Here is a 115,343-nt window from a genome sequence, read left to right on the forward strand (position 1 = left end):
GCTCGCTGACACGCAGTACATCCACCAGCTTATGCAGCTGTTTTTCAATTTGCTCGATCGCTTTCTCATCGCCAACGGTCTGGATAGTCATTCTCGAAAGCGTCGGATCGTCGGTGGGGGCCACCGTCAGGCTTTCAATGTTATACCCGCGCTGTGCGAAAAGGCCGATGACGCGTGATAAGGCGCCTGATTCGTTTTCCAGTAAGACAGATAATATCCGGCGCATAATCAGGTTCTCTCCGTTTTGCTCAACCACATCTCATCCATGCCGCCGCCGCGGATCTGCATGGGATACACATGCTCGCTGCCGTCCACCGTCACATCAACGAACACCAGACGATGATTACGCACCTGTTCCAGCGCTTCGGCCAGCTTAGACTCCAGCTCCTGCGGCTCGCTGATGCGAATCCCTACGTGCCCATAGGCTTCCGCAAGCCGGACGAAATCCGGGAGCGACTCCATATAAGATTGTGAATGGCGACCGGAATAGATCATATCCTGCCACTGCTTCACCATTCCGAGGTAGCGGTTGTTCAGATTCAACACCAGCACCGGCAGCTCATACTGCAGCGCGGTGGAAAGCTCCTGAATATTCATCTGAATACTGCCATCGCCGGTCACGCAAACGACCGTTTCTTCCGGCAAGGCCATCTTCACGCCGAGTGCAGCGGGCAAACCGAAGCCCATCGTGCCGAGACCACCTGAGTTAATCCAACGTCTTGGCTTGTCGAAAGGATAGTAAAGGGCGGCAAACATCTGGTGCTGACCAACATCGGAGGTCACGTAGGCATCGCCGTTGGTCAGGCGCCAGATGGTCTCGATGACGGCCTGCGGTTTGATCTTGCCGCTTTGGGTGTCGTATTGCAGACAATGGCGCGCGCGCCACTGCGCTATCTGCTGCCACCAGTCGCGGATCTCATCCAGCGGCTGCTGCGCTTCTTCCTGCTCAAGTAGCTCAAGCATCTGCTCCAGGACCTGACGCGCATCGCCAACGATCGGCACATCTGCCGGAACCGTCTTCGAAATGGACGTCGGATCGATATCAATATGCAGCACCGTCGCATTCGGGCAGTACTTCGCCAGATTGTTGGTCGTGCGATCGTCAAAACGCACGCCGACGGCAAAGATGACATCGGAGTGATGCATCGTCATGTTGGCTTCATACGTTCCATGCATCCCCAGCATACCTAACGCCTGGGAATGGCTGGCCGGAAAGGCACCGAGTCCCATCAGCGATGAAGCAACCGGCAGATTCAGTTTTTCTACCAGGGTACGCAGCTGTTCTTCACATCCGGCGTTAATCGCCCCGCCGCCGACGTAGACAACCGGATGTTTTGCCGCCACCAGCGTCTGTAGAGCGCGTTTAATTTGCCCTTTATGACCGCTGGTCGTCGGGTTGTAAGAACGCATGCTGACGCTATCCGGCCACGCGTACGGCAGCTTGTTCGCCGGATTGAGAATATCTTTTGGTAAATCAACGACCACCGGACCAGGACGCCCGCTGGCAGCCAGCCAGAACGCTTTTTTCAGCACGCCGGGAATATCTTCCGTCTGCTTGACCAGAAAGCTGTGTTTCACCACCGGCCGGGAGATGCCGACCATATCGCACTCCTGGAAGGCATCATAACCAATCAAGGAAGTCGCGACCTGCCCGGAGAGAATCACCAGCGGAACAGAATCCATGTATGCCGTGGCAATACCGGTAATGGCATTCGTCGCGCCCGGGCCCGAAGTCACCAGCACAACCCCTACTTCACCGGTCGCTCGGGCAAGGCCATCCGCCATATGCACTGCCGCCTGCTCGTGGCGCACCAGAATATGGTCAATACCCCCCCAGGGTATGTAATGCATCATAGATATCGAGGACCGCGCCTCCGGGGTAGCCGAATACTTGCTTGACGCCCTGATCGACAAGCGATTGGACGACCATCTCGGCTCCTGACAACATCTCCATGGTTTGCCTCCAGGCTTATTGTTTCTAACGACAGCAGAATTCAATTTCCGCGCGTTCGCACAATGCCAGGAATCGGCTCCTGGCCATTGAGGTGAATGGACTGCGTGCTCTTACCATAACTGCTCGCCAACGGGCAGGCAATTAGCGACCTCAGGCGCATGTCAGCCGCCAAAAGAATAAAAGATAAGAATTTGATATGAAATGTGGTTGAAAGCTTCATAAATAAGAAACGAGCGCTGAAATTACTCGGACAAATTGTCTGATGGCAGAAATTCATCCATTTTTCACTTGCTGCACGCCCTGGCAAAGAGCGGCAAACAGGATAAAATTCTATATTTTGTGGTTTTGATCACATAAAGCGAGAGCGAGCGCTCCCGCTCAGGCACAGCTATATTTAGCGCTGGCAAATTCGCACCAGCAGATCCTGCATCCACTGATGACCTTTATCTCTACCGGCGGCCTCATGCCAGGAAAGAAAACAGGTGCGGTTATTCACTTTTAGCGGTAACGGCAATAATTGCAGGTTCAGCTTTTCTGCATACTCCCTCGCCAGCCAGCTCGGGGCAATGGCCACCATGTGGGTTTGTGATACCACATTAAGCACGCTGACCATAGCATTCCCTTGATATGCAATTTGCGTCTGTTTATTGACAGAGCTATACCAGGGAAGGCTAAACGAAGCATAGCGATCCAAAGCCACAACCGCATGTTCTTCGCGATAAATATCCGCTTCCGTCACCGGTCCGGAAATACGCGGGTGTTTACAGCTGGCTACTAATATCATTTCATCTTTAAACAAGGGCACACAGGCAAACTCGGGGCGGCGAAACTCCTCATAGCCAACCACAAACTCTATTTCCTGATAACGTAATTGATGCTCGGTGTTTTGATTAAGGGATGCTTTAAAAATCAAATGAATATTTGGTGCAACTTCGTTAACTTTGTTAAATATAATCGAAGTAAGATAGTTATCTAACGGGCTGCAAATGCAGAGATTAAATACGCGCTCACTGCTTATCGGCTCAAAATCGGAACCCGGCAACTCATTTTGCACCAGCTGCAGCGCCTGGCGTATTGAGCCAAATAGCTGAAATGCACGAGCCGTCGGCTGAATACCCCGCCCATACCGTACAAACAGCTCATCGTTAAACATTACTTTTAGTCGCGCTACGGCATTACTCACCGCAGGCTGAGACATCCCCAGCGAATGCGCCGCCCGCGTAATATTTTGTTCCTGCATGACCGCATCAAAAACGGTAAGCAGATTAAGATCGACCGTTCTAAGCTGAGGTTTAATCATTCCTCTTTCGAGGGCGGGTTCAGGTTCAGAGGTTTCAATTATCATATCTAACTCCACCATCAGATAAATTCCCTTTATTAAAATGCGGCAATGGGCAAAGGAAATATCATTTACCATACATATGTCACATACAAAAGAGCAAGAATGCATTTTAGGAATATATCAAAACCATTAGTTGCACGGACCTCCGTTAAATTATCAGAAAAAATCCTAAAGGCCTGAAAGCCCATTGATGAGTGGATAGCGTTAAAGGAATACATAACTGGCAGAAAAAACGCTACACTCCCCATCGCCAACGTTAATTTAAGCGTTTTTCAATGCATTGACTCAGCGTCAACCTGCACTATCTGCTTATTATCATTGACGTTCTCACAATACTTAAATCAATATATTCATAAGACCGATAAACCAATGGCTGTAATTAAGATAATTCCAACCCATGTCGGGCGGTGACGCGGCAAGAAGGGAAAAGTCAATCGCAGCGGCAGCGTTAACTGAGAGTCTGCCAGAGTGAATTGAAAAATAATTCTCGGCAAATAAGGCCATTTCTCAGAACAATACACTAATTCCATTGTGAGGTAAAAAGCGGTTTTTGTTGCCCAGGGGTTGACATCAAAACGCGTATCCAGTAACTCTAAAAGCATATCGATTTCATCTGGAGCATGACGCAATGATTCGCACCACTCGTTTCACCGGCCTACTACTACTAAACGCATCCACTATGCGCGGTAGGCTGTTGGGCGACGTTCAGCGTTAAGTCATCTTCCAGCAAGACTATAAAACCCGCGCCGTTGCGCGGGTTTTTTTATGCTCGTAAGCAAGGCGCCCAGGACACCGATTAAGGATCTAAACCATGAGCCAGCAAGTCATTATTTTCGATACGACCTTACGTGACGGGGAGCAAGCGTTACAGGCCAGCCTGAGCGTGAAAGAGAAGCTGCAGATTGCGATGGCCCTGGAGCGGATGGGCGTTGATGTGATGGAAGTCGGCTTCCCGGTCTCATCTCCTGGCGACTTCGAGTCCGTACAAACCATCGCACGCACCATCAAAAACAGCCGCGTCTGCGCCCTGGCTCGTTGCGTCGAGAAAGACATTGATGTGGCGGCAGAATCCTTAAAAGTCGCCGAAGCGTTCCGAATTCATACCTTTATCGCCACCTCGCCGATGCACATCGCCACCAAGCTGCGTAGCACCCTGGATGAGGTCATTGAGCGCGCAATCTATATGATCAAACGCGCACGCAACTATACCGACGACGTCGAATTCTCCTGTGAAGATGCGGGCCGTACGCCGATCGCCGATCTGGCGCGCGTGGTCGAAGCCGCCATCAACGCCGGCGCCACCACGATTAATATCCCGGACACCGTCGGCTATACCATGCCGTTTGAGTTCTCCAGTATCATTACCGGCCTGTACGATCGCGTCCCGAATATCGACAAAGCCATCATCTCCGTGCACACCCATGACGATTTAGGCCTGGCCGTCGGTAACGCGATTGCCGCGGTCCACGCCGGTGCTCGCCAGGTTGAAGGCGCCATGAACGGTATCGGCGAGCGCGCGGGCAACTGTTCGCTGGAAGAAGTGATTATGGCCATCAAGGTGCGCAAAGACATTATGGATGTCCGCACCGGCATTAATCACAACGAAATCTGGCGTACCAGCCAGACCGTCAGCCAGATTTGCAATATGCCCATTCCGGCCAACAAAGCCATCGTCGGTACCGGCGCCTTCGCCCACTCCTCCGGCATCCACCAGGACGGCGTGCTGAAGAACCGCGAAAACTACGAAATCATGACCCCGGAATCGATCGGTCTGAATCAGGTGCAGCTGAACCTGACTTCCCGCTCCGGCCGTGCGGCAGTGAAACACCGTATGGAAGAGATGGGCTACAAAGATACCGACTACAACATGGATCACCTCTACGACGCCTTCCTGAAGCTGGCAGACAAAAAAGGCCAGGTCTTTGATTACGATCTGGAAGCGCTGGCGTTCATCAACAAACAGCAGGAAGAGCCGGAGCATTTCCGCCTGGATTACTTCAGCGTGCAGTCAGGCTCCAGCGATATCGCCACGGCCTCCGTAAAACTGGTCTGCGGTGAAGAGACCAAAGCAGAAGCCGCTAACGGCAACGGCCCGGTCGACGCTATTTATCAGGCTATCAACCGTATCACCGGCTATGACGTGGAGCTGGTCAAATATGACCTGAACGCCAAAGGTCAGGGCAAAGACGCGCTGGGTCAGGTAGATATCGTCGTAACCTACAACGGTCGCCGCTTCCACGGCGTCGGTCTGGCGACGGATATCGTTGAATCCTCCGCGAAAGCCATGGTCCACGTGCTGAACAATATCTGGCGCGCAGCAGAAGTCGAAAAAGAGTTGCAACGCAAAGCTCAAAATAACGAGAACAAGAAGGAAACCGTGTAATGTCGAAGAATTACCATATTGCTGTTTTGCCAGGTGATGGCATTGGCCCGGAAGTCATGAACCAGGCGATGAAAGTACTGGAAGCCGTTCGTCACCGTTTTGATATGCGCATTACTACCAGTCAGTATGACGTCGGCGGCATCGCTATCGACCGTCAGGGCACCCCGCTGCCGCAGGCGACGGTAGAAGGCTGTGAGCAGGCCGATGCGATTCTGTTCGGCTCCGTAGGCGGCCCGAAATGGGAACATCTGCCGCCGGCCGGTCAGCCGGAGCGCGGCGCGCTGCTGCCGCTGCGTAAACATTTTAAACTGTTCAGCAACCTGCGTCCGGCGAAGCTGTACCAGGGGCTGGAAGAGTTTTGCCCGCTGCGTGCGGATATCGCGGCAAACGGCTTCGACATTCTGTGCGTCCGCGAATTAACCGGCGGGATCTACTTCGGCCAGCCGAAAGGCCGCGAGGGCAGCGGTCAACACGAAAAAGCATTTGATACCGAGGTCTATCATCGCTTTGAAATCGAGCGCATCGCGCATATCGCGTTTCAGTCCGCACGCAAACGGCGTAATAAAGTGACTTCTATCGATAAAGCGAACGTTCTGCAGTCATCTATTCTGTGGCGCGAAGTGGTCAGCGAGATCGCCAAAGAATACCCGGACGTTGAGCTGGCGCATATGTACATCGACAACGCCACCATGCAGCTGATTAAAGACCCGTCCCAGTTTGACGTTTTGCTGTGTTCCAACCTGTTCGGCGACATCCTGTCTGACGAATGCGCCATGATCACCGGCTCAATGGGCATGCTGCCGTCGGCCAGCCTCAATGAACAAGGTTTTGGTCTGTATGAACCGGCAGGCGGCTCAGCTCCGGATATCGCTGGTAAAAATATCGCCAACCCTATCGCGCAGATCCTCTCTCTGGCGCTTTTGCTGCGCTACAGCCTGGATGCCGATAACGCGGCAACAGCGATTGAGAGTGCGATCAACCGTGCATTAGAAGAAGGCGTGCGTACCGGCGATTTAGCGCGCGGCACGGCGGCGGTCAGTACCGATGAAATGGGCGATATCATTGCCCGCTATGTCGCTGAAGGGGTGTAATCATGGCGAAGACCTTATACGAAAAGTTGTTTGATGCGCATGTCGTTTATGAAGCGCAGAACGAAACCCCGCTGCTGTATATCGACCGTCATCTGGTGCATGAAGTGACCTCACCACAGGCCTTTGACGGCCTGCGCGCGCACAACCGTCAGGTTCGTCAGCCGGGTAAAACCTTCGCCACCATGGACCATAACGTTTCTACCCAGACGAAAGATATCAACGCGTCCGGCGAAATGGCGCGCATTCAGATGCAGGAGCTGATCAAAAACTGCCAGGAGTTCGGCGTTGAGCTGTACGATCTGAACCACCCGTATCAGGGTATCGTCCACGTTATGGGGCCGGAACAGGGCGTGACCCTGCCGGGGATGACCATCGTCTGCGGCGATTCCCACACCGCCACTCACGGCGCATTTGGCGCGCTGGCTTTTGGTATCGGCACCTCCGAAGTTGAGCACGTCCTGGCGACTCAGACCCTGAAGCAGGGCCGTGCCAGGACCATGAAGATTGAAGTGAATGGCAAAGCAGCGCCGGGCATCACCGCTAAAGATATCGTGCTGGCCATTATTGGCAAAACCGGTAGCGCCGGCGGCACCGGCCACGTGGTGGAGTTCTGCGGTGAAGCCATTCGCGATCTGAGCATGGAAGGTCGTATGACGCTGTGCAATATGGCCATCGAAATGGGTGCGAAAGCAGGTCTGGTCGCGCCGGATGAAACCACCTTTAACTATGTGAAGGGTCGTTTGCACGCGCCAAAAGGCCAGGACTTCGACGCGGCTGTTGAATACTGGAAAACCCTGAAAACAGACGCTGACGCCACCTTTGACACCGTCGTGACCCTGCAGGCAGAAGAGATTGCCCCGCAGGTTACCTGGGGTACAAACCCAGGTCAGGTCATTTCCGTTAACGAGATGATTCCCGACCCGGCCTCTTTCGCCGATCCGGTCGAGCGGGCGAGCGCGGAAAAAGCGCTGGCCTATATGGGCCTGAAACCGGGTATCCCGTTAACCGACGTGGCTATCGATAAAGTGTTCATCGGCTCCTGTACCAACTCGCGTATTGAAGATTTGCGCGCCGCGGCCGAAGTCGCTAAAGGCCGCAAAGTCGCGCCGGGCGTGCAGGCATTGGTGGTCCCGGGTTCTGGCCCGGTGAAAGCTCAGGCGGAAGCCGAAGGTCTGGATAAGATCTTTATCGAAGCCGGTTTTGAATGGCGTCTGCCGGGCTGCTCCATGTGCCTGGCCATGAACAACGATCGCCTGAATCCTGGCGAGCGCTGCGCATCAACCAGCAACCGTAACTTTGAAGGCCGTCAGGGCCGCGGCGGACGTACCCACTTAGTCAGCCCGGCGATGGCCGCAGCGGCAGCCGTGACCGGCCATTTCGCCGATATTCGCGACATCAAATAAGGAGACCATCATGGCAGAGAAATTTACCCAACATACGGGCCTGGTGGTTCCGCTGGATGCCGCAAACGTCGATACCGATGCGATCATTCCTAAGCAGTTCCTGCAGAAAGTGACGCGCACCGGTTTTGGCGCGCATCTGTTCAACGACTGGCGTTTTCTTGACGATCGTGGACAACAGCCAAACCCGGAATTCGTCCTTAACTTCCCGGAGTATAAAGGCGCATCGATCCTGCTGGCGCGGGAAAACTTCGGCTGCGGCTCCTCCCGTGAGCACGCGCCGTGGGCATTGACCGATTACGGTTTTAAAGTGGTTATCGCCCCCAGCTTCGCCGATATCTTTTACGGTAACAGCTTTAACAACCAGCTGCTGCCGGTGACGCTGAGCGATGAACAGGTCGACGAGATGTTCAAGCTGGTTCAGGCGAACCCCGGTATGACGTTCGAAGTGGATCTGGAATCCGAAGTGGTGAAAGCGGGCGACAAAACCTACAGCTTTAAAATTGATGCCTTCCGTCGCCACTGTATGCTCAACGGACTTGATAGCATCGGTCTGACGCTGCAGCACGAAGAGGCGATTTCAGCCTACGAAAACAAACTGCCGGCCTTTATGAACTAACCACGCCGTTGATCCCCGAGCCCGGTCCTTGTGACCGGGCATTTTTTTAGGTTTTTCGCGCGGCTTACGGCAAGAAAAGAGCCCGCCCTGACCGATGGACCCTCACATGACGACCGCTGTCACCATTAAAAATATCACCTTCCAGGAAGGCACCACGTTAATTTGCGTGCCGCTAATCGGCCAGACGCTCGACGAGCTGAAAGCCCATGCCCGCACGCTGGCGGAGGCCGGAGCCGATCTTATCGAATGGCGTGTCGACCATTTTACCGCTGTCGGCGATCGGGATCAGGTCCTGCTGGCGCTGACGGAGATTCGCCGGCTGCTCGCCGATATACCGCTGCTGTTCACCTTCCGCAGCCATAAAGAGGGAGGTGAAACGGAGATCGGCGATGACGCGTACTTCGCACTCAACCGTCTGGCCGTTGCCAGCGGGCTGGTGGACATCATTGATATTGAGCTCTTCAATGACGAAATGCCGATCCGGGCGCTGATCGATGAAGCTCATGCCGCCGGGGTAAAAGTGATTATGAGCAATCATGATTTCCAAACAACACCGGCGCAGGAAGAGATTATCGCCCGGCTACGCCGCATGCAGGAGCTGGGCGCCGATCTGCCGAAAATCGCGGTCATGCCTCAGTCGCCGCAAGACGTGCTGACATTACTGTCTGCCACTCTGGTCATGAAAGAACGGTACGCCACCCGCCCGTTAATCACGATGTCGATGGGCAAACTGGGCGGCGTCAGCCGGGTCACCGGACGCCTGTTCGGCTCAGCGATGACGTTTGGCAGCGTGGGCCAGGCATCGGCACCCGGACAAATTGCCGTGCGTCAGCTGCGGGAAATGATGAATATTCTGTCCTGAAAGCACGCCGCATCGCAGCAATCTGCGGTGCGGCGCCTGGCTAAATATCTTTGACTTTGCTGGTCAGAAACAGCGTCAGCAGCGAGATGGCGGCAATGACCCAGTACACGCTGGCGTGGCCATAGTTTTGCGACAGCGCTCCCTGCAGCACGCCGGCGAGAATCACTCCGGTGGAAATACTGTTGGTAAACAGCGTGGTGGCGGCCCCGGCCCGTCCAGGCATCAGGTCCTGGAACCACAGCATGCCAATCCCGGCGACAATACCGATAAAAATGGCGTTGAACAGCTGCAGCGCCAGCAGCGCGGTACGTTCGTGGAACACAATCAGGCCAAGATAGAACAGCACGCCGGCAGCCACCGCGGCGACCATCATTTTACGTTTGCCCCAGCGCTTGACGTAATACCCCGCCAGGATCATCGCCGGGATTTCCAGCCCGGCCGCCGTCCCCATCAGGATCCCGGCCAGGCTATCCGGCAAGCCAAGATCGCTACTGATCCACAGCGGCATATCGATGATATACATGGTGTTGCAGGTCCACATCAGCGTCGACGCGATAAACAACATACGTACGTTTTTATCTTGCCAGCCGCCGGCCTGCACTACGACGCCCGCCGCTTCCGCAGGCTGCTCCACTCGGGCAACCGACGGCAGCTTAACGGCAATTAACGCCAGGCTAATGACGAAAATACCGGCCGCAATCGAGAACATGGTGGTAAAGCCATAGTTCAGCGCCAGCATGAAAGCCAGCGGCGGTCCGATCACCCACGCCAGCGACAGCTGCGCACGCATCACCGAGCTGAACATCACCACTTCCCGCGCCGAACTATCGGCATATTCCCGCGCCAGGGCGAACAGCTGGGGCATCGCGGCATTGGCAATCGACGCCAGCATCACACCGCAGGTGATCAATGTTAAGTAGTGACGGTTAAAAGCAAACAGTAGCGCGTTGCCCACCGCCATCAGACAGCAGAACATGATCAGCCGGCGGCGATCCCCCTGGCTATCGGAACGTTTCGCCAGCGCCAGGCTCACCAGAATACCGGCGATCGCGTTAACGGTATAAAACAGGCCGACCCAGAAAGGCTGTGCGCCCACTTCGCGGCTGAGGAACAAGCTGAGGGTTGGCGCCTGCAGCGCGCCCGCAATACCCATCATAAAAGCGACCAGCATAAACGCCGCGTATACACCGTTAAGCCGCCGTCCCATCGTCATCAACCAGAGCATGTCATGTCCTTAAAGCACGCGAAGAAAACGAAAAAAGCCAGCAGAAGTCATCTGCTGGCGGGTGATTTTATACTCTATCTGTTTCAAGTGACAGGCCGGCGACCGAAACGTTATGGTTCAGTCAACTGGCCTGGGTCTGAAAGAGGATAAGTACACACCAATACTCAGTCACACATGATGTGGGCAAGTCAATGATCAGAGGTCTGTGACGTAACTCCCCACTGCATCAGCTCGCCAAGAATCTTCTGCTGTCTCCCTGCCATCAGGCGGGCCAGCCATGACGCGTCCTGCGTCGCAGAAAAGTAGCGTTGGTAGAACTGTTTCGCGGTAGACCTCATCATATTCACCTCCTCGCTTCATCGGAATGCATTATTGGCCTAATATAGGGATTAATAAATTGCTGAGTTTTCATCAGGAGTTCCCCTTTTATGTCTTCTGCTCGTCTGCAACAACAGTTCATCCGCTTATGGCAGTGCTGCGAAGGTAAATCGCAGGAGACAACCCTTAACGAACTGGCGGAAATGCTCTGCTGCTCGCGCCGCCATATGCGTACGTTGCTGAATATGATGGAAGAACGCGGCTGGTTAACCTGGGAAGCGGAGGCCGGGCGCGGCAAGCGTTCAAAGCTGGCTTTCCTCTATACCGGCCTGGCGCTGCAGCAGCAGCGGGCCGAGGATCTGCTGGAACAGGATCGGATCGATCAACTGGTCCAGCTGGTGGGCGACAAGGCCGCGGTGCGTCAGATGCTGGTCTCGCATCTGGGCCGCAGCTTCCGTCAGGGGCGGCATATTCTGCGCGTACTCTACTACCGACCGATGAAAAACCTGCTCCCCGGCAGCGCGCTGCGCCGCTCGGAAAATCATATCGCCAGGCAGATCTTCAGCGCATTAACGCGGGTAAATGAGGAAAACGGGGAACTGGAAGCCGACATTGCGCACCACTGGCAGCAGCTTTCGCCCACCCACTGGCGATTTTTTCTCCGCCCCGGCATTCATTTTCACCACGGGAGAGAGCTGGAGATGGAGGATGTCATTGCTTCGTTGCAGCGCAGCAACAGTCTGCCGCTCTACTCACATATTGAACGTATTGCCTCCCCCACCGCCTGGACGCTGGATGTACATCTGACGCAACCCGATCGCTGGCTACCGTGGCTGCTCGGCCAGGTGTCGGCTGTCGTATTGCCGCGTGAATGGCAGTCGATGGAGAATTTCTCTGCAATGCCGGTAGGTACCGGGCCTTATGCGGTGGTTCGCAACAATCAAAACCAGCTGAAGATCCATGCTTTTGACGATTATTTCGGCTACCGGGCGTTAATTGATGAAGTTAACGTCTGGGTCCTGCCAGAGATTAGCGAAGAGCCCAACGGCGGCCTGACGCTACAGGGGACCACGCAAAGTGAGAAAGCGGTTGAGAGCCGGCTGGAAGAAGGGTGCTACTATCTGCTGTTTGATGCCCGCAGCCCTCTCGGCAGCAACCTCGCGGTTCGCCAGTGGCTCAGCTATCTGTTACAGCCCGCCAATCTGCTTTATCACGCCGGTGAACAGTATCAGGGCAACTGGTTCCCGGCCTACGGTCTGCTGCCCCGCTGGCACCACGCCCGCAGTCATGCCTGTGAAAAACCGCCGGGACTGGAGTCTGTCACCCTCACCTACTACCGGGATCACGTCGAACACCGCGTGATGGGCGGGATCATGGCAACACTGCTGGCGGAGCATCAGGTCAAGCTGGAGATTCAGGAGCTGGACTACGAAGAGTGGCACCGCGGCGAGGTGGTCAGCGATGTCTGGTTGAACAGCGCCAACTTTACCCTGCCGATTGATTTTTCTCTGTTTGCCTTGCTGTATGAGGTCCCGCTGATACGGCATTGTATTCCTGTCGACTGGGAGCAGGATGCCCGTCGCTGGCACGCAGGCGAGCTAAACCCGGCCACCTGGAGCCAGCAGCTGCTGGCCAATCAAACCATCGTGCCGCTGATCCACCACTGGCTGATGATCCAGGGGCAGCGCAGTATGCGTGGCGTAAGAATGAATACGCTCGGCTGGTTTGATTTCAAATCCGCATGGTTCGCGCCGCCGGATCCCTGATAGCACTCCCGGCAGGCGCTGAAGCGCTTTCCGTCAGTTCACAAAATCATTACACTATCGCCGTTCTCAACGGGGTGCTGATATACGTACACAAAATCATTCGGGTTGCATCAAGGCGGCAAGCGGGTGAATCCCCAGGAGCATAGATAACTATGTGACCGGGGTGAACACGCGATGCTAACGCAGAGACAGCGCGAAGGATAAAGCGTGTATACACAAAATCATTCGGGTTGCATCAAGGCGGCAAGCGGGTGAATCCCCGGGAGCATAGATAACTATGTGACCGGGGTGAACACGCGATGCTAACGCAGAGGCAGCGCGAAGGATGAAGTGTATTGGCTGAGAAAATACCCGTCGAACCTGATCCGGATAACGCCGGCGAAGGGATTTGAGGCCTACTCAAAATCCTTTGCCCCCCCCTTGTTTATGAGGTGCAAAGTGTTGAAAAAATTACTCCCGCTGCTGGCGCTGGTCGCCGTTCCCGCGTTTGCTAAACCTGTACTCACCGTCTACACCTATGACTCCTTTTCGGCAGACTGGGGTCCTGGACCGGTCGTGAAAAAAGCCTTTGAAGCCGACTGCAACTGTGAACTGAAGTTCGTGGCGCTGGAAGATGGCGTTTCGCTGCTTAATCGTCTGCGGATGGAAGGCAAGAATAGCAAAGCCGATGTAGTGCTCGGGCTGGACAACAACCTGCTGGAAGCGGCTACGCAGAGCAAATTGTTCGCCAAAAGCCAGGTACCGGCCAGCGCAGTCACGGTACCGGGCGGCTGGGATAACGACACGTTTGTGCCGTTTGATTACGGCTATTTCGCCTTTGTCTACGACAAAAACAAGCTGAAAAACCCGCCGAAAAGCCTGAAAGAACTGGTGGAAAGCGATCAAAAATGGCGCGTGATCTACGAAGATCCCCGCACCAGTACCCCGGGCCTGGGGCTGCTGCTGTGGATGCAAAAAGTGTATGGCGAGAAGTCGCCGGAAGCCTGGCAAAAACTGGCGGCGAAAACCGTCACCGTCACCAAAGGCTGGAGCGAGGCTTACGGTCTGTTCCTGAAAGGGGAAAGCGATCTGGTTCTCAGCTACACCACATCGCCGGCCTACCACATCATTGAAGAGAAAAAAGACCAGTACGCGGCCGCCAGTTTCGCCGAAGGCCACTATTTGCAGGTTGAAGTCGCCGCGCGTACCGCCGCCAGCAAACAACCGGAGCTGGCGGAGAAATTCCTCAAGTTTATGGTGTCTCCCGCCTTCCAGAATGCCATCCCGACCGGCAACTGGATGTATCCGGTCACCCAGGTTGCGCTTCCCGCGGGCTTTGAGACGTTGCCGAAACCTCAAACCACGCTGGAATATACTCCGCAGCAGGTCGCCGCAGAACGTCAAAACTGGATTAATGCATGGCAACGCGCCGTCAGCCGCTAAACATCGGCTGGCTGGCGCCGGGTCTGACGGCCGCCGCGCTGCTGGTCGCCGTCGCACTGGCCGCATTCCTGGCGCTCTGGAGCAGTGCGCCGGAGGCGGCGTGGCGCTCGGTTTTCAGCGACAGCTATCTGTGGCACGTTATCCGTTTCTCTTTCTGGCAAGCGTTTCTCTCCGCGCTCTTCTCCGTTGTACCGGCGATTTTTCTCGCCCGCGCGCTGTATCGTCGCCGCTTCCCGGGGCGTACGCTGCTGCTGCGCCTGTGCGCCATGACGCTGATTCTGCCGGTATTAGTGGCCGTCTTTGGCATTCTCAGCGTCTATGGCCGTCAGGGCTGGCTGGCGACACTGTTTAACGCCATCGGCTGGCAGTGGGATTTCTCGCCGTATGGACTGCAAGGCATTCTGCTGGCGCACGTTTTTTTCAATATGCCGATGGCAACCCGGCTGCTGCTGCAGGCGCTGGAGAATATCCCCGGAGAGCAGCGGCAGATCGCTGCCCAGCTGGGCATGCGCGGCTACCCTTTTTTCCGTCTGGTGGAGTGGCCCTGGCTACGGCGGCAAATTCCCCCGGTTGCGGCACTGATCTTTATGCTCTGCTTCGCCAGCTTTGCCACCGTGCTGTCGCTGGGCGGCGGCCCACGGGCCACAACGATTGAGCTGGCGATCTACCAGGCGCTGAACTTTGATTATGACCCGGCCCGTGCGGCGATGCTGGCGCTGATCCAGATGGTCTGCTGCCTCGGGCTGGTGCTCCTCGCCCAGCGGCTGAGCAAGGCCGTTGCTATCGGCACCACGCAAGTTCACGGCTGGCGCGATCCGGACGATCGCCTGCACAGCCGCCTGAGCGATACCGCGCTGATCGTTTTCACGCTACTGTTACTGCTGCCTCCGCTGCTGGCGGTGGTGGTCGACGGTCTGAATAACAATCTGCTCAGCGTCCTGGCGCAGCCCGCGCTGTGGCAGGCATTCTGCACTTCGTTACGCATCGCGCTTTCCGCCGGTCTGCTCAGCGTGATGTTAACGATGATGCTGCTGTGGAGCAGCCGTGAACTGCGCCTTCGCAACCGACTGCTGGCGGGCCAGACGCTGGAACTCAGCGGTATGCTGATTCTGGCGATGCCGGGAATCGTGCTGGCGACCGGCTTCTTTTTACTGCTCAATAACAGTATTGGACTGCCGGCTTCCGCCGACGGTATTGTGATCTTCACCAACGCGCTGATGGCTATCCCCTATGCCCTGAAGGTGCTGGAAAACCCGATGCGCGATATTGCCGTACGCTACGGTATGCTCTGCCACTCTTTGGGCATGAGCGGTTTTACCCGCCTGAGGGTCGTGGAGCTGCGCGCATTAAAGCGTCCGCTGGCCCAGGCGCTGGCGTTTGCCTGCGTCCTGTCCATCGGCGATTTCGGCGCCGTCGCGCTGTTCGGTAATGAACAATTCCGTACGCTGCCGTTCTATCTGTACCAGCAAATAGGCTCTTATCGTAGCCAGGACGGTGCCGTCACTGCCCTGCTGCTACTGCTGCTGTGCTTTTTACTCTTTACCGTGATTGAGAAACTTCCGGGACGTGATGTTAAAACTGAATGATGTGACCTGGCTTTACCAGCATCTGCCGATGCGCTTCACGCTCTCCGTCGAGCAGGGTGAACGCCTCGCCGTGCTCGGCCCGAGCGGCGCGGGCAAAAGTACGCTGCTCAATCTGATCGCCGGCTTTCTGCCGCCGGTGAGCGGCACGATTTTGATTAACGGCCAGCCGCATACCACGACGCCGCCGGCCCGGCGCCCGGTATCAATGCTGTTTCAGGAAAACAATCTCTTTCATCATCTTACCGTCCGCCAGAATATCGCGCTCGGGATGCATCCGGGGCTGAAGCTTAACCCGACGCAGACCGCCAGCCTGCAGACGATAGCCGGGCAAATGAGCATCGATTCACTGCTGGACAGATTGCCGGGCGAGCTCTCAGGCGGCCAGCGCCAACGCGTGGCGCTGGCGCGCTGTCTGGTCCGGGAACAGCCGGTCCTGCTGCTGGACGAACCTTTTTCCGCACTCGACCCCGCACTGCGCCAGGAGATGCTGACGCTGGTGAACGATGTCTGCCAGCGTCAACATCTGACGCTGCTGATGGTGTCTCATAGCGTGGAAGATGCCGCCCGTATCGCGCCGCGCTCGCTGGTGGTGGCCGACGGGCGGATCGCCTGGGACGGCGCGACCGAAACGTTGCTCAGCGGCAACAGCAGCGCCTCTCACCTGTTAGGCATTAGCGCGCGATAACCTTGTGCAGAATATCGAGATAGACGGGCATCAGAGGATGGCGAATCACCAGGGTTAGCGCTGCGCCGGCCAGCACCACCGTCACCGGCGTCAGCCACAGCAGACGCGCGCGGGGTAAGAGTCGCGTCAGGCGATCGCGCATTTTTGCGCTGCGCCACAAGCGCCAGCACAGCCAGCCCGCCAGCCAAACCAGCAGCGCGGCAGCCAGCAGCAGCCACTTGAAGCTGGCGCTGTGCTCATTGGTGGGGATATCAATCGCCGCGCCGGCCAGAATACCTGGCAAGAAGTACAGCGGCGGCCACAGCAGGCAACCAATAATATTGGGCAGAATAAACTTCGCCACCGGGAGATCGAGCATGCCGGCGACCATCGGCACCAGCGGCCGCGTCGGACCAACAAAGCGGCCGATAAGAATCGTGATCATGCTGTGCTGATGCAGCGCATGCTCGGTTTTATCCAACAGCGCCTTGTTTTTCTTCATAAAAGACCAGCGATGGAGCGGTTTTTTAAACCGCCAGCCGAGCCAGAAAGAGATCCAGTCGCCGAGTAAACACCCGATAATCCCCGCCAGCCACGCCTGCCAGAAATTCACGTCTCCGCTGCCAATCAGCGCCCCCAGCCCGGCCATCATCACCGTTCCCGGTAATATCAGCCCCACCAGCGCCAGTGATTCAAGGAAGGCGACCAGCATCACGGCTATCAGGGAATAGACCGTAGACTGGGTGATAAAATGTTCCAGCAATGCTTGCATAATGTGCCCGGTATCAAAACGAAGCACGGATTCTCCGGAGCCGTCGCGCCTTCGTCAAGTCATCAATTGTCAGAATAAACCCGTCATACTTCAAGTTGCATGAGCGTTGGCTTTCCTCGCTCACCCCAGTCACTTACTTGAGTAAGCTCCTGGGGATTCCCTGCGTTGCCGCCTTCCTGCAACTCGAATTATTTAGGGTTTAGTTTACTGGTTGTGACAATTATCCGGCGCAACATTTCATTTTCTTTACGTTTTATTCACACCCCGCACGGAATTCACTGGGGCTGGCGCCGGTGCATTTCTTAAATACCCGCGAAAAGTAGAGCTGGTCTTCGAACCCGACGTTGCGCCCTACCGTGGCGATGGGCATACGCGTGGTACTGAGCAGCAGCTTCGCCTGGCTGATGCGCTGGTCTTCCCGCCACCCCAGCACGCTGATACCCAGCTGCTGGCGGAACAGATGGGACAGGCGCGAAGGAGACAGACAGACATGCTGGGCGACGCTGGCGATATCGAAATGGCTATCCGCGAGGTGATCGCTGATGTACTGGCAGGCATCGCGCACGCGATTGTCCAGCGGCGGATGCAGAGACTCATTAATCGCCTCCATGCGCCGTAACAGCAGCTGCTCGAGCAAATTGATCGCCAGCAGCTCCGAATAGCGTCCGGCCCCCTGACCAGCCTCAACGATCTGCCCAAACAGCTCGCAAAAACGCGCCTGCCACTGCTCATCAGGACGGAAAAAGCCGGTCTGGGCGAAGATCGTCGGCCAGTTCAGCCATTCATGCCAGTAGGCGCGCGGCCGGAAGTAGACCCACTGGTGATACCATTCACGGGCATCGGGATGGCGGCCATAGTGATGAATTTCTCCCGGCGGAAAAAGCAAAATATCTCCCGGCCGGCAGATAAACTGCTCATCGTGATTGTTAATCACCCCTTCACCGCGCACCGTCAGGTTCAGAATATATCCCTTCATACCGAGCGGACGATCAATAAAGAAATCCAGATAGCCATCGGCATCAATCGGCGTCAGCCCCGTCACCAGATGGGCATTAAACGAGTAGCCCGGCAGCAGCGGATCGTTTTGTGTTTCAGCCATAGGCTCAGCTCTCCTGGATATATTATGGAAACCAATTGTCCATATTCAACATTGTACTGCTAACGCAGCTCGCCGTACTGGGACGCCGGTTGAAATTTCGATCAAAACCCGCCTCGTCACAGCAAAAATCGATGACAGCGCACAATTAAAGCACTTTTTCCGCATAACAGAAGTGTCTATAAATACGGCAGAAATGTCCACATTGAATATTTGCACGGCGTCACACTTTGCGATGCAATAGCAACATAGTCCATAAGATTAGCGAATACGGCCTGACGGTTTTTGGCGTGAATATCTACTGTTTCACCATGAATGGTTTTCTGCATGGAGTAACAGCATGGCAATTGCGATTGGCCTCGATTTTGGTAGTGATTCCGTACGCGCACTGGCAGTGGAATGCGCCACCGGCGAGGAGCTGGCCACCAGCGTAGAGTGGTATCCGCGCTGGCAGGAGGGGCTGTTTTGCGATGGCCCGAATAACCGGTTTCGCCACCATCCGCGCGACTACATTGAATCGATGGAAGCCGCGCTGAAAAGTGTGTTGGCATTGTTAAGCCCCGAACAGCGCGCCGGGGTGGTGGGCATCGGCGTCGATAGCACCGGCTCAACGCCGGCGCCGATCGATGCCGACGGCAACGTGCTGGCGCTGCGCGAAGAGTTTGCCGATAACCCCAATGCCATGTTCGTGCTGTGGAAGGACCACACGGCGGTCGAAGAGGCGGAAGCCATTACTCGCCTGTGCCATCAGCCGGGCAAAGAGGACTACTCCCGCTACATTGGCGGCATCTACTCCAGCGAGTGGTTCTGGGCCAAAATACTCCACGTCACCCGTCAGGACCGCGCCGTCGCCGAGGCAGCCGCTTCGTGGATTGAGCTGTGCGACTGGGTGCCCGCCCTGCTTTCCGGCACCACCCGCCCGCAGGATATTCGTCGCGGACGCTGCAGCGCCGGGCATAAATCATTGTGGCACGAAAGCTGGGGCGGACTGCCGCCGGCCAGCTTCTTCGATGAGCTCGATCCGATTATCAACCGGCACCTGAGCTGGCCGCTGTTTAGCGACACCTGGACCGCCGATGTCCCTGTCGGCACGCTCTGTGCCGAATGGGCGCAGCGCCTGGGCCTGCCGGAAACCGTCATTCTGTCCGGCGGCGCCTTCGACTGCCATATGGGTGCAGTCGGCGCCGGCGCGCAGCCTAACGCCCTAGTCAAAGTCATTGGCACCTCCACCTGCGACATTCTGATCGCCGATAAACAGAGCGTGGGCAATCGCACGGTCAAGGGGATCTGCGGCCAGGTCGATGGCAGCGTGGTCCCTGACTTTATTGGTATGGAGGCCGGACAATCTGCCTTCGGCGATATTTACGCCTGGTTTGGCCGTATTCTCGGCTGGCCGCTGGAACAGCTGGCGCAGCAGCATCCGGAGCTGAAAACGCAGATTGCTGCCCAGCAAAAACAGCTGCTGCCATCGCTGACCGAAGCCTGGGCCAAAAATCCGTCGCTGGAACATCTGCCGGTGGTTCTGGACTGGTTTAACGGCCGTCGCACCCCCAATGCCAACCAGCGACTGAAGGGGGTCATTACCGATCTGAATCTCGCCACCGATGCGCCGGCGCTCTTTGGCGGCCTGGTGGCGGCCACCGCCTTCGGCGCGCGCGCCATTATGGAGTGCTTCACCGACCAGGGAATCCCGGTCAACAACGTGATGGCCCTGGGCGGTATTGCCCGTAAAAACCCGGTCATTATGCAGGCCTGCTGTGACGTGCTGAACCGGCCGCTGCAAATCGTCGCCTCCGATCAGTGCTGCGCGCTCGGCGCGGCGATCTTCGCCGCCGTCGCCGCAGGCGTGCATCAGGATATCCCCACCGCCCAGCGCAGCATGGCAAGTGAGGTCGAAAGCACCCTGCAGCCGCGTCCTGCCCAGGCTCAACGCTTTGAACAACTTTATCAGCGCTACCAGCAGTGGTCGGTCAGCGCAGAACAACAGTATCTCCCTTCGGCTGCGAAGGCGGAAAAAGCCCCGCTTTCTCAGGCAGCTCTCACCCATTAAGGACACGAAAATGACGATTTTTGATAACTACGAAGTATGGTTCGTGATTGGCAGCCAGCATCTGTATGGCCCGGAAGCGCTGCGTCAGGTCACGAAGCATGCCGAACATGTGGTGAACAGCCTGAATGCGGAAGCAAAGCTGCCGTGCAAGCTGGTGTTAAAGCCGCTGGGCACCACGCCGGATGAGATTACCCATATCTGCCGCGACGCTAACTATGATGATAAATGTGCCGGCATGATGGTGTGGCTGCACACCTTTTCTCCGGCCAAAATGTGGATTAACGGCCTGACTATCCTCAATAAGCCGCTGCTGCAGTTCCACACGCAATACAACGCGTCGCTACCGTGGGACAGCATCGATATGGACTTTATGAACCTGAATCAGACCGCGCACGGCGGCCGCGAGTTCGGCTTTATCGGCGCGCGCATGCGCCAGCAGCACAGCGTGGTTACCGGCCACTGGCAGGATCAGAGCGCCCATCAGCGCATCGGCTCCTGGATGCGCCAGGCGGTTTCTAAGCAGGATACCCGTCATCTGAAAGTCTGCCGTTTCGGCGACAACATGCGTGAAGTCGCGGTCACCGATGGCGATAAAGTTGCCGCCCAGATCAAATTCGGCTTTTCGGTCAATACCTGGGCGGTGGGCGATCTGGTTCAGGTGGTCAACAGCATCAGCGAGGGGGATATCAGCGCGCTGGTTGATGAGTATGAAAGCAGCTATCGCCTGACCCCGGCGGCGCAGATCCACGGTGATAAGCGGCAGAATGTGCTCGACGCCGCGCGCATTGAGCTGGGGATGAAACGTTTCCTTGAGCAGGGCGGCTTCCATGCTTTCACCACTACCTTTGAAGATTTGCACGGCCTGAAGCAGCTCCCGGGCCTCGCCGTACAGCGTCTGATGCAGCAGGGCTATGGCTTTGCCGGCGAAGGCGACTGGAAAACCGCCGCCCTGCTTCGCATCATGAAGGTGATGTCAACCGGTCTGCAGGGCGGCACCTCCTTTATGGAGGATTACACCTACCACTTCGATAACGGAGACGATCTGGTTCTGGGCTCGCATATGCTGGAAGTCTGCCCGACTATCGCCACGGCAGACAAACCGATCCTCGACGTTCAGCCGTTGGGCATCGGCGGTAAAGCCGATCCGGCCCGCCTGATCTTCAATACGCAGACCGGTCCGGCCCTCGTCGCCAGCCTGATCGATCTTGGCGATCGTTTCCGCCTGCTGGTTAACACCGTGGAAACAGTCCCGACGCCGCACGATCTGCCGAAGCTGCCGGTTGCCAATGCATTGTGGAAAGCCCAGCCGGATCTGAGCACCGCGTCTGAAGCCTGGATCATCGCCGGCGGCGCACACCACACCGTCTTCAGCCACGCGCTGACGCTCGATGATATGCGTCAATTTGCCGAGCTACAGGATATCGAACTGGCGGTAATCGATAACGAAACCCGTCTGCCGTCCTTTAAAGACGCGCTGCGCTGGAACGAAGTCTATTACGCTTCAAAACGTTAACCACGGCAGCCAATTGTCCGGCGACACGTGGTTTGCCCGGCCTACACACTGCGGTTTTGTAGGCCAGGTCAACGAAGCGCCGCCGGCAAGGAGAACCCAATGCTCGAAGCATTAAAGCAGCAGGTGCTAGAAGCTAACCTGGCCCTGCCGAAAAACAATCTCGTCACCCTCACCTGGGGCAACGTCAGCGCCGTCGATCGCGAACGCGGCGTGCTGGTGATTAAGCCGTCGGGCGTCGACTACAGCGCAATGGGCGCCGACGATATGGTGGTGGTGAGTCTTGAAAGCGGCGAAGTGGTCGAAGGGAAAAAGAAACCCTCTTCGGATACAGCAACCCATCGCCTGCTCTACCAGGCCTTCCCGTCATTGGGCGGGATTGTCCATACCCATTCGCGCCACGCCACCATCTGGGCGCAGGCCGGGCAAGCTATTCCGGCGACCGGTACCACCCATGCCGATTATTTCTATGGCCCGGTGCCCTGCACCCGCCTGATGACCGATGAGGAAATCAACGGCGAATATGAGTGGGAAACCGGGCGCGTTATCGTCGAAACGTTCCGCGAACAGGGTATCGATCCGGCGCAAATGCCCGGCGTGCTGGTGCATTCGCACGGCCCGTTCGCCTGGGGGAAAAACGCCGAAGATGCGGTACATAATGCAATCGTGCTGGAAGAGATCGCCTATATGGGGATTTTCTGCCGCCAGCTAGCGCCGCAGCTGCCCGCGATGCAGCAAACTCTGCTGGACAAGCACTACCTGCGCAAACACGGGGCAAAAGCCTACTACGGGCAGTAGCGCCGCGGCTTTCGCCGTCGCCAGGCGATTCGTCGACAGCCGTTAGCGAACCGCCAGCCCGGATAGCGGCGTCGGCACGACAAGCCCATACCTGTATAAAACCCCAGCATCATTGATTGAACCAGGCTATAATCAGGCCTGGTTTTATTTGATGAGAGCACGGCGTGACCCAGCCACGAGAAGGTTTCCTCTTGACCCGTCACTGGCGGGATACCCCGCAAGGCACCGAGCTGTCCTTCTGGCTTGCCACCGACGACGGCCCGCTTGAGATCACCCTGCCGCCGCAGGAGTCGGTCGCCTTCATTCCTGAAGCACAGCGCGCCCAGGTCGAACGTCTGTTGCAGGGCGAAAACGGCCTGCGTCTCGCTCCGCTCACCTTAAAAGACTTTCATCGCCAGCCGGTCTTTGGCCTCTATTGTCGCGCTCATCGCCAGCTGATGCGCCTGGAAAAGAAGCTGCGTGAAAACGGCATCACCGTTTACGAAGCCGATATCCGCCCACCGGAGCGCTATCTGATGGAGCGCTTCATTACCGCTCCGGTTTGGGTCGAAGGTGACGCGCGCGGCGGGCGGCTGATCAACGCCCGCATGAAGCCCAACCCGCACTACCGGCCGCCGCTGAAGTGGGTGTCGCTGGATATTGAAACCAGCCGCCACGGTGAGCTGTACTGCATCGGGCTGGAAGGCTGCGGGCAGCGGGTGGTCTACATGCTTGGGCCGCAACCGGCGACCTCTCCCGCCGTCGATTTCCAGCTGGAGTACGTCTCCAGCCGTCCGCAGCTACTGGAAAAACTCAATGCCTGGTTTGCCTTGCACAATCCGGATGTCCTGATCGGCTGGAACGTTATCCAGTTCGACCTGCGGGTCCTGCAAAAGCATGCCGAACGCTATCGCATTCCGCTGATGCTCGGCCGTGGGAATACGGAACTGGAGTGGCGCGAGCACGGGTTTAAGCAGGGCGTCTTCTTTGCCCAGGCCAACGGCCGGCTGATTATTGACGGTATCGAGGCGCTGAAATCCGCCTTCTGGAACTTCTCCTCTTTTTCCCTTGAAGCGGTGGCGCGTGAGCTGCTCGGCGAGGGGAAAGCGATTGATAATCCCTGGGATCGGATGGACGAAATCGACCGCCGTTTCAACGAAGATAAACCGGCGCTGGCGACCTATAATCTGCAGGACTGCGAGCTGGTCACGCGTATCTTCCATAAAACGGAGATCATGCCGTTTCTGCTCGAACGAGCCACGGTCAACGGTCTGCCCGCCGACCGCCACGGTGGTTCCGTCGCCGCCTTTAGCCATCTCTATTTTCCACGCATGCACCGGCTGGGTTACGTCGCCCCTAACCTGGGCGAAGTGCCGCCGCAGGCCAGTCCCGGCGGTTACGTCATGGACTCGCGCCCCGGTCTCTATGATTCGGTGCTGGTTCTGGATTATAAAAGCCTTTACCCTTCGATTATCCGCACTTTTTTGATCGACCCGGTCGGGCTTATCGAAGGGATGGCGCAGCCGGACAATGCGCACAGCACCGAGGGTTTTCTCGGCGCCCGTTTCTCGCGTCAGAACCACTGTTTGCCGGGGATTGTCGGCCAAATCTGGCACGGCCGCGATGATGCCAAACGGCACAAGAACAAACCCCTGTCTCAGGCGCTGAAGATTATCATGAACGCCTTCTATGGCGTGCTCGGCACCAGCGCCTGTCGTTTTTTCGATCCCCGTCTGGCCTCTTCTATCACCATGCGCGGGCATGCGATTATGCGCCAGACCAAAGCGCTGATTGAGTCGCAGGGCTATGACGTTATCTACGGCGATACCGACTCTACCTTCGTCTGGCTTAAGCGACCTCATTGCGAAGAAGAGGCGACGCAAATCGGGCGCTCGCTGGTCGCTTTCGTCAACGACTGGTGGGCCGCTGAGCTGAGTAAAGACCAGCTCACCAGCACCCTCGAGCTGGAGTTTGAAACCCACTTCAGCCGCTTTTTAATGCCGACCATTCGCGGAGCCGACACCGGCAGCAAAAAACGCTACGCCGGGATGATTCAGGAGGGAGAGGCGCAGCGGATGGTCTTCAAAGGACTGGAGACGGTGCGCACCGACTGGACGCCGCTGGCCCAGCAGTTCCAGCAGGAGCTGTATCTGCGCATTTTCCGCCACCAGCCCTATCGCGACTATATTCTGGAAACCATTGCTAAGCTGATGAGCGGTGAGCTCGACGATCGCTTGATCTACCGTAAGCGCCTGCGCCGCCCGCTGGCCGAATACCAGCGCAACGTGCCGCCGCACGTGCGCGCCGCACGGCTGGCCGATGAGCAAAACGTCAGGCTGGGCAGGCCGCAGCAGTACCAGCAGCGCGGCAGCATCCAGTATGTCTGGACCACCAGCGGCCCGGAACCGGTGGATTATCAACTGTCGCCGCTCGATTATGAGCACTATTTGTCAAAGCAACTTCAGCCGGTCGCGGAAGGAATACTTCCCTTTGTCGACGATGATTTTGCTACAATAGTAACAGGGCAACTGGGGCTATTTTGATTTCCTCGCCATTGCAATTTCCAGCCAACATATCTGCAAATTGAAGGACGAGGAGGACGTGACGAACGAGCTGCCATCCAGTAATATAGCGCCCTTTCCATTCCTGGACCCAATCTTGATCTCTCTCTGGCTTGCCTGGAGAAGATTAACTATTGCCTGCAATTTAAGAACACAAGAGCTGAACATATATGCCTTTTACACTTGGTCAACGCTGGATTAGCGACACAGAGAGCGAACTGGGATTAGGGACGGTAGTTGCGCTGGATGCGCGCATGGTGACCCTGCTTTTCCCCGCCATCGGCGAAAACCGTCTGTACGCACGCAATGATTCCCCGATCACCCGCGTGATGTTTAACCCGGGTGATACCATCACCAGCCACGAAGGCTGGCAGCTCCAGGTTGACGAAGTTAATGAAGAAAACGGCCTGCTGGCCTACACCGGTACCCGTCTTGATACCGAAGAAGCCAACGTCACGCTGCGCGAAGTGCTGCTCGACAGCAAACTGGTGTTCAGCAAACCGCAGGACCGCCTGTTCGCCGGCCAGATCGACAGAATGGACCGTTTTGCGCTGCGCTACCGCGCCCGCAAATACCAGAGCGAGCAGTACCGGATGCCGTGGAGCGGCCTGCGCGGACAGCGCACCAGCCTGATTCCCCACCAGCTGCATATCGCCCATGACGTCGGCCGCCGCCACGCGCCGCGCGTTCTGCTGGCCGATGAAGTCGGTCTGGGTAAAACCATCGAAGCCGGGATGATTCTGCATCAGCAGCTGCTTGCTGGCGCCGCCGAACGCGTGCTGATCGTCGTTCCGGAAACCCTGCAGCATCAGTGGCTGGTCGAGATGCTGCGCCGCTTCAACCTGCGCTTCTCGCTGTTTGACGATGAGCGTTATGCCGAAGCCCAGCACGATGCCTACAACCCGTTCGAGACCGAACAGCTGGTGATCTGCTCGCTGGATTTCGTGCGCCGCAGCAAACAGCGTCTGGAACATCTGTGCGACGCCGAATGGGATCTGATGATCGTCGATGAAGCGCACCACCTGGTGTGGAGCGAAGAGGCGCCGAGCCGCGAATATCAGGCAATCGAGCAGCTGGCAGAACGTGTGCCGGGCGTGCTGCTGCTGACCGCTACGCCGGAACAGCTGGGCATGGAAAGCCACTTCGCCCGTCTGCGCCTGCTGGATCCCAACCGCTTCCACGACTTCGAGCAGTTCGTTGAAGAACAACAGAATTATCGTCCGGTGGCCGATGCTGTCGCGCTGCTGCTGGCCGGCAACAAGCTGAGCGATACCGAGCTGAACACCCTCGGCGATCTGATCGGCGAACAGGATATCGAACCGCTGCTGCAGGCCGCTAACAGCGATCGCGACGACGCCCAGGCCGCCCGCCAGGAGCTGGTCTCAATGCTGATGGATCGCCACGGCACCAGCCGCGTGCTGTTCCGTAATACCCGTAACGGCGTTAAAGGCTTCCCGAAACGCGAGCTGCACACCATTCGTCTGCCGCTGCCCACCCAATATCAGACGGCGATTAAAGTCTCCGGCATTATGGGTGCGCGTAAAACCGCAGAAGAGCGCGCGCGCGATATGCTCTACCCGGAACAGATTTATCAGGAATTTGAAGGCGATACCGGTACATGGTGGAACTTCGACCCGCGCGTCGAGTGGCTGATGGGCTATCTCACCAGCCACCGTTCGCAGAAAGTGCTGGTGATCTGTGCAAAAGCGGCCACCGCCCTTCAGCTGGAGCAGGTTCTGCGCGAGCGCGAAGGGATCCGCGCCGCGGTCTTCCATGAAGGTATGTCCATCATTGAGCGCGACCGTGCCACCGCATGGTTCGCCGAAGAAGACACCGGCGCCCAGGTGCTGCTGTGTTCTGAAATTGGCTCCGAAGGCCGTAACTTCCAGTTTGCCAGCAACCTGGTAATGTTCGATCTGCCGTTCAACCCGGATCTGCTGGAGCAGCGTATTGGCCGTCTCGACCGTATCGGTCAGGCGCACGATATCCAGATCCACGTTCCGTATCTGGAAAGAACCGCGCAGTCCGTGCTGGTTCGCTGGTACCACGAAGGGCTTGATGCGTTTGAACATACCTGCCCGACCGGTCGCACCGTGTATGACAGCGTGCATAACGAACTGATTAATTATCTTGCCGCCCCGGAAACCACCGAAGGCTTCGATGAGCTGATCAAAGCCTGCCGTCAGCAGCACGATGCGCTGAAAGCGCAGCTGGAACAGGGTCGCGATCGCCTGCTGGAGATTCACTCCAACGGCGGCGAACAGGCGCAGAAGCTGGCCGAAAGCATTGAAGAGCAGGATGACGATACCAACCTGATCGCCTTTGCCATGAACCTGTTCGATATTGTCGGCATCAATCAGGACGATCGCGGTGAAAACCTGATCGTGCTCACGCCGTCCGATCATATGCTGGTTCCGGACTTCCCGGGCCTGCCGGAAGACGGCTGCACCATCACCTTTGAACGTGATGTCGCGCTGTCCCGCGAAGACGCTCAGTTCGTCACCTGGGAGCATCCGCTGATTATCAACGGTCTGGATCTTATCCTCTCCGGCGATACCGGCAGCAGCACCCTCTCCCTGCTGAAGAACAAAGCGCTGCCAGTCGGTACGCTGCTGCTGGAGCTGATTTACGTGGTGGAAGCGCAGGCGCCGAAGCAGCTGCAGCTTAACCGCTTCCTGCCGGCGACACCGGTGCGCATGCTGCTGGATAAAAACGGCAATAACCTCGCCGGTCAGGTGGAGTTTGAAAGCTTCAACCGCCAGCTGAGCGCCGTCAACCGCCATACCGGCAGCAAACTGGTCAACGCGGTGCAGCAGGACGTGCATGCGATCCTCCAGCTCGGTGAGGCGCAGGTTGCCAAAGCCGCTCAGGCGCTGATCGACGCGGCCCGTGATGAAGCTAACGACAAGCTGTCGGCGGAACTCTCTCGTCTGGAAGCATTAAAAGCGGTTAACCCGAACATCCGTGACGACGAGCTTTCCGCTATCGAGAGCAACCGTCAGCAGGTGATGGACGCGCTGGCGCAGGCAGGCTGGCGTCTCGACGCGCTGCGCTTAATCGTGGTCACCCACCAGTAACGGAACGCGAATATGGCGATGGAAAACTACAATCCGCCACAGGATCCCTGGCTGGTTATCCTCTATCAGGATGAGCACATCATGGTGGTCAACAAGCCGAGCGGCTTGTTGTCCGTCCCGGGGAGACTGGAGGAGCATAAAGACAGCGTGATGACGCGCGTACAGCGCGACTTCCCGCAGGCTGAGTCGGTGCACCGCCTCGACATGGCTACCAGCGGCGTGATTGTGGTGGCGCTGACCAAAGCGGCGGAACGCGAGCTGAAGCGTCAGTTTCGCGAGCGTGAGCCGAAGAAGCAGTACGTCGCCCGCGTGTGGGGACATCCGAAAAAAGCGGAAGGGCTGGTAGATTTACCGCTGATCTGCGACTGGCCGAACCGGCCAAAGCAGAAGGTGTGTTACGAAACGGGCAAAGCGGCGCAAACTGAGTATGAAGTGCTGGAGTACGCGGATGATAACAGCGCCCGCGTGCGCCTGAAGCCGATTACCGGACGTTCACATCAGCTGCGCGTGCATATGCTGGCGCTGGGTCATCCGATTCTTGGCGATCGCTTTTATGCGACGCCAGAGGCGCTGGCGATGGCGCCGCGGCTGCTGCTGCACGCCGAAACGCTGACCATTACCCATCCGGCCTTCGGCAACGCGATGACCTTTCGCGCGCCCGTCGATTTCTGAATGCCGGTATTCCCGGCACAGCATAACCCGTAAGCCCCGGAAGCCACGTGCGACCGGGATATGGCCCCGGATGATGCCTTAACGGCCTATCCGGGCGACATATTCACGATATCATCCGTTAATCGCGGGCAAACCACGCATCGATCATCTGCTCAACGCGGGCGACAACCTCTTCGCCATCATGGCGATGCAGGCTCTCGCAGGTCTGCGCGGCATCATCACACAGCAGGCAACGACGGGTGCGGTCATCCTGCGCCTGCCGTCCTTGCTGCGGACAAATCACCTCGATATTCCATAAGCGGCCAAGCGGATGAGTCTGTAGCAGCTCCGTGCATAGCGCATTGATCTCGCTGGCAGGATGCTCAACGCACCACAGCGCCTCCGGCCCGGTTGGCAACCACAGCACCTGACGGTCCAGCGTTTTCCAGCGGCGTTTCCACAGCAGCTGGTCGCAGGCCTGCAGCGCCACGCCCATCATATTGCGATAGCGGATGCTGTCTTTTACCGCGCCCGGTGTCACCAGCGTCAGCGCAATGACCGGTTGTTGATAATGGCCAAGCCACTCGGCCTGGCGGGCTGCACGCTGCGCTTTCGTCGCCAGCTCGGTTTCTACGCTGGCGCCCGCACGGGCGGGAGTATCCACAGACATTAATTCCTCTCCTTCACTTGATAAAATGACGACGGCAAAGCCGCCGCCGCGATAGCGGATTACGCTGCTGATTGTATCGCTAAACGAACAGAATTTAGGACACAGGACAAAGAAATTTTCTTCGTCCTGTGGAGGAAAATTGCAGATTTTCCTGTTAGCACAGAGCTAAATCATGCAAGGAAATGACTGAGGAATAGCAGACCCAATGAAACATTAATCGCGCCGCCAATGCGGGTCGCGATTTGGGCGAACGGCATCAGGCTCATGCGGTTGCCGGACGTCAGAATCGCCACATCGCCGGTGCCTCCCTGACCACTCTGGCAGCAGGAGACAATCGCCACATCAATCGGGTGCATCCCTATCTTTTTACCGACCAGGAACCCGGTCGCCACCAACGCCGAGACGGTGCTGACGATCACCAGCAGATTCGTTATCGTAAAAGCGTTCACCAGCTCCTGCCACGGCGTAATGGCGACGCCTACGGCAAACAGAATCGGATAGGTCACCGCGGTGCGGAAGAATTTGTAGACCATCTGCGACCCTTCCTGCAGGCGCGGCGAGACGCCGTTAACCAGCTTGAGCAGTACCGCCAGAAACAGCATGCCTACCGGCGCCGGTAAACCGGTCATTTTCTGTCCCAGCATCCCCAGCATATACAGCAGCACGGCCAGCAGAGCGCCGGATGCCAGCGTCGTTACGTCGGTTTTGCCGGTGGAAGTCTCAACTTCGTCTGCACGATGCGTTTCGTTGCTGCGGTTCGGCATCAGCTGGCCTTCACCGGTCAGATGCGGGAAGCGCTTGCCCAGTTGGTTCAGGCAACCGGCAATCACTATCGCCGTCAGGCTGCCCAGCATCACCATCGGCAACACGCGGCCTAATGCCACGCCCTGATCCATATGCATCAGGGCGGCATAGCCGATTGACAGTGGAATCGCCCCCTCTCCTACGCCACCGGCCATAATCGGCAGCACGATAAAGAAGAACACCTGAAACGGCTCCATCCCCAGGGCGGTACCGACGCCGATGCCCACCAGCATGCCAACGATTTCACCGCACAACATCGGGAAGAAGATGCGCAGAAAGCCCTGAATCAGAGTCGTGCGGTTCATGCTCATAATGCTGCCGACGATAATGCAGCAGATATAGAGATAAAGAATATTGGTCGATTTATAGAATTTGGTCGTGGATTCCACCACCACCTCCGGCAGCAGGCCGTAGTGCACCAGCGCGGAAGGGATAAAGGTGGCGCAGATCGCGGCCGCCCCCAGTTTACCGAGGATCGGCAGACGCTTGCCAAACTCACCGCAGGCAAAACCAAAAAAGGCCAGCGTCGCGACCATGACCACGATATCGCTCGGCAACTTTCCGCCCAGACAGTCGAGGGCGATTAAGCCGCCGGCCAGCAGGAACAAAGGCAGCGGGATAATCCCGACTTTCATATTATCCATCACGTGCCACCAGCGTTGTTTCAGGGTGGCTTTCGGGGTGTCGATGGGATCGAGGGTCGCAGAGAATGCATTGTCAGTGGTGCTCATAGGTTTGGCCCTTTCGTTATTATTCATTTTTGAGATTAGGGGGCCTGATGCAGACTTAATGTGAGGCGTGACGAATTAGAAATGAAGTTTTAATGGTCATTATGGTTTTTATGGTTTCTATTCCGGGGCGTGATATCTCTCTGATTTATTAGCGTGGTTTTTATGGTTTTTATCGCCGAGCCAGTGCGCAATCGACCGAAGGGCGGATCGGCGATGCCTCGTCATCACCGACCACAGCGGGCTCCGGCGGATTGAGTGACCTCCGGCGCGCTCGTCCACGGGCGATCTGGCGGAATGGGCGGCCCGCAGTGGCATCTTGATAAATCATCGCCGGTAGATGATGCTGGTTTCTCATCGCTGCGGTAACGCTCACCCCGTTGCCGCCTAACCCATGCCGGCACCAGGAAATATTACCGTGCCGGTATCGTAGAGACGCTGCGCACGACTTATGAAGGTTTCCTTTCAATTTAAGCTGTTTATTTCGCTGGTCGCCTTTTTCTCCGTATTATTCGCCCTGCTGGGCGTCTATTACTACATCGATGCCAGCCATCAGCTTTATCAGGAAATGAGTACCCGCGCCAAAATACAGGCTGAAGAGATCGCGCTGATGCCCGATTTACGCCGGCAGGTTATCCAGGAAGATCCGCAGTCGCTAACGTCATTTATGCAAAAAATCGCCGCCCGCAGCGACGCGAGCTTTATTGTCATTGGCAATGCGCAGGGCGTACATCTGTTTCATTCCGTCCACCCGGAGTGGGTCGGTACCCGGCTGGTGGGCGGGGATAACCAGGCGGTGCTGGAAGGGAAAAGTATCACCACCATCCGTAAAGGAGGGCTCGGGGTATCGCTGCGCAGCAAAGCGCCGATCTTCGACACCTCCGGCCGGGTTGTGGGCATCGTCTCCGTGGGCTACCTGACCAGTTATCTCGATAGCATCACGCTGACAAAGGTAATTAATATCTTCATCGCCGCCGTACTGCTGCTGATCGCGCTGTTTATTTTTTCCTGGTATTTTACCCGCAGCATTAAAAAACAGATTTTTTCGCTGGAACCACGAGAAATCGGCCTGCTGGTGCGTCAACAAAAGGCGATGATGGAATCAATCTATGAAGGGGTTATCGTTATCGATCGCCACCGACGTATCGAGGTGATCAACCACGCAGCGCGCAGCCTGCTGGGACTGAGCCAGCCCGCGCGGCTGCTACGCGGCCAATCGATCGACAGCGTCATCGCCCCGCAACCCTTTTTCGCCAGCGGTGAAATGCTGGAAAACGACACTCACGATGAGCTGTGTCGCTTCAACCAGCTAACCGTACTCGCCAGCCGGGTGCGTATCATGCTGGAGGAGTCGCTGCAGGGCTGGGTAATTACTTTCCGCGATCGTGACGAAATCAACTCCCTCAGCGCCCAGCTAAGCCAGGTTAAACGCTATGTTGATAACCTGCGCATCATGCGCCATGAACAGCTGAACCGAATGACCACGCTCTCGGGTCTGCTGCATATGGGTCACTATGACGAAGCGATTCGCTATATTCAGGCTCAGTCGGAACATGCGCAGGAGCTGCTGGACTTTATCTCTTCCCGCTTCAGCTCGCCAACGCTCTGCGGCCTGCTGCTGGGTAAGGCTGCCCGCGCCCGCGAAAAAGGGGTGGCGCTCAGCTTTGACCCCGCCTGTCAGCTCGACCGGCCGCTGCCTTCATTAATTGAATCGGAGCTAATTTCGATTATCGGCAACCTGCTGGATAATGCGATTGAAGCCACGCAGCGCGCCGAACTGCCGCACGAACCGGTGGAAGTGCTGATTCAGCTGAATGCCCGCGAGCTGATGATTGAAGTTGCCGACCGCGGCATCGGTATTGACCCGGCTATCCGCGATCATATCTTTGAACGCGGCATTACCACCAAAACCCGTGGCGATCATGGTATCGGCCTGTATCTTATTGAACATTATGTGACACAGGCGGGCGGCACCATTGAAGTCGCCGATAACTCACCGCGCGGCGCGATCTTTACTCTGTTTATCCCCGCCGACGGCCCTGTTCATTCCCGACACGAGGCGAACTATGCATCATGATCTGGTCGATGTGTTGATCATCGAAGATGAAAGCGAACTGGCGAGGCTGCATGCCGAGCTGATTCAGAAGCATCCGCGTATGCGGCTGACGGGCATGGCCGCCTCCCTCTCCCAGGCGCGGCAGATGCTCAATAGCCAACCGCCGCAACTGATACTGCTCGATAACTATTTACCTGACGGTAAAGGGGTCACATTGATGACCGACCCGATTCTGGCAGAGGCCAACTGCTCGGTGATTTTTATTACCGCCGCCAGCGATATGGAAACCTGTAGCCAGGCGATTCGCAACGGCGCTTTCGACTACATTCTTAAGCCCGTCTCCTGGAAGCGCCTGAGCCAGTCGCTGGAGCGTTTTGTTCAGTTTTACGATCAGCAGCGAGAATGGAAAATCGTCGATCAGCAAAACGTTGATTCGCTGTACCAGCTGCAGGCGAAGAACTATCGCGCCGATAGCGGCAGTAAAGGGATCGAGGAGAAGACGCTGGCGCTGGTGCAGAATCTGTTCAACGGCCGGGAGGAGCACAGTTTTTCCGTGGATGAGGTGGTGAATGATGCCGGGTTAAGTAAAACCACCGCCCGCCGTTACCTGGAACACTGTGTGGAAATCGGTTATCTGGAAGTCGAAATGTTGTACGGAAAGATTGGTCACCCGCGACGGATGTACCGACGCGCGCAAGGCGCATCATGAGGCCTCTCCCGCCAGGGAGAGGCCTGCGGCTCAGAACCCGCGCTGCTCTTTGATCAGCTCCCAGGCCTTCTGAATATCCTGTGCTTTCTGCTTCGCCATCTCCATCATTTCCGGCGGTAACCCTTTTGCCACCAGCTTATCCGGATGGTGCTCACTCATCAGCTTGCGATAGGCGCGTTTCACGGTCGCGGCATCATCGGTAGGCTTCACCCCCAGCACGTTGCACGCATCCTCCAGCGTTGGTCCACGCTGCGCCTGCTGCCAGCCGGCATTTCCGCCGCCCTGCCCGTAAGAGCTCTGCTGAGAACCGCCGCCAAACTGAGCGCCGCCCTGCATCATTCGCAGGAACTGCTCGAACTGCGCGCGGGAAATCCCCAGCTCATCGGCAATCACAAACAGAACTTCACGTTCATTAGGATGTAATTCGCCATCAGCGAAGGCCGTCTGCAGCTGAATTTCCAGAAACATCCGAATCAAATCGAAGCGCCCGAAACAGACGCTGCGCAGCTGGCGCATTTTTTCACGCAGCGGATAATCATCGGATTTCCCTACGCGAAAAGCCTGCTGTGCCGCCGTACGCGACTCGCCATGCAAATTCATGCGATCCATCAGGATGCTGGCGACATGAATATCGGCTTCGGTGACGCGACCTTTGGATTTGGTTAAATGGCCCATGACCTCAAAGGTGGTAGAGAAAAACAGCGCCTGCCGCTCCTGCTGATTGGCAAACACATTGATACGGCGGCTTCGCGCCCGGTCAAATATATGGCCGACCAGCAGGCCCAGCACCAGTCCCCAAAAGCCTGCGCCCATCATCAGCGCGACCGCAACCCCAATTATTTTTCCCAAATACTGCATAGACTCCCCAATCTTTCCGCCGCCAGTTAAGCTATATATGACCGCACGTTACAAAGCACTGACGCTTAGGTCAATTGTGGGACATAGCCTATATTTTGCTTTATCATACTCGTCATTCTACACGGTGCCTAACGCTCGGGATCCAAACCGGCAGGATTAACACTAGCGCGATGAAGATGAGTACGTTAGGCTCTGACCGTTTGCAAGCCGCTGCCACAAGATGACGGAACAACAAATACAACGTATGAAAAAACGTATTCCCAGCCTCCTGGCCACCATGATCGCCAGCGCCTTGTATAGCCAACAAGGCCTCGCCGCCGATCTCGCCACGCAGTGTATGCTTGGCGTACCAAGCTATAATCGTCCCCTCGTTGAAGGTCAAACTAACGAGCTGCCGGTGACGATCAACGCCGATCATGCGAAGGGCAATTATCCTGATAACGCCGTATTTACCGGTAATGTTGACATTAACCAGGGTAATAGCCGTCTCCAGGCGGATGAGGTCCAGCTTCATCAGCAGCAGGCTGCTGGCCAGCCGCAGCCCGTTCGCACGGTTGATGCGCTCGGCAACGTTCACTATGACGATAATCAGGTTATCCTGAAAGGCCCGAAAGGCTGGTCAAACCTGAACACCAAAGATACCAATATCTGGCAGGGCGATTACCAGATGGTTGGTCGCCAGGGCCGCGGTACCGCCGACCTGATGAAACAGCGCGGCGAAAACCGCTATACCATTCTGGAAAACGGCAGCTTTACCTCCTGTCTGCCGGGTTCTGACACCTGGAGCGTCGTCGGTAGCGAAGTGATCCACGACCGCGAAGAACAGGTCGCCGAAATCTGGAACGCCCGTTTCAAACTCGGTTCGGTCCCTGTTTTCTATAGTCCTTACCTGCAGTTGCCGGTAGGCGACAAACGTCGTTCAGGCTTCCTGATTCCTAACGCCAAATACAGCACCAAAAATGGCGTAGAGTTTTCGCTGCCGTACTACTGGAATATCGCGCCGAACTTCGACGCCACCCTGACGCCGCACTACATGAGCAAGCGTGGCGGCGTGATGTGGGAAAACGAATTCCGCTATCTGACCAAAGCGGGCGCGGGGCTGTTCGAGTTTGACTACCTGCCGTCCGATAAAGTCTACCAGGACGATCACTCCAGCGACAGCAACAGCCGCCGCTGGTTGTTCTACTGGAATCATTCGGGTGTCATTGACCAGGTATGGCGTCTTAACGCCGACTACACCAAAGTCAGCGATCCGGACTACTTTAACGATTTCAGCTCGAAATACGGCTCCAGTACCGACGGCTACGCCACGCAGAAATTCAGCGCGGGCTACGTTAACCAGAACTTCGACGCCACCGTATCAACCAAACAGTTCCAGGTCTTCAACCGTGAGTCGAGCAACTCCTACGCCGCTCAACCGCAGCTGGACGTGAACTATTACCAGAACGATGTCGGTCCGTTCGATACCCATCTCTATGGTCAGGCGGTGCACTTCGTTAACACCAACGGCAACATGCCGGAAGCCACGCGTGTTCACTTCGAGCCGACGATCAACCTGCCGCTGTCTAACGGCTGGGGCAGTATTAATACCGAAGCCAAACTGCTGGCGACCCACTACCAGCAAAGCAACCTCGACAATTACAATTCGACCAATAATGCGGACTTAAAAGAGTCTGTTAACCGCGTCATGCCGCAGTTTAAAGTCGACGGTAAAATGGTCTTCGAGCGCGATCTGCAGGAGGGGTTCACCCAAACCCTCGAGCCGCGCATGCAGTATCTGTATATCCCGTATCGCGATCAGAGCCAAATCGGTTCCTATGACTCCACGCTGCTGCAGTCAGACTACAGCGGCCTGTTCCGCGACCGTACCTACAGCGGCCTGGACCGTATTGCTTCCGCGAACCAGCTCACTACCGGCGTGACTTCGCGCGTATATGATTCCGCCGCCGTTGAACGTTTTAATATTTCCGTTGGTCAAATCTATTATTTCACCGAGTCCCGGACCGGTGATGACAACATCAACTGGGAGAACAACGACACAACGGGTTCACTGGTATGGGCCGGCGATACTTACTGGCGCATCGCTGATAACTGGGGTTTACGCGGGGGAATTCAGTACGATACGCGTCTGGATAACGTCGCTACCGGTAACGGCACCGTGGAATACCGTCGCGATGAAAACCGTTTAATACAGCTTAACTATCGTTATGCCAGCCCGGAATACATTCAGGCCACGCTGCCGTCGTACTCCACCGCTGAGCAGTACAAAAATGGTATTTCTCAGGTGGGCATGACCGCCAGCTGGCCGGTTGTCGATCGCTGGTCGGTGGTGGGCGCATACTACTTTGATACCAATACCAGAAAGAGCGCCGACCAGATGTTAGGGGTCCAGTATAACTCCTGCTGCTACGCGATTCGCCTCGGCTATGAACGTAAGATCAACGGCTGGGATAGTAACGGCAACGGCGAGAGCAAATACGATAATACCTTTGGCATCAACATTGAGCTACGTGGCCTGAGCTCCAACTACGGTCTCGGCACTCAGCAGATGCTGCGTTCGAACATTTTACCGTACCAGAACTCCCTGTGATGTGGCTGGTTTAAAACGTAATCCGCATTTGCGGTTAATTGAAATGGAAAAAGTATGAAGAACTGGAAAACGCTGCTTCTCGGTATCGCCATGATCGCGAATACCAGTTTCGCTGCCCCACAGGTTGTCGATAAAGTAGCGGCTGTCGTCAATAATGGCGTTGTTCTTGAAAGCGACGTCGATGGCTTATTGCAATCGGTTAAGCTCAATGCTGGCCAGGCCGGTCAACAGCTGCCGGATGACGCGACCTTACGTCATCAGATCCTCGAAAGACTGATCATGGACCAGATCGTTCTGCAGATGGGCCAGAAGATGGGCATGAAAATCACTGACGATCAGGTCGATCAGGCGATTGCCAACATCGCGAAACAGAACAACATGACCATGGATCAGATGCGCAGCCGTCTGGCCTATGACGGTCTTAACTACAACACCTACCGTAATCAGATTCGTAAAGAGATGCTGATTGCGGAAGTGCGTAACAACGAAGTCCGTCGTCGCATCACCGTGCTGCCGCAGGAAGTCGAATCGCTGGCGAAACAGATTGGCGATCAGAACGATGCCAGCACCGAGCTGAACCTCAGCCACATTCTGATTCCGCTGACAGAAAACCCGACCTCTGACGACGTAGCGAAAGCGCAGGAACAGGCTAACGCGATCGTTGAGCAGGCGCGCAGCGGCGCTGACTTCGGCAAACTGGCTATCACCTACTCTGCCGACCAGCAGGCGCTGAAAGGCGGCCAGATGGGCTGGGGTCGTATTCAGGAACTGCCGGGGATCTTCGCCCAGGCGCTGAGCACCGCGAAGAAAGGTGATATTGTCGGCCCGATTCGCTCTGGCGTCGGCTTCCATATCCTGAAAGTGAACGATATGCGCGGCGGCAGCAAGAACATCTCCGTCACCGAAGTTCACGCGCGTCACATTCTGCTGAAGCCGTCGCCGATCATGAATGACGAGCAGGCGCGGGCTAAGCTGGAGCAGATCGCCGCGGATATTAAGAGCGGAAAAACCACTTTCGCCAAAGCAGCAAAAGAGTTCTCCGAAGATCCGGGTTCCGCAAACCAGGGCGGCGATTTAGGCTGGGCAACGCCAGATATCTTCGATCCGGCGTTCCGCGATGCGCTGATGCGTCTGAACAAAGGCCAGACCAGCGCACCGGTGCACTCCTCCTTCGGTTGGCACCTGATTGAACTGATGGACAGCCGTCAGGTAGACAGAACCGACGCCGCGCAGAAAGACCGCGCGTACCGGATGCTGATGAACCGTAAGTTCTCTGAAGAAGCGGCAACCTGGATGCAGGAACAACGCGCCAGCGCTTACGTCAAAATTCTGAGCAACTAATATCACGGCCTCATACACAACAGCACTCGGGGTGTATTGAGGCGGCAAGCCGTCGAGCCCGGATAACTCACGATGTGAGCGGACCCGACGGCGTTGCCAACAGAAAGACGTCCTGAAGGATGAAGTGTATGAATCGAGTTGTTATCACTCCCGGTGAACCTGCCGGAATCGGCCCCGACCTTGTTGTACAGCTTGCGCAGCGCGACTGGCCGGTAGAGCTGGTGATTTGCGCCGACGGCGCCCTGTTATCTGACCGAGCTCAACAGCTCGGTCTTCCTTTATCTCTCCTGCCCTACGATCCTTCTCTTCCCGCAGCGGCCCAGCGCGCTGGCACTCTGACGCTCCTCCCGGTCGCGCTGAACGCCCCCGTCGAACCCGGCGTGCTGAACGTACGCAACGGAAGCTATGTGGTTGAGACGTTGGCTCGCGCCTGCGACGGCTGTCTGAGCGGCGAATTTGCGGCATTGATTACCGGGCCGGTCCATAAGGGCAATATCAACGACGCGGGTATCGCCTTTACCGGCCATACCGAGTTCTTTGAAGAGCGCGCCCACGCCAGCAAAGTGGTCATGATGCTGGCGACGGAAGAACTGCGCGTCGCCCTGGCAACCACGCACCTGCCGCTGAAAGCGATCAGCGACGCGATTACGCCGGATTTGCTCCGTGAAGTGATAACGATTCTGGACCACGATCTGCGCCATAAATTTGGCATCGCCCGGCCGCACGTGCTGGTCTGCGGTCTGAACCCGCACGCCGGCGAAGGTGGGCATATGGGGACGGAAGAGATTGATACGATTATTCCCGTGCTGGAAGAGATGCGCGCCCGGGGGATGAATCTGAGCGGCCCGCTGCCGGCAGATACCCTTTTCCAGCCCAAATATCTCGACAATGCCGATGCGGTACTCGCGATGTACCACGATCAGGGCCTTCCCGTGCTAAAATACCAGGGCTTTGGCCGTGGCGTGAACATTACGCTCGGTTTACCTTTTATTCGCACCTCTGTTGACCACGGTACCGCGCTTGAACTGGCGGGCCAGGGAAAAGCGGATGTCGGCAGTTTTATCACGGCGCTTAATCTCGCCATCAAAATGATTGTTAATACGCAATGAATAATCGAGTCCATCAGGGCCACTTAGCCCGTAAACGCTTCGGGCAAAACTTCCTCAACGATCAGTTCGTGATCGACAGCATTGTCTCGGCCATTAACCCCCAGAAAGGGCAGGCAATTGTCGAGATCGGTCCGGGCCTGGCGGCGCTGACCGAACCGGTCGGTGAACGCCTGGACGCACTTACCGTTATCGAGCTGGATCGCGATCTGGCCGCTCGTCTGCAGACGCATCCGTTCCTCGGGCCGAAGCTGACCATTTATCAGCAAGATGCCATGACCATGAACTTCGGCGAACTGTCGCAGACCATGGGCCAGCCGCTGCGCGTGTTCGGCAACCTGCCGTACAACATCTCAACGCCGCTGATGTTCCATCTGTTCAGCTATACTGATGCCATCGCCGACATGCACTTTATGCTGCAAAAAGAGGTCGTCAATCGTCTGGTTGCCGGACCGAACAGCAAGGCGTATGGTCGACTGAGCGTTATGGCGCAGTATTACTGCCAGATTATCCCGGTACTCGAAGTGCCGCCGGGTGCCTTTACGCCGCCGCCTAAAGTGGATTCCGCCGTTGTGCGCCTGGTGCCTTACCGCACGCTGCCGCATCCGGTGAAAGAGGTTCGCGTGCTGAGCCGAATCACTACCGAGGCCTTCAACCAGCGTCGTAAAACGATTCGTAACAGCCTCGGCAACCTGTTCAGCGTTGAGGTACTGACCGAGCTGGGCATCGACCCGGCAAAACGTGCAGAGAATATTTCCGTGGCGCAATACTGTCAGCTGGCTAACTGGCTATCTGACAACTCGCCCACCAAGGAGAGCTAACCATGATTAATTCGCCTCGAGTTTGCGTGCAGGTGCAAAGCGTCTATATCGAATCGCAGTCTTCCCCGGAAGAAGAGCGCTACGTTTTCGCTTATACCGTCACGATTCGCAATCTGGGGCGGACTCAGGTTCAGCTTCTTGGCCGCTACTGGCTTATCACCAACGGCCACGGTCGTGAGACTGAAGTGCAGGGTGAAGGGGTTGTCGGCGAACAGCCGCATATTCCCGCAGGCGGTGAATTCCAGTATACCAGCGGAGCCGTCATTGAAACGCCGCTGGGCACCATGCAGGGACATTATGAAATGATCGACGTGAACGGCGCGCCGTTCTCGATCGATATCCCTGTTTTCCGTCTCGCAGTACCAACGCTCATTCACTAAAACAATGTCTACATACCTTATTGGCGACGTTCACGGTTGCTACGATGAACTGCTCGCGTTATTAAAGCAGGTGGCGTTTACCCCAGGGAGCGATACGCTGTGGCTCACGGGCGATTTAGTCGCACGCGGCCCGGGTTCGCTGGAGGTTTTACGCTACGTTAAATCCCTTGGCGATAATGTGCGCCTTGTTCTCGGCAATCACGATCTGCACCTGCTGGCCGTCTTCGCCGGCATCAGCCGCAACAAACCCAAAGATCGCCTGAAATCGCTGCTCGAAGCCCCGGATGCCGACGAGCTGCTCAACTGGCTGCGCCGTCAGCCGCTGATGCAGATTGATGAAGAGAAAAAGCTGGTGATGGCCCATGCGGGCATTACGCCGCAGTGGGATCTGGAAACGGCAAAACAGTGCGCGCGCGATGTTGAAGCCGTGCTCGCCAGCGACTCCTATCCGTTCTTCCTCGACGCGATGTATGGCGATATGCCGAATAACTGGAGCCCTGAGCTGAGCGGTCTCGCCCGCCTGCGCTTTATCTCCAATGCCTTTACCCGTATGCGCTACTGTTTCCCGAACGGGCAGCTGGATATGTATGCCAAAGAAGCGCCGGAAAACGCCCCTGCGCCGTTAAAACCGTGGTTTGCCATTCCCGGTCCGGTGAGCAACGAGTACAGCATTGCGTTTGGTCACTGGGCTTCGCTGGAAGGTCGCGGTACGCCGGAGGGGATATACGCCCTCGATACCGGCTGCTGCTGGGGCGGGGATCTCACCTGCCTGCGCTGGGAAGACAAGCAGTACTTTACTCAGCCCTCAAACCGGCAGAAAGAGCCGGACGAAGGCGAGGCAGTAGCCTCCTGAAAAAAATCCCGGATAGCGGTAAGCGGTATCCGGGATATCATCATCTTGCCTCGGCCAACGCTACGCGCTGCCCGGCATACCCTCAGCGACGTTCGAGAATCTCGAAGCAGTAGCTATGCGAGTTCTGCGCATCGGCATCGTGAAATTCGCTGAAGACCGACTCCCACTGATCCGGATCATAGTCCGGGAAATGGGTATCCCCTTCCACTTCGGCGTCAATGTGCGTCAGATAAAGCTTCCGGGCCTTCGGCAGGAACTGCTCATAGACACGACCGCCGCCGATCACCATTATCTCTTCAACGTCGCCGCAGGCGGCGATCGCTTCATCAACCGACTTCACCCACTGCACGCGATCGTCGGTGCCCGGCTGGCTGCTGATAACGATATTCTTACGCCCCGGCAGCGGGCGACCAATAGACTCCCAGGTCAGACGCCCCATCACCACCGGCTTGTTTAAGGTATTGCGTTTAAACCAGGCGAGATCGGCAGGCAGGTCCCATGGCATGGCGTTTTCCATACCAATGACGCGATCTACCGCTAACGCCGCAATCAGACTGATCATTGAAAATTTCCCGAATGCAAAAAATTGCCGCCACTATACGTAAAGCGTAATACTTCGTCGACTGCGCGGAGAGTAAAGAATAAGAAAATTTTCGGATTTGCAGGCGGGCCCACGTAAGCTACGTGAGCCGCCTGCTGAGGAACTAAACTGAAAACAAAATGTTAACTGTAAACAAAACGTAACGGCCGCCGCACGACTCAGGCAGAAGGTTTACTCTCCGGTTCATCGGCAATATCTCCGGTGTGTCGACCCTCTTCCGTTCCCTGCCAGCCATGCCGCTGAACCAACGACAGATGGTTACGATCCTCGTTAATTATGGTGGTCAGCATGTCGCTGGTGCGTTTAAAGACCGCCACGCGGGAAGCCGCGTCGTTTTCCGCCATCGCCACCATCTCCTCGACCATTTTCTGGTTGAAGCGACGGAACAGGTCGGCGCGCTCGCGCGCTTCATAAGCGCCCAGGCCCAGGGCCTCCAGCGCCGTTCGCCCGGATTTCAGCGCCGCCTCGAAGGTTTCACGCTCCGGGGCCTCCACGCCAGCCTGACGCAGCTGGATATAGTGATCCACATCGCGGGCGCGGGAGATAATCTGCAGATGCGGGAAATGCTCTTTTGCCAGCTCAACCAGCTGCAGGCTGACCTGCGGATCGTCAATCGCATTGATCAGCACCTCGGCTTTTGCCGCCCCCGCTGACTCCAGCATATCGACGCGCGTGGCATCGCCATAAAACACTTTCATATCAAATTTACGCAGCGTATCAACGTGGTCAGGATCGTGATCGAGGATCACCATCTTCACCCCGCCGGAGAGCAATACACGACCGGCGATCTGCCCGTAGCGGCCGAAGCCGGCAATAATCACCCGCGGCTGCTCTTCATCAATCTCATCCGCTTCGCGTTCCTCGCCGCGGGATGATTTCTCCAGGCGGGTCAACAGTACCAGCAGGATCGGCGTTGCCGCCATTGACAGCGCCACCGCCAGCGTCAACGCTTTCGCCCAGTCGCTATCCAGTACGTCGGCCATCTGCGCCGCGCCGAATACCACAAAGGCAAACTCACTCCCCTGCCCCAGCAGAACCGCAAACCAGCGGCGCTGGGCGCGCGGCACCCCGAGCGGCTTCGCAATCAGCCACAGCATCGCGCCTTTAATGATCAGGAAACCAACCAGCAAAACCAGAATGCGCAGCGGATGGCTCATCAGGGTACCGAAATCAATCGACATCCCGACGCCAATGAAGAACAGCCCCAGCAGCAGCCCCTTAAACGGCTCAATGTCGCTTTCCAGCGCGTGGCGATATTCCGAACTCGCCAGCAACACGCCGGCGAGGAAGGCCCCCATCGCCATCGACAGTCCGACCTCCTCCAGCAGCAGGCCAAAGCCGAAGACCAGGAACAGGGCTACGGCGCTGAACACTTCGCGCAGACCGGAACGGGCCACGAAGCGTAATACCGGACGGGTCACATAGCGCCCCAGCGCCACCACCAGGACCAGCGCGCCAGCCACCTTGAGCGCGGACAGGGCAAATGCCGCCAGCGTCGTAGAGCCACCGCTGGCGGCCAGCAGCGGGATCATCGCCACCAGCGGGATCGCCGCGATATCCTGAAACAGCAGGACGGCAAATGCGCTCCGCCCCATCTGTGAGACCGTCAGATTACGTTCGTTCATCGCCTGCATCGCGATCGCCGTCGACGACAGCGCCAGCGTCATGCCGATCAGCTCCGCCACCTGCCAGCGCATCCCCAGCAACATGCAAAACAGGCCAATCAGTACGCCGCACACCACCATCTGCAAGGCGCCGCCGCCAAACACCGACGCGCGTAGCTTCCACAGACGCTGCGGGTCGAGTTCCAGACCAATCACAAACAGCATCAGCACCACGCCGATTTCAGCAAAGTGCAAAATCGCCTCGGCGTCGGTCACCAGCCTCAGCCCCCACGGCCCGATAATACAGCCGGCAATCAGATAGCCGAGTACCGACCCCAACCCAAGGCGCACGGCGATCGGCACAATCAGCGCGGCGGATCCCAGATAAATCAGCGCCTGTATCAGCGTATGGCTATCCATGATGCGTCTCCTGCCATTCGATAAGGCGTTGTCGGTAGCGGCGTGCCTGCGCCTGAAGGGTTTCATCGTCGCAGATAAATGTGCAGTGCATGGCGAAAGGCGGCAGCCACTTCATTCCACAGTAGAGACCGGTCGCCTGGAGCGGTTGGGAAAGCACATCAAACCCGGGAAATGCACCGATATCAAAGTGGCTCTCGCCGCCGCCGGTGGTCACCGCCCACATCAGCGATTTACCGCGCAGGGCGATGCCGTTATGTCCGTAAGCCCAGCCGTGCGATAACACTTTATCCATCCACAGTTTCATTAGCGGCGGCACACTGTACCACTGCATCGGATGCTGCCAGATAATCAGCTCGGCGCGTGCCAGCGCCGCCTGTTCGGCGGCGACGTCGATATTAAAATCGGGGTAAAGTTGATAGAGGGAGCGTATTTCTACGCCATCCAGCGTCCTTGCCTGCTCAAGCATCCGCTTATTCGCATGCGAGTGATGCGGATAGGGATGGGCATAAATTATCAGAATCATTGATTAGCCTGCGTTAACTCTCGTTGTAATCAGCAAGAGTGTAGTCAGTTAATCGAAGTGCTTACAATCACAACCTGTTTTTATCTCAACACCCTTCAGGCATTTCGCGGCTGCTTGCTGACGGCGACAGCGGGCTCGCCGATCTCAAGATCGCAGCGTTTCGGCAGCAGGAAGGTCATGGTCCCGGCAATGAGGAGCGATCCTGCCAACGCGCAGACCGCCACGTTCTGGCCATACAGATAGATCATCACCCCAACCAGATAAGGACCGCAGAAGCCGCCGAGATTGCCCAGGCCGTTAATCACCCCCCGTGCGCTACCGGCAACTTCCGCGGAAGCGATACGCCCCGGCATCGACCAGAACGGGCTGGTAGCCGATTTAAGGAAGAAACCGCAAATCACCAGCGCAATATAGGCCGCCACCACGTGCTCACGCAGTACCACCGAGGCCACCAGCGCCGCAGCGAAGCTGTAGAGCGAGAAGCGTACCCACAGACGACGTTTGCCGCTGCGATCGCTGAATAGCGAAATCACATAAATACCCGCCAGCGTGGCCACAAACGGCAGCACCGCCAGAAACCCGACGCTGGCCATACTGCCGCCGGTCAGCCCCTTCAGAATAGTCGGCAGCCACAGGGTATAACCGTAATCGCCGGTCTGATAAAAGAAGTTGAGGATCACCAGCTTCATCAGCCCGCTATTGCGGAAAACATCTTTGACCGGCGCGTTGCTGACCGCATCTTCCGCCAGCTTTGCCGCCCGCTCTGCGGCCAGCGTGGTAACCAGATAGTGACGCTCTGCCTCCGGCAGCCAGCGCGCCTCTTCCGGGCGGTCGCTGATCATAAACCACCACACCGCCAGCACTACCACGGATAGCAGGCCTTCGATAATAAACAGCCAGCGCCAGTCGAGCGCGGCAATAATCGCCCCGGAGACCGGCGCGGTCAGCATGCCGCCCAGCGGAGCAAACATCATGACGAAGGCATTGGCGCGTCCCAGCTCTTTTTCCGGGAACCAGTTGCTGACCATCGTCAGCACTACCGGTAGCATCCCGCCCTCGGATACGCCGAGAATAAAGCGTAGAACCAGCAGTTGATATTCATGGGTCACAAAACCGGTGGCAATCGACACCACCGCCCAGGCCATCAGCGACCACGCAATAAAGCGTTTACCGCTGCCGTTTACCGCAATACGCCCGCCGGGTATTTGCAGAAATAAATAACCAATAAAAAATATTCCGCTGGCCACACCGGCCATTTGACTGGTAATACCTAAATCAGCTTCCATGCCACCGGGCAAAGCAAAACTAATATTTACCCGATCCATAAACGAAATAATACAGGCAATCAACACCGGCGTGATAATACGCAGCCAGCGGGTGCTGGGAATTTTATCATTCATATTTCGTACTCTCTATGCAGAGGTTATTGTTGTCATTAAATTAGAGCCGGGCACAGAAATAAGAGATGAGAATTAATTAATGGCGTTCGGCAATACGTTACCGGAGAAATAAGCCGTGACGTTTGCCAAAACCACTTCGCTCATTTTCTGTCGGGTTTCATGGGTGGCGCTGGCCACGTGCGGCTGCAACACCACATTATCGAGCGCGATCAATTCTGCCGGGACATGAGGCTCATCTTCAAAAACATCGAGGGCAGCACCGGCGATAACACCGTTTTGTAACGCCTGAATCAACGCCTTTTCATCCACCAGCGAACCGCGGGCGATATTAATCAGCCACGCATGTTTCGGCATGACGTTGAAGACCGAAAAATCGATCAGCCCGCGATTTGCCTCACCGCCGGAGGCGGCAAGCACCAGAAAATCACTCTCATGGGCCAGCGTATGCAGATCGGCGCACCACTGGTAATCCAGCCCCGGGACCGGTTTACGGTCGTGATAAAGCACCTGCATATCAAAACCGCGGGCGCGGCGGGCAATCGCCTGACCAATATTCCCCATCCCCAGCAGGCCGATACGTTTCCCGCTCACCTGAGTAGCCAGCGGCATACCTCCCTTCTCCCAGCGGCCTTCACGTACAAAACGATCGCCCTGACACAGATTGCGGGAACCGGCCAGCAGCAGTCCCATCGCCAGGTCCGCCACGTCGTTGGTCAGCACGCCGGAAGTGATGGAGACCTGAATCTGCCGGGAGCGAACGTACTCTAAATCCACCGCATCGGTGCCAACGCCGAAAATGGCAATCAGACCCACGTGCGGCAGCAGTTCAAGGACGCTGTTCTGTACCCCGATATCCCCTCGGGTGACAACGGCTGCAATATTCTCTCCCTGCTCACGCAGGAAGGCGATGGGATCCTCCTGCTCGTACAGACGCAGCAGCGGGAAGTCGGCCGCCAGCTGTTCCTGCAAAGCATCAATAACGGGGGCCACTAAGAGGATGGCGCGGGTAATAGTACTCTTCATCAGATCACCTGTTTGACGGTTCATTACGACGGTAGCCACTATCAAACGGTTTTTTAGCCGAACGTTTTGCGATCTGCATCACGCTGAATCGTGTTAAAAATTACTGTTACCGCGTCCGTGATCGCTAAGACAAAAACCCGGTTTTAAGCGGGGACAAGCGACGAGGCGTTAACGTTCTGCTAACACGACTGCGCCGCCGTTCAGGCAGGATTAAATGGTTTCGCCCATCGACAGGCGGTAGTGCAGATCGACTTTCTCTATGGTTGGCAGTCCTTTGATTTTCTTAATTAAAATCTCAGTGGCTACCTTACCCATTTCATAGCGCGGGGTCAGGACGCTTGCCAGCCGCGGGGTGACGATCTGGCCAATCTCCAGGCCATGAAAACCGGCGATCGCCAGCTCCTGCGGCACTGCGATACCCGATGCAAGGCACTCCTGTAACACGCCTACCGCCAGGTCATCATTAGTACAGAGGATCCCGTCCATCGCGGCGTACATCTGCCGCGCCAGATTCATCATGCCGGTGCCAATCGACACCGACGACACCTTATTGGGGGCAATGCGCCCCGTCGGCAGTCCGGCATTCTCCATCGCCTGACAGTAGCCGGCGTAGCGCTGTTCATCGCGGACATCGGACATTGACCCAAAATAGATAATGCGCCGCTTGCCGCTCGCCAGCAGCATCGTGGTCATGTCAAAACCGGCTTTGAAGTTGTCAAAACCGACATTGATTCGCCCCGGGTTCTCCGCCAGCCCCATTACCTCCGCGATCGGAATCTTTGCCGCATTGAGGTATTTGTCCGCCCGCAGCGTATGGAGCGACTCAGTCAGCAGCAGTCCTTTGACATGAAAGGCCAGTACGGCGGCAATCTGCTCCTCTTCACGCTGACGGTCGTAATCGTAATTGACCACCAGCGTCTGGTAGCCGTGGGCCGCGGTCACTGACTCGATGCCGGCCAGCAGGTCGGCGAAGATTTGATTATGAAAAGAGGGAATCAGCACGCCGATGCGTGGGACGGCGACGCTGGTCATCGCCGGATTATCGGGATCGGGCTCGTAACCAATTTCTGCAATCACGCTGGCGATACGCTCCGCCGTCTCCGGTTTCACTTTATCCGGCGTACGTAAATAGCGGCTGACGGTCATTTTGGTTACGCCAGCCAGCGCTGCAATATCATTGAGCGTAATGCGTTGTGCTTTCATCTATCGACCCGTCAAATACATCCACTGCATCAGGCCATTATGCCTGCCGCTGAAGAAAAAGAGAATCGAACCCTTCCAGCGTTAACCCCTTGAGCAGCGGTAATTTCCACGCGGCTTCACGTTTAACGTAACCCCTTTTCGTAACACTGTTTTGAGTGATCTCTGTCACAGATTTAAGCGGCAAAAATCCGTGATATAGAGCACAGGTTCTTCCGCTTCACCTTTTTGTGGATCAGGAATAAAAGCGCACACCGTCATTTATATTCAGCCGTTAATCAGGATATCAAGATGAAAGATCTTTTCAGCTTACAAGGCAAACGTATTTTAATTACTGGCGCAGGACAAGGCATTGGTTTTGTCATGGCGCAGGGCCTTGCACAATATGGCGCCGAAATTATTATCAACGATATTTCAGCGTCCCGGGCAGATGATGCGGTGATGAAATTACGTGATGAAGGCGCGATTGCTCATTCGGCCGTATTTAATGTGACCGATGCCGATGCTGTCGAAAATGCGATTGCTAAAATCGAAGAAGAAATCGGCGCGATTGATGTGTTATTCAATAATGCGGGTATTCAGCGTCGCTATCCGTTTACCGAATTTCCGGTACAGGAATGGAACGATGTTATTTCCGTGAACCAAACCGCGGTATTCCTCGTCTCGCAGGCCGTGGCTAAACGTATGGTGAGCCGCCAGCGCGGAAAAATCGTCAATATCTGTTCCATGCAGAGCGAGCTGGGACGCGACACCATTACGCCTTATGCCGCCGCCAAAGGGGCGGTCAAAATGCTGACCCGCGGCATGTGCGTCGAGCTGGCGCGCTATAACATTCAGGTCAACGGTATCGCACCGGGCTACTTTAAAACCGCCATGACCCAGGCGTTGGTGGACGATCGCGCCTTTACCGACTGGTTGTGCAAACGCACGCCAGCCAACCGCTGGGGCGATCCGCAAGAGCTGGTCGGTGCGGCGGTGTTCCTCTCCTCCAGAGCATCCGATTTCGTCAATGGTCATCTGTTGTTTGTCGACGGCGGCATGCTGGTTGCCGTCTGATTAAGGAGCGCATTATGGCAGGGCAATGCATTATTGTGATGGGCGTTTCAGGCACCGGCAAAACCACCGTTGGTCAGGCGCTGGCCCAGGCGCTTGGCGCAAAGTTTATTGACGGCGACGACCTTCATCCACGGCAGAACATCATCAAAATGGCCGCCAGCCAGCCGCTTGATGATGACGATCGCCAGCCCTGGCTGGAGCGCATCGCCGACGTGATTTTCAGCCTCGAGCAAAAGAATGAATCCGGCGTACTGGTCTGCTCGGCGTTGAAAAAACGCTATCGCGATCGCCTGCGTGAAGGCAGCGGTAATCTGCGTTTTCTGTGGCTGACCGGGGAGTATGAGTGCATTCTCCAGCGCATGCAGCGACGTCAGGGCCACTTTATGCCGGAAGCGCTGCTGCGCAGCCAGTTTGCCGCCCTGGAAACACCGGACGCCAGCGAGGGTGATATCGTCGCCGTTGATATCGCCCCCGACGTCGCCACCATCGTGGCGCAATCGCTCACATTACTTACCCCTCAACCAGCACAGGGAGTTCCGGCATGATTATCGATACCTTAAGCGCCGCCGCCAAAAATGCGTTCTATCCGGCGGTCATTAAAAAAGCGCTCCAGGCCGTTGCGCAGCAGGATCCCCACACCCTGCCTCCGGGCAAATATACCGTCGATGGCGATAACCTGTTCTTTACCGTCGTTGAAGGTCAGACGCGTCCGCTGTCGGAGCAGCGCCCGGAATTTCATCGTCAGTATATTGATATTCATATTGTACTGGCGGGCGTTGAGATAATCGGCGCCGGCAACAAAGGTCTGCCGATCGCGCCGGACGGGCCGTTCAAAGAGGCCCATGATATTGGCTTTTGTGAGGCAATCAGCAGCGAAACGCTGATTCATCTGCACCCGGAAGAGCTGGCCATTTTATTCCCGGGCGAACTGCACCGCCCGATGGGCGCGATGGATGCCGGCGCGCCGCTGCGCAAAATTATCGTTAAGATAGATAACGCTCTGCTGTAGCGGTCCCGCCGTAATCAGCCCCACGAGATCCTTCGCGGGGCCCCGGATACCCCTTAGTTATCCAGTTCATCCATCGACTTCACCTGATCGCGATTGATCTGTTCAGTCCGGCCGGTTTCCGCATTTTTGTACGACACCATACCAGTATCATCATCCACCTGCGGCTTGCCATCAGTCACGATCGTTTTACCGTCGGTCGTTTTCAGCGACTGGTTCGATGAACAGCCCGCCACAAACAACATTGCCGTCGCCGCCAGCGCGGATGCCATCAGAATTTTGTTCCGCATTGTATCCTCCTGTCTTTCCGTCAATTGATATCGTTATGATGCTAACTATAGTTAGCCTCACCGGACGGACCGTGAAAAGCAGAACTCTCCGAAGATGGCGCGGATAAAAAAAGGGCCGACGATTTCTCGTCAACCCTTGTTGTTCCGCGACCCGATATTATCGAGGCAGCTTACTTTTTAATTTGCGCGTGCATTTCCTGAACCGAGGTCACTTTCTCGATGGCGTTGGCGTTGAGCGCCATCGCCGTCGCGAAACCGCCGTTCAGGGTGGTGTCGTAATGCACTTTGTACTGCAGGGCGCTGCGGCGAATCAGCTTGGAGTCTTCAATCGCCTGACGACCTTCGGTGGTGTTGATGATGTAGGTGTATTCGCCATTCTTAATACGGTCCTGAATGTGCGGACGACCTTCATGCACCTTATTCACCAGGCGCGGGTTGATCCCGGCTTCGCCGAGGACAATCGCGGTACCGTGAGTCGCATCCAGTTCGAAACCAAACTTCAGCAGTTTCGCCGCCAGGTCTACGACACGCTCTTTGTCGCCTTCGCGAACGGAGAGCAGCGCGCGGCCCTGTTTTTTCATCGTTGAGCTGCTGCCCAGCTGCGCTTTAGCGAACGCTTCGGCGAAAGTACGGCCCACGCCCATCACTTCCCCGGTAGAGCGCATTTCTGGCCCTAACAGCGGGTCAACGCCCGGGAATTTGTTGAACGGCAGCACCACTTCTTTCACCGAGTAGTACGGCGGGATAATTTCTTTGGTGACGCCCTGCTGGGCCAGGGTCTGGCCGGCCATCACTCGCGCCGCCACTTTGGCCAGCGGGATACCGGTGGCTTTAGAGACGAACGGTACGGTACGCGCCGCACGCGGGTTCACTTCAATCAGGTACACTTCATTGTTTTTCACCGCGAACTGGACGTTCATCAGGCCACGGACCTGCAGTTCAAAGGCCAGCTTCTGTACCTGCTCACGCATCACATCCTGAATTTCCTTGCTCAGGGTGTAGGCCGGCAGAGAACATGCGGAGTCGCCCGAGTGCACGCCCGCCTGTTCGATGTGCTCCATGATGCCGCCAATCAGCACCATTTCGCCGTCGCAGATAGCGTCAACGTCGACTTCGACCGCATCGTCAAGGAAGCGGTCCAGCAGAACCGGCGCGTCGTTCGAGACGCTGACCGCGGTCTGGAAGTAGCGCTTCAGGTCGGCTTCGTCGTAGACGATTTCCATCGCCCGACCGCCCAGGACGTAGGACGGACGCACCACCAGCGGGTAGCCAATCTCTTTCGCCTTCTCAACGGCCATCTCAATGGTGGTCACGGTGGCGTTCGCCGGCTGTTTCAGCTTCAGACGGTCAACCGCCTGCTGGAAACGTTCACGGTCTTCGGCACGGTCAATCGCATCCGGGCTGGTTCCGATAACCGGTACGCCGGCCGCTTCCAGCGCACGCGCCAGTTTCAGCGGCGTCTGGCCGCCGTACTGGACGATAACGCCCTTCGGCTTCTCGATACGCACGATTTCCAGCACGTCTTCCAGCGTCACCGGCTCAAAGTACAGACGGTCGGAGGTGTCGTAGTCGGTAGACACGGTTTCCGGGTTACAGTTAACCATAATGGTCTCGTAACCATCTTCACGCAGCGCCAGTGAAGCATGTACGCAGCAGTAGTCAAATTCGATACCCTGACCGATACGGTTCGGGCCGCCGCCAAGGACCATGATTTTATCGCGGTCAACGGACGGGTTCGCTTCACACTCGTCTTCATAGGTGGAGTACATGTAGGCGGTATCGGTGGCGAATTCCGCCGCGCAGGTATCCACGCGCTTGTAGACCGGGTGCAGGTCGTACTGGTCACGCAGCTTACGGATTTCACCTTCACGAACGCCGGCCAGTTTTGCCAGACGGGCATCGGCAAAGCCTTTACGCTTCAGCTGACGCAGGAAGTCAGGCGTCAGACCGGTGATGCCAAGGTCAGCCACTTTCTCTTCCAGACGTACCAGCTCTTCAATTTGTACCAGGAACCAGCGGTCGATGTTGGTCAGGTTGAAGACGCCGTCCACGGACAGCCCCGCGCGGAACGCATCGGCGATGTACCAGATACGCTCGGCGCCGGCATCTTTCAGCTCACGGCGAATTTTGGTCAGCGCTTCCGGGTCGTCGAGGCTGACTTTCGGGTCGAAACCGGTGGCCCCTACTTCCAGGCCGCGCAGCGCTTTCTGCAGGGACTCCTGCTGGGTGCGGCCAATCGCCATCACTTCACCCACGGATTTCATCTGGGTGGTCAGGCGGTCATTAGCGCCAACGAATTTTTCAAAGTTGAAGCGGGGAATCTTGGTCACGACATAGTCGATGGACGGTTCGAACGAGGCCGGCGTACGGCCGCCGGTGATGTCGTTCATCAGCTCATCCAGGGTGTAGCCGACCGCCAGTTTGGCCGCCACTTTGGCAATCGGGAAACCGGTCGCTTTGGATGCCAGCGCGGAGGAGCGTGATACGCGCGGGTTCATTTCGATAACAATCAGGCGGCCGTCTTTCGGGTTAACGGAGAACTGCACGTTAGAGCCCCCGGTTTCGACGCCAATTTCGCGCAGCACCGCCATCGATGCATTACGCATCACCTGGTATTCTTTATCGGTCAGGGTTTGCGCCGGGGCGACGGTGATGGAGTCACCGGTATGGATGCCCATGGCGTCGAAGTTTTCGATGGAGCAGACGATGATGCAGTTGTCGTTCTTATCGCGCACCACTTCCATCTCGTACTCTTTCCAGCCGATCAGCGATTCATCAATCAGCAGTTCGTTGGTCGGAGAGAGATCCAGCCCGCGGGCACAAATTTCTTCGAACTCTTCACGGTTGTAAGCGATACCGCCGCCGGTGCCGCCCATAGTGAAGGAGGGACGGATGATACACGGGTAGCCCACGTCAGCGGCCACCGCCAGCGCTTCTTCCATGGTGTGCGCAATACCGGAACGTGCGGTATCCAGACCGATTTTCTTCATTGCCACATCGAAGCGACGGCGGTCTTCCGCTTTATCAATCGCGTCGGCGGTGGCGCCGATCATGGTGACGCCGAATTCGGCCAGCACGCCCTGACGTTCCAGCTCCAGCGCGCAGTTCAGCGCCGTCTGGCCGCCCATAGTCGGCAGTACCGCATCCGGACGCTCTTTTTCGATAATTTTGCGCACCACTTCCCAGTGGATCGGCTCAATATAGGTCGCATCGGCCATTTCCGGGTCGGTCATGATGGTGGCCGGGTTGGAGTTCACCAGAATGACGCGGTAACCTTCTTCACGCAGGGCCTTACAGGCCTGGGCGCCAGAGTAGTCAAATTCGCAAGCCTGGCCGATAACGATCGGGCCAGCGCCAAGAATCAGGATGCTTTTTATGTCTGTACGTTTTGGCATGGCTCTTTTCTCCTGATTATTTCGCGGACTGGCGGTACTGCTCAATTAATGCAATAAAATGGTCGAACAACGGCGCGGCATCGTGCGGGCCTGGGCTCGCTTCCGGGTGGCCCTGGAAGCTAAACGCCGGTTTGTCAGTGCGGTGGATGCCCTGCAGCGTTCCGTCGAACAGCGACTTGTGGGTCACGCGCAGGTTAGACGGCATGGAGGCTTCGTCTACCGCAAAACCGTGGTTCTGGGCGGTAATCATCACCACATTATTATCGATATCTTTAACCGGGTGGTTGCCGCCGTGGTGGCCGAACTTCATCTTAACGGTCTTCGCACCGCTCGCCAGCGCCAGCAGCTGATGGCCGAGGCAGATGCCGAATACCGGAATATCGGTCTCGAGGAATTTCTCAATCGCGGCAATGGCGTAATCGCACGGCGCCGGGTCGCCAGGGCCGTTGGACAGGAAGATACCGTCCGGATTCATCTTCAGCACCTCTTCGGCAGAGGTTTTCGCCGGCACAACCGTCAGACGGCAGCCGCGGTCAACCAGCATGCGCAGGATGTTGCGTTTGGCGCCAAAATCGTAGGCTACAACGTGGAACGGCAGCTCGCTTTCCGCTTTCGCTTCCGGCAGGTCGCCCGCCAGCGTCCAGCTTCCTTGCGTCCAGCTGTAGGTTTCTGAAGTGGTGACTTCTTTCGCCAGGTCCATGCCGTTCAGGCCCGGGAACGCTTTGGCTTTTTCCAGCGCCAGCTGCGCATCCAGGTTATCACCCACGATGATGCAGCCGTTCTGTGCGCCTTTTTCACGCAGCAAACGCGTCAGCTTACGGGTATCGATATCGGCAATCGCCACGATGTTATGGCGCTTGAGGTAAGAAGAGAGGTCTTCGGTATTGCGGAAGTTGCTGGCAATCAGCGGCAGGTCGCGAATGACCAGACCCTGCGCATGTACCTGAGAAGATTCTTCATCGGCGGCGTTGGTGCCGACATTACCAATATGGGGATAAGTAAGAGTGACAATTTGGCGGGAATAGGAAGGATCAGTGAGGATTTCTTGATAACCGGTCATTGAAGTATTGAAAACGACTTCCCCAACCGCCGTGCCCGTTGCCCCGATGGCCCGACCGTGAAACTGGGTTCCGTCTTCCAGAACCAATAGCGCTGACTTAATCAAAACACCCTCCAGAGAATATTCACTCACTTTATTTGCATATTAATGCATGTGCATGACATGAATCAATGCAAATTTGCTTACCTATGGATTTCTGGCAAACGGCGGCATTCTGGAGAGATGTCGGGTAAAAGTCAACTTAAAGCCGATATTTTTTATCTCTTTTCACGTCACTGACCTCTCAGCACTGCGTTAGCAGGCAAAAAGATCAACAAACTATGCAGAGAAAACGCTTGCGGACCTGGAAGATTGCAAAACAGAGCGTGCAAGAGCAAAAAAGTAGACCAGATGGTCAAAATTTACAATAACACAACAAAAAACGAAGGGATAATTTAATATTATAGCCACTTCATCATATTTTATTGATGAATAAGCAAAAAATAAAAAGGGCAATAAAATATTGCCCTTTGCAATCAATTACATATTGAATGCAATAACCACATCACGATGGGTAATAAACCTTATAAAGCATTGAGATCAAGCACGTCACGCATATCGAAAAGGCCTGATTTCTTATCTTTTAACCACAATGCGGAACGAACGGCACCATTGGCAAAAGTCATCCGGCTGGATGCCTTGTGGCTGATTTCAATACGCTCACCAATATCGGCAAACATAGCGGTATGCTCGCCAACGATATCCCCGGCGCGCACGGTGGCAAAGCCGATGGTCCCAGGGACGCGTTCGCCGGTATGCCCTTCACGGCTGTAGACCGCGCAATCCTTCAGATCTTTGTTCAGCGCGCCGGCAATCGCCTCGCCCATCGCCAGTGCGGTGCCCGACGGTGCGTCCACTTTGTGGCGGTGGTGCGCTTCAATAATTTCGATATCGGTGTAGTCGCCCATCACCTTCGCCGCTTTCTCCAGCAGCTTTAACAGCACGTTGACGCCGACGCTGAAGTTGGCCGCGAAAACGATGGCAATATCCTGCGCCGCATCGCGAATGGCCTGTTTCCCGGCCTCATCAAAACCGGTGGTACCAATCACCATCCCTTTGCCGTGTTCGCGGCAGAAAGCAAGGTGGTTTAACGTACCTTCCGGACGGGTGAAATCGATTAGCACATCAAAATCATCTTTGACCGCCGCAAGACTGCTTTGCACCGCGACACCCGCTTTACCGGCCCCGGCCAGCTCACCGGCATCGCTCCCAAGGAGGGAAGAACCTTCGCGCTCCAGCGCAGCGCCCAGCGCCACGCCGTCCATCTGCTGTACTGCCTGAATTAACTGGCGTCCCATCCGGCCGCCCGCGCCTGCGATGGCCACGCGGATTTGTGCATCATGCATAGCTATTCTCTTTTGTTAACTTAACGTAAATTGTTTCCAGATTAACCAGCCCGTCGATGAGCCGCTACTGTAAAACACCGATAATTAGAAATTTATGACAAACGGCGTTCGATATCAGTAAAAACTATACGCCGGCGTCGTTTCTCACTCGTCCGGAGCGTTAATCCTGTGCCGAAAACCGCAGGATTCCCGAACCACCAGCGCCGGCGGCAAAATAATGCGCTTCGGCGGTTCATCATTGCCCTGAATACGGCTATACAGCAGCTCGCCGGCTTTGCGGCCAATCTCCTTCGCCGCCACCGAAACGGTCGTCAACGCCGGCTGAACCAGCGCGGCTTCGGTAATATCGTCAAATCCCACCAGCGCAAAATCACGGCCCGGCTCACGCCCGGTTTTACGCAGCGCCTGCATCACGCCCAGCGCAACAATATCCTGGTAACAAACTGCGGCCGTGATTTGCGGATAGCGGGTCAGCAGCGCTTCGGCCACTTTCGCGCCGTCGATCTGGCTGGCCTGAGCCGTGACGATCCACTCCGGACGCGGCGAGATCCCGCTCTCCAGGAGCGTGCTGGTGAACCCGCCAATACGCTGTGCCCGGGTACCGGAACTCAGGCTACCGCCGATAAAGGCAATCTGTCGGTGCCCCATTTTCAGCAAGTGTGCCGTGGCCATCTGCGTGCCGAGAAAGTTATCGGTCCCGACAAAATCAAAATCCGGATCGCTGAGCGGGCGCACCACCATAATGGCGGGAATATTGCGTCTTTTCAGCGCCTCAAAAAATGAGGCCGGAGTTTCCCGCGCCGCGCACAGCACCATGCCGCAGGCGCTATTGCGCATCAGCGAGTCGACAAACTTTTGCTGCCGCTCGCCTGACTCTTCGCTGTTGGCCAGAAATAACAGCAAATCATGCCGCTCCATTTCATGGCTTAAGCCTGCCGTCATCTCACCGTAAAACGGGTTGGTGATGTCATGCAGCAGCAGCCCAACCTGGTTGCTGCTGCGATTACGCAGATTGGCGGCGGTCTGATTGTAGACATAGCCAGTTTCATCCAGCGCCTTCAGCACACGTTCGCGCGTAGCCTGCGAAATCCGCCCGCGGTTATGCAACACCATCGAAACGGTGGCCGTGGATACCCCTGCCCGTTCAGCCACCTGTGCCAGCGTCACTGTTGTCATGATCTCTCCCGTTCGTTTAGCGAAGGTTAATCGAATAACCTAAAAATTGCATTTTTCCTTGTGACAGGACTCACAATAACGCCCATCTTGCCGCTTTACTTGCTCATTATGGCGGGTTAATCGCGTTAACCATACTGTCAAAACAAGGTTAATCGATTAATCTTCATTTAGCCAATACGGAGACAGATAATGCAAACGACCTATGATAAATTCCCTGAAGTTACGGTTCAGGGTTATGACGACCAGGCCTGGCAGGGCTGGGAATCCATCGAAGCGACGCTTAACCTCAGGGCTTCAGCCTCCTCCAGAACCGTACTGGTTGTGGACTGCTATCCCGGCGTCCGGCTTGACGAACTGGAGCAGCGTCTGCTGCCGTCACTGAACGCGACGCGGGTGCTGAACGTCGAATCCGCCCGCCGCGATCAGCAGGCGCTCCACGATTTGCTGGCGCGTAACCTGACCGATGACCGTGTTTTCGGGGTCCTCTCCTGTCATCACCTGGAGGAGTTTTTTAACGCCGACAAGTTACATCAGTTGCGTCAGCAGGTCGATGCCGTGACCGAAGGCCTCATCGTTATTTATGGTCCCGGCGCCGCGCTCGTTCATCCGGGCGATGTGCTGGTCTATGCCGATATGCCGCGCTGGGAAATTCAGCAGCGCATGCGCCATGACGGCCTCGGAAACTGGGGGGCGGACAACCAGGACGAGGACATCCTCCGTCGCTATAAGCGCGCCTTTTTTATCGAATGGCGCGTCTTCGATCGCCACAAAACGCCGCTGCTCAAACGCGCCGACTATCTGCTTGATACCACGCAAAAAGAGGCGCCGACGCTGGTCAGCGGCGAAGCGCTACGCGCCGGCCTCCGGCAAACCACCACCCGTCCGTTCCGCGTCGCCCCGTTCTTCGATCCCGGCGTCTGGGGCGGTCAGTGGATGAAACAGCAATTCGATCTCGATCCCTCCGCGCCCAATTACGCATGGTGTTTTGATTGCGTGCCCGAGGAAAACAGCCTGTTACTGCGCTTTGGTCAGGTGCGGATCGAGATCCCCTCACAAAACCTGGTTTTACTTCACCCTCGCGCGCTGCTGGGTGAGAAGGTTCACGCCCGGTTTGGCGCTGAATTTCCCATCCGCTTTGATTTTCTCGACACTATCGGCGGCCAGAACCTGAGCTTCCAGGTTCATCCCGTCACCGAGTACATCCAGCAACAGTTTGGGATGCACTATACCCAGGATGAAAGCTATTACATTCTCGAAGCGCAACCGCACGCGGTGGTCTATCTCGGAACCAAAACCGGAATCGAGCCGCAGGCGATGCTGGACGATCTCAAGGCCGCCGCGCGCGGGGAGAAAACCTTCGACGATGCCCGCTTTGTTAACCAGATCCCGGCACGCAAGCACGATCACTTCCTGATCCCTGCCGGCACGGTTCACTGTTCGGGCAGCGGCACGATGGTCCTCGAAATCAGCGCCACGCCGTACATTTTTACTTTCAAGCTGTGGGACTGGGGGCGTTTAGGTTTAGATGGTCTGCCGCGCCCCATCCATCTGGAACACGGGGAGCAGGTTATCGACTGGCAGCGTGACACCCGCTGGGTTGCCGACAACCTGGTAAACCAGGTCGAACCCGTAGCCGAAGGCGAAGGCTGGCGTGAAGAACGAACCGGGATGCACGAGCGTGAATTTATCGAAACCCGCCGCCACTGGTTCACCGCGCCGGTCACTCATCATACTCAGGGTGGAGTGAACGTTCTCAACCTGGTCGAAGGTGATGAGGCCATCGTCGACAGCCCGAGCGGCGCCTTCGCGCCTTTCGTCGTCCACTATGCCGAGACCTTTATTATTCCCGCCGCAGTGGGCGAGTATCGCATTTCACCGTCGGGCAAAGGCTCAGGACAGCCGCTCGCCACCATTAAAGCCTGGGTAAGAGGATAAGCGCATGATCAACGTTATTGTTGCCACCCACGGCCCGCTGGCGAACGCCCTGCTTGCAAGCGGCCGCATGGTTTACGGCGAATTACCTCATGTCTTCGCCGTGACGCTCGGCGAGCAGGCCGGCATTGAAGGCTTCAGAGAGGATTTCGCCCGCACGCTGGCCAGCGCCGGACAAAACGCCGATGGCGTGCTGGTGCTGTGCGATATGCAAAGCGGTACGCCGTGGAACATCGCCTGCCAGCACGCGTTTTCCTCTCAGACGATCCCCCCGGTCGCCGTCGTGGCGGGGGTCAATTTTCCGATGCTGCTGCAAAGCGACGAGGTTCACCATTTAACGGATGTGCACGATGCTGCCGCACAGCTGCTGGCGTTAACCGTACCGACACTGGTCATGGCTGCCCCGACGATATCCGTTCAGTCCGATGATTTTTAAAGGAAACCGCTATGAGTATCTCTTTTGTACGTATCGACGACCGCGTTATTCATGGGCAGCTCGTGACACGCTGGGCCAAAGAGCTGCCCTGCGACGGCATCGTCGCCATTGACGATGCCGTCGCGGCCGATCCGCTGCTCTCATCCGTGATGAAAGGCGCGGTTCAGGACACCAAAGTCTGGCTGTTCGACACCGCGACAGCTATCGAAAAATTGCCCAAAGTGATCGCCAGCGATAAGCGTTACTTCGTGATCGGCAAATCCCCCGTCACGCTCCAGCGCATCGAAGCAGCCGGTATCAGCCTGAAAAATGCCAACGGCAAAATTAACGTTGGCCCAATGAGCGCCCGCGCCGATACCCGAACCATTGGCCCGAACCAATCGGTCAACGCGGAGGAGATAGCCGCCTTTGACTGGCTGGTGCAGCACGGACATCTTGTTGAATTCCGCCTGGTCCCGGATGCCGGCTGTTACAGCTGGCAGGACGCCCGGCAGAAGCTGAAATAAGGAGCGGATGATGATTATCGAAGCGACATTGATAGGCTTTCTTTGCTATCTGGGCGCCCTCAGTAGCCCCTGGCTTTTGGGGCTGACCGGCGGCTGGTATCTGATCACCCGGCCGCTGGTTTCCGGCATGCTGGTCGGGCTTATTCTCGGCGATGTCAAAACCGGCATTATGATCGGCGTGGCGGTCCAGGCCGTCTATATCGCCATGGTGACACCGGGCGGGTCGATGCCGGCCGACCTTAACTTTGTCGCTTACCCGGCCATCGCCCTCGGGATCCTGTCAGGGAAAGGACCGGAAGTAGCGGTGGCGCTGGCGGCCACCATCGGTATCGCCGGAACCATTCTGTTTAACGCCATGATGGTACTGAACTCTTTCTGGAACCATCGGGCCGATGTTGCGCTGGATCGTGGCGACGAACGCGGAATTTATCTCAACAGCGCCATCTGGCCCCAGGCGACGAACTTCGTTTTACGCTTCGTACCGACTTTTATCGCCGTCTATTTCGGTGCGCAGTACATCAGTAGTTTTATGGACAGTTTGCCCAAAATCATTCTGTCGACGATGAACGTGCTGGGCGGCATTCTGCCTGCGGTGGGGATCGCTATCCTGCTCAAACAGATCATCAAAAACTACACCATGCTGATCTATTTTCTCGTCGGTTTCGTCTGCATCGTCTTTTTAAAGCTCAATATGGTCGCGCTGGTGATCGTGGGCTCGCTGCTGGCGTTAATCCATTACAACTACAAACCGGAGCCGCAGCAGAGCACTGGCGCAAAACCGGTCGTCGATGATGAGGATGAATTCTGATGGAAGAACGTACCCTGACCCGCAAAGACCTGCGCCGCTGCTGGCGCGCGTGGATGATGCACAACCTCTCTTCAATGAGCTTTGAACGCCTGGAATCCTTCGGCTTTTGCCTGAGCATGCTGCCGGTGGCGAAAAAACTCTATCCCGATGCCGCCCAGCGCACCGAAATGCTGCGCCGTCACGCATCGTTCTATAACACCGAGCCGCAGATCGGCGCGATCGTCAACGGTATGGCGTTGGGGCTGGAGGAGAAAAAAGCCAACGGCGAACCGATCGATGGTGAAACGATCAACACCCTGAAAGTCGGCCTGATGGGGCCGATCGCCGGGATCGGTGATTCAATGATCCCCGGCATGCTTATCCCGATTTTGCTGAGTATCGGTATGGCGCTGGCGGCCGGCGGCAGCATTCTCGGGCCGCTGTTCTATACCGTCGCCTGGCTGGGCATCATTATTCCCGGCTCCTGGTTTCTGTTTCTCAAAGGCTACAAAATGGGTTCCGGATCGGTAGAGATGCTGGTCAGCAGTAAGTCTACCCGCCTGCGTGAAGCCTTGTCGTTGCTGGGCGTTTTCGTCATGGGTGGCGTTGCGGCAAGCTACGTTAAACTCGGAACCGGGCTGGAATTCGTCACCAAAGACGGGGTCAATATTCACGTTCAGCAGATGCTGGATGGCATCTTCCCGCAGCTGCTGCCGCTTGTGGTGGTGCTGGGGACGTGGTATTTGATGGCCAAACGCGGGGTTTCACCGGTAAAAGCGATGGTGCTGCTGCTGGTACTGGCCGCACTCGGCGTGGTGAGCGGTCTGTTTGCCGGCTGATATCGGATGGTGTTGTGAAAATGTCCCGGTCGCGTCGCGCGGGCCGGGACAAACGCAGCGGATAGCGTGAATATCCGCCCAACGTCAAAAAACCGGGGCGATGCCCTAATGCGGGTCACTTAAAGGTGACCCGCATTTTTTGGGTTTATCGCAGGCCAGCGCAATGCCGGTAAACGGTGGTTTGTGCGAACGACGGGACAGAAACTCCTGCAGATATGTTGAAAACCTGACAGCGCCCATAAAAAATCGGCAATCTCTTTGAGATGGCTGATTCTTACACCTCTGCCGGATCGGTCAGCCGCCCCTTAAACGATCGGCATTAGGGCATGCCCCGGTTTTGCTATGGATGGAAATTCCGCCATAATTCCGCTGTCTTATCCGGGCGGGAGATAAACTGGAAGCGGGCAGGATCGTCAATAAACTGCTGATAAACTGGCGCGGAGGTAATGCCAAACTCCGTATACTGCCGGGGGGTAATAGCCTGTAAGCGCCCGGGAATATAGTGCGAATTATGCAACCAGATAATCTGTTCATCCTGCAGCAGCGGATACCAGGCCAGCCCTTTTCGGGCGCGCACGGCATCATATTCAAAGCCGTACTCGCGATCGCACCATGCGCCAAAAGTTAAGGGTTCATCCGGGCTCGCCGAAATGGTGGCATGGCCCCAGCCGGGCGGCACCAGTACCTTTTCTCCCGGCCCGGCGATGACCGCAAAGCAGCGACCGGGGTCGTCCTCCACATACTCTTGCATGTAGATAATGGCTTTCCCCTGCCAGATTTCATACAGCTCCGGCGGCGACCAGCCGCTGTGCTGGCTGATGCGATGGACATGTCCCTGACTGCGAACCGGTTCATCCCCCAGTCGCCCGGCGGCATAGGTCACCACGCCAAACAGCAACATCCGTTTTTTCAGCTCTTCACGATCCTGCATCCGCGCCACATCCATGGCGATGGCATACACCTCCTCCGGCCCTTCGCAGTGGGGATCGCGCAGCGAAGCGCGAATCTGATCGAGACGACGGATTTCCGGCATCGGCCCGGTGACATCATTGCCGTAGCTAAAACCCAGCGGTCGATGATGAATCGCCATATCCAGCCCGTAACAACAGTCAGATTTCGTCATTCTGCACCGCCTTTACCTGGAGAGTCCGATGCTCTTCAAAGACCCGCAGCGCAAAGCCGTTTGCCAGCGCTGCGTAATCGTGCCCCGCGACGCCGGGCCAGACCGCCAGCGCGGAAAGCGTATCGCCCCCGGTATTAATCAGCCTGTGCGCGGTGAACCCAGGAATAATATGTACTGACCCGGCAAAAACCTGCTCAAAGCGCGCTTGCCCTTGCTCATCTTGCAGGAGCAGTAGACCACTTCCCCGCAAACCAAAGTAGACTTCGCCTTGTTCACGACGGGCATGAAAATGCCCGCGGGTCATAAAATACTCGTTGCCCACTTTTCCGGGATAAAGATGGGTGACGCCGGTATACAGCGCCCCTTCCGCTGAAGAGGTATCAAGCATTTCCACATCATAAACGACCAGCTCGCCCACCATTCCTTGACGCGCGCGCTCATCGGCGAACACCTGCGCAAGATCCGCAATGCGCGTTGATTTACGTAACAACGGGCCATCGGCAAGTGCGCCGCTGGCCCAGACCACCTGCGGTGGCTGAATAAAGGAAGGATTCATATTTGTCTCCGGCCCGAGGAGAACAACAGAATAAGATTAGCAGATTAATCGATTAACCTAAGATGAGTCGGGCGACTTTGCAACTGATATCACACAAAAATCCGCCAGCGTCGCCGCTCACTCCAGCGTATAACTCACGATCAGCTGACTTTTTTTGATTTTTACCTGGCTAATCGTCACCATCCCCAGTTCAGACAGGCTGGCAACATGCGTTCCGCCGCAGGGATAGGCCGGTAATGACCCAAATCCGACCTGACGCCGCCCATCCTCAAAAGTCAGATGCCGCGGCAGATTTTCCGCCTGCCAGCCCGCGATCGTCGCCAGCAGTGCACTGGCCTCCGGCACGATGGCGGACCCGATAGCGGTGAACGTTATCCGCCCTTCTCCGGGCCAGTGGTGCGCCTTGACCGGGCGCCAGCCAGCCCGCTCGCCCGCCAGGCCTATCAGATGTCCCGCTGAGTGCAGCCGCGAGTGCAGACGCCTGGCAGCCTCATCCACCCGAATCTCCACCTCTCCAGGCGGCAGCGGTTGCGCGACAATGTGCAGGACGCTGTCGCCTCGCGCCACCACGCCTTCAACAGCAATACCGCCAATCCAGCCGCGATCGGCCGGCTGCCCGCCGCCCTGCGGGTGAAACAAGGTCTGGTTCAGCTCAATAGCGTAACGGCCATCGGCCTCACTCTGGCAACTCACGACCAGAGCTCGCATCTCGGTCTCATCGCAGGTGTAATAAAGACGTTCAGTCATGGTTGTCCTCCTCTCAGTCAGGACAGTATATTGATATTATCCATGACGATAATCCCGTCATTCATCAATGCACTTTTGCCTCAAGGGCACAAATGAATCTCAATTTACTCCCCGACCTTGCCCTGTTCGTGCAAATTGTCGATCAGGGCAGTTTTTCTGCCGTCGCCCGTATTTCCGGAGCAACGCCTTCGGCGATCAGCCGCAGCGTCTCGCGGCTGGAACAGCAAATGGGCTGTAAGCTGCTGCACCGCAGCACGCGTAAATTACGCCTGAGCGATGCCGGGAAAACGGTGTATGCGCACGCACAGGAGATGCTGGAATCGGCTCGCCAGGCGATGGATTCCGCCAGCAGTGCGCAGGAAGTGGCGCAGGGCAAACTGACGCTCAGCGTGCCGAAGGCCGTCGGGCGGTTTGTGATTCATCCGTTAATGACGGAGTTTCTCACCCGCTACCCCGGCGTGGACGTCTGTCTGCGGCTTGAGGACCGCTATCTGGATCTGATTGATGATGGTATTGATCTGGCGCTGCGGATTACCCACAGCCCCTCTCCCGGGCTACACGGCAAGCCGCTGATGCCGGTGACCCACGTGATCTGCGCCACACCGGACTATTTGCAGCAGCATGGCACGCCGCAAACGCCGGCGGAGCTGCGCGCTCACAGCTGCATCAGCCTGGGCGAAACGCCGGCCGACTCACGCTGGAAATTCCGACGGGCGGGTAAAACGGAAACTATCCAGACTCACGGACGCTACGCCGCCAACCATACTGCCGTGCGCCTTGATGCGGTGCAGCAGCATTTAGGTATCGGCAGCCTGCCGCTGTTTACCGCCCGCGACGCGCTGGCCCGGGGCGATATCGTCCAGGTTCTGGCAGAATGGGAGTTTATCAGTAGCTATACCGGACAGCTGTGGCTGCTGTGGTCGGGCAATAAACATATGCCCGCCAGAATGCGGGCCATGATTGATTATCTGAGCGAGAAAATTGACGGTCGTCTGGCTGCTTACGGCGCCAGGGCCAACACTTCCGCCACCCAGCGCTGAAAACCGTCCACATCCAGCGCCAGCGCAACGTTCGCGTTCGCCGGCTGCCCCAGTCGCCCTTCGATATCGACGACGGTGGTGCCGGATGTCCAGGTTCCCTGCGTTTCCACCGCCACAAAGCACGGTTGCAGGGTAAACAGTTCAGGGCGCACCAGCCAGGCAATGGCGCACAGGTCATGCATGCGCAGCCCGCTGCTCATGCTGCCGCTGCGATAATGGCTGAACAGCGCGTGGAGCATCTTTCCGGTCTTGTTCAACGCGGGCAGCGTGGCGAGGTACTCCGGCGTCAGCATTGCCCGGTTCGTCACGTCGAGCCCGCACATCACGATCTCCAGACCGCTGCGAAATACGCTGGCCGCGGCTTCCGGATCGATAGCAATATTGAACTCCGCATTAGGCGTAAAGTTACCGCGCCCGGCGGAACCGCCCATGATCACCAGCCGGCGAATATTAAAGCGACATTCCGGGTACTGCGTCAGGAGCAGCGCAATATTGGTCAACGGACCAATCGCCACCAGCGTAATCGGTTCCTGAGCATGCATCAGCGCATCGCGAATGGCCTGAAAGGCCGGTTTCGGCAATGGCTGACAGTCATGCTCGACAAAATCATACCCTTCCATGCCGGACTCGCCGTGCACGGAGGCCGCATCGCGCAGCGGGCGCAAGAGCGGCATCGACGCTCCCTGAGCCAGAGGAACCTTCGCCTGCCAGAAATGCAGCAGCTGCAGGGCGTTACGCGTGGTTTTTTCCACCGACACGTTCCCCGCCACCGTCGTCATCAGCTGCAGATCGAGCTCGGGGGCGAATAGCGCGGCGGCGATCGCCGCCGCGTCGTCAATGCCGGGATCGGTATCAAGAATGATCGGTAAGCGCATCGTTTCTCCCAAAAAAAATGCCAGACGTTAAGTCTGGCATCTTCTCACATCCGCCGGCGAAAGAACTTAGTCTACTTCACGGACATCAACCCGCAGCTCTTTCGGTACTTCGAAAACGATATTCTCTTCACGCCCTTCCAGCGGGACGGCTTCTCCACCGCCCAGCGCCTGCAGACGCGCAATCACGTTCTGCACCAGGATATCCGGAGCCGATGCGCCTGCGGTCACGCCAACGCACGCGGCCTCTTTGACCCACGCTTCCTGAATATCCGTCGCGTCGTCAATCAGATAGGCTGCTTTCCCCATCCGCTGAGCGAGCTCCGCCAGGCGGTTGGAGTTAGAGGAGTTTTTCGACCCCACCACCAGCACGACATCGGCCTGTTCCGCCAGCGCGCGAACCGCTTCCTGACGGTTGGTCGTTGCGTAACAGATATCGTCTTTACGCGGCCCGACGATTTTCGGGAAACGTTCGCGCAGCGCGTCGATCACATCCGAAGTGTCATCTACCGAGAGGGTGGTCTGCGTCATAAACGACAGCCGGGCGTCGTTTTTCACATCCAGCGTCCAGACATCATCGGGTGATTCCACCAGATACATTCCCCCTTCCGGGTTGCTGTACTGGCCCATCGTCCCTTCCACTTCCGGGTGACCGGCATGGCCAATCAGGATCGACTCTTCGCCGCGACGGCTGGCGCGGGCGACTTCCATATGCACTTTGGTCACCAGCGGACAGGTCGCGTCAAAGACCGTCAGATCGCGGTTTTTCGCTTCATTACGTACCGCCTGAGAGACGCCGTGCGCGGAGAAAATCAGGATCGCGCCATCAGGCACTTCGCTAATCTGTTCGATAAAAATGGCGCCGCGCTTGCGCAGGCTATCGACCACATAGCGGTTATGCACCACTTCATGACGCACATAGATCGGCGCGCCGTAGAGCGTCAGCGCGTTTTCGACAATGCTGATAGCGCGGTCAACGCCGGCGCAAAAGCCGCGCGGGTTAGCCAACAGGATCTGCATTTCACTCCTCCAGCGCCGGATCGATTTCCAGCACTTCAATATCAAAATGGACGGTGCGCCCGGCCAGCGGGTGGTTGAAATCCACGGTGATCGAATCGCCGTTCACTTCACGAATCACGCCGGGCATTTCGCTGCCATCCATTGCGGTAAAGAGCATAATCGCGCCGATTTCCGGCTCGCCCGCATCGATAAATTCGCGGCGGGAAAAATACTGGATAAGATCCGGGCTTGGTATGCCAAACGCAGCATCGGGCTCCAGCGAGAATACCTTTTTCTCCCCCTCTTTCAGACCAAGAAGCTGTTGTTCCAGACCTTCAGACAGGGAGGTGTCGCCAAGGCGAAACAGGGCAGGTTTGCCGTTATTGCGGGTGGATTCAGCCGTTGAGCCATCATCCAGTTTCAGCGTGAAGTGAACGAGGATCGCGCTGTTGCTCTGTACGGATTTAGACATGCAGGTTTGCTCTTTAAAATTTCAGCCGCCTGTTTGCCCGGTGGCGCTACGCTTACCGGGCCGACAAGGAGCGCAGTACATTATAGGCCAGATAAGCGCCAGCGCCATCCGGCAATGTTTATGCGGCTTTTTTCTCTTTAGAAGGCAGGAAGCCTTCCAGCACAATCAGCGCTGCGCCGATACAAATTGCGGTATCAGCGAGGTTGAAGGTGGCGAAATGCCAGTCCCCGACGTAGAAATCAATCATATCGACGACGAAACCATGCCATAGCCGATCAAACAAATTCCCCAGCGCACCGCCAATAATCAGCGCGTAGGCAATGTTGTTCAGCTTTTGCGTGGCTTTTGAGCGATACATCAAGACCGCCAGAATCACGCAGATACCGATGGCAATGCCGGCAAAGAACCAGCGCTGCCAGCCGCCGCTATCGGCAAGGAAACTAAAAGCTGCGCCATAGTTACGCGCATAGTGCAGATTAAGCGACGGAAACAGCGATACCGTATCCCCCAGAGCAAAGTTCTGGAGGATCAGGAATTTACTGCCCAGGTCAATAATCAGCACGGCTACGACGACCCAAAGCCAGCGTAGCCCCGTTGAACAGACAGATTTACTCATCAGGCAAACTTACGTTTTTCGCCGTCACCGGCGACGTTGCTGACACAGCGACCGCAGATTTCCGCGTGTTCCGCCACCTTGCCGACATCGCTGGTGTAGTGCCAGCAGCGTGGGCATTTCTCGCCTTCGGCTTTACTCAGCACGACTTTCAGACCTTTCAGCAGTTCACTCTGCCAGGCATCAGCCGGCGCCTGTGCATGATCGGCAACCGTCGCCCCGGAGGTCAACAGGACAAATCGTAATTCGCTGCCCAGCGCGTTCAGCTTCGCGGCCAGATCGGCATCGGCATACAGCGTGACCGCCGCTTCCAGAGAACCGCCCACCCGCTTGTCAGCACGCGCCTGCTCGATGACCTTATTGACTTCGCCACGTACCTGCAGCAGATCGTCCCAGAAGCCGTCGTTCATCGCTTCGTCGTCGGCCAGGCCAAACAGACCTTCATACCACTCACCGGTGAAGACGTATTTTTCGCGGGAACCCGGCAGGTAGCCCCAGATTTCGTCTGCGGTGAAGGACATGATCGGCGCCATCCAGCGAACCAGCGCTTCCACAATATGGAACAGCGCGGTCTGGCAGCTGCGACGCGCCACGCTGTCCGCTTTCGCGGTGTACTGGCGATCTTTGATGATGTCGAGGTAGAACGAGCCCATCTCAATGGAGCAGAAGCGCATCAGGCGCTGCACCACTTCGTGGAAGCCGTAAGACTCATAGGCCTTCAGGATATCTTCCTGCGCCGCTTTCGCGCAGCCTACCGCCCAACGATCGAGCACCACCATCTCTTCCGGTTTCACCATGTCTTTAACCGGATCGAAACCGTTAAGGTTCGCCAGCAGGAAGCGCGCGGTGTTACGGATACGACGATAGCTGTCGGCGGCGCGTTTAAGGATCTCGTCAGAGACCGCCATTTCGCCGGTGTAATCGGTCGACGCGACCCACAGACGCAGGATATCCGCGCCCAGCTTGTTCATCACATCCTGCGGAGAGACGGTGTTACCGATGGATTTGGACATTTTACGTCCCTGACCATCAACGGTGAAACCGTGCGTCAGCACCTGGCGGTACGGCGCTTTGCCCTTCATCGCCGTGGAGATCATCAGCGAGGACATGAACCAGCCGCGATGCTGGTCGGAACCTTCCAGATACATATCGGCGGCGTGACCGGAGAATTCCGGGCGTACGTCAACCACGGAAGAGTGGGTAGAACCGGAGTCGAACCATACGTCCAGAGTATCCGGCACTTTCTCGTAGCTGTCGGCATCGGCACCGAGGATGTCGCGGGAGTCGAGATCCCACCACGCCTGAATACCGTCCACCTCAACGCGCTTCGCCACTTCTTCCATCAGTTCCAGGGTGTTCGGGTGCAGTTCCTGGGTCTCTTTATGCACGAACAGGGACATCGGCACGCCCCAGGTACGCTGACGGGAAATACACCAGTCAGGACGGTTGGCCACCATCGATTCGATACGCGCCTGGCCCCAGTCCGGGATCCACTGCACGCCTTTAATCTCTTTCAGCGACTGCGCGCGCAGGCCTTTCTGATCCATGCTGACGAACCACTGTGGGGTCGCACGGAAGATGATCGGCGACTTGTGACGCCAGCAGCATGGATAGCTGTGCTGCATTTTCTCAACGTGTAGCAGCGCGCCGCTTTCGCGCAGCATCTCGACGATGATGTCGTTCGCTTTAAAGACGTTAATACCGTCCAGCGCCGGCCAGGTCCCTGGCAGGTAGGAACCGTCCGGGCCGACCGGGTTAGCAATTTCCAGACCGTATTTCTGGCTGATGGTGTAGTCGTCCGGACCGTGGCCGCCGGCGGTATGCACCGCACCGGTACCCGCATCGAGGGTAACGTGGTCGCCGAGGATCGCCGGAACGTCGAAGTCGAGGAACGGATGCTTAAAGCGCATCAGCTCCAGTTCATCACCTTTCACCGCCGCCAGGATGGTGTAATCCGCCATACCCGCGCGTTTCATCACGCTTTCAACCAGATCTTTCGCCAGGATCAGCGCCTGACCTGCAACCTGCACCAGCGCATAGTCGAATTCCGGCGACAGGGAGATAGCGCGGTTGGCAGGCAGGGTCCACGGGGTGGTGGTCCAGATAACCAGGGATACCGGGCCGGTAACATCGGCAACGCCGAATTTCGCCAGCACCGCGGCTTTGTCTACCGCGTGGAACGCGACGTCGATAGAAGGAGACGTTTTGTCGTAATACTCGACTTCTGCTTCCGCCAGCGCAGAACGGCAGTCAACGCACCAGTGCACCGGCTTCGCGCCTTTGTGCAGGTGGCCGTTGCCAATGATTTTACCCAGCGCACGGATGATGTTGGCTTCGGTTTTGAAGTCCATGGTCAGGTACGGACGCGACCAGTCGCCCAGCACGCCCAGGCGGATAAAGTCTTTACGCTGGCCGTCAACCTGGGTCGCGGCATATTCGCGGCACTTGGCGCGGAATTCAGCGGCGGTGAATTTCTCACCCGGCTTGCCATATTCCTGCTCCACTTTCAGCTCGATCGGCAGACCGTGGCAGTCCCAACCTGGAACGTAAGGCGAGTCATAGCCCGTCAGTCCTTTGGACTTAACGATAATGTCTTTCAGAATCTTGTTAACCGAGTGACCAATATGAATGCTGCCATTCGCATAAGGAGGGCCATCATGCAGAATGAAGGTTTTTTTGCCTTTTTTCGCTGCACGGATGATGCCGTACAGGTCATCATCGGTCCAACGCGCCAGCATTCCCGGTTCGCGCTTGGCGAGATCGCCACGCATCGGGAACCCTGTTTCCGGCAAATTCAGGGTGGATTTATAGTCACTCATCAGATTCTCGGTTCCGTATTTCGGTTTGATAAACACCAACAGACTTATGCCTGCCTGGCCAGCCCAAAGAACTCGCGGGCCGTTAACTCATCACGTGCAATTTGCGCTTTCAGCTCATCAAGCGACGCAAATCGCTGCTCGTTACGTATTTTTTTACGCAGTATTACGTCTATATGGCGACCATAAAGGTCCATTACAACGTCCAGCAAATGCACTTCCAGCTGCTGGCGAACGCCAGCAACCGTTGGACGGGTGCCAATGTTGGCGACGCCCACCAGCGGTTTGTCGCCCAGTCCTGTTACTTCCACCGCATAGACCCCTTTTACCGGGGAAACCTGACGGCGTAGCGGTAAGTTCGCCGTCGGAAAACCAATAGTGCGCCCCAGCTCATCGCCGTGGACCACGCGTCCGGAGATCGTAAAGGGATGACCCAGCAGGTTTTCCGCCTGCACAAGGTCGTCATCCGCCAGCGCCTGGCGCACCGCCGTGCTGCTGATACGTACGCCGCCTTCGCAGAAAGTTTGGGTGCTGGTTACGTCAAAACCATATTCCGCCCCGGCTTTCTGTAATAACAAGAAATCCCCCTGGCGACCAGCGCCAAAGCGGAAATCATCCCCCACAGCGAGGAACTGCACGCCTAACCGGCGCACCAGCAGTTCGCTGATAAAATCCTGGGCGGTCAGGGCGGCGAAGCGGCGGTCAAAGCGCACGCACAGCACATAGTCGACGCCGCTTTCAGCCAGATAGCTCAGCTTTTCCCGCAGACGCGTCAAACGGGCGGGCGCCTTATCGGCGGCAAACAGCTCCAGCGGCTGTGGTTCGAAAATCATCACCACCACCGGTAAACCACGCTGGCGGCCCTCGGCGCGCAAACGCTGCAGCAGCGCCTGATGCCCGCGATGCACACCGTCAAAATTACCAATGGTCAGCACGCACCCGTGCGGCGCCTGACTGAGATTATGTATGCCGCGTATCAGCTTCATGTCTGGCTCAAAACAGTGAAAATCGTCCGAGTATACCTTGTACAACTGACGACGTTAACCAGCGATTGCACCTCTTAACCGAAAGATCCCGGGAATTCATCAACTCAGCGCGGGAATGCGGCAAAAACTACCCGAGCCCAGCGATTTTTATGGTGGAAAGGCTGTATTCGCCAGCAACAAGCTGGTAGAATCTTGCGCCATCACTACGTAATAAAGCGTCGTTGTTTTAAGCGGCGCTTATTTGCACAAATCCATTGACAAAAGAAGGCTAAACGGGCATATTCCTCGGCCTTTGAATTGTCCATATAGAACACATTTGGGAGTTGGACCTTGGCTAATATCAAATCAGCTAAGAAGCGCGCCGTTCAGTCTGAAAAGGCCCGCAAGCACAACGCTAGCCGTCGCTCTATGATGCGTACTTTCATCAAGAAAGTATACGCAGCTATCGAAGCTGGCGACAAAGCTACTGCACTGAAAGCATTTAACGAAATGCAACCAATCGTGGACCGTCAGGCTGCTAAAGGTCTGATCCACAAAAACAAAGCTGCGCGTCATAAAGCAAACCTGACCGCTCAGATCAACAAACTGGCTTAATCGTCTGCTTGTTATCGCTTTGTAAAAAAACCCGCGAAAGCGGGTTTTTTTATGTCTGTCAGTTACGGCTGCGGCGTCGTGAAGAGTGACGAATAGTCGCGATTGCAAATCCGTTGCACCGCCGGATGCTGAATCATCCTTTCGGCAAAAATGGCGTGATACTCCTCCATCACATTCTCCATCCGTCCGATCTCAATAATCGTCTCGTCCTGATAGAAGTCATGCGCGTAAAGCGTCGGCGCGACAAAAATCGCATTATGCGCCGCACCGAACGCCTTCATCAGCGCCGCATCGTCAAACTCACCGAGAATCTCGACCTTCAGCCCCTGGGAGTTGAACCAGTTCAGAAGCTTGCGTCCCAGCATCGAGCGCCGACCGGGGATCAGCAGACGACGCTCCTCCAGACAGGCGGGGAACGGTTTTTCCGGCGGCGGGTTCATACACCAGAAGCTCACGCTGCACTCGCCGATACGTACGGAGAACAGCCCTTCCTGCTGGGTGGAATCGATGGGGCAGTCTGAGATGATCATATCGAGCTTGTGCTGGCTGAGCTGTTCAAGCAGCATTTCGTGAGTCGATTCAAAGCAACGCAGATGAATCTGTTCATTATCCACTACCGCCGCATCCAGCACCCCGCTCACCAGTCGTTTCGACAAAGCATCGGCAACGCCGACATCGAACAGTAGGTTAGACTCTTTGCGGTAGTTCACAATATCGAGCATCTCCTGGCTCAGCGTGAACATGCGGTCCGCATAGCGGAATACCAGCTCGCCCAGTTCACTCGGCTCCAGCCCCCGCCCCTTGCGTTTAAACAATTTCCCCTGCAAACGCTCTTCGAGCGCTTTGATTTGCCCGGTAATGGTCTGCGGCGTCAGAAACAAAGCCTCCGCGGCGCCGACAACAGAACCTTCTTTGTAAACGTGCCAGAAGTAATACAGGTGGTTGTAATTAATATGCGACATGTTTCTCTCCCTGATAATGCCAGGGGAGCCCTTACAGGCTCCCCGTCGAATGTTAAGCCGTCGTGGTATCCGCAATACGCCTGCGTAGTATCATATACCCGGTCACGGCCGACAGGACCGATCCAATCAGGATGCCCAGCTTGGCCCAGTTGATTAAGCCAGGGTTAACGCTGCTGAAGGCCAGACTGGCGATGAAAATCGACATCGTGAAGCCAATCCCGCACAGAATGCCGACCGCCACAATCTGCTTGCAGGTCGTCCCTTCCGGCAGCGATGCCCATTTCAGTTTTAACGCCAGCCAGCAGAACAGGCTGATACCCAGCGGTTTGCCGATAAACAGCCCGGCAATAATCCCCAGCGGCAGCAGTGACGTCAGTCCTTCAATCGTTACCCCTTGCAGCGAGACGCCTGCGTTAGCGAAGGCGAAAAGCGGCAGAATCAGGTAAGCCACCCACGGATGCAGGACATGCTCAAGCTGCTTAGCCGGTGATTTACCGCCCTGCTCCTTCAGCGGGATCATAAAGCCAACGATCACCCCGGCTAACGTCGCATGAACCCCGGACTTCAGGACCGCAGTCCATAGCACCGCGCCGACCAGGATATAGATACCGGTGCGTCGGACGCCACAAAGATTGAGCGCGACCAGCACGGCAATCGCCCCAGCCGCCACGCCCAGCGACAGGACGGAAAGGTCACTGGTATAAAACAGGGCAATGATGATAATGGCGCCCAGGTCGTCGATAATCGCCAGCGCCATCAGGAAGATTTTCAACGCCGGCGGTACGCGACTGCCCAACAGCGCCAGCACGCCCAGCGCAAAAGCGATATCGGTCGCCGCCGGAATCGCCCACCCCTCCCGGGTAATCGGATCCTGAGCATTAAACGCCAGGTAGATCAGCGCCGGGACAATCATCCCACCCAAGGCAGCCACGACCGGGAAAACGGCCTGACGGCGGCTGGCCAGCGCCCCCTGAATCATCTCTCGCTTCACTTCCAGACCAATCAGTAAGAAGAAGACGGCCATCAGCGCATCGTTAATCCACAGCAGCATGTTCTTATTGATTTCTAACGCACCAACACGCAGCTGAACGGGTGTTTCCAGAAAGGAATGGTAAATACCGCTGGTCGCGTCAGTATTAGCCAACAGCATGGCCAACGCGGCCGCAAAAATGAGGATAATGCCCCCTGAAGCATCGCTACTGAAAAAACGCTGCAGATGTTTCACTTTTACTCTCTCTATAAGGCTAATTCATCGATGAAACTATTCTAGTCGCCATAACACTTCGAAAAAATAAGATTATTATTGCGTTATAGCTCGATTTTTACGATATAAGACAGACGGCAAAGTGCGACTCTGACCGGAGGGATTCAGCCATCATTAACAGATAGCGGGCTGGAAACAAAAAAGCCACTTTAACAATAAAGTGGCTTTTCAGAATCGCAGCAGATTAGCGCGTCAGGTCGTCGAAGAATTTCTTCACGCCATCAAAGAAACTTTTGGAGCGCGGGCTGTTTTTTTCACCCGTTGGGCCGCCAAAACTTTCCTGAAGATCCTTCAGCAGCTGTTTCTGTTTTTCATTAAGCCCTACCGGCGTTTCAACCACCACGCGGCACAGCAGATCGCCCTGCGCGCCACCGCGTACGGATTTCACGCCTTTGCCACGCATGCGGAATAGCTTACCGGTCTGCGTTTCGCCAGGCACCTTCAGATTGACGCGGCCATCCAGCGTCGGGACTTCAATCTCGCCGCCGAGGGCAGCCATGGTGAAGTTGATCGGCACTTCGCAGTACAGGTTATTGCCTTCGCGCTCAAAGATAGCGTGCTGCTTAACCTGGACCTGAACGTACAGATCGCCAGCCGGAGCGCCGTGCTCGCCCGCTTCGCCTTCGCCTGAAAGACGAATACGATCGCCGGTATCAACACCCGCCGGGATTTTGACCGACAGGGTTTTAGTCTTCTCGACACGGCCGTGACCGTGGCATTTGTTGCACGGATCCTTAATCAGCGTACCGCGTCCCTGGCAATGCGGACAGGTTTGCTGAACGGCGAAGAAGCCCTGGCGCATCTGCACCTGACCGGCACCGTGACAGGTTGGACAGGTTTGCGGTTTGCTACCGGCTTTCGCGCCGCTGCCGTGGCAGACGTCACACTCTTCCAGCGTCGGGATGCGAATCTCTTTAGTCACGCCGCGAACGGCTTCTTCCAGCGTCAGGTCCATGTTGTAGCGCAGGTCAGCGCCACGCGCCGCACGCTGACGGCCACGACCGCCGCCGAAGATATCGCCAAACACGTCGCCAAAGATATCGCTGAAATCGGCACCGCCGCCAAAACCACCGCCGCCGCCGCCCATGCCACCTTGTTCAAAGGCGGCGTGGCCGTACTGATCGTAGGCCGCACGCTTCTGGTCATCAGTCAGGATTTCATACGCTTCTTTAATTTCTTTAAACTTCGCTTCGGCTTCTTTATCACCCTGGTTACGGTCCGGGTGGTATTTCATGGCCAGGCGCTTGTAAGCCTTTTTGATTTCACGCTCTTCCGCTGTTTTGGAAACGCCCAAAATCTCGTAATAATCTTGCTTTGCCATTGGTGTTTTTCAGCCCCTTAACATGCGTGCACGGGCGGAGAGGAAACCTCTTCGCCCGTGCCAGTGTTTTACCCGTTCAAAGGGCGATTATTTTTTGTCTTTCACTTCTTCAAACTCGGCGTCAACGACATCGTCGTCTTTCGCGTTGCTTTCAGAAGCTTCAGCACCGCCAGCCTGCTGCTGAGCGTGTTGCTGCTGAGCAATTTCCATCAGCTTCTGGGAAGCCTGAGCCAGCGCCTGCATTTTCGCTTCGATGTCCGCTTTGTCTTCACCTTTCAGTGAAGTTTCCAGCGCGGTCAGCGCAGACTCGATGGCAGTTTTGTCGTCAGCCGGCAGTTTGTCGCCCGCTTCTTCAACCTGCTTACGCGTGCTGTGCAGCAGATGGTCGCCCTGGTTACGGGTCTGAACCAGTTCTTCGAACTTACGGTCAGATTCAGCGTTCGCTTCCGCATCACGAACCATTTTGGCAATTTCTTCTTCGTTCAGACCAGAAGAGGCCTTAATGGTGATTTTCTGCTCTTTACCGCTGTTTTTGTCTTTGGCGGACACGTGCAGGATACCATCAGCATCGATGTCGAAGGTGACTTCGATCTGCGGCATACCGCGCGGTGCCGGGTTAATCCCATCCAGGTTGAACTGACCCAGTGATTTGTTATCGGAAGCGCGTTTACGCTCACCCTGAATCACGTGGATGGTTACCGCAGACTGGTTGTCTTCTGCAGTAGAGAACACCTGGCTGTGCTTGGTCGGGATAGTGGTGTTCTTGTTGATCAGCGCAGTCATCACGCCGCCCATGGTTTCGATACCCAGCGACAGCGGGGTAACGTCCAGCAGCAGAACGTCTTTGACTTCACCAGTCAGTACACCACCCTGAACCGCAGCACCGATCGCCACAGCTTCATCCGGGTTAACGTCTTTACGCGGCTCTTTACCAAAGAACTCAGCCACTTTCTTCTGCACCATTGGCATACGAGTCTGACCACCAACCAGGATAACGTCCTGGATGTCAGACACGGACAGACCCGCGTCCTGCAGCGCAACCTTCAGCGGCTCGATAGAACGGTTCACCAGATCTTCAACCAGGCTTTCCAGTTTCGCACGAGTCACTTTGATGTTCATGTGTTTCGGACCGGTGGCATCTGCAGTGATGTACGGCAGGTTCACGTCGGTCTGCTGAGCGGAAGAAAGCTCGATTTTCGCTTTTTCAGCCGCTTCTTTCAGACGCTGCATGGCCAGCGGATCGTTACGCAGGTCAATGCCCTGATCTTTCTTAAACTCATCAACGAGGTAGTTGATCATACGGCTATCGAAGTCTTCACCACCCAGGTGGGTATCACCGTTGGTTGCCAGAACTTCGAAGGTTTTTTCGCCGTCAACTTCGTCGATTTCGATAATAGAGATATCGAAGGTACCACCACCGAGGTCGTAAACCGCGATAGTACGGTTGCCGACTTCTTTATCCAGACCGTAAGCCAGTGCAGCGGCGGTCGGTTCGTTGATGATACGTTTGACTTCCAGACCTGCGATACGGCCGGCATCTTTCGTTGCCTGACGCTGAGCATCGTTGAAGTATGCAGGTACGGTGATAACCGCTTCAGTTACCGGCTCACCCAGGTAATCTTCAGCCGTTTTCTTCATTTTTTTCAGCACTTCAGCAGAAATCTGCGGCGGCGCCATTTTCTGACCTTTCACATCAAGCCATGCGTCGCCGTTGTCGGCGCCGATGATTTTGTACGGCATGATGGATACGTCACGCTGAACTTCTTCGTCCTGGAAGCGGCGACCAATCAGGCGTTTAATCGCAAACAGGGTGTTTTGCGGGTTTGTCACTGCCTGACGTTTAGCCGGCTGACCAACCAGAGTTTCACCATCCTGGGTATAAGCAATGATAGAAGGCGTGGTGCGATCGCCTTCGGCGTTCTCCAGCACACGTGCAGTAGTGCCATCCATAATCGCTACACAAGAGTTGGTAGTACCCAGGTCGATACCAATAATTTTACCCATCTAAACGTCTCCACTAAAAATTCGATCAACATGTGGTTGTAAACCTGTAATAAGGGCGAAACCTATGGTTTCAACTGCCCAGACATCATTTTTTTCAGGTTCATTCACTGCGGTTGACTACAAGATGGGGTCGCCCACCGCTTCCTCAAGGGGGCAAGCAAAAAAATTTTTCACTTTCTTGCCGGGTAAAGAGACGAATAAACAAGGCCGACTGAATAAACCGGTAAAAAAGCGGCTTTTATCGATAGCACGCGTCCCGCCAGACGCCTCCGCGCCCGGCTGCCGATAGCGAACGATCGCCATTTATCCGCGCCAGCGTAAATTGGCGAAAAATACCCCGCCAGATCATAGACAGTTACCCTGCGCCTCATTATGATGCCGCGCCCCGTCACCGAGTGGCGGGGTAATGCTTCCCTTTCTAATCATTATTCTGAGGAATTATGGGCAACACTAAGTTGGCTAATCCGGCACCGCTGGGCCTTATGGGCTTCGGCATGACCACTATTCTGCTTAATCTGGCAAATAGCGGCCTGTTCGCGTTTGATGTAGCTATCCTGGCGATGGGCATTTTTTACGGCGGTATTGCGCAGATTTTCGCAGGCCTGCTGGAATTTAAAAAAGGCAATACCTTTGGTTTAACCGCTTTTACGTCCTACGGCGCCTTCTGGCTGACGTTGGTCGCTATTCTTCTCATGCCGAAAATGGGCCTGGCAGAAGCACCTGATGCGCACTTCCTCGGCATGTATCTCGGTCTGTGGGGAGTCTTCACGTTGTTTATGTTCTTCGGTACCCTGAAAGCCGCACGAATGCTGCAATTCGTTTTCCTCAGCCTGACCGTTCTGTTTGCGCTGCTGGCAATCGGTCACCTGGCAGATAATGAAGGTCTCGTAAAAATCGCGGGCTGGATTGGTTTAGTCTGCGGCGGTAGCGCTATTTATCTGGCGATGGGTGAAGTACTGAACGAACAGTTTGGTCGCACCGTACTGCCGATCGGCGCACCTCATTGATAAAAAATACCCTCGTCCCGACGGGCGAGGGTATTGCTCGCAGAACGTTGCAGAACGTTAAGGCAGGCGCTGCAACTCCCCGCCGGCGGCAGCCACATCACGGTTCATCCCCTGGCGCAGCCAGATCCCTAATCCCAGCCCCATCAGCGAAAGCGCCAGCACGTACCATGCAGGTGCCATCGGCGAAACGCCCATCAGCATGGTCACGACAATCGGCGTCAGACCGCCAAAAATGGCGTAAGAGACGTTATATGAGAAGGAAATGCCGGTAAAGCGAACCTCCGCCGGGAAAGCGCGCACCATGACGTAAGGTACGGCGCCCACAACCCCGACGCATAATCCCACCGTGCCATACAGCAGGAACAGCTGCTGTGGACTGCTGCCGGAAAGGTGATAGAACGCCCAGCTGGAGAGCGCCAGTAGCAAACTGCCGACGATGAACGTGCGGCTGGCGCCAAAACGATCCGCCGCCAGCCCTGCCAGCAGACAGCCGATGCAGAGCATAATGGTGGCAATACTGTTGGCCTGCAGGGTGATGGCCGGGGCAAAACCGTAGTGCTTTTGTAGCCAGACCGGTGACATCAGGATCACCACCACCACGCCGGCGGATAACAGCCAGGTCAGCAGCATGGAAACCACCACCGCTTTCTGGTGTTTAAGCACCACCGATTTGACCGGCAGCTCCTGTGCTAACGCCTTACGCTGCTGCATTTCGAGAAATATCGGCGTCTCCTGCAGCCAACGACGCAGATACATGGCCACCAGACCAAATACGCCGCCTAACAGGAAGGGAATACGCCAGCCGCCGTCGTGAATCCCCTGCGGCGTCAGGCTGGTATTAATCAGCGTCGCGACCACCGATCCCAGTAGAATGCCAACCGTCAGGCCCGCAGTGAGGGTGCCGCAGGCGATACCAATGCGCTTTTCCGGCACGTGTTCGGCGACAAAAACCCAGGCGCCGGGCACTTCCCCTCCGATAGCCGCCCCCTGCAGAATGCGCATCAGCAACAGCAGCAGCGGCGCGGCAATGCCTGTCGACGCGTAGGTCGGCAGCAAACCAATCGCCAGCGTCGGCAATGCCATCAGCAGAATGCTCAGGGTGAACATCTTCTTGCGCCCGACCAGATCGCCGAAGTGGGCCATAATAATGCCGCCCAGTGGACGCGCCAGGTAGCCCGCGGCAAAGATGCCGAAGGTCTGCACCTGACGCAGCCATTCCGGGATATCCGCCGGGAAGAACAGTTCGCCAACGACGGCGGCGAAGAAGACAAAGATAATGAAATCATAAAACTCCAGCGCGCCGCCAAGGGCGGCCAGCGTCAGGGTTTTATAATCTTGTCGATTCAGAGGTCGGGTATGTTGTGACATAACGAGCGATTCATCCAGAGGTGTGTAGGTGTCATCACGAAATGTGTAAAGTAAAAAACACTATATCGTAAATAAAACGGCACACCACCGACAATGCAGGTTATGTCAGGAAAGTATTAAATTCAGGATAAAGTTTCGCGCCTCGCGCTTTTTGGGCGAAAAGCCGCTACAACTTCCGCGTCTGTCTCCACATACGGCCCCTCCAGCAACTGTACACAATAAGGTACACTTGCGAAGATCCCGTGCACCAGAACCTTGCCGTCAGCATCTTTAACGCCTTCAAGGGTTTCCTGAATGGCTTTCGGCTGGCCCGGCAGATTCAAAATCAACGCCTGCTTGCGGATAACGCCAACCTGACGAGAAAGGATAGCCGTCGGAACGAAGTGTAGGCTAACCTGGCGCATTTGCTCACCAAATCCTGGCATAACGCGGTCGGCGACGGCCAGGGTGGCATCCGGCGTCACGTCGCGTCGGGCCGGACCGGTCCCGCCGGTAGTTAACACCAGATGGCAGGCCATCTCGTCAACCAGCTCACACAGCGTTTGTTCGATAATCACCTGTTCGTCAGGGATCAGACGGGTCTCGAGCTCAAAGGGGGTCGTCAGCGCACGCGCCAGCCACTCTTCAAGTGCCGGGATGCCTTTATCCTGATAGACGCCGCTGGAGGCGCGATCGGAAATGGAAACTAAGCCGATTCGTAAGGTATTCATCGTTATTCCGTTCAAACAGTACAATTAGACGGAATGATACACGCTGGAAGGAAATACAGACAGAGTTCAGGAGAAGTAGCGTGACCGGGAGCCCGGCCACGCCCAAATGATTACAGCAGGTCGCCGATCATTTTTTCCAGTTTTTCCTGGTCGATCGCAAACTTACGGATACCTTCCGCCAGCTTGTCCACCGCCATCGGATCCTGGTTGTGCTGCCACAGGAACTGGGCTTCGGTGATGCGTTCCGGACGCGCTTTTACTTCGCCGCTGAACGCCAGTTTACGCTCGATAGCCCCTTCGCTTTCCGCCAGCTCTTTCAGCAGAGCCGGAGCGATAGTCAGGCGATCGCAGCCGGCCAGCTCAAGGATTTCACCGACGTTACGGAAGCTTGCGCCCATCACGACAGTTTCATAACCGTGCTGCTTGTAGTACTCGTAGATCTCACTGACGGAAACGACGCCCGGATCTTCAGCCGGCGCGTACTCTTTCTTATCGGTGTTCGCTTTGTACCAGTCGAGAATACGACCAACGAACGGAGAGATCAGGAATACACCCGCTTCAGCACAAGCGCGAGCCTGAGCGAAGGAGAACAGCAGAGTCAGGTTACAGTTGATGCCTTCTTTTTCCAGCTGCTCGGCAGCGCAAATACCCTGCCAGGTGGAAGCCAGTTTAATCAGAATGCGATCGTTGCCGATGCCCGCATCGTTATACAGTTTGATGATGCGTTTCGCTTTCGCGATAGATGCCTGGGTGTCATACGAGAGGCGCGCATCAACTTCGGTCGAAATACGGCCTGGAATCAGCTTAAGAATTTCGAGACCAATGTTCACCGCCAGCTTATCGGAAGCATCGATAATCTGCTGAGCGCGATCGCTGCTCTGGCCGCGGGCCCACTCGACAGCGTCATCAATCAGCTTACGGTACTCAGGAATCTGAGCCGCGCCGAGGATCAAAGAAGGGTTAGTCGTGGCATCCTGAGGCTGATACAGCTTCATTGCCGCAATATCTCCGGTATCAGCTACGACAGTGGTGTACTGACGCAGAGAAGTCAATTTATCCGTCATGATAGTGTTTCTCTTAAACAGCAGTTAAGGGGATGTAACCGGTCTGCCAAGATGATAACACGCTGCATGTTCAGCGCAACTGCGGACCATGCAAGAGCGCAGAGTGTGATAAACTGGATGAATTAATTCTCTGAAAGCTAAGGGATTGTCACTGAATTGGTAACGCTTACACTAGCGTTCCGGCATGGACAAGAGGATGGTTAATGCCTGATTTTTTCTCTTTTATCAATGAAATACTCTGGGGCTCCGTAATGATTTATCTGTTACTGGGCGCCGGCATCTGGTTTACCTGGCGAACAAAATTCATTCAGTTTCGTTATGTTCGCCAGTTTGGGAAAAGTCTAAAGAAAAGCCTCCAGCCTCAGCCCGGCGGATTAACCTCTTTCCAGGCCCTGTGCACCAGCCTCGCGGCGCGCGTGGGCAGCGGCAACCTGGTCGGCGTCGCGCTGGCTATCTCCGCCGGCGGACCCGGCGCCGTCTTCTGGATGTGGGTTTCTGCGCTGCTCGGCATGGCCAGCAGCTTTGCCGAATGTTCTCTTGCCCAGCTCTACAAAGAACGCGATGCCCACGGGCAATTTCGCGGCGGCCCGGCCTGGTATATGTCCCGGGGTTTAGGAATGCGCTGGATGGGCATCGTGTTTTCTATCCTGCTCCTGCTGGCCTATGGGGTTATTTTTAACACCGTGCAGGCCAACTCCATCGCGAATGCGATGACCTATGCCTTTGACCTTCCCGCTATCGTTACCGGTTGCGCGCTGGCACTGGTGATCCTGCTGGTTATCGTGCGGGGTTTGCGGGGCGTGGCGAAGCTATTGCAGTGGATTGTGCCGCTGATGGCTCTGCTTTGGGTGACTACCAGCCTGCTGATTGGCCTCTGGCACATTACGGCGCTGCCGGCCATTTTCGAGTCCATTTTCCGCAGCGCGTTCGGCTGGCAGGAAGCCGCCGCCGGCGCAGTGGGCTATACCATCAGCCAGGCGCTGACCAGTGGTTTTCAGCGCGGTATGTTCTCGAACGAAGCGGGGATGGGGTCAACGCCTAACGCCGCGGCGGCAGCGGCTTCCTGGCCTCCGCATCCGGCGGCGCAGGGGATCGTGCAAATGATTGGCGTCCTCATCGATACGATAGTTATCTGTACCGCCAGCGCCGTCATTATCATGCTGGCGCCGCTAGACGACGCGGAAGATGCCGCGAACGGTATCCAGAGCATCCAGCACGCCATGACATCACTGGTCGGCGGCTGGGGGGCGGGATTCGTGGCGATCGTCGTGCTGCTCTTTGCCTTCAGTTCTATCGTCGCAAACTACATCTACGCTGAAAATAACCTGATATTTCTGCGCATTAACAGCCCTCGTCATATCTGGGCGCTGCGGATCCTCACTCTGGTCATGGTTATCGCCGGCACGCTGGTCGGTTTGCCGGTTGTCTGGCAGCTGGCGGATACCATTATGGCGCTGATGGCCATCACTAACCTGACCGCTATTTTACTGCTGTCGCCTACGGTACGGATCCTGGCCAGTGATTATCTCACCCAGCGACGACTGGGCGTACGACCGACCTTTGACGCCACGCGCTACCCGGAAATTAACCAGCAGCTGGCGCCTGGAGCCTGGGATGAAGTGCCGCGTGAATAGCGCGGCAATCGCAGCTATCGATCCCACCGCGCTCTTTTTTTGTTAAAGTCACGGAAAATTCCCTGCAAGGACCGGATATGCTGATTCTTATTTCACCTGCCAAAACGCTCGACTACCAAAGCCCGCTGGCCACAGCACGCTACACCCAGCCTGAACTTCTGGAGTATTCCCAGGAGCTGATCGGCGTCGCGCGCCGGCTCTCGGCGCCACAGATCGGCAAACTGATGAGCATCAGCGATAAGCTGGCGGATCTGAATGCGACCCGCTTTCATGACTGGCAGCCGGACTTCACGCCGCAAAACGCGCGCCAGGCCATTCTGGCTTTTAAAGGCGACGTTTATACCGGACTGCAGGCAGAAACCCTCAGCGAAGACGATTTCGATTTTGCCCAGCGACATTTGCGTATGCTTTCCGGCCTCTACGGCGTGCTGCGCCCGCTGGATCTGATGCAGCCCTATCGCCTGGAGATGGGCATTAAGCTGGAAAATAGCAAAGGCAAAGATCTCTACCAGTTCTGGGGCGAGGTGATTACCGATAAACTCAATCAGGCGCTGAAAGCTCAGGGAGACGATATCGTGATTAACCTGGCTTCTGACGAATACTTCCGGTCGGTGAAGACAAAACAGTTGCAGGGAAGAATCATTAAGCCCGTGTTCCTCGATGAGAAAAACGGCCAGTTTAAAGTGATCAGTTTCTATGCCAAAAAGGCGCGCGGGTTAATGAGCCGCTATATCATTGAAAACCGCTTAACCCAGCCTGAACAGCTAACCCGTTTCAACAGCGAAGGCTATTTCTTCGACGCCGAAGCCTCCGGTCAGAAAGATGAGATGGTCTTTAAACGCCACGAACGCTAATTCCCTTCCCGGCCGCCCTCATGGCGACCGGGAGGGAAGACTTAGTGATGGCGCCAGTCACGATCCGGGCCGCGGCCGCGATCGTGGTCATCATGATGATCATGGCGATGCTCATCGTGCGCGCGCCAGTGGTTATCGCGCCAGTCATAATGACGGCCCCACCATTCGTGGTCGCGCCAGCGACCGCCGTCCCAGTAGTTACCGTAATTGTCGCGATCGCCAATTTGCAGTTTGACTGCCGGCACCAGCGTGATCTCCGATGCGTGAACCACAGCAGGAGCCACCAGCGACATCGAAAGCGCAAGGATCACAGACTTCAGCGTTGACATAGGTTTCCCCTTCATTAACAGTCCCCGCATGGGGGCGATAACCAAAGATTACCCCTGAGCAACGGTGCGGGTTATTCTCCGCAATCCTAATCTTTGCCCCCCGGCATTTATTGGTAATTCATCCATTTTCCCTGCCTTTTTTCTGCATAATTCCTCCTTTTTCGCCGATAAAAAAGCCGGGCGTAGAGGCCCGGCCTGAGAACATCGTGCGGCGAAAAAAGGCCGTTATGCTTTGCCCATCATCAGCTGGCGCAGCGCGGCGAAATCCGCCGGCAGATTATGCGACAGCAGCGGCAGGTCGGCGCGATCGGCCAGCTCTTTCGGCAGCGGCAGCGTCTCCTGGAGGATCTCTTCGACGCTCTCCTTGAATTTCGCCGGGTGCGCGGTACCGAGGAACAGACCGTATTCGCCCGGCTGCAGCTGGTCGCGCAGCGCGCGCCAGGCGATGGCGGCGTGCGGCTCTGAGGTGTAACCAATAGCTTTTAGCTCGCGCATCGCCTGTTTCGTGGTTTCATCGTCCACGGCGGCATAGCCCAGCTCGTTCAGACGCCAGATTTTGCGACGGAACAGCTCTTCCACGCGCGGCCAGTTGTTCGGCTGGCTGACGTCCATGGCGTTAGACAGCGTCGCCTGAGTCGCTTTCGGCGCCCAGTTGCCGTCCTGCAGGAAGCGCGGCACGGTGTCATTGGCGTTGGTGGCGGCAATAAAGCGCTTAATCGGCAGCCCTAAAGACTTCGCCAGCAGACCGGCGGTCAGATCGCCAAAGTTACCGCTCGGTACGGAGATGACCAGCTGGTTGCGGGCTTCCTGCGGCAGCTGTGCGACCGCTTCGAAGTAGTAGCAAATCTGCGCCAGCAGACGACTGATATTGATGGAGTTCGCCGAGTTCAGGCCCAGAGCAACCTTCAGCTCTTCGTCGTCAAACGCCTGTTTCACCAGCGCCTGGCAGGCGTCGAAATCGCCATCAATCGCCACGGTTTCAATGTTGCCGCCCAGGGTGCAGAACAGTTTTTCCTGCAGCGGGCTGATCTTGCCGCGCGGATACAGAATAACGACTTTGACATTCGGCAGGCCGTAAAACGCATGCGCAACTGCCGCGCCGGTATCACCGGAGGTGGCGGTCAGAATCGTCACCGGTTTGTCGCCGGCGATATGGGTCAACATCTGCGCCATAAAGCGGCCGCCGAAATCTTTAAACGCCAGCGTCGGGCCGTGGAACAGCTCCAGGCAGCCAATATCATCCTGCACCTTGCTGACCGGAGCCGGGAAGGTGAAAGCGGCGGCGATGCGCTCTTTGAGGATCTCCTGCGGGATCTCGTCGCCAATAAAGGCCGACAGAATTCTGGCGCTGCGGGAGGCCAAATCCATCTCCAGCATGTCGTCAATTTCAGTCAGGCTAAATTCCGGCAGATCGTGCGGAAAGAACAGCCCCTGTTGCTTGCCAAGCCCCTGCGTAACGGCCTGCGCAAAGCTGACCTGTTCGTTATGATCTTTTAAATTATAGAGTTTCATTGGTTATCCCACTACTCGTGCGCCCGCCGTATCCAGCCGGCAAATATGAACGAAGCCTTCCTGATTCTGCAGATAATGCGTGCCCAGCCAGTCCGCGACGCGCTGCGCGGTTTCCGGCTTATCGCATAGCGCAAACAGCGTCGGGCCGGAGCCTGAGATGCCGCACGCCTGCGCACCGATCTCCATCGCCGCCTGACGCGCTTCGCTGAAGCCCGGCAGCAGTTTGGTGCGATACGGTTCGGCAATTACATCTTTCATCAATTTCGCTGCCAGCTGCGGCTGGCGGGTGTAGCAGGCATGAATAAAGCCCGCCAGGTGACGACCGTGAGCGATACAGTCCTGGCGGCGATACTGCGCCGGGAGGATGGCACGCGCTTCCGCCGTCGAAACTTTAATTCCCGGATAAGCCAGCACCCACAGCCATTCGTCAAAACCCGGAACCTGCTGGCTGATGATGCCATTCTCTTCAATCATCAGCTGCATGCCGCCCAGGTAGCAGGGCGCAACGTTGTCATAGTGGATGCTGCCGGAAATGCGCCCTTCCATCTCCCCCATCAGCGCCAGCATGCGCATCTCATTCAGCGGCTTACCGCAGAATTCATTCATCGCCACCAGCGCGGCGACGACAGAACAGGCGCTGGAGCCGAGACCGGAACCAATCGGCATGTTTTTTTCCAGTACCATCGACACCGGAACCTTTTTGCCGATTTCCTGACAGAAACGCTCCCAGCACTGGTAAACAATGTTTTCCTGCGGCGCTGAGGGCAGCTTGCTGGCAAAGCGGCCAACGTTTTGCAGGCTGAAACTGTCCGCCGCCTCGACCGAAACGTTGTCCCCCAGCAGGGTGCCATCGACCGGCGTCACCGCCGCGCCCAGCACATCAAACCCGACGCTCATATTGGCACTGGAAGCCGGGGCATATACTTTGACCATCTTAAACTCCTAACTTCCATGACAGGGTGCGCAACAGGTCAGCAAACACACCGGCCGCCGTAACGTCGTTACCTGCACCATAGCCGCGTAGCACCAGCGGCAGCGGCTGATAATAATGGCTGTAAAAGGCCAGGGCGTTTTCACCATTTTTCACTTTGAACAGCGGATCGTTACCGTCAACGGCAGCAATTTTCACGCGACAGGTTCCATCCTCTTCGATGTTACCGACGTAACGCAAGACTTTACCTTCATCACGAGCCTGGGCAACCCGGGAAGCAAACTCGTTATCCAGCGAAGGCAAGCGTGCCATAAAGCTCTCAACGTCGCCGCTGGCATCAAATTGTGCAGGCAGTACCGGTTCGACGACAATGTCAGACAGCTCAAGCTCACGGCCGGTTTCACGAGCCAGAATCAGCAGCTTGCGCGCAACATCGACGCCTGAAAGATCGTCTCGCGGATCCGGTTCGGTATACCCCATCTCGCGCGCCAGCGTTGTTGCCTCGGAGAGATTCATGCCCTCATCCAGCTTACCGAAAATAAACGACAGAGATCCGGAAAGAATACCGGAGAAGTGCAGCAGCTCATCGCCAGCGTTGAGCAGGTTTTGCAGGTTTTCAATTACCGGCAGACCGGCGCCAACGTTGGTGTCGTAGAGGAATTTGCGTCGCGAGCTGCTGGCGGCATGGCGCAGCTGATGGTAGTAATCCAGCGAGGAGGTATTGGCCTTTTTGTTCGGCGTCACCACGTGGAAACCCTCGCGCAGGAAATCGGCGTACTGATCGGCGACCGCCTGACTGGAGGTACAGTCGACGATAACCGGGTTCAGCAAATGGTACTCTTTGACCAGACGAATCAGGCGGCCCAGGTTCAGCGACTCTTTCGCTTCGGCCAGCTCCGCGCGCCAGTTCTCGAGATTCAGCCCGTGCACGTTAGTCAGCAAGGCCTGTGAATTAGCCACGCCGCAGACGCGCAGGTCGATATGTTTGTTCTTCAGCCAGCCCTGCTGACGCTTGATCTGTTCAATCAGCGCGCCACCGACGCCGCCGACGCCGATAACAAAGACCTCAATCACCTGATCGGTGTTGAACAGCATCTGGTGAGTTACGCGTACTCCGGTGGTCGCATCATCATTGCTGACCACCACGGAAATAGAACGCTCGGAAGAGCCCTGGGCAATCGCCACGATATTGATATTAGCGCGGGCCAGCGCGGCGAAGAACTTCGCCGAGATCCCGCGCAGCGTACGCATACCGTCGCCCACCACGGAGATGATCGCCAGACGATCCATGATCGACAGCGGCTCCAGCTGGCCCTCTTTCAGCTCCAGATAGAACTCATCTTCCATCACCCGTTTTGCGCGTGCACAGTCGCTCTGCGGTACGCAGAAACTGATGCTGTATTCCGATGACGACTGGGTAATCAGCACGACTGAAATTCCGGCGCGGGACATGGTGGCAAACACGCGGGCGGCCATACCGACCATGCCTTTCATCCCCGGACCGGAGACGTTAAACATCGCCATATTATTGAGGTTAGAAATGCCTTTGACCGGCAGACCGTCTTCATCAAGGCTGGCGCCGATCAGCGTGCCTGGCGCCTGTGGATTACCGGTATTCTTGATCAGGCAGGGAATCTGGAACTGAGCGATAGGAGCAATGGTGCGCGGATGCAGAACTTTCGCCCCGAAGTAGGAGAGCTCCATCGCTTCCTGATATGACATCGACTTCAGCAGACGCGCATCGGGAACCTGACGCGGGTCGCAGGTATATACCCCATCGACATCGGTCCAGATTTCACAACAGTCGGCGCGCAGGCAGGCGGCCAGCACGGCAGCAGAGTAGTCTGAGCCATTGCGTCCCAGCACCACCAGCTCCCCTTTTTCGTTCCCGGCGGTAAACCCGGCCATCAGCACCATATGGTCGGCCGGAATTTGGCTGGCGGTAATGCGGCGAGTCGATTCAGCGATATCGACAGTGGATTCGAGGTAATGGCCAACGGCCAGCAGTTTTTCGACGGGATTTATCACGCTAACTTTGTGCCCGCGAGCTTCCAGCAGGCCCGCCATGACGGCGATAGATAGCTTCTCACCGCGGCAAATCAGCGCGGCGTTGACGCTATCCGGGCACTGACCAAGCAGGCTGATACCGTGCAGCACGTGTTTAATCTGGGCAAACTCTTGCGCGACAACGGCTTTCAGCTGTGCCAGCGGGAACCCCGGTTGCGCGTCGGCGAGGCCCTGCAGCAGTTCAGCAAAAATGCGTTCAGCGTCGGAGATATTGGTGAGCGCGTCCTGGCCGCCGATGGTTTTTTCAATCATCGCAACCAGATGGTTGGTAATTTTCGCCGGGGCAGACAGGACGGTTGCTACCTGCCCCTGCCTGGCATTGCTCTCCAGAATATCGGCAACCCGCAGAAAACGTTCTGCATTTGCCACTGATGTACCGCCGAACTTCAACACGCGCATGGTTGTTACCCCTAGATTTTTTGTCGAAAAAAAAGCCCGCACTGTTCAGGTGCGGGCTTTTTTCTGTGTTTCCTGTACGCGTCAGCCCGCACCGTTACCTGTGGTAATGGTGATGGTGATAATGGTTGTCATCATGCTGATGCGTTTCATGGATGTTGTGTACTCTGTAATTTTTATCTGTCTGTGTCCTGTGCCTATATTGGTTAAAGTATCTGCCGGTTTAAGTCAACGAATTTTTACATTTCACCCGCTACGCTGCAGCGGGCCAATGCGCCACAATGACCTGACAATTCACCTGAATTTGCGATACGCAGCGCTTGATACTGGCAGATATAACCATACTTAAAACTTATAGCAGAACTTTACTCTGGCAGGTTTTTTTCAATATCGTGTAGTAATCGGTGCAACATTGCCGTGTCTCGCTGCTCTAAAAGCCCAATTCGCTGCTGGAGCCAGTCGGTCAGTTTGAGGTCTTCAGCTACGCCCAGTCGGGTCAATAAATCGAGCGCCCGCAGACGTAATGCCTGCAGCTGATTTTCATCGACGCCGGCAGAAACGGCCGACGTCTGCTGAACCAACGCGCTCAATTGATAGCAATAAACCATCACCGACTGCCCTAAGTTAAGCGAAGGATAGTCGGCCACCATCGGCACGCCGGTCAGCACATCAGCCAAAGCCAGCTCTTCGTTAGTCAGCCCGGAATCTTCCCGACCAAATACCAGCGCCGCATGGTTCATCCACCCGGCTTTCTCCGCCATCAGCGGCAGCAGCTGCTGCGGCGTGGCGTAGTAATGGAAGCGCGCCCGGCTGCGGGCCGTTGTCGCAACGGTAAAGTCAACGTCATGCAGCGCCTGTTCCAGCGTTGGATAAGTGCTTATGTTATCGAGAATATCTCCGGATCCATGCGCAACCCAACGCGCCGCAGGCTGAAGGTGGGCATCGCTGTCAACGATACGCAGGTCGCGAAAACCCATTGTTTTCATCGCGCGTGCCGCCGCGCCAACGTTTTCTGCCCTGGCCGGGGCGACTAATACAATAGATACGTGCATGGTGGCTCTCTTCTACTCTCTCACGCGGCGAAAATGAAAAGCATCCCCATTTTACGCGGCGAAAATTTACAAATTTGCAACAAAAATCACTAAAATTGCGCGTTATTACCCATAAAAAAGCCTAAACTGTTTCCAACGAACCACGGGACGGAGTATGTTAACAGAACGCATTTATCCATATGTTTGCCAATGATATTTGTCGCAACCGCGCTGAACGGTCATTGGATTCAACATGTTTATCAATTTACCAGCGCAACCATTTGAGCTGTGTAAGATTTGTGACTATAAATAGCATTTTAATGCAATGATTTCACAAGACTGTTAACGTGCTACAATTGAATTTGATATATGTCAACGAAGCGTAGTTTTATGGGGTGTTCAGCCTCTCTTAGCCTGTTATATTGCTGTTAAAATGGTTAGGATGACAGCCGTTTTTGACACCGTCGGGTCCAGAGGGAAAGTACCCACGACCAAGCTAATGATGTTGTTGACGTTGATGGAAAGTGCATCAAGAACGCAATTACGTACTTTAGTCATGTTACGCCGGGCATGTTAATTTGCGACATGTACCAGGCAGGTCAGGGACTTTGGTACTTCCTGTTTCGATTTAGTTGGCAATTTAGGTAGCAAACATGCAGACCCCGCACATTCTTATCGTTGAAGACGAGTTGGTAACACGCAACACGTTAAAAAGTATTTTCGAAGCAGAAGGTTATGATGTGTTCGAAGCGACCGATGGCGCGGAAATGCATCAGATCCTGTCTGAAAATGATATCAACCTGGTGATCATGGATATCAACCTGCCAGGTAAAAATGGTCTCCTGTTAGCGCGTGAACTGCGTGAACAGGCTGACGTCGCGCTGATGTTCCTTACCGGCCGCGATAACGAAGTTGATAAGATTCTGGGCCTCGAAATCGGCGCTGATGACTATATCACTAAACCGTTCAACCCTCGTGAACTGACTATTCGCGCACGCAACCTCCTCTCCCGTACCATGAATCTGGGTACCGTGAGCGAAGAGCGTCGCAGCGTAGAAAGCTACAAGTTCAACGGCTGGGAACTGGATATCAATAGCCGTTCGCTGGTCAGCCCAAATGGTGAGCAGTACAAGCTGCCGCGCAGTGAATTCCGCGCGATGCTGCACTTCTGCGAGAACCCGGGCAAGATCCAGTCACGTGCTGAACTGCTGAAGAAAATGACCGGCCGTGAGCTTAAGCCGCACGACCGTACCGTTGACGTGACCATCCGTCGCATTCGTAAGCATTTCGAATCTACTCCGGATACGCCGGAAATCATCGCCACGATTCACGGCGAAGGTTATCGCTTCTGCGGTGACCTGCAGGAATAGCATTCGTTTTCCTGCTCCCGCAACGTAAAAACGGCGCTTAATGCGCCGTTTTTTTATGTGCGAATCAGATGCCACGATGCGCCGCGTTATTTATTCCACGGCATGATAGGCACGGCGCTGAGCGCATTCTTCGGCGAACCGTCAACGACTTTATCCGAATAGCTGAGGTAGATCAGCGCATTACGTTTGCTATCGTAAAAACGGACCACCTGCAGCTTTTTAAACACCAGCGAAGTACGTTTCTGGAAAACCACGTCGCCCTGCGACTTACCGTTTTTGATTTTATCGTTCAGTTCGATCGGCCCTACCTGCTGGCAAGAAATTGCCGCATCTGACGTATCTTCCGCCAGACCCAGACCGCCCTTAATCCCGCCGGTTTTCGCCCGGCTGATATAGCACGTCACGTTCTGAACATCCGGATCGTCGAAAGCCTCAACGACGATTTTATGATCCGGACCAAAGAATTTGAATACGGTATCGACGGAGCCAATTTGTTCCGCCTGCGCAACCTGACATCCCGCCAGTAAAAGCAGCCCCGCAACTAACCTCTTGTATTTCATATTGTTACCATTTTCTTAAAATTTTGCTAAGTGATGATTATAGACTCAACGGAAAAGGTTTATAGATCACAGCGTTACCAAAACAGCTAAAAAACTTGCTGACAAATCGCATTTATAAGCAAAAAAAACACTGAATGCTAAAACATCAAAAAATGCTATTATCCGCTACCTTAGTAGCAGGCACCTGAGTTTAAGGATGAGGACATTTTATGGATCAAGCAGGGATTATTCGCGATCTCCTTAGCTGGCTGGAAGGTCACCTGGATCAACCGCTCTCACTAGATAATGTGGCAGCCAAGGCGGGTTATTCCAAGTGGCATTTGCAAAGAATGTTTAAAGACGTGACCGGCCAAGCCATCGGTGCCTATATTCGCGCTCGCCGTTTATCCAAATCAGCGGTCGCCCTGCGCCTGACCGCCCGCCCGATTCTCGACATTGCGCTACAGTATCGTTTCGACTCGCAGCAGACCTTCACCCGCGCGTTTAAAAAGCAGTTTTCGTTAACGCCGGCGCTGTACCGCCGCTCTCCTGACTGGAGCTCTTACGGGATGCGTCCCCCGCTGCGCCTGGGTGAATTCACAATGCCGCAGCATGAGTTTGTCACCCTGAGCAATACCCAGCTGATTGGCATCACTCAGAGCTACACCTGCAAGCTGGAGGAGATCTCCGACTTCCGTAACCAGATGCGCGTTCAGTTCTGGCGTGATTTCCTCGGCAATTCGCCGTCGATTCCGCCTACGCTGTACGGTCTGCATGAACCGCGTCCTAGTCTCGAGAAAGATGACGAGCAAGAGGTCTTCTACACCACTGCGCTGACGCCGGAGATGGCCAACGGCCACCTGCACAACTCCCATCCGATAATTCTGGAAGGCGGCGAGTATGTGATGTTCACTTATGAAGGGTTAGGAAGCGGACTGCAGGAGTTTATCCTGACGGTGTATGGCACCTGCATGCCAATGCTGAACCTTACCCGCCGCAAGGGTCTGGATATCGAACGCTTCTTCCCTGAGGATGAAAGCCGGGATCAAGAAACGCCGATTCAGCTGCGTTGCGAATACCTGATCCCGATTCGTCGTTAACGCTGCAGTTCATCCATCGCGGGGGCGTCAAGATGCGACACATCCCCCGCGGTTTCCACGACCCAGCCCGATGCCAGCCACAGACTCTGCTGATAATCAACGCGAGAAATTGAGCAGTTACGCAGACGCAGGCGGCGTTCCGCGTGTGCCGGCAGCCCCAGAATCGTACTGACCAGACAGCCCAGCGCAATACCGTGACTCACCAGCAGCGGCCGGCTTCCGGCAGGCAGTTCCAGGCAGGACGCCAGCGCCGCGTGCATACGCTCGCTCAGCTCCAGCATCGACTCCCCCTGCGGGATACGGCCGTCCGGGGTCCCATCAACCAACCGGCGACGCCACTCTTCTTCTTCCTCGCTTAACGAGTCGATATGACGTTTCTCAAGAACCCCCATATCCAGCTCACGCAGCCGTGAATCAAGGATGACATCGCAACCGCAGGCTTCCGCGATAATCTCTGCCGTCCGGCGCGTACGCCCCAAATCGCTGGCAATGATATGCGTAATGCCTAACGTTCTGGCGCGTTCGCCGACCTGCCAGGCCTGGCGCTCGCCGTGAGGGGTTAACGGGCTGTCTGACTGGCCCTGAATGCGCCGCTCGGCGTTCCACTGCGTTTCGCCATGGCGAACAAGGTGTACCTGTAACATGCTATTTTTCCGTTCTGTGCTCTTCACAATTTCGGTTGCCGGCGTCGCGCGCTGCAACGAAAACGATTTGGAGTATACTGCGATGACGTAAATTTATTCTGAGTTGTTTGATTATGCACCATGTTGTCTCAGCTACCACTAATCCCGCCAAAATTCAGGCAATTCTACAGGCTTTTAACGAGATCTTCGGCGAAGGATCCTGCCACATTGAGTCCATCTCCGTCGAGAGTGGTGTGCCGGAACAACCGTTTGGTAACGAGGAAACGCGTGCTGGCGCACGAAACAGGGTCGCCAATGCGCGCGCCGTGCAGCCAAATGCTGACTTCTGGGTGGCCATTGAAGCCGGGATCGATGAGGGCAGCACCTTTAGCTGGGTAGTGATCGAGGATCGTCATCAGCGCGGCGAAGCGCGCTCGGCGACGCTGCCGCTGCCGGCGGTGATTCTGGAAAAAGTGCGTGCCGGGGAAGCACTAGGGCCGGTGATGTCACAACATACCGGCATCGATGAAATTGGTCGTAAAGAAGGGGCTATCGGCGTCTTTACCGCCGGGAAGCTCACGCGCAGCAGCGTCTACCACCAGGCGGTAGTACTGGCATTAAGCCCGTTCCATAACCTTATTTACCGTTAAGCAGCGCCTGCTCCAGCCACTGTCGTAGCTCGGGTGGCGCTGATTTCAGACTGTTAGAGCCACGGGTAATGGTGGCAATTCCGGCGCCGAGCTCGCTTTTCAGCTCACGCTGGCTCATCTCGCCACGCAGCAACTCTTCAATAATCCGTACGCGCGTGCCCAGCGCCTCGCGCTCGTCGGGCGTCAACATTAATTGCAGCAATGGCAGATGCAGATCGTCGGCGTACGCCTGCTGGAGTAACGCCACAAAGCGAAGCCATTCCTGATGACGCTGTTCGGCTACAGCCGCTGAATAAGGGGATTGTTGGGTCATGTTACGCCGCCATGTTGAGACAGGCGACCAAGGCCGCCTGTCGGATGTACTCATTAACGAGTACAAAGCATAACATACTCCGGTCAATACTCTATGGCTTTCGCATAACAGCACGGCGTTCAGCCCGTTTTGTCACGCGTAATCTGCTGAGCATCAGTAACGCTGCTGCCACTCCGCATCGCTCAGCATGGACGCTTTCTGTCCCATAAAGTAACGGTAATAGGCATCGTAGGAGAGTACGTTCTTCACATAACCCCGCGTTTCCGAGAACGGAATACTCTCGATAAACGCCACCGCATCGATGCGCCCGGCGCTATTACCCTGCCAGGTTCGCACCCGCCCCGGACCGGCGTTGTAGGCCGCGGAAGCATAAATGCGGTTATTGCCAAACTGCTGGTATACATACTGCAGATAGCTAGTGCCAATATTGATATTGGTCTCGGGATCCAGCAGTTGCGACGGACTGCTGTAGCCTGGGATACTGAACATACTCACCGTATGGGTCGCCGTACCCGGCATGATTTGCATCAGGCCGCTGGCGCCAACCGGAGAACGGACTTTCGGGTTCCACGCGCTCTCCTGGCGAGCAATCGCCATCGCATAGCTCTGCGGAATGGCTTTGCCGCTGATATAACGCGCGAAGAGATCGTTGTAGGCCAGCGGGAAACGTTCCTCCAGCTGATCCCACAGCTTCCCGGCGATGGTTGCCTGTACGCTGAGATCCCACCAGTGCTGGTTGAAGGCATAGCGCGCCAGCTGCGCCTGCTGCTCTTTCGTCCGGCTGGTCACCAGATTTGCCCATTCGCTGCGGGCGGTGTTGTCCATATTCCAGTACATCAGCTCGCGTACCCGAGCCATTTCCGGCCCGGAGGTCAGCGCAGGATCGAGATTCTCTGGCGCTTTATCGATCCGGAAGGTGAAATCCTCTCCCAGACGCTGGGCGGCAATCATCGGGTAGAAACCACGCTGCTGCATCAACGAACGGAGAATCGCTTTTGCTTCGTCATCGCGCCCGCGCTCCAGCAGCAGATCCGCCTGCCAATAGCGCCACTCATCTTTCTCTTTCGCCTCCATCGGCAGGCGGGCCAGCCAGGTATTCAACCCGTGGCGATCCCCGGCACCCAGCGCCATTCGCACCCGGCGCTCTACTAGCGCGGTGGATTGCGAACGCATAATAGCGTCATCGCGCCAGACGGCCTGCTCTTCGGTCACATCGTTGCCCATCAGGCGCCAGGCAACGATATCCCGCAGCTCCTGGGTTTGATCTTCATTCAGCTTCTGTGCCTGCACCAATGACGGAATCATCAGCCGGGCGTTTTCGACGTCCTGGCGCGCCACGCTGGCGAAGGCCACCGCCGCCATCTGGCGGGTAAAGTCCGTCGCGCCAGTAGTACGGGCAAAGGTCATGACGGTATTCGGATCGTTTGCCAGCGCCACAACCGCTGACGAAATCGTCTGGTATTCAGGCGGCATCTGCTGGGCCAGCACGCTGACCAGACCGGTGTTACCCGCCTTCATTGCCAGGCGAATACGCTCAAGATATGCCAACGGATCCTGCTTGCCGGAAGAACGCCAGGCGCTAAACAGCGCGTCGCAGGCATTAGGCTGGCTTTTACCGGTCAGCCACAGCGCTTTCGCGCCGTCCCAGGCTTCCTGCGCCTGGCCCACGCTCAGCTTCGCGTAGTAGTAATTACATTGCGCTTCGGTGCTGGTGGGTTTTTCCGGGCTGAACGCCAGCAGTCCGCTCCAGTCGGTACGGCGCGCCAGCTCGTTAACAAAGCGCGATTTCAGGGTGCGCGCCGGCGGCAGCGTCGGGTTCGCTTCAATGAAGTTTTTCACCACCAGCGCCGGCTGGTTCATCAGATCGTCGGTGATCTGCCGGTACTGAAGGTAGGGGTACAGCGGATAGGTGGTCAGCGTTGGCATAAGCTGTTCGACAACGGACATCTGTCGGCTATCCCATGCCTGCTTAATTTGAGCGTAGCGGCTGCGCTGTTCATCCAGTGAATCCGCATGTGCCAACTGGCTGAGCGTCAGCAGACTCACGCTGGCCGCCAGAAGACGCCATGCCATCGTTTTGGCTTTTTCCACAAGCTCTTCCTCTGTTAAAAGTACATCTCACTACATCAGAGCAGCATCATGCCGCTTTTTAAATGTCCCGGTGTCGCTATAGATATGCTAACCAGACAACGCCAAACGTGCCACGTCCTGGACATTTTTTTACTCTTCTGTGAATCCCATCGCCTCTCTGGGCTTAACGCGTGAAAAAGGCTACACTTCGCCTTTGAAAACTATTCATCAAAATAAAAGAGGCGAAGTCCACCGTGGCTCAATTCGTTTATACCATGCATCGTGTCGGCAAAGTGGTTCCGCCGAAACGTCATATTTTGAAAAATATCTCCCTGAGCTTCTTCCCTGGCGCGAAGATCGGCGTTCTCGGTCTTAACGGTGCCGGTAAATCTACCCTGTTACGTATTATGGCCGGCATCGATACCGACATCGAAGGCGAAGCCCGTCCGCAGCCTGGCCTGAAAATTGGCTATCTGCCGCAGGAGCCGCAGCTCAACCCGGAGCAGACCGTACGTGAGTCGGTAGAAGAAGCGGTAGCCGAAGTGGTTAACGCGCTGAAAGGCCTGGATGAGGTGTATGCCAAATACGCTGAGCCAGATGCCGACTTCGATAAACTCGCGGCGCAGCAGGGCAAGTTTGAAGAGATCATTCAGGCTCACGACGGTCATAACCTGAACGTGCAGCTGGAACGTGCGGCCGATGCCCTGCGTCTGCCGGACTGGGAGGCGAAAATCGCCAACCTGTCCGGTGGCGAACGCCGCCGCGTGGCGCTGTGTCGCCTGCTGCTGGAAAAACCAGACATGCTGCTGCTCGACGAACCGACCAACCACCTGGATGCTGAATCCGTGGCCTGGCTGGAACGCTTCCTGCATGACTTCGAAGGGACCGTCGTGGCGATTACCCACGACCGTTACTTCCTTGATAACGTGGCTGGCTGGATCCTCGAACTGGACCGCGGCGAAGGGATTCCGTGGGAAGGGAACTACTCCTCCTGGCTGGAGCAGAAAGATCAGCGTCTGGCGCAGGAAGCCTCTCAGGAAGCGGCGCGCCGTAAATCCATCGAGAAAGAGCTGGAGTGGGTACGCCAGGGCGCGAAAGGCCGTCAGTCTAAGGGCAAGGCCCGTCTGGCGCGCTTTGAAGAGCTTAACAACGTCGAATATCAGAAGCGTAACGAAACCAACGAACTGTTTATTCCGCCTGGAGCCCGTCTGGGAGATAAAGTTGTTGAAGTCAGCAACCTGCGTAAGTCTTACGGCGACCGCGTGCTGATTGACGATCTGACCTTCTCGGTACCGAAAGGGGCAATCGTCGGGATTATCGGCCCTAACGGCGCCGGTAAATCGACCCTGTTCCGCATGATGTCCGGTCAGGAACAGCCTGATGCCGGTTCCATCACCCTGGGTGAAACCGTGAAGCTGGCTTCCGTCGATCAGTTCCGCGACGCGATGGATAACAGCAAAACCGTCTGGGAAGAAGTCTCCGGCGGGCTGGATATCATGAAGATCGGCAACACCGAAATGCCTAGCCGCGCCTACGTCGGTCGCTTTAACTTTAAAGGCGTCGACCAGGGTAAACGCGTGGGCGAACTCTCCGGCGGTGAGCGCGGTCGTCTGCACCTCGCGAAGCTGCTGCAGGTTGGCGGTAACGTGCTGCTGCTCGATGAACCGACCAACGACCTGGATATCGAAACCCTGCGCGCGTTAGAAAACGCCCTGCTGGAGTTCCCGGGCTGCGCGATGGTTATCTCGCACGACCGTTGGTTCCTCGACCGTATCGCGACCCACATTCTGGATTACCAGGATGAAGGTAAAGTCGAATTCTTCGAAGGTAACTTCACCGAGTACGAAGAGTATAAGAAACGCACCCTCGGCGCCGATGCGCTGGAGCCAAAGCGAATCAAGTACAAGCGTATTGCGAAGTAATAAAAACGGGTGGCCCAGGCCACCCGTTTTTTTATGCTCAGCGCGCGCCAGAACTCTCCAGGCAGTAGTTAGCCCGGTTCACCCATCAGCTGCTTGACCAGATCAACGCAGCGCAGAAAGCGCGTGTCGTAATCCGACTCTTTCACATGCACAAAGTCGATCTCATTCTCTTTGAGCAGCGACACCAGCAGCGTCTGGAACTCCTTGCGATCCACCGAGCTACCGAGGCTACGTAAGCCGTCGGCAACCCACGGCGTATTGTTCTCCAGCAGAATCACCAGGTCAAAACGGTACTCGTCGATCAGCGCCTGAACGAAGGGGTGCTCGCGCCCTTCATACTTCAGGCAAAATGCCTGGGTGCTGACGAAATCGGTGTCGATAAACGCCACCTTATTGGCATATTTAACCGCGAAATCAATATACTGCGCGTGGCCAAGCGCAATTTTGTCATAGTCGGAATACTGCAGCGCCATCTCATCGCCGCCGAGGTGCGAGAAGACGTAATCGCGACCATACTCCCAGGCGCTGGTGGTGTTAAAGATATTCGCGAGCTTATTGACCAGCGTCGATTTCCCGCTCGATTCGCCGCCCAGAATCGCCACCGTACGTACAAAGAACGGTTTCACTTCCGTCGGGATGTACTCCCAGTAGCGGAACGGGTTTTCACGGATCTGCCCGCCGCTGATACTCATAAAGGTGCGTTTCGGATCGATCAGCACGGTTTCGATCGCCAGATGTTGCCGATATTGCTGCGCATCGGCCTCTTCCGAGGTGTAGATCCAGTTCGGCTGGATCCCTTTATCGCTCATAAATGCGCGGATCCCGCGGCTCCAGACGTCCCAGCCGTGGGGATAAGGTTCCATCCCCTCTTCATTAAACGCATGGATACGGATATTTTTCTGATATTTGAAGGTTTGCAGCAGCCAGCGCAGACGATCGGATACCGTCGGCTGTTGCGACATCGCGCTGTCTTCAAACAGCTGACGATCGCGCGTATCGTCGTAACCCATGATGATATGCAGCTCATCCACCTGGCTACAGGCGCGCTGAATCAGATAGATATGCCCGGTGTGCAGCGGATAGAACTTACCAAATACCACGCCGACGCTCTTTTGCCGACGCGGGAATTCCAGGCCAAGAAAACGGTGCAGGGCTTCCAGCTTCTGCGCGCTTGGGCTTTTGATTTTGGCATTCAGCAGCTGGCTCAAATAGCCTTTGGTCATTCCGCTGGCTTCCGCGACCTGTTGCAGCGTACAGCCCTTTTGCTTAATCGCGGTTTTGAGATAGTCGAAAGATGACACAAGAGCCTCCTGCTTTAGCAAAACTGATGAAATACCCTGTTGCGGCCGGCAGACGGACGAAGCACGATGAACCGAGGCAACTCAGTCGTTCATACGGACCCACGCAGCCAGCCCCTCTGCCGCCGGACAGGCGGCGGGTATTTAATTATAAGTCGTCAAACACGCTTAGCGCGTCTGAAAGCTTTTTCACACCAAAGATTTGCATCCCTTCTGGTGCTTTTTTCGGCACGTTGGCCGCCGGGACGATGGCGCGACGAAAACCATGTTTCGCCGCCTCGGAGATGCGCTCCTGGCCGCTGGGCACCGGGCGGATTTCGCCGGACAGCCCCACTTCACCAAATACCACCAGATCGTGCGGCAGCGGACGATCGCGCAGGCTGGAAACCATGGCCAGCAGCAGCGCCAGGTCAGCGCTGGTTTCCGCCACCTTCACCCCGCCGACGACGTTAACAAAAACATCCTGATCGGCCATCTGCAGACCGCCGTGACGGTGCAGAACCGCCAGCAGAATCGCCAGGCGGTTCTGCTCCAGCCCTACCGCAACGCGACGCGGGTTAGACATCATTGAATGGTCGACCAGCGCCTGAATCTCCACCAGCAGAGGACGAGTGCCCTCCCAGACCACCATCACCGAGCTGCCGGAAGTCACTTCATCGCCGCGGCTGAGAAAAATCGCCGAAGGGTTGCTGATTTCACGCAGCCCCTGCTCGGTCATCGCGAACACCCCCAGCTCATTCACCGCGCCAAAGCGGTTTTTATGGCTGCGCAGGGTACGAAAGCGAGAATCGGCATCGCCATCCAGCAGCACCGAGCAGTCAATACAGTGCTCCAGCACCTTCGGCCCGGCCAGCGAACCATCTTTGGTCACATGACCTACCATGATGATCGCCACATCGCGCGTTTTCGCAAAACGCGTCAGATAGGCCGCCGTTTCGCGTACCTGGGCGACGCTGCCCGGCGACGACTGAACGTCGGCCATATGCATCACCTGGATCGAGTCGATAACCATCAGCTGCGGCTTTTCGTCATCGGCTATCTGGCAGATTTGTTCAATGCTGGTCTCGGAGAGCATATTGAGATTAGCGGTCGGCAACCCCAGGCGGTGAGCGCGCATCGCTACCTGCTGCAACGACTCTTCCCCGGTGACGTACAGCGTTTTCATGTTTTCCGACAGTCGGCACAGCGTCTGCAGCAGCAGCGTCGATTTACCCGCCCCCGGACTGCCGCCAATCAGAATTGCGCTGCCCGGCACCACGCCACCGCCGAGCACGCGGTCAAACTCTTTAAAACCGGTGGAGAAACGCGGTAGCGCCTCGAGGCTAATCTCCGACAGTTTTTGTACCTTCGACGCACCGGCATTCCCGGCATAGCCCGTCAGACGCTCGTTTCTCGCCACCTGCGGCGAAGCGGCAATACGCACCTCGGTGATGGTATTCCAGGCATGACAGGCGCTGCACTGCCCCTGCCAGCGCGGGTAATCCGCACCACATTCATTACAGACAAATGCGCGTTTTGGAGCTTTCGCCACGTGTTACCTCTTACTTTTGATTCATGCTGCCTGAGAGAATACAGAAGACGCCCATCAGATCAGCGTGACGGATTGTCACCTCCGCCTGTTCATTCACTTTTGGCTTAGCATGATACGCGATCCCCAGCCCCGCCGCTTTGATCATCGGTAGATCGTTGGCGCCATCGCCGATCGCCACGGTCTGCGCCGGCGGGATTGCATATTTTTCCGCCAGTTTTCTCAGCGTGGCGGCTTTATATTTGGCATCGACAATATCGCCGATGACGTTCCCGGTCAGCTTGCCGTCCATAATCTCCAGCTCATTAGCGACCACGGCGTCAAGATGCAGCTTGTCGCGCAGGTATTCGGCGAAGAAGGTGAATCCGCCGGAGGCAATCGCGACTTTCCAGCCCAGCGTCTCCAGCTTCAGCACCAGCTGCGCCAGCCCCGGCATCAGCGGGAGCGATTCGCGCACCTGCAGCAAAATATTGGCATCGGCATCTTTCAATGTCGCCACCCGCTGACGCAGGCTGGCGGTGAAATCCAGCTCGCCGCGCATCGCACGTTCGGTCACTTCCGACACCATTTCGCCGGTTCCGGCCAGTTTGGCGATTTCGTCAATGCACTCGATTTGAATCGCCGTGGAGTCCATATCCATCACCAGCAGCCCAGGCGTACGCAGATGCGGAATTTTCCCCAGCGGGGCGACATCCAGCCCCGCTTCGTGCGCCAGCCGGGTTGCCCGCAGCGTCAGAGAGCCCGCCAGACGAATAACCTGATAATCTTCGACAACCCAGGAGGCAACGATAACCAGCGCGGCACCCAGCTCACGCTGCCAGGCGGTCAGCCGGCGTTTATCAAGGCCGCGTCCGTAGAGCAGCCAGCCGCTGCGTCCGGCATGGTAATCCAGCGGCATGACCTCATCACCGCTCAGCGAAAGCGGTAATCCAGGCCACAGGGAAACATCTTCGGGCAGATCGCACCAGGTCAAACTGTTTGGCATTACGGCTCCACATTTCTTTATTCAGGCCAGGAAAATAACGCATGAGGCTACCTTGTAACCAGCGCTTCTGGCAACATTAAGCTGTAAATATTAAAGGTGGAATATGGTACGCGCAAAACTGAAATTCCGACTGCATCGCGCCGTCATTGTTCTTATCTGCCTCGCGCTTCTCGTTGCCCTGATGCAGGGAGCGTCGTGGTTCAGCCAGAACAGCCAAAAGCAACGTAATCCACAGTTAGAAGAACTGGCTCGCACCCTTGCGCAGCAGGTTACGCTGAATCTGGCGCCAATGATGCGCAGCGAGACCCCTGATGAAAAACGGATCGGTGAGCTGCTGGAGCTGCTCACCCGCCAGAGCCGGGTCCTTGATGCCGGAGTCTATGATGACCAGGGCGATCTGGTCGCCCGCTCGGGCGAAGGGGTCAACGTGCGCGACAGGCTGGCGCTGGACGGCAAAAAAGCGGGGGGTTACTTCAATCAGCAGATCGTGGAGCCGATTCAGGGTAAAAACGGGCCGCTGGGCTACCTGCGCCTGACGCTGGATACCCATACGTTAGCCACCGAGGCGAAACAGGTGGATAATACCACCAATATTTTACGTCTGATGCTACTGCTGTCGCTGGCCATCGGCGTGGTGCTGACCCGCACGCTGCTGCAGGGCAAGCGCACCCGCTGGCAGCAATCGCCCTTCCTGCTCACTGCCAATAAGCCGGTGCAGGACGAAGACAAAGATGAATAAGAATAAGGAAATCGCTGATGTCGACGCTACGCCTGCTGCTCTCAGACTCCACGGATCCCTGGTTCAACCTCGCGGTTGAAGAGTGTATTTTCCGCCAGATGCCCGCCACCCAGCGCGTGCTGTTTCTGTGGCGCAATGCCGACACGGTGGTTATTGGCCGGGCGCAAAACCCGTGGAAAGAGTGCAACACCCGCCGGATGGAGGAGGACAACGTGCGTCTGGCCCGCCGCAGCAGCGGCGGCGGCGCCGTTTTTCACGATCTGGGCAACACCTGCTTTACCTTTATGGCGGGCAAGCCCGAGTACGATAAAACCGTCTCCACCCGGATTGTGCTGGCTGCGCTGGCGGCGCTGGGCGTCGCGGCTGAAGCCTCCGGGCGCAATGACCTGGTCGTCAAAACAGCCGAAGGCGATCGTAAAATCTCCGGCTCAGCCTATCGCGAAACCCTTGATCGCGGTTTTCACCACGGCACGCTGCTGTTGAATGCCGATTTAAGTCGTCTGGCAAACTATCTCAACCCGGATAAAAAGAAGCTGCAGGCGAAAGGTATCACCTCGGTGCGCGGCCGGGTGGCCAATCTGGTTGAGCTGCTGCCGGGTATTACGCACCAGCAGGTCTGCTCGGCGATTGAAGAGGCCTTTTTCGCCTACTACGGCGAGCGCGTCGCCGCGGAAGTGATTTCGCCCGATAAGACGCCGGATCTGCCGAACTTTGCCGAGACCTTCGCCCGCCAGAGCAGCTGGGCATGGAATTTTGGTCAGGCGCCGGCCTTCTCCCACCTGCTGGATGAGCGCTTTGTCTGGGGTGGGGTTGAGCTGCACTTCGACGTTGAGAAAGGCCATATCACCCGTACGCAGGTCTTTACCGATAGTCTCAATCCGGCACCGCTGGAAGCGCTGGCTACGCGATTGCAGGGCTGCCCGTATCGGGCTGACGTGCTGCAGCAGGCGTGTGAAGCATTAATAGTGGATTTCCCGGAGCAGGAGAAAGAGCTGCGGGAGCTGTCGGGGTGGATTGCCGGCGCGGTGCGCTGATAAAAAAGCCGGATGGCGGCTACGCCTTATCCGGCCTACAGATTCGGCACCATTTTGTTGGCCCGGTAAGCACGAGAATAGCGGTTACGCCCTATCCGGCCTACAGATTCTACGCGGTTTGCCAGGCCCGGTAAGCGCAGTGCCACCGGGCAATAGCCATACAACTTTTACTCTTTATCGCCCAGCAGAACGGATTCCAGCGCGATTTTGATCATATCGTTGAACGTCGTCTGACGCTCAGCCGCAGTCGTCTGTTCATGCGTGCGAATATGATCGGAAACGGTGCAGATAGTCAGCGCTTTCGCCCCGAACTCCGCGGCTACGCCGTAGATACCGGCGGCTTCCATTTCCACGCCCAGGATGCCGTATTTTTCCATCACGTCGAACATGGACGGATCCGGGGTATAGAACAGGTCTGCGGAGAAGATGTTACCGACGCGGGCATCAACACCCAGCGCTTTTGCAGCATCAACCGCGTTACGCACCATGCCGAAGTCAGCGATAGCGGCGAAATCATGATCTTTAAAGCGCAGACGGTTGACTTTGGAGTCGGTGCACGCGCCCATGCCAATCACCACATCACGCAGTTTCACATCAGCACGTACCGCACCGCAGGAGCCCACGCGAATAATCTTCTTCACGCCGAAATCGGTGATCAGCTCTTTGGTGTAGATGGAGCAGGACGGGATACCCATACCGTGGCCCATGACGGAGATCTTGCGGCCTTTATAGGTACCGGTAAAGCCCAGCATGCCGCGCACGTTGTTCACTTCGCGCACGTCTTCAAGGAAAGTTTCCGCGATGTGCTTCGCGCGCAGCGGGTCGCCCGGCATCAACACGACGTCAGCGAAATCACCCATTTCTGCATTAATATGAGGAGTTGCCATCTTCAGTTCCTTTTATATTGTTGTTTTTGCCGGGCGGCGCCTGCGCCTTGCCCGGCCTACAAAACCGTAGGCCCGGTCAGCATAGCGCCACCGGGCAATGACCTTAGAACATGGCCTTGCCATATTCCATGTCGGACGTACCAAAGTATTTCGCCAGGGTCTGGCCGATATCGGCGAAGGTTTCACGGTGGCCCAGCGAGCCCGGTTTAACTTTCGGGCCGTAGACCAGTACCGGGATGTGCTCACGCGTATGGTCAGTACCCTGCCAGCTCGGGTCACAGCCGTGGTCAGCGGTCAGGATCAGAATGTCATCTTCACCCACCAGCTCCATCAGCTCCGGTAGACGACGGTCAAACAGTTCCAGACCCGCCGCATAACCGGCGATATCGCGACGGTGGCCCCAGGAAGAGTCGAAGTCCACGAAGTTAGTGAAGACGATGGTCTTATCACCCGCTTCTTTCATCTCTTTGATGGTCGCGTCAAACAGTGCATCGAGGCCGGTCGCTTTCACCTTTTTGGTGATCCCGCAGTTGGCATAGATGTCTGCGATTTTCCCAACGGAAACCACGTGGCCGCCTTTCTCGTCAACCAGCTTTTGCAACACGGTCGGCGCAGGCGGTTCAACGGCCAGATCGTGACGGTTGCCGGTACGCTGGAAGTGGCCCGGTTTATCACCCACGAACGGACGCGCGATAACGCGGCCAATGTTGTAGCCACCTTCAGTCAGTTCCTCACGGGCGATTTCGCACAGCTCGTAGAGTTTATCCAGACCAAAAGTCTCTTCGTGGCAGGCAATCTGGAACACGGAGTCAGCGGAGGTATAGAAAATCGGCTTGCCGGTTTTCATATGTTCTTCGCCAAGCTCATCCAGAATCACCGTCCCGGAGGAGTGACAGTTACCGAGATAGCCCGGCAGGTTTGCACGTTTAACCAGTTTATCCAGCAGCTCCTGCGGGAAGCTGTTCTGATGGTCACTGAAGTAGCCCCATTCGAACAGAACCGGTACACCGGCGATTTCCCAGTGGCCGGACGGCGTATCTTTACCGGAAGAGAGCTCATGCGCCCAGGCGTATGCGCCAATGACGTCCGCACTGGCGTCCATCCCGGCAGCGATTTTGCCGGTCGAGCCCTCGTGAGCTTTGACCAGCCCCAGACGGGTCAGATTAGGCAGATTCAGCGGGCCTTTGCGACCATGGTCAGCCTCGCCCTTAGCGCAGGCTTCAGCAATGTGGCCCATAGTGTCTGAGCCGACGTCGCCAAAGCGAGCGGCATCTTCAGTCGCACCGATGCCGAAAGAGTCCAGCACCATAATAAATGCACGTTTCATATTATTCTCCGTACCTTTTGCGCTGCAAAAAAGCGATCAGATCAGTATACCGTTATTCGGTGATTCGGCGATAGACCGTCGGGGTTTCTTTCGGCGCCTTATCGTCCAGTTTAATTGCCGCTTTGACGGCTTTCGCCGCTTCCTGCCAGCTGGCTTCGTCTTTAGCATGGATAACCGCGAGCGGACGCTGTCCGTCAACGCTGTCACCCAGGCGCGCCATGTCGGTAAAGCCGACGCTATAGTCAATCGGATCGGACGCCTGGCGACGACCGCCGCCCATCGACACCACCGCCATACCCAGCGCCCGGGTGTCCATTTCAGCGACAAATCCTTCACCATCAGCGTAGACCGCTTTGCTCAGCATCGCGGTAGGCAGATAGTTATCGTAGTTCTCGACGAAATCGGTCGGCCCTTTTTGGGCGGCAACCATGCGGCCAAAGAGTTCCGCCGCTTTGCCGTTATCCAGCACCGCCTGCAGTTTCGCCCGTGCGTCGGCGTCATCCTGAGCCAGCTTGCCGGAAATCAGCATTTCCACGCACAGCGCCATGGTCACATCAAACAGACGCGGATTGCGGTATTCGCCGGTCAGGAAGCGAACCGCTTCACGGACTTCGACGGCGTTCCCGGCGCTGGATGCCAGCACCTGGTTCATATCGGTCAGCAGCGCGGTAGTCCGCACGCCGGCACCGTTGGAAACGCCAACGATCGCTTCGGCAAGCGCTGCGGAGAGTTCGTAGGTCGGCATAAAGGCGCCGCTGCCTACTTTAACGTCCATCACCAGCGCATCCAGGCCTTCCGCCAGTTTTTTCGCCAGAATCGAGGCGGTGATGAGCGGGATGGAATCCACCGTCGCGGTAATATCGCGGGTGGCATAGAAACGTTTGTCGGCAGGGGCCAGCGAACTGGTCTGCCCGATGATGGCGACGCCAACATCTTTAATAATGCCGCGGAAACGGGCGTCATCCGGGAAAATATCGAAACCCGGAATGGCTTCCAGTTTGTCGAGGGTGCCGCCGGTATGACCGAGGCCGCGCCCGGAGATCATCGGCACATAGCCGCCGCAGGCGGCAACCATCGGGCCAAGCATCAGCGAAGTCACATCGCCCACGCCGCCGGTAGAGTGTTTATCGACAATCGGGCCGTTCAGATTGAGGCTTTTCCAGTCCAGAACGGTTCCTGAATCCCGCATTGCCATGGTTAACGAGACGCGTTCTGGCATAGACATATCGTGGAAAAAGATGGTCATCGCCAGCGCCGCGATCTGCCCTTCAGAAACGGTGTTATCACGGATCCCGTTGATGAAAAAGCGAATTTCGTCATCGCTCAGCGCATGGCCGTCACGTTTTTTACGAATAATTTCTTGTGCGAGAAACAAGGTAACCCCCTGAGGAATAAGGTCAAATTCGGCGGGCGGCGTTATCTGCGCCCGCGCTAAGTTCCTGTAGCCCGGCCGAGCGTCGCGACGCCGGGAATCTCCCGGCGTCGGCGCAGCTGCGCCTCATCCGGGCTACGGTTTTGTCACCGTGACGCCTTAGTAGCTGCTGGCGCTCTTACCGTCGCCGTGCCCCAGCGCTTTCAGCAGGCTTGCCAGCAGGCTGGATGCGCCGAAACGATAGTGGCGAGAATCCGCCCAGTCGGCACCGAACAGTTCATCGGCAATGGCCAGGAACTGCTGCGCATCTTCAGCGCTGCGGACGCCGCCCGCAGGCTTAAAGCCAACGGTTTTCTGTACGCCCATATCGCGGATCACTTCCAGCATGATACGTGCGCTTTCCGGCGTCGCGTTTACCGGGACTTTACCGGTCGAGGTTTTGATGAAATCCGCCCCGGCTTTAATAGAAATTTCAGAAGCTTTACGAATTAACGCTTCTTCTTTCAGCTCACCGGTTTCGATGATCACTTTCAACAGCACGTTGGCCGCCGCGCAAGCCTCTTTACAGGCCTTCACCAGATCGAATCCGACCTGCTCGTTACCCGCGATCAGCGCGCGGTACGGGAATACCACGTCAACTTCGTCCGCGCCATAAGCGATAGCCGCACGGGTTTCCGCCAGCGCGATATCGATATCATCGTTACCATGCGGGAAGTTGGTGACCGTGGCGATACGGATATCCGGGGTGCCTTGCGCGTTCAGCGTTTTACGCGCGATCGGGATAAAGCGCGGATAGATGCAGATAGCCGCTGTATTCCCTACCGGTGTTTTTGCCTGATGGCACAGAGCGATCACCTTTTCATTGGTGTCATCGTCATTCAGCGTGGTCAGGTCCATCAGTTTCAACGCGCGCAGGCTGCTTGCAGATAAATCAGTCATTTTACACTCCGACGGCTTATTGCCGGTTCAATAGTTTGTTCACCTTGCGAGTCTGTTACTATTGTAACATCACCTCGCCGTTACACTTCGACATTCATCACAGTTAATGAAAACTCATAGAGAATTTGCATTACTGTAATGTGACGCAAGTCACCTTTACGAGTGCAGTATTGCGCTGCAAAACGCCATGTTTACTTTAAGCATAATCAAAATCCGCAGACGCAACTGAATGTTAATATAATAACATAAAACCACAGGACACCTCGACAGCAGCGAGTGCATTTTGTGCTAAAAATTGAAAAACAGGCAATAATCACTGAAAAATAAGTAAGTTACTAAAAACAGGAAATGATGGAATTATAACATCCGCAGAGGAGTGAGAAAGGGAGGTATCCGGGAATACCGGCGATGAAGCCGCAGCCTCTTCACCGCGGCTGACGCACGAGCGTCATCACTGAGAGTGGGACGTCACAGGGTACAGAACAACGCTTTCGTATTGTGAATCAACGCATTGGCAATGACATCCGCAGGTTCCTGCCGCAGTTCACATAGCGAGGCAAAGACACGGGCCACCTGCTCGGGCCGATTTGGCTGCCCCTGAAAACCATTGAGCGGCATATCCGGCGCATCCGTCTCCAGCAGCAGTGCCGATAGCGGTAGACGCGCCATGACATCACGCGTTTTACTGGCGCGTGGGTAGGTTATGGTTCCGCCGACGCCAATTTTATAACCTGCCTGAACGAAACGTTCCGCTTGCTGCAGGCTTCCCGCGAAACCATGCACCACGCCGGTTCTCGGCAGGGCATGTTTTTTCAGCAGCATCGCCAGCTTATCGTGAGTACGTCGGGAATGCAGAATCACCGGCAGATCGTAACGCTTCGCCAGCCGCAGCTGCGCTTCCAGCATGACCTGCTGGCGCTCAAACTGCGGATCGTCACGATACAGATCGAGCCCCGTCTCCCCCACCGCGACCAGCTTTCGGTGGCGTTGGCGCAGGCACTCCTCCAGGCGCTCAAGACTGCGCTCATCATGCCGCTCGATCGCAATGGGATGCAGTCCCACGGCGGCATAAATCGCTTCATGCTGCTCCGCCAGCGCTAATACGCGGGGGAAATTTTCCGCTTCAATGGCCGGAACAATTATCTGCGTCACCCCGGCTTGCGCCGCCCGGGCAAGACTCTCGGCGGCATGGCCGGCGAAGGGCGGGAAATCAAAATGACAATGCGTATCGATAAACGTCCACGTCATGCCAGATCCTCGTTATCAAAGCTGGCATCATTAGCCTGCGGGGCGGTCACGAAAGTGGCCGGGTGAGAATCGTTGGCGACGGAAGCCGCCGGCACCACAACCGAGGCCGGCTGCGTGATTCGCGGCAGATGACGCACCAGCGGTGGACGGTCGGCCAGCATTTTGCCGACCGTCGCGAGGAAATAACGTCCGCACTGTCGCCCGGTCTTGTAGTCTTCCAGCAGCGCCGGTAAACGGCTTCCCAGCGCCATACTTTTAAGCGGTTTCTGCGGATAAATTTCCAGGATGCGCAGCTTACCCGGCGGCTTCTCAATAAACTGTTGGGTAGTGCGATAGGTGGCCTCGTGATGCTGGACCAGGTTCACGAACGGCTGCAGGCTGCTTTCCCCCAGCCAGCGCTCCATTCGCTTAAACCACTGCGGGGTATAGAACATCTGCGAAGGCACCGTACGGATAACCACGATGGTTTGCGCCCCGCGTCGGGCCGCCTCCTGTACGGGAATCGCATCGCTGACGCCGCCATCCAGATAGCTGATGCCGTCCAGCATGACGCCGCTGCGATAGAAACCGGGGATCGCGCTGGAGGCGCGGATCAGATCGAGCCACGTGGTCTGGGTGGGAGCAAAATAGTCTGGCGTATAATCATCGCCCCGGCAGGCGCACATCCACAGCTCTTTCCCCAGGGCGAATTGCTCCTCCGCATAGCTCATCGCCAGCGGCATTTTTTGCGCCGTGGTCTCCACCAGCCAGTCAAGATCGATGAGATTACCGCCGCGGACAAAACGCATAGGATCGAAAAATTCCCGGGCCGTGGTGTAACGGGTGATGACCTTGCGGGCGTAGCCCTGCTGGTTGCACATGTAGGCCGACAGGTTCTGCGCCCCGGCGGATGTCCCCAGCATAATGTCAAAGGGGTTGAATCCCGCGCGCATAAACTCATCCAGTACTCCGGCGGTAAAAATACCTCGCTGACCGCCACCCTCGCACACCAGGCCAAGCTTGCCCGGAAGAAATGGTTTGACAGACAACGGCGCAATGTTGCCAAGCGTTACGGGAATTCGATGTCCCACCCTGCTTTCCTGTTATGTTTTATTGTACCAGCCCAAAATCATTCGGTAGGGTCTCCCCCCGGCGCTCCCGGCCCGTCGGGCGGCATTCACCGCCCGCAAGGGATCTGAAATCCTGACGTCCATCGCCGCGCCGTCCTGCAATTATTACCCCCCTGAAACCACGAAAGCCAGTCCTGAGGACTGGCTTTATGTAAAACGCTATGTCATTAAAACGCCTTTCGCGTCTTGCGCGGCAGGGAAAGACCGCTTTCTATGGGCGCCGGCGCCCGGTAAACAGGCTAACCAGGAACAGAATAATACCGACGACAAAGACGATTTTTGCAGCCCAGGCAGCCGTACCCGCCAGGCTACCAAATCCTAACGCGGCGGCAATCAGTGCAATGACCAGAAAAATAATGCCCCATCGAAACATAATGTGCTCCTTACCATAGTGGATAACGGTCGCTTTTCTGCGCGCTCAGGCCGCGCATAAATCAACCCTGTCATGCTCTTTTTCTTCACTCGTCATACGTCGAATTGCTGGTGGTCGGGCGATGCCCGTGTTCCTCGATAAAATGACCTGAATAAGCGCCAGAGGATTCATTTGTTTACCTCCCGCATGTCATTCAACGCATAATTCAAAGAGTTGAATAGTTAGCGGGAAATAACGTTATTAAATGAATGGGTTTATTTAACGCTGAGATTATTTTCTACGTTTTTAACACCAGAAACGGCTTTGGCAATGTCTGCCGCGCGATCCGCCTGCTGACGTGAATCAACGGTTCCGGATAAATGTACGGTCCCGTCACGGGTCTCAACCGTTACCTTTCGCGACGGCACAATGTCATCCGCCAACAGTTTGGCTTTAACTTGACTGGTAATGGCCGTATCGCCCGCGTACCCTTCCAGGCTGGCAGACTTCTCTGCGACCACGTTCAACTGGTCATTCACGGTGGTGACGCCTTTGACCGTTTTCGCGGCGTTCACCGCCAGATCTTTTTGCTCCGCGCTGTCAACCGAGCCGCTCAGTGTCACCACTTTATTCTCAGTTTTCACAGAGATATCGCTGCTGCGAATATTTTTATCGTCAATCAGCGCCGCTTTCACTCTGGCGGTGATGGTGCTGTCATCCATAAAATCGCCGACTTTATTCAGCGAGCTGTCGACGGCCTGACCGGCGCTGGTGGCAACCGATTGTGCGCTGTTCGCCGGCGGATTTTCTGCATATGCCGAGGCGCTTATCATGGCTGAGCCTAAGAAGAGAGCCAGCAACGTCCCGGCATCCTTTAGTCTTGTCATCTCTCTGTCCTCGTTATTTCTATATCGCTAAAGCAAAATAAGTAGCTTATTAAGCCAGAATCTTAAAAATTACTTATTAAATATAGTAGAAGGTCATGAAAGAGACGGAAAATATGTACAAAAAGTCACGCTGACGGGGATCTTTAAGAACTTTCTATAACGCGGAAAACGACGAAAAAATAGCGTGGAGCGCGGTGAGAGCCGCGCTCCGGAAGGGATTAGTGCTCGCGAGTTTTACGGAACAGAACGTCAGGATAGCGTTCCTGCGTCAGGTTCAGGTTAACCATAGTTGGCGCGATATATGTCAGATTATCACCGCCATCGAGGGCCAGCTGAATTTCGTTTTTACGCTTAAATTCCTCAAATTTTTTCACGTCGGTGGATTCCACCCAACGCGCGGTCGCCACGTTCACCGATTCGTAAATCGCTTCAACGTTGTATTCACTCTTCAGACGAGCCACGACCACATCAAACTGCAGCACACCGACCGCGCCGACAATAAGATCGTTATTGGCGATCGGACGGAAGACCTGTACCGCGCCCTCTTCAGAAAGCTGTACCAGCCCTTTCAGCAGCTGTTTCTGCTTCAGCGGATCCTTCAGGCGAATACGGCGGAACAGCTCCGGCGCGAAGTTCGGGATACCGGTGAACTTCATCATCTCGCCCTGGGTGAAGGTGTCGCCGATCTGAATCGTGCCGTGGTTGTGCAGACCGATAATATCGCCCGGCCAGGCCTCTTCCACATGAGAACGGTCGCCGGCCATAAAGGTCAGCGCATCGGAAATCACCACGTCTTTGCCCGTACGGACCTGACGCAGCTTCATGCCCTTCTCATACTTACCGGACACCACGCGCATAAAGGCCACGCGGTCACGGTGTTTCGGATCCATGTTGGCCTGAATTTTAAAGACGAAACCGGTAAATTTCTCTTCTTCCGCCGTCACTTCACGGGTATCGGTTTTACGCGGCATCGGCGCCGGCGCCCACTCAACCAGGCCATCCAGCATATGATCCACGCCGAAGTTACCTAAGGCCGTACCAAAGAAGACTGGGGTGATTTCGCCGGCGAGGAACAGATCTTTATCAAACTCGTTTGAA

General features: G+C 56.3%; 102 protein-coding genes, 2 pseudogenes and 1 other annotated feature (2 of these 105 running past the window's edge). Of the genes and pseudogenes, 43 read left to right on the plus strand and 61 right to left on the minus strand.

Going from position 1 to position 115,343, the window contains the following annotated elements:
- The 3 genes and pseudogenes from ilvN to leuO all read right to left on the minus strand — a co-directional run.
- Positions 1-226, minus strand: the start of a protein-coding gene (gene ilvN, locus ROR01S_RS13695; protein ID WP_004857843.1) for an acetolactate synthase small subunit. The gene continues 266 nt to the left of window position 1, outside the view; 226 of the gene's 492 nt are visible here — the first part of the coding sequence; the start codon lies at positions 224-226; its stop codon lies off the left edge, out of view.
- A 2-nt stretch (positions 227-228) separates the two neighbouring features.
- Positions 229-1,954, minus strand: a pseudogene (ilvI, locus tag ROR01S_RS13700) (acetolactate synthase 3 large subunit).
- Positions 1,955-2,348: 394 nt separating this feature from the next.
- Positions 2,349-3,317: a transcriptional regulator LeuO gene (gene leuO / locus ROR01S_RS13705; RefSeq protein WP_086817614.1), complete on the minus strand. Its 969-nt coding sequence runs from the start codon at positions 3,315-3,317 to the stop codon at positions 2,349-2,351.
- 607 nt (positions 3,318-3,924) lie between these two features.
- Between leuO and leuL the strand changes: the two genes are divergently transcribed.
- From leuL to aroD, 6 genes are all read left to right on the plus strand, one after another.
- A complete protein-coding gene (leuL, locus tag ROR01S_RS27090) occupies positions 3,925-4,011 on the plus strand; it encodes a leu operon leader peptide (protein WP_049267590.1) in 87 nt (28 codons plus the stop codon).
- Positions 4,012-4,107: 96 nt separating this feature from the next.
- Complete coding sequence (gene leuA, locus ROR01S_RS13710) at positions 4,108-5,679, plus strand: 2-isopropylmalate synthase (RefSeq protein ID WP_004857836.1); 1,572 nt, start codon at positions 4,108-4,110, stop codon at positions 5,677-5,679.
- Positions 5,679-6,770 carry a 3-isopropylmalate dehydrogenase gene (gene leuB, locus ROR01S_RS13715; RefSeq protein WP_004857834.1) on the plus strand — a complete coding sequence of 364 codons (1,092 nt, stop codon included), beginning with the start codon at positions 5,679-5,681 and terminating at the stop codon, positions 6,768-6,770. The genes leuA and leuB overlap by 1 nt, the downstream gene beginning before the upstream one ends.
- Before the next feature lie 2 nt (positions 6,771-6,772).
- Positions 6,773-8,173 carry a 3-isopropylmalate dehydratase large subunit gene (gene leuC, locus ROR01S_RS13720; RefSeq protein ID WP_004857832.1) on the plus strand — a complete coding sequence of 467 codons (1,401 nt, stop codon included), beginning with the start codon at positions 6,773-6,775 and terminating at the stop codon, positions 8,171-8,173.
- Between the two features lie 10 nt (positions 8,174-8,183).
- Entirely contained in the window at positions 8,184-8,789 is a 606-nt protein-coding gene (leuD, locus tag ROR01S_RS13725) for a 3-isopropylmalate dehydratase small subunit (RefSeq protein WP_004857830.1), read from the plus strand.
- A gap of 106 nt (positions 8,790-8,895) precedes the next feature.
- Positions 8,896-9,651, plus strand: coding sequence for a type I 3-dehydroquinate dehydratase (gene aroD, locus ROR01S_RS13730; protein ID WP_004857827.1), 756 nt, complete (start codon positions 8,896-8,898; stop codon positions 9,649-9,651).
- A gap of 40 nt (positions 9,652-9,691) precedes the next feature.
- On the opposite strand, the gene ROR01S_RS13735 is transcribed toward aroD, so the two are convergent.
- Positions 9,692-10,876 (minus strand): sugar efflux transporter, encoded by a 1,185-nt coding sequence (locus ROR01S_RS13735; protein ID WP_004857826.1) that lies wholly within the window; start codon positions 10,874-10,876, stop codon positions 9,692-9,694.
- A 188-nt stretch (positions 10,877-11,064) separates the two neighbouring features.
- Positions 11,065-11,217 carry a glucose uptake inhibitor SgrT gene (sgrT, locus tag ROR01S_RS26215; protein WP_004857824.1) on the minus strand — a complete coding sequence of 51 codons (153 nt, stop codon included), beginning with the start codon at positions 11,215-11,217 and terminating at the stop codon, positions 11,065-11,067.
- An 87-nt stretch (positions 11,218-11,304) separates the two neighbouring features.
- Here sgrT and sgrR point away from each other — a divergent pair, with 87 nt between their 5' ends.
- The 4 genes from sgrR (at position 11,305) to thiQ (ending at position 16,653) form a co-directional block, all read left to right on the plus strand.
- Positions 11,305-12,960 (plus strand): HTH-type transcriptional regulator SgrR, encoded by a 1,656-nt coding sequence (sgrR, locus tag ROR01S_RS13740; protein ID WP_015585167.1) that lies wholly within the window; start codon positions 11,305-11,307, stop codon positions 12,958-12,960.
- Positions 12,961-13,398: 438 nt separating this feature from the next.
- The gene (thiB, locus tag ROR01S_RS13745) at positions 13,399-14,382 is read left to right on the plus strand and encodes a thiamine ABC transporter substrate binding subunit (protein WP_015585168.1); all 984 of its coding nucleotides are present in this window, start codon (positions 13,399-13,401) and stop codon (positions 14,380-14,382) included.
- A complete protein-coding gene (gene thiP, locus ROR01S_RS13750) occupies positions 14,358-15,968 on the plus strand; it encodes a thiamine/thiamine pyrophosphate ABC transporter permease ThiP (RefSeq protein ID WP_004857818.1) in 1,611 nt (536 codons plus the stop codon). Before thiB ends, thiP begins: the two co-directional genes overlap by 25 nt.
- Positions 15,952-16,653 carry a thiamine ABC transporter ATP-binding protein ThiQ gene (gene thiQ, locus ROR01S_RS13755; RefSeq protein ID WP_004857817.1) on the plus strand — a complete coding sequence of 234 codons (702 nt, stop codon included), beginning with the start codon at positions 15,952-15,954 and terminating at the stop codon, positions 16,651-16,653. The genes thiP and thiQ overlap by 17 nt, the downstream gene beginning before the upstream one ends.
- On the opposite strand, the gene ROR01S_RS13760 is transcribed toward thiQ, so the two are convergent.
- Together ROR01S_RS13760 and araC are read right to left on the minus strand one after the other, a co-directional pair.
- The gene (locus ROR01S_RS13760) at positions 16,640-17,404 is read right to left on the minus strand and encodes a DedA family protein (RefSeq protein WP_015585169.1); all 765 of its coding nucleotides are present in this window, start codon (positions 17,402-17,404) and stop codon (positions 16,640-16,642) included. The two genes, thiQ and ROR01S_RS13760, sit on opposite strands and share 14 nt — an antisense overlap.
- Positions 17,405-17,657: 253 nt before the next feature.
- On the minus strand, positions 17,658-18,503 hold the full coding sequence (araC, locus tag ROR01S_RS13765) for an arabinose operon transcriptional regulator AraC (RefSeq protein WP_004857813.1): 846 nt from the start codon (positions 18,501-18,503) through the stop codon (positions 17,658-17,660).
- 337 nt (positions 18,504-18,840) lie between these two features.
- Between araC and araB the strand changes: the two genes are divergently transcribed.
- From araB to rluA, 6 genes are all read left to right on the plus strand, one after another.
- On the plus strand, positions 18,841-20,550 hold the full coding sequence (araB, locus tag ROR01S_RS13770; protein WP_064357525.1) for a ribulokinase: 1,710 nt from the start codon (positions 18,841-18,843) through the stop codon (positions 20,548-20,550).
- Between the two features lie 10 nt (positions 20,551-20,560).
- A complete protein-coding gene (araA, locus tag ROR01S_RS13775) occupies positions 20,561-22,063 on the plus strand; it encodes an L-arabinose isomerase (RefSeq protein WP_064359584.1) in 1,503 nt (500 codons plus the stop codon).
- A 99-nt stretch (positions 22,064-22,162) separates the two neighbouring features.
- A complete protein-coding gene (araD, locus tag ROR01S_RS13780) occupies positions 22,163-22,858 on the plus strand; it encodes an L-ribulose-5-phosphate 4-epimerase (protein WP_015585171.1) in 696 nt (231 codons plus the stop codon).
- A gap of 164 nt (positions 22,859-23,022) precedes the next feature.
- On the plus strand, positions 23,023-25,380 hold the full coding sequence (polB, locus tag ROR01S_RS13785) for a DNA polymerase II (RefSeq protein WP_004857806.1): 2,358 nt from the start codon (positions 23,023-23,025) through the stop codon (positions 25,378-25,380).
- A 188-nt stretch (positions 25,381-25,568) separates the two neighbouring features.
- Positions 25,569-28,475, plus strand: coding sequence for an RNA polymerase-associated protein RapA (gene rapA / locus ROR01S_RS13795; protein ID WP_064359585.1), 2,907 nt, complete (start codon positions 25,569-25,571; stop codon positions 28,473-28,475).
- 12 nt (positions 28,476-28,487) lie between these two features.
- Positions 28,488-29,147 carry a bifunctional tRNA pseudouridine(32) synthase/23S rRNA pseudouridine(746) synthase RluA gene (gene rluA / locus ROR01S_RS13800; protein WP_064359586.1) on the plus strand — a complete coding sequence of 220 codons (660 nt, stop codon included), beginning with the start codon at positions 28,488-28,490 and terminating at the stop codon, positions 29,145-29,147.
- Positions 29,148-29,265: 118 nt separating this feature from the next.
- Here rluA and citX read toward each other — a convergent pair whose 3' ends face one another.
- The gene (gene citX / locus ROR01S_RS13805) at positions 29,266-29,796 is read right to left on the minus strand and encodes a citrate lyase holo-[acyl-carrier protein] synthase (RefSeq protein WP_032716557.1); all 531 of its coding nucleotides are present in this window, start codon (positions 29,794-29,796) and stop codon (positions 29,266-29,268) included.
- 170 nt (positions 29,797-29,966) lie between these two features.
- The gene (locus ROR01S_RS13810) at positions 29,967-31,331 is read right to left on the minus strand and encodes a 2-hydroxycarboxylate transporter family protein (RefSeq protein ID WP_004857797.1); all 1,365 of its coding nucleotides are present in this window, start codon (positions 31,329-31,331) and stop codon (positions 29,967-29,969) included.
- 448 nt (positions 31,332-31,779) lie between these two features.
- Between ROR01S_RS13810 and ROR01S_RS13815 the strand changes: the two genes are divergently transcribed.
- Positions 31,780-33,405: an ATP-binding protein gene (locus ROR01S_RS13815; protein WP_004857795.1), complete on the plus strand. Its 1,626-nt coding sequence runs from the start codon at positions 31,780-31,782 to the stop codon at positions 33,403-33,405.
- Positions 33,395-34,093, plus strand: a complete 699-nt coding sequence (locus tag ROR01S_RS13820) for a response regulator (RefSeq protein WP_004857793.1) — start codon at positions 33,395-33,397, stop codon at positions 34,091-34,093. Before ROR01S_RS13815 ends, ROR01S_RS13820 begins: the two co-directional genes overlap by 11 nt.
- Positions 34,094-34,123: 30 nt before the next feature.
- On the opposite strand, the gene djlA is transcribed toward ROR01S_RS13820, so the two are convergent.
- The gene (djlA, locus tag ROR01S_RS13825; protein ID WP_004857791.1) at positions 34,124-34,951 is read right to left on the minus strand and encodes a co-chaperone DjlA; all 828 of its coding nucleotides are present in this window, start codon (positions 34,949-34,951) and stop codon (positions 34,124-34,126) included.
- A 244-nt stretch (positions 34,952-35,195) separates the two neighbouring features.
- On the opposite strand from djlA, the gene lptD reads away from it, so the two are divergent.
- The 6 genes from lptD (at position 35,196) to apaH (ending at position 42,042) form a co-directional block, all read left to right on the plus strand.
- On the plus strand, positions 35,196-37,541 hold the full coding sequence (gene lptD, locus ROR01S_RS13830; RefSeq protein ID WP_015585172.1) for an LPS assembly protein LptD: 2,346 nt from the start codon (positions 35,196-35,198) through the stop codon (positions 37,539-37,541).
- Positions 37,542-37,595: 54 nt separating this feature from the next.
- Positions 37,596-38,882: a peptidylprolyl isomerase SurA gene (surA, locus tag ROR01S_RS13835; protein ID WP_064359587.1), complete on the plus strand. Its 1,287-nt coding sequence runs from the start codon at positions 37,596-37,598 to the stop codon at positions 38,880-38,882.
- A 119-nt stretch (positions 38,883-39,001) separates the two neighbouring features.
- Positions 39,002-39,991 (plus strand): 4-hydroxythreonine-4-phosphate dehydrogenase PdxA, encoded by a 990-nt coding sequence (gene pdxA / locus ROR01S_RS13840; RefSeq protein WP_015585173.1) that lies wholly within the window; start codon positions 39,002-39,004, stop codon positions 39,989-39,991.
- Entirely contained in the window at positions 39,988-40,809 is an 822-nt protein-coding gene (rsmA, locus tag ROR01S_RS13845; protein ID WP_004857784.1) for a 16S rRNA (adenine(1518)-N(6)/adenine(1519)-N(6))-dimethyltransferase RsmA, read from the plus strand. Before pdxA ends, rsmA begins: the two co-directional genes overlap by 4 nt.
- 2 nt (positions 40,810-40,811) lie before the next feature.
- On the plus strand, positions 40,812-41,189 hold the full coding sequence (gene apaG / locus ROR01S_RS13850) for a Co2+/Mg2+ efflux facilitator ApaG/CorD (protein WP_004857782.1): 378 nt from the start codon (positions 40,812-40,814) through the stop codon (positions 41,187-41,189).
- 4 nt (positions 41,190-41,193) lie between these two features.
- Entirely contained in the window at positions 41,194-42,042 is an 849-nt protein-coding gene (gene apaH, locus ROR01S_RS13855; protein WP_004857780.1) for a bis(5'-nucleosyl)-tetraphosphatase (symmetrical) ApaH, read from the plus strand.
- 82 nt (positions 42,043-42,124) lie between these two features.
- On the opposite strand, the gene folA is transcribed toward apaH, so the two are convergent.
- The 6 genes from folA to ROR01S_RS13885 all read right to left on the minus strand — a co-directional run bounded on the left by folA (position 42,125) and on the right by ROR01S_RS13885 (position 48,816).
- Positions 42,125-42,604 carry a type 3 dihydrofolate reductase gene (gene folA, locus ROR01S_RS13860; RefSeq protein ID WP_004857778.1) on the minus strand — a complete coding sequence of 160 codons (480 nt, stop codon included), beginning with the start codon at positions 42,602-42,604 and terminating at the stop codon, positions 42,125-42,127.
- A gap of 197 nt (positions 42,605-42,801) precedes the next feature.
- On the minus strand, positions 42,802-44,667 hold the full coding sequence (gene kefC / locus ROR01S_RS13865; protein ID WP_004857776.1) for a glutathione-regulated potassium-efflux system protein KefC: 1,866 nt from the start codon (positions 44,665-44,667) through the stop codon (positions 42,802-42,804).
- Entirely contained in the window at positions 44,660-45,190 is a 531-nt protein-coding gene (gene kefF / locus ROR01S_RS13870; protein WP_004857773.1) for a glutathione-regulated potassium-efflux system oxidoreductase KefF, read from the minus strand. The genes kefC and kefF overlap by 8 nt, the downstream gene beginning before the upstream one ends.
- A 95-nt stretch (positions 45,191-45,285) precedes the next feature.
- Positions 45,286-46,590 carry an MFS transporter gene (locus ROR01S_RS13875; protein WP_004857771.1) on the minus strand — a complete coding sequence of 435 codons (1,305 nt, stop codon included), beginning with the start codon at positions 46,588-46,590 and terminating at the stop codon, positions 45,286-45,288.
- 72 nt (positions 46,591-46,662) lie between these two features.
- A complete protein-coding gene (locus tag ROR01S_RS13880; RefSeq protein WP_004857769.1) occupies positions 46,663-47,613 on the minus strand; it encodes a 2-hydroxyacid dehydrogenase in 951 nt (316 codons plus the stop codon).
- Positions 47,614-47,823: 210 nt separating this feature from the next.
- Positions 47,824-48,816: a LacI family DNA-binding transcriptional regulator gene (locus ROR01S_RS13885; RefSeq protein ID WP_015585175.1), complete on the minus strand. Its 993-nt coding sequence runs from the start codon at positions 48,814-48,816 to the stop codon at positions 47,824-47,826.
- 288 nt (positions 48,817-49,104) lie between these two features.
- Here ROR01S_RS13885 and idnO point away from each other — a divergent pair, with 288 nt between their 5' ends.
- The 3 genes from idnO to ROR01S_RS13900 are packed head-to-tail and all read left to right on the plus strand — an operon-like array spanning position 49,105 to position 50,878.
- Complete coding sequence (gene idnO, locus ROR01S_RS13890) at positions 49,105-49,869, plus strand: gluconate 5-dehydrogenase (protein WP_064359588.1); 765 nt, start codon at positions 49,105-49,107, stop codon at positions 49,867-49,869.
- A 14-nt stretch (positions 49,870-49,883) separates the two neighbouring features.
- A complete protein-coding gene (locus ROR01S_RS13895; protein WP_064359589.1) occupies positions 49,884-50,414 on the plus strand; it encodes a gluconokinase in 531 nt (176 codons plus the stop codon).
- Positions 50,411-50,878, plus strand: coding sequence for a NanQ anomerase/TabA/YiaL family protein (locus tag ROR01S_RS13900; protein WP_004857760.1), 468 nt, complete (start codon positions 50,411-50,413; stop codon positions 50,876-50,878). The genes ROR01S_RS13895 and ROR01S_RS13900 overlap by 4 nt, the downstream gene beginning before the upstream one ends.
- A 53-nt stretch (positions 50,879-50,931) precedes the next feature.
- On the opposite strand, the gene ROR01S_RS13905 is transcribed toward ROR01S_RS13900, so the two are convergent.
- From ROR01S_RS13905 to ROR01S_RS13925, 5 genes are all read right to left on the minus strand, one after another.
- Complete coding sequence (locus tag ROR01S_RS13905; protein ID WP_004857757.1) at positions 50,932-51,165, minus strand: YgdI/YgdR family lipoprotein; 234 nt, start codon at positions 51,163-51,165, stop codon at positions 50,932-50,934.
- Positions 51,166-51,335: 170 nt separating this feature from the next.
- Positions 51,336-54,560 (minus strand): carbamoyl-phosphate synthase large subunit, encoded by a 3,225-nt coding sequence (gene carB, locus ROR01S_RS13910; RefSeq protein ID WP_004857755.1) that lies wholly within the window; start codon positions 54,558-54,560, stop codon positions 51,336-51,338.
- A 16-nt stretch (positions 54,561-54,576) separates the two neighbouring features.
- Positions 54,577-55,725 carry a glutamine-hydrolyzing carbamoyl-phosphate synthase small subunit gene (carA, locus tag ROR01S_RS13915; protein WP_004857753.1) on the minus strand — a complete coding sequence of 383 codons (1,149 nt, stop codon included), beginning with the start codon at positions 55,723-55,725 and terminating at the stop codon, positions 54,577-54,579.
- Positions 55,726-56,183: 458 nt separating this feature from the next.
- The gene (dapB, locus tag ROR01S_RS13920; RefSeq protein ID WP_004857752.1) at positions 56,184-57,005 is read right to left on the minus strand and encodes a 4-hydroxy-tetrahydrodipicolinate reductase; all 822 of its coding nucleotides are present in this window, start codon (positions 57,003-57,005) and stop codon (positions 56,184-56,186) included.
- Between the two features lie 144 nt (positions 57,006-57,149).
- Positions 57,150-58,181: a LacI family DNA-binding transcriptional regulator gene (locus tag ROR01S_RS13925; RefSeq protein ID WP_064359590.1), complete on the minus strand. Its 1,032-nt coding sequence runs from the start codon at positions 58,179-58,181 to the stop codon at positions 57,150-57,152.
- A gap of 189 nt (positions 58,182-58,370) precedes the next feature.
- Between ROR01S_RS13925 and ROR01S_RS13930 the strand changes: the two genes are divergently transcribed.
- From ROR01S_RS13930 to ROR01S_RS13950, 5 genes are read left to right on the plus strand one after another with little or no spacing between them, the layout of a single operon-like run.
- Complete coding sequence (locus tag ROR01S_RS13930; RefSeq protein WP_064359591.1) at positions 58,371-60,116, plus strand: class I mannose-6-phosphate isomerase; 1,746 nt, start codon at positions 58,371-58,373, stop codon at positions 60,114-60,116.
- Positions 60,117-60,120: 4 nt separating this feature from the next.
- The gene (locus tag ROR01S_RS13935; protein ID WP_004857747.1) at positions 60,121-60,549 is read left to right on the plus strand and encodes a PTS sugar transporter subunit IIA; all 429 of its coding nucleotides are present in this window, start codon (positions 60,121-60,123) and stop codon (positions 60,547-60,549) included.
- An 11-nt stretch (positions 60,550-60,560) separates the two neighbouring features.
- Positions 60,561-61,055 (plus strand): PTS sugar transporter subunit IIB, encoded by a 495-nt coding sequence (locus tag ROR01S_RS13940; RefSeq protein ID WP_004857744.1) that lies wholly within the window; start codon positions 60,561-60,563, stop codon positions 61,053-61,055.
- 10 nt (positions 61,056-61,065) lie between these two features.
- Positions 61,066-61,863, plus strand: a complete 798-nt coding sequence (locus ROR01S_RS13945) for a PTS mannose/fructose/sorbose/N-acetylgalactosamine transporter subunit IIC (protein WP_004857742.1) — start codon at positions 61,066-61,068, stop codon at positions 61,861-61,863.
- Positions 61,863-62,681, plus strand: a complete 819-nt coding sequence (locus tag ROR01S_RS13950; protein WP_004857740.1) for a PTS system mannose/fructose/sorbose family transporter subunit IID — start codon at positions 61,863-61,865, stop codon at positions 62,679-62,681. Before ROR01S_RS13945 ends, ROR01S_RS13950 begins: the two co-directional genes overlap by 1 nt.
- Before the next feature lie 340 nt (positions 62,682-63,021).
- Here ROR01S_RS13950 and ROR01S_RS13955 read toward each other — a convergent pair whose 3' ends face one another.
- The 3 genes from ROR01S_RS13955 to ROR01S_RS13965 all read right to left on the minus strand — a co-directional run bounded on the left by ROR01S_RS13955 (position 63,022) and on the right by ROR01S_RS13965 (position 65,107).
- The gene (locus ROR01S_RS13955; RefSeq protein WP_004857738.1) at positions 63,022-63,804 is read right to left on the minus strand and encodes a glucose-6-phosphate isomerase family protein; all 783 of its coding nucleotides are present in this window, start codon (positions 63,802-63,804) and stop codon (positions 63,022-63,024) included.
- Positions 63,791-64,360 carry a glucose-6-phosphate isomerase family protein gene (locus tag ROR01S_RS13960; RefSeq protein ID WP_004857736.1) on the minus strand — a complete coding sequence of 190 codons (570 nt, stop codon included), beginning with the start codon at positions 64,358-64,360 and terminating at the stop codon, positions 63,791-63,793. The genes ROR01S_RS13955 and ROR01S_RS13960 overlap by 14 nt, the downstream gene beginning before the upstream one ends.
- A 117-nt stretch (positions 64,361-64,477) precedes the next feature.
- Positions 64,478-65,107, minus strand: coding sequence for an alanyl-tRNA editing protein (locus tag ROR01S_RS13965; protein WP_064359592.1), 630 nt, complete (start codon positions 65,105-65,107; stop codon positions 64,478-64,480).
- A 92-nt stretch (positions 65,108-65,199) separates the two neighbouring features.
- Between ROR01S_RS13965 and ROR01S_RS13970 the strand changes: the two genes are divergently transcribed.
- Positions 65,200-66,147, plus strand: coding sequence for a LysR family transcriptional regulator (locus tag ROR01S_RS13970; protein ID WP_004857731.1), 948 nt, complete (start codon positions 65,200-65,202; stop codon positions 66,145-66,147).
- On the opposite strand, the gene rihC is transcribed toward ROR01S_RS13970, so the two are convergent.
- From rihC to ROR01S_RS27555, 7 genes and pseudogenes are all read right to left on the minus strand, one after another.
- The gene (rihC, locus tag ROR01S_RS13975) at positions 66,108-67,022 is read right to left on the minus strand and encodes a ribonucleoside hydrolase RihC (protein WP_015585181.1); all 915 of its coding nucleotides are present in this window, start codon (positions 67,020-67,022) and stop codon (positions 66,108-66,110) included. The two genes, ROR01S_RS13970 and rihC, sit on opposite strands and share 40 nt — an antisense overlap.
- Positions 67,023-67,088: 66 nt before the next feature.
- Entirely contained in the window at positions 67,089-68,039 is a 951-nt protein-coding gene (ispH, locus tag ROR01S_RS13980; protein WP_004857727.1) for a 4-hydroxy-3-methylbut-2-enyl diphosphate reductase, read from the minus strand.
- Between the two features lies 1 nt (position 68,040).
- Positions 68,041-68,490, minus strand: a complete 450-nt coding sequence (fkpB, locus tag ROR01S_RS13985) for an FKBP-type peptidyl-prolyl cis-trans isomerase (RefSeq protein ID WP_004857725.1) — start codon at positions 68,488-68,490, stop codon at positions 68,041-68,043.
- Between the two features lie 118 nt (positions 68,491-68,608).
- Entirely contained in the window at positions 68,609-69,106 is a 498-nt protein-coding gene (lspA, locus tag ROR01S_RS13990) for a signal peptidase II (protein WP_004857723.1), read from the minus strand.
- On the minus strand, positions 69,106-71,922 hold the full coding sequence (gene ileS, locus ROR01S_RS13995) for an isoleucine--tRNA ligase (RefSeq protein ID WP_064359623.1): 2,817 nt from the start codon (positions 71,920-71,922) through the stop codon (positions 69,106-69,108). The genes lspA and ileS overlap by 1 nt, the downstream gene beginning before the upstream one ends.
- A gap of 44 nt (positions 71,923-71,966) precedes the next feature.
- Entirely contained in the window at positions 71,967-72,905 is a 939-nt protein-coding gene (gene ribF, locus ROR01S_RS14000) for a bifunctional riboflavin kinase/FAD synthetase (RefSeq protein WP_004857719.1), read from the minus strand.
- Positions 72,906-72,912: 7 nt separating this feature from the next.
- Positions 72,913-73,116, minus strand: a pseudogene (locus tag ROR01S_RS27555) (DUF2575 domain-containing protein); the annotation flags it as partial.
- 119 nt (positions 73,117-73,235) lie between these two features.
- On the opposite strand from ROR01S_RS27555, the gene rpsT reads away from it, so the two are divergent.
- Positions 73,236-73,499: a 30S ribosomal protein S20 gene (rpsT, locus tag ROR01S_RS14005; RefSeq protein ID WP_003018940.1), complete on the plus strand. Its 264-nt coding sequence runs from the start codon at positions 73,236-73,238 to the stop codon at positions 73,497-73,499.
- A gap of 62 nt (positions 73,500-73,561) precedes the next feature.
- On the opposite strand, the gene nhaR is transcribed toward rpsT, so the two are convergent.
- The 4 genes from nhaR to dnaK all read right to left on the minus strand — a co-directional run bounded on the left by nhaR (position 73,562) and on the right by dnaK (position 79,050).
- Positions 73,562-74,461 carry a transcriptional activator NhaR gene (gene nhaR / locus ROR01S_RS14010; RefSeq protein WP_004857714.1) on the minus strand — a complete coding sequence of 300 codons (900 nt, stop codon included), beginning with the start codon at positions 74,459-74,461 and terminating at the stop codon, positions 73,562-73,564.
- Positions 74,462-74,513: 52 nt separating this feature from the next.
- Positions 74,514-75,686, minus strand: coding sequence for a Na+/H+ antiporter NhaA (gene nhaA / locus ROR01S_RS14015; RefSeq protein WP_064359593.1), 1,173 nt, complete (start codon positions 75,684-75,686; stop codon positions 74,514-74,516).
- Between the two features lie 223 nt (positions 75,687-75,909).
- Entirely contained in the window at positions 75,910-77,046 is a 1,137-nt protein-coding gene (dnaJ, locus tag ROR01S_RS14020) for a molecular chaperone DnaJ (protein ID WP_004857710.1), read from the minus strand.
- 87 nt (positions 77,047-77,133) lie between these two features.
- A complete protein-coding gene (gene dnaK / locus ROR01S_RS14025) occupies positions 77,134-79,050 on the minus strand; it encodes a molecular chaperone DnaK (protein WP_004857708.1) in 1,917 nt (638 codons plus the stop codon).
- Between the two features lie 440 nt (positions 79,051-79,490).
- Between dnaK and satP the strand changes: the two genes are divergently transcribed.
- The gene (gene satP, locus ROR01S_RS14035) at positions 79,491-80,057 is read left to right on the plus strand and encodes an acetate uptake transporter (protein WP_004857706.1); all 567 of its coding nucleotides are present in this window, start codon (positions 79,491-79,493) and stop codon (positions 80,055-80,057) included.
- Positions 80,058-80,114: 57 nt separating this feature from the next.
- On the opposite strand, the gene ROR01S_RS14040 is transcribed toward satP, so the two are convergent.
- The 3 genes from ROR01S_RS14040 to tal all read right to left on the minus strand — a co-directional run bounded on the left by ROR01S_RS14040 (position 80,115) and on the right by tal (position 83,199).
- A complete protein-coding gene (locus ROR01S_RS14040; protein WP_064359594.1) occupies positions 80,115-81,425 on the minus strand; it encodes an MFS transporter in 1,311 nt (436 codons plus the stop codon).
- 122 nt (positions 81,426-81,547) lie between these two features.
- Entirely contained in the window at positions 81,548-82,135 is a 588-nt protein-coding gene (mog, locus tag ROR01S_RS14045; protein WP_015585183.1) for a molybdopterin adenylyltransferase, read from the minus strand.
- Positions 82,136-82,245: 110 nt separating this feature from the next.
- The gene (gene tal / locus ROR01S_RS14050; RefSeq protein ID WP_004857701.1) at positions 82,246-83,199 is read right to left on the minus strand and encodes a transaldolase; all 954 of its coding nucleotides are present in this window, start codon (positions 83,197-83,199) and stop codon (positions 82,246-82,248) included.
- Between the two features lie 203 nt (positions 83,200-83,402).
- Here tal and ROR01S_RS14055 point away from each other — a divergent pair, with 203 nt between their 5' ends.
- On the plus strand, positions 83,403-84,833 hold the full coding sequence (locus ROR01S_RS14055; RefSeq protein WP_015585184.1) for an alanine/glycine:cation symporter family protein: 1,431 nt from the start codon (positions 83,403-83,405) through the stop codon (positions 84,831-84,833).
- Positions 84,834-84,910: 77 nt separating this feature from the next.
- Positions 84,911-85,687: a peroxide stress protein YaaA gene (yaaA, locus tag ROR01S_RS14060; RefSeq protein WP_004857698.1), complete on the plus strand. Its 777-nt coding sequence runs from the start codon at positions 84,911-84,913 to the stop codon at positions 85,685-85,687.
- Between the two features lie 41 nt (positions 85,688-85,728).
- On the opposite strand, the gene ROR01S_RS14065 is transcribed toward yaaA, so the two are convergent.
- The 7 genes from ROR01S_RS14065 to yjjY form a co-directional block, all read right to left on the minus strand.
- Positions 85,729-86,016, minus strand: coding sequence for a DUF2502 domain-containing protein (locus ROR01S_RS14065; RefSeq protein ID WP_032716546.1), 288 nt, complete (start codon positions 86,014-86,016; stop codon positions 85,729-85,731).
- A gap of 225 nt (positions 86,017-86,241) precedes the next feature.
- A complete protein-coding gene (thrC, locus tag ROR01S_RS14070) occupies positions 86,242-87,528 on the minus strand; it encodes a threonine synthase (protein WP_004857695.1) in 1,287 nt (428 codons plus the stop codon).
- Between the two features lie 3 nt (positions 87,529-87,531).
- The gene (gene thrB / locus ROR01S_RS14075) at positions 87,532-88,461 is read right to left on the minus strand and encodes a homoserine kinase (protein ID WP_004857693.1); all 930 of its coding nucleotides are present in this window, start codon (positions 88,459-88,461) and stop codon (positions 87,532-87,534) included.
- Between the two features lies 1 nt (position 88,462).
- Positions 88,463-90,925, minus strand: a complete 2,463-nt coding sequence (gene thrA, locus ROR01S_RS14080; protein ID WP_004857691.1) for a bifunctional aspartate kinase/homoserine dehydrogenase I — start codon at positions 90,923-90,925, stop codon at positions 88,463-88,465.
- Positions 90,926-90,950: 25 nt separating this feature from the next.
- Positions 90,951-91,068 (minus strand) — a sequence feature (Thr leader region).
- The gene (gene thrL / locus ROR01S_RS26225) at positions 91,007-91,075 is read right to left on the minus strand and encodes a thr operon leader peptide (RefSeq protein ID WP_071824685.1); all 69 of its coding nucleotides are present in this window, start codon (positions 91,073-91,075) and stop codon (positions 91,007-91,009) included. (Overlaps the previous feature by 62 nt.)
- A gap of 212 nt (positions 91,076-91,287) precedes the next feature.
- Positions 91,288-91,974 (minus strand): tRNA/rRNA methyltransferase, encoded by a 687-nt coding sequence (locus tag ROR01S_RS14085; protein WP_004857688.1) that lies wholly within the window; start codon positions 91,972-91,974, stop codon positions 91,288-91,290.
- A gap of 396 nt (positions 91,975-92,370) precedes the next feature.
- On the minus strand, positions 92,371-92,511 hold the full coding sequence (gene yjjY / locus ROR01S_RS27100) for a YjjY family protein (RefSeq protein ID WP_049268126.1): 141 nt from the start codon (positions 92,509-92,511) through the stop codon (positions 92,371-92,373).
- Between the two features lie 95 nt (positions 92,512-92,606).
- On the opposite strand from yjjY, the gene arcA reads away from it, so the two are divergent.
- Positions 92,607-93,323 carry a two-component system response regulator ArcA gene (arcA, locus tag ROR01S_RS14090; RefSeq protein WP_002887843.1) on the plus strand — a complete coding sequence of 239 codons (717 nt, stop codon included), beginning with the start codon at positions 92,607-92,609 and terminating at the stop codon, positions 93,321-93,323.
- Positions 93,324-93,409: 86 nt separating this feature from the next.
- On the opposite strand, the gene creA is transcribed toward arcA, so the two are convergent.
- The gene (gene creA / locus ROR01S_RS14095) at positions 93,410-93,883 is read right to left on the minus strand and encodes a protein CreA (RefSeq protein ID WP_004857687.1); all 474 of its coding nucleotides are present in this window, start codon (positions 93,881-93,883) and stop codon (positions 93,410-93,412) included.
- Positions 93,884-94,092: 209 nt separating this feature from the next.
- Between creA and robA the strand changes: the two genes are divergently transcribed.
- On the plus strand, positions 94,093-94,962 hold the full coding sequence (gene robA, locus ROR01S_RS14100; RefSeq protein WP_004857685.1) for an MDR efflux pump AcrAB transcriptional activator RobA: 870 nt from the start codon (positions 94,093-94,095) through the stop codon (positions 94,960-94,962).
- Here robA and gpmB read toward each other — a convergent pair.
- Entirely contained in the window at positions 94,959-95,606 is a 648-nt protein-coding gene (gpmB, locus tag ROR01S_RS14105) for a 2,3-diphosphoglycerate-dependent phosphoglycerate mutase GpmB (RefSeq protein ID WP_004857683.1), read from the minus strand. The two genes, robA and gpmB, sit on opposite strands and share 4 nt — an antisense overlap.
- Before the next feature lie 113 nt (positions 95,607-95,719).
- Here gpmB and yjjX point away from each other — a divergent pair, with 113 nt between their 5' ends.
- Positions 95,720-96,235, plus strand: coding sequence for an inosine/xanthosine triphosphatase (yjjX, locus tag ROR01S_RS14110; protein ID WP_004857681.1), 516 nt, complete (start codon positions 95,720-95,722; stop codon positions 96,233-96,235).
- Here yjjX and trpR read toward each other — a convergent pair.
- Positions 96,222-96,548, minus strand: a complete 327-nt coding sequence (gene trpR / locus ROR01S_RS14115; protein WP_015585187.1) for a trp operon repressor — start codon at positions 96,546-96,548, stop codon at positions 96,222-96,224. The genes yjjX and trpR overlap by 14 nt on opposite strands.
- A gap of 153 nt (positions 96,549-96,701) precedes the next feature.
- Positions 96,702-98,639 carry a murein transglycosylase gene (sltY, locus tag ROR01S_RS14120; RefSeq protein WP_004857677.1) on the minus strand — a complete coding sequence of 646 codons (1,938 nt, stop codon included), beginning with the start codon at positions 98,637-98,639 and terminating at the stop codon, positions 96,702-96,704.
- A 233-nt stretch (positions 98,640-98,872) separates the two neighbouring features.
- Between sltY and ettA the strand changes: the two genes are divergently transcribed.
- A complete protein-coding gene (gene ettA / locus ROR01S_RS14125) occupies positions 98,873-100,540 on the plus strand; it encodes an energy-dependent translational throttle protein EttA (RefSeq protein WP_004857675.1) in 1,668 nt (555 codons plus the stop codon).
- Positions 100,541-100,608: 68 nt separating this feature from the next.
- Here ettA and nadR read toward each other — a convergent pair whose 3' ends face one another.
- The 3 genes from nadR to serB all read right to left on the minus strand — a co-directional run bounded on the left by nadR (position 100,609) and on the right by serB (position 104,351).
- A complete protein-coding gene (gene nadR, locus ROR01S_RS14130) occupies positions 100,609-101,841 on the minus strand; it encodes a multifunctional transcriptional regulator/nicotinamide-nucleotide adenylyltransferase/ribosylnicotinamide kinase NadR (RefSeq protein ID WP_004857673.1) in 1,233 nt (410 codons plus the stop codon).
- Positions 101,842-101,986: 145 nt separating this feature from the next.
- Positions 101,987-103,369 carry a DNA repair protein RadA gene (gene radA / locus ROR01S_RS14135; RefSeq protein ID WP_004857671.1) on the minus strand — a complete coding sequence of 461 codons (1,383 nt, stop codon included), beginning with the start codon at positions 103,367-103,369 and terminating at the stop codon, positions 101,987-101,989.
- Between the two features lie 10 nt (positions 103,370-103,379).
- Entirely contained in the window at positions 103,380-104,351 is a 972-nt protein-coding gene (gene serB, locus ROR01S_RS14140; protein WP_004857669.1) for a phosphoserine phosphatase, read from the minus strand.
- 103 nt (positions 104,352-104,454) lie between these two features.
- On the opposite strand from serB, the gene ROR01S_RS14145 reads away from it, so the two are divergent.
- Together ROR01S_RS14145 and lplA are read left to right on the plus strand one after the other, a co-directional pair.
- Entirely contained in the window at positions 104,455-105,090 is a 636-nt protein-coding gene (locus ROR01S_RS14145) for a YtjB family periplasmic protein (protein ID WP_004857667.1), read from the plus strand.
- Between the two features lie 17 nt (positions 105,091-105,107).
- Entirely contained in the window at positions 105,108-106,124 is a 1,017-nt protein-coding gene (gene lplA, locus ROR01S_RS14150) for a lipoate--protein ligase (RefSeq protein ID WP_004857664.1), read from the plus strand.
- 167 nt (positions 106,125-106,291) lie between these two features.
- Here the strand turns inward: lplA and deoD are convergent, their stop codons facing one another.
- The 9 genes from deoD to prfC form a co-directional block, all read right to left on the minus strand.
- On the minus strand, positions 106,292-107,011 hold the full coding sequence (gene deoD / locus ROR01S_RS14155; RefSeq protein WP_004857662.1) for a purine-nucleoside phosphorylase: 720 nt from the start codon (positions 107,009-107,011) through the stop codon (positions 106,292-106,294).
- 103 nt (positions 107,012-107,114) lie between these two features.
- Positions 107,115-108,338 (minus strand): phosphopentomutase, encoded by a 1,224-nt coding sequence (deoB, locus tag ROR01S_RS14160; RefSeq protein ID WP_004857660.1) that lies wholly within the window; start codon positions 108,336-108,338, stop codon positions 107,115-107,117.
- A 52-nt stretch (positions 108,339-108,390) separates the two neighbouring features.
- Positions 108,391-109,713, minus strand: coding sequence for a thymidine phosphorylase (gene deoA / locus ROR01S_RS14165; protein WP_004857659.1), 1,323 nt, complete (start codon positions 109,711-109,713; stop codon positions 108,391-108,393).
- Between the two features lie 156 nt (positions 109,714-109,869).
- Positions 109,870-110,649, minus strand: a complete 780-nt coding sequence (gene deoC / locus ROR01S_RS14170; RefSeq protein WP_004857657.1) for a deoxyribose-phosphate aldolase — start codon at positions 110,647-110,649, stop codon at positions 109,870-109,872.
- A gap of 468 nt (positions 110,650-111,117) precedes the next feature.
- A complete protein-coding gene (locus ROR01S_RS14175; RefSeq protein ID WP_004857654.1) occupies positions 111,118-111,897 on the minus strand; it encodes a metal-dependent hydrolase in 780 nt (259 codons plus the stop codon).
- Complete coding sequence (locus ROR01S_RS14180) at positions 111,894-112,967, minus strand: patatin-like phospholipase family protein (protein ID WP_032716534.1); 1,074 nt, start codon at positions 112,965-112,967, stop codon at positions 111,894-111,896. Before ROR01S_RS14180 ends, ROR01S_RS14175 begins: the two co-directional genes overlap by 4 nt.
- Positions 112,968-113,217: 250 nt before the next feature.
- On the minus strand, positions 113,218-113,379 hold the full coding sequence (locus tag ROR01S_RS26240; protein ID WP_004857650.1) for a DUF1328 domain-containing protein: 162 nt from the start codon (positions 113,377-113,379) through the stop codon (positions 113,218-113,220).
- A gap of 254 nt (positions 113,380-113,633) precedes the next feature.
- Complete coding sequence (gene osmY / locus ROR01S_RS14185) at positions 113,634-114,245, minus strand: molecular chaperone OsmY (RefSeq protein ID WP_004857647.1); 612 nt, start codon at positions 114,243-114,245, stop codon at positions 113,634-113,636.
- A 218-nt stretch (positions 114,246-114,463) separates the two neighbouring features.
- Positions 114,464-115,343 carry the 3' portion of a peptide chain release factor 3 gene (gene prfC, locus ROR01S_RS14190; protein ID WP_004857644.1) on the minus strand. 710 nt of this gene lie beyond the right edge of the window, so the window shows 880 of its 1,590 coding nt (coding positions 711-1,590); the start codon falls outside the window, past its right edge — the gene reads right to left on this strand; it ends in the stop codon at positions 114,464-114,466.

This window comes from Klebsiella ornithinolytica NBRC 105727 = ATCC 31898 (genome assembly GCF_001598295.1).
Taxonomy (GTDB): Bacteria; Pseudomonadota; Gammaproteobacteria; order Enterobacterales; family Enterobacteriaceae; genus Klebsiella; species Klebsiella ornithinolytica.

What these genes read in the sequence shown, in the direction of transcription:
- djlA (WP_004857791.1), bottom strand. Translation starts at nt 34,951, where the DNA reads ATGCAGTATTTGGGAAAAATAATTGGGGTTGCGGTCGCGCTGATGATG.
- rihC (WP_015585181.1), bottom strand. Translation starts at nt 67,022, where the DNA reads ATGCGCTTACCGATCATTCTTGATACCGATCCCGGCATTGACGACGCG.
- gpmB (WP_004857683.1), bottom strand. Translation starts at nt 95,606, where the DNA reads ATGTTACAGGTACACCTTGTTCGCCATGGCGAAACGCAGTGGAACGCC.
- leuC (WP_004857832.1), top strand. Translation starts at nt 6,773, where the DNA reads ATGGCGAAGACCTTATACGAAAAGTTGTTTGATGCGCATGTCGTTTAT.
- ROR01S_RS13880 (WP_004857769.1), bottom strand. Translation starts at nt 47,613, where the DNA reads ATGAAGAGTACTATTACCCGCGCCATCCTCTTAGTGGCCCCCGTTATT.
- ROR01S_RS13895 (WP_064359589.1), top strand. Translation starts at nt 49,884, where the DNA reads ATGGCAGGGCAATGCATTATTGTGATGGGCGTTTCAGGCACCGGCAAA.
- nhaR (WP_004857714.1), bottom strand. Translation starts at nt 74,461, where the DNA reads ATGTCGCATATTAATTACAACCACCTGTATTACTTCTGGCACGTTTAC.
- rapA (WP_064359585.1), top strand. Translation starts at nt 25,569, where the DNA reads ATGCCTTTTACACTTGGTCAACGCTGGATTAGCGACACAGAGAGCGAA.
- serB (WP_004857669.1), bottom strand. Translation starts at nt 104,351, where the DNA reads ATGCCAAACAGTTTGACCTGGTGCGATCTGCCCGAAGATGTTTCCCTG.
- idnO (WP_064359588.1), top strand. Translation starts at nt 49,105, where the DNA reads ATGAAAGATCTTTTCAGCTTACAAGGCAAACGTATTTTAATTACTGGC.
- carB (WP_004857755.1), bottom strand. Translation starts at nt 54,560, where the DNA reads ATGCCAAAACGTACAGACATAAAAAGCATCCTGATTCTTGGCGCTGGC.
- ROR01S_RS13735 (WP_004857826.1), bottom strand. Translation starts at nt 10,876, where the DNA reads ATGCTCTGGTTGATGACGATGGGACGGCGGCTTAACGGTGTATACGCG.
- pdxA (WP_015585173.1), top strand. Translation starts at nt 39,002, where the DNA reads ATGAAGTGTATGAATCGAGTTGTTATCACTCCCGGTGAACCTGCCGGA.
- ribF (WP_004857719.1), bottom strand. Translation starts at nt 72,905, where the DNA reads ATGAAGCTGATACGCGGCATACATAATCTCAGTCAGGCGCCGCACGGG.
- ROR01S_RS13955 (WP_004857738.1), bottom strand. Translation starts at nt 63,804, where the DNA reads ATGACGAAATCTGACTGTTGTTACGGGCTGGATATGGCGATTCATCAT.
- apaH (WP_004857780.1), top strand. Translation starts at nt 41,194, where the DNA reads ATGTCTACATACCTTATTGGCGACGTTCACGGTTGCTACGATGAACTG.
- dapB (WP_004857752.1), bottom strand. Translation starts at nt 57,005, where the DNA reads ATGCATGATGCACAAATCCGCGTGGCCATCGCAGGCGCGGGCGGCCGG.
- leuL (WP_049267590.1), top strand. Translation starts at nt 3,925, where the DNA reads ATGATTCGCACCACTCGTTTCACCGGCCTACTACTACTAAACGCATCC.
- aroD (WP_004857827.1), top strand. Translation starts at nt 8,896, where the DNA reads ATGACGACCGCTGTCACCATTAAAAATATCACCTTCCAGGAAGGCACC.
- ROR01S_RS13965 (WP_064359592.1), bottom strand. Translation starts at nt 65,107, where the DNA reads ATGACTGAACGTCTTTATTACACCTGCGATGAGACCGAGATGCGAGCT.
- ROR01S_RS13820 (WP_004857793.1), top strand. Translation starts at nt 33,395, where the DNA reads ATGCATCATGATCTGGTCGATGTGTTGATCATCGAAGATGAAAGCGAA.
- deoD (WP_004857662.1), bottom strand. Translation starts at nt 107,011, where the DNA reads ATGGCAACTCCTCATATTAATGCAGAAATGGGTGATTTCGCTGACGTC.
- trpR (WP_015585187.1), bottom strand. Translation starts at nt 96,548, where the DNA reads ATGACCCAACAATCCCCTTATTCAGCGGCTGTAGCCGAACAGCGTCAT.
- rluA (WP_064359586.1), top strand. Translation starts at nt 28,488, where the DNA reads ATGGCGATGGAAAACTACAATCCGCCACAGGATCCCTGGCTGGTTATC.
- ROR01S_RS13925 (WP_064359590.1), bottom strand. Translation starts at nt 58,181, where the DNA reads ATGACAACAGTGACGCTGGCACAGGTGGCTGAACGGGCAGGGGTATCC.
- ROR01S_RS13885 (WP_015585175.1), bottom strand. Translation starts at nt 48,816, where the DNA reads ATGAAAGCACAACGCATTACGCTCAATGATATTGCAGCGCTGGCTGGC.
- leuD (WP_004857830.1), top strand. Translation starts at nt 8,184, where the DNA reads ATGGCAGAGAAATTTACCCAACATACGGGCCTGGTGGTTCCGCTGGAT.
- leuB (WP_004857834.1), top strand. Translation starts at nt 5,679, where the DNA reads ATGTCGAAGAATTACCATATTGCTGTTTTGCCAGGTGATGGCATTGGC.
- ROR01S_RS13760 (WP_015585169.1), bottom strand. Translation starts at nt 17,404, where the DNA reads ATGCAAGCATTGCTGGAACATTTTATCACCCAGTCTACGGTCTATTCC.
- yjjY (WP_049268126.1), bottom strand. Translation starts at nt 92,511, where the DNA reads ATGACTAAAGTACGTAATTGCGTTCTTGATGCACTTTCCATCAACGTC.
- ROR01S_RS13960 (WP_004857736.1), bottom strand. Translation starts at nt 64,360, where the DNA reads ATGAATCCTTCCTTTATTCAGCCACCGCAGGTGGTCTGGGCCAGCGGC.
- dnaK (WP_004857708.1), bottom strand. Translation starts at nt 79,050, where the DNA reads ATGGGTAAAATTATTGGTATCGACCTGGGTACTACCAACTCTTGTGTA.
- satP (WP_004857706.1), top strand. Translation starts at nt 79,491, where the DNA reads ATGGGCAACACTAAGTTGGCTAATCCGGCACCGCTGGGCCTTATGGGC.
- ROR01S_RS13810 (WP_004857797.1), bottom strand. Translation starts at nt 31,331, where the DNA reads ATGAGCACCACTGACAATGCATTCTCTGCGACCCTCGATCCCATCGAC.
- thiP (WP_004857818.1), top strand. Translation starts at nt 14,358, where the DNA reads ATGGCAACGCGCCGTCAGCCGCTAAACATCGGCTGGCTGGCGCCGGGT.
- ROR01S_RS13900 (WP_004857760.1), top strand. Translation starts at nt 50,411, where the DNA reads ATGATTATCGATACCTTAAGCGCCGCCGCCAAAAATGCGTTCTATCCG.
- lplA (WP_004857664.1), top strand. Translation starts at nt 105,108, where the DNA reads ATGTCGACGCTACGCCTGCTGCTCTCAGACTCCACGGATCCCTGGTTC.
- kefC (WP_004857776.1), bottom strand. Translation starts at nt 44,667, where the DNA reads ATGGATAGCCATACGCTGATACAGGCGCTGATTTATCTGGGATCCGCC.
- yjjX (WP_004857681.1), top strand. Translation starts at nt 95,720, where the DNA reads ATGCACCATGTTGTCTCAGCTACCACTAATCCCGCCAAAATTCAGGCA.
- tal (WP_004857701.1), bottom strand. Translation starts at nt 83,199, where the DNA reads ATGACGGATAAATTGACTTCTCTGCGTCAGTACACCACTGTCGTAGCT.
- ROR01S_RS13950 (WP_004857740.1), top strand. Translation starts at nt 61,863, where the DNA reads ATGGAAGAACGTACCCTGACCCGCAAAGACCTGCGCCGCTGCTGGCGC.
- apaG (WP_004857782.1), top strand. Translation starts at nt 40,812, where the DNA reads ATGATTAATTCGCCTCGAGTTTGCGTGCAGGTGCAAAGCGTCTATATC.
- ROR01S_RS13905 (WP_004857757.1), bottom strand. Translation starts at nt 51,165, where the DNA reads ATGCGGAACAAAATTCTGATGGCATCCGCGCTGGCGGCGACGGCAATG.
- creA (WP_004857687.1), bottom strand. Translation starts at nt 93,883, where the DNA reads ATGAAATACAAGAGGTTAGTTGCGGGGCTGCTTTTACTGGCGGGATGT.
- ROR01S_RS14145 (WP_004857667.1), top strand. Translation starts at nt 104,455, where the DNA reads ATGGTACGCGCAAAACTGAAATTCCGACTGCATCGCGCCGTCATTGTT.
- ROR01S_RS13940 (WP_004857744.1), top strand. Translation starts at nt 60,561, where the DNA reads ATGAGTATCTCTTTTGTACGTATCGACGACCGCGTTATTCATGGGCAG.
- araD (WP_015585171.1), top strand. Translation starts at nt 22,163, where the DNA reads ATGCTCGAAGCATTAAAGCAGCAGGTGCTAGAAGCTAACCTGGCCCTG.
- thrC (WP_004857695.1), bottom strand. Translation starts at nt 87,528, where the DNA reads ATGAAACTCTATAATTTAAAAGATCATAACGAACAGGTCAGCTTTGCG.
- yaaA (WP_004857698.1), top strand. Translation starts at nt 84,911, where the DNA reads ATGCTGATTCTTATTTCACCTGCCAAAACGCTCGACTACCAAAGCCCG.
- citX (WP_032716557.1), bottom strand. Translation starts at nt 29,796, where the DNA reads ATGTCTGTGGATACTCCCGCCCGTGCGGGCGCCAGCGTAGAAACCGAG.
- ROR01S_RS13970 (WP_004857731.1), top strand. Translation starts at nt 65,200, where the DNA reads ATGAATCTCAATTTACTCCCCGACCTTGCCCTGTTCGTGCAAATTGTC.
- thiQ (WP_004857817.1), top strand. Translation starts at nt 15,952, where the DNA reads ATGTTAAAACTGAATGATGTGACCTGGCTTTACCAGCATCTGCCGATG.
- ROR01S_RS14085 (WP_004857688.1), bottom strand. Translation starts at nt 91,974, where the DNA reads ATGCACGTATCTATTGTATTAGTCGCCCCGGCCAGGGCAGAAAACGTT.
- thrB (WP_004857693.1), bottom strand. Translation starts at nt 88,461, where the DNA reads ATGGTCAAAGTATATGCCCCGGCTTCCAGTGCCAATATGAGCGTCGGG.
- ROR01S_RS13875 (WP_004857771.1), bottom strand. Translation starts at nt 46,590, where the DNA reads ATGAATGATAAAATTCCCAGCACCCGCTGGCTGCGTATTATCACGCCG.
- mog (WP_015585183.1), bottom strand. Translation starts at nt 82,135, where the DNA reads ATGAATACCTTACGAATCGGCTTAGTTTCCATTTCCGATCGCGCCTCC.
- deoB (WP_004857660.1), bottom strand. Translation starts at nt 108,338, where the DNA reads ATGAAACGTGCATTTATTATGGTGCTGGACTCTTTCGGCATCGGTGCG.
- leuA (WP_004857836.1), top strand. Translation starts at nt 4,108, where the DNA reads ATGAGCCAGCAAGTCATTATTTTCGATACGACCTTACGTGACGGGGAG.
- araA (WP_064359584.1), top strand. Translation starts at nt 20,561, where the DNA reads ATGACGATTTTTGATAACTACGAAGTATGGTTCGTGATTGGCAGCCAG.
- ROR01S_RS26240 (WP_004857650.1), bottom strand. Translation starts at nt 113,379, where the DNA reads ATGTTTCGATGGGGCATTATTTTTCTGGTCATTGCACTGATTGCCGCC.
- ROR01S_RS13930 (WP_064359591.1), top strand. Translation starts at nt 58,371, where the DNA reads ATGCAAACGACCTATGATAAATTCCCTGAAGTTACGGTTCAGGGTTAT.
- lptD (WP_015585172.1), top strand. Translation starts at nt 35,196, where the DNA reads ATGAAAAAACGTATTCCCAGCCTCCTGGCCACCATGATCGCCAGCGCC.
- arcA (WP_002887843.1), top strand. Translation starts at nt 92,607, where the DNA reads ATGCAGACCCCGCACATTCTTATCGTTGAAGACGAGTTGGTAACACGC.
- lspA (WP_004857723.1), bottom strand. Translation starts at nt 69,106, where the DNA reads ATGAGTAAATCTGTCTGTTCAACGGGGCTACGCTGGCTTTGGGTCGTC.
- fkpB (WP_004857725.1), bottom strand. Translation starts at nt 68,490, where the DNA reads ATGTCTAAATCCGTACAGAGCAACAGCGCGATCCTCGTTCACTTCACG.
- araC (WP_004857813.1), bottom strand. Translation starts at nt 18,503, where the DNA reads ATGGCTGAAACACAAAACGATCCGCTGCTGCCGGGCTACTCGTTTAAT.
- surA (WP_064359587.1), top strand. Translation starts at nt 37,596, where the DNA reads ATGAAGAACTGGAAAACGCTGCTTCTCGGTATCGCCATGATCGCGAAT.
- ROR01S_RS13935 (WP_004857747.1), top strand. Translation starts at nt 60,121, where the DNA reads ATGATCAACGTTATTGTTGCCACCCACGGCCCGCTGGCGAACGCCCTG.
- ileS (WP_064359623.1), bottom strand. Translation starts at nt 71,922, where the DNA reads ATGAGTGACTATAAATCCACCCTGAATTTGCCGGAAACAGGGTTCCCG.
- ROR01S_RS14040 (WP_064359594.1), bottom strand. Translation starts at nt 81,425, where the DNA reads ATGTCACAACATACCCGACCTCTGAATCGACAAGATTATAAAACCCTG.
- ROR01S_RS14065 (WP_032716546.1), bottom strand. Translation starts at nt 86,016, where the DNA reads ATGTCAACGCTGAAGTCTGTGATCCTTGCGCTTTCGATGTCGCTGGTG.
- folA (WP_004857778.1), bottom strand. Translation starts at nt 42,604, where the DNA reads ATGATCAGTCTGATTGCGGCGTTAGCGGTAGATCGCGTCATTGGTATG.
- dnaJ (WP_004857710.1), bottom strand. Translation starts at nt 77,046, where the DNA reads ATGGCAAAGCAAGATTATTACGAGATTTTGGGCGTTTCCAAAACAGCG.
- rsmA (WP_004857784.1), top strand. Translation starts at nt 39,988, where the DNA reads ATGAATAATCGAGTCCATCAGGGCCACTTAGCCCGTAAACGCTTCGGG.
- ROR01S_RS14175 (WP_004857654.1), bottom strand. Translation starts at nt 111,897, where the DNA reads ATGACGTGGACGTTTATCGATACGCATTGTCATTTTGATTTCCCGCCC.
- kefF (WP_004857773.1), bottom strand. Translation starts at nt 45,190, where the DNA reads ATGATTCTGATAATTTATGCCCATCCCTATCCGCATCACTCGCATGCG.
- sgrR (WP_015585167.1), top strand. Translation starts at nt 11,305, where the DNA reads ATGTCTTCTGCTCGTCTGCAACAACAGTTCATCCGCTTATGGCAGTGC.
- thrA (WP_004857691.1), bottom strand. Translation starts at nt 90,925, where the DNA reads ATGCGCGTGTTGAAGTTCGGCGGTACATCAGTGGCAAATGCAGAACGT.
- robA (WP_004857685.1), top strand. Translation starts at nt 94,093, where the DNA reads ATGGATCAAGCAGGGATTATTCGCGATCTCCTTAGCTGGCTGGAAGGT.
- ROR01S_RS13945 (WP_004857742.1), top strand. Translation starts at nt 61,066, where the DNA reads ATGATTATCGAAGCGACATTGATAGGCTTTCTTTGCTATCTGGGCGCC.
- ROR01S_RS13815 (WP_004857795.1), top strand. Translation starts at nt 31,780, where the DNA reads ATGAAGGTTTCCTTTCAATTTAAGCTGTTTATTTCGCTGGTCGCCTTT.
- araB (WP_064357525.1), top strand. Translation starts at nt 18,841, where the DNA reads ATGGCAATTGCGATTGGCCTCGATTTTGGTAGTGATTCCGTACGCGCA.
- osmY (WP_004857647.1), bottom strand. Translation starts at nt 114,245, where the DNA reads ATGACAAGACTAAAGGATGCCGGGACGTTGCTGGCTCTCTTCTTAGGC.
- sgrT (WP_004857824.1), bottom strand. Translation starts at nt 11,217, where the DNA reads ATGATGAGGTCTACCGCGAAACAGTTCTACCAACGCTACTTTTCTGCG.
- deoC (WP_004857657.1), bottom strand. Translation starts at nt 110,649, where the DNA reads ATGACTGATTTATCTGCAAGCAGCCTGCGCGCGTTGAAACTGATGGAC.
- ROR01S_RS14055 (WP_015585184.1), top strand. Translation starts at nt 83,403, where the DNA reads ATGCCTGATTTTTTCTCTTTTATCAATGAAATACTCTGGGGCTCCGTA.
- ispH (WP_004857727.1), bottom strand. Translation starts at nt 68,039, where the DNA reads ATGCAGATCCTGTTGGCTAACCCGCGCGGCTTTTGCGCCGGCGTTGAC.